Annotated in this window: 101 protein-coding genes and 1 pseudogene; 54 read left to right on the top strand and 48 right to left on the bottom strand. The window is 72.0% G+C overall.

The window, feature by feature from the left end:
* Positions 1 to 290: hypothetical protein (locus AWQ68_RS08455; RefSeq protein ID WP_218006810.1), on the top strand; the 290-nt coding region annotated here is incomplete at its 5' end.
* A gap of 174 nt (positions 291 to 464) precedes the next feature.
* Here AWQ68_RS08455 and AWQ68_RS08460 read toward each other — a convergent pair.
* The gene (locus AWQ68_RS08460) at positions 465 to 656 is read right to left on the bottom strand and encodes a hypothetical protein (protein ID WP_066937275.1); all 192 of its coding nucleotides are present in this window, start codon (positions 654 to 656) and stop codon (positions 465 to 467) included.
* 193 nt (positions 657 to 849) lie between these two features.
* Here AWQ68_RS08460 and AWQ68_RS08465 point away from each other — a divergent pair, with 193 nt between their 5' ends.
* Both AWQ68_RS08465 and AWQ68_RS08470 read left to right on the top strand, forming a co-directional pair.
* Positions 850 to 2,136: a YVTN family beta-propeller repeat protein gene (locus tag AWQ68_RS08465; RefSeq protein ID WP_066937278.1), complete on the top strand. Its 1,287-nt coding sequence runs from the start codon at positions 850 to 852 to the stop codon at positions 2,134 to 2,136.
* Positions 2,133 to 2,996 carry a polysaccharide deacetylase family protein gene (locus AWQ68_RS08470; protein ID WP_084463768.1) on the top strand — a complete coding sequence of 288 codons (864 nt, stop codon included), beginning with the start codon at positions 2,133 to 2,135 and terminating at the stop codon, positions 2,994 to 2,996. Before AWQ68_RS08465 ends, AWQ68_RS08470 begins: the two co-directional genes overlap by 4 nt.
* Before the next feature lie 21 nt (positions 2,997 to 3,017).
* Here AWQ68_RS08470 and AWQ68_RS08475 read toward each other — a convergent pair whose 3' ends face one another.
* Both AWQ68_RS08475 and AWQ68_RS08480 read right to left on the bottom strand, forming a co-directional pair.
* Positions 3,018 to 4,043 (bottom strand): ROK family protein, encoded by a 1,026-nt coding sequence (locus tag AWQ68_RS08475; protein ID WP_066937282.1) that lies wholly within the window; start codon positions 4,041 to 4,043, stop codon positions 3,018 to 3,020.
* A 280-nt stretch (positions 4,044 to 4,323) separates the two neighbouring features.
* Positions 4,324 to 5,064, bottom strand: coding sequence for an HAD family hydrolase (locus AWQ68_RS08480; protein ID WP_066937285.1), 741 nt, complete (start codon positions 5,062 to 5,064; stop codon positions 4,324 to 4,326).
* Between the two features lie 272 nt (positions 5,065 to 5,336).
* On the opposite strand from AWQ68_RS08480, the gene AWQ68_RS08485 reads away from it, so the two are divergent.
* Complete coding sequence (locus AWQ68_RS08485) at positions 5,337 to 7,622, top strand: heavy metal translocating P-type ATPase (RefSeq protein ID WP_066937287.1); 2,286 nt, start codon at positions 5,337 to 5,339, stop codon at positions 7,620 to 7,622.
* 111 nt (positions 7,623 to 7,733) lie between these two features.
* Here the strand turns inward: AWQ68_RS08485 and AWQ68_RS08490 are convergent, their stop codons facing one another.
* From AWQ68_RS08490 to AWQ68_RS08500, 3 genes are all read right to left on the bottom strand, one after another.
* The gene (locus tag AWQ68_RS08490) at positions 7,734 to 8,099 is read right to left on the bottom strand and encodes a DUF5335 family protein (RefSeq protein WP_066937290.1); all 366 of its coding nucleotides are present in this window, start codon (positions 8,097 to 8,099) and stop codon (positions 7,734 to 7,736) included.
* A gap of 208 nt (positions 8,100 to 8,307) precedes the next feature.
* Positions 8,308 to 8,625 carry a DMT family transporter gene (locus AWQ68_RS08495; RefSeq protein WP_066937293.1) on the bottom strand — a complete coding sequence of 106 codons (318 nt, stop codon included), beginning with the start codon at positions 8,623 to 8,625 and terminating at the stop codon, positions 8,308 to 8,310.
* 49 nt (positions 8,626 to 8,674) lie between these two features.
* Positions 8,675 to 9,079: a DMT family transporter gene (locus tag AWQ68_RS08500; protein WP_084463769.1), complete on the bottom strand. Its 405-nt coding sequence runs from the start codon at positions 9,077 to 9,079 to the stop codon at positions 8,675 to 8,677.
* A 143-nt stretch (positions 9,080 to 9,222) separates the two neighbouring features.
* On the opposite strand from AWQ68_RS08500, the gene AWQ68_RS08505 reads away from it, so the two are divergent.
* From AWQ68_RS08505 to AWQ68_RS08515, 3 genes are all read left to right on the top strand, one after another.
* Positions 9,223 to 9,678 (top strand): MarR family winged helix-turn-helix transcriptional regulator, encoded by a 456-nt coding sequence (locus AWQ68_RS08505; protein ID WP_066937296.1) that lies wholly within the window; start codon positions 9,223 to 9,225, stop codon positions 9,676 to 9,678.
* Positions 9,679 to 9,850: 172 nt separating this feature from the next.
* Complete coding sequence (locus AWQ68_RS08510; RefSeq protein ID WP_066937299.1) at positions 9,851 to 10,960, top strand: MBL fold metallo-hydrolase; 1,110 nt, start codon at positions 9,851 to 9,853, stop codon at positions 10,958 to 10,960.
* A 160-nt stretch (positions 10,961 to 11,120) separates the two neighbouring features.
* Positions 11,121 to 11,375: a helix-turn-helix domain-containing protein gene (locus tag AWQ68_RS08515; protein WP_066937300.1), complete on the top strand. Its 255-nt coding sequence runs from the start codon at positions 11,121 to 11,123 to the stop codon at positions 11,373 to 11,375.
* Positions 11,376 to 11,491: 116 nt separating this feature from the next.
* On the opposite strand, the gene AWQ68_RS08520 is transcribed toward AWQ68_RS08515, so the two are convergent.
* Positions 11,492 to 12,664 (bottom strand): thiolase family protein, encoded by a 1,173-nt coding sequence (locus AWQ68_RS08520; RefSeq protein WP_066937304.1) that lies wholly within the window; start codon positions 12,662 to 12,664, stop codon positions 11,492 to 11,494.
* Positions 12,665 to 12,791: 127 nt separating this feature from the next.
* On the opposite strand from AWQ68_RS08520, the gene AWQ68_RS08525 reads away from it, so the two are divergent.
* Entirely contained in the window at positions 12,792 to 13,244 is a 453-nt protein-coding gene (locus AWQ68_RS08525) for a winged helix-turn-helix transcriptional regulator (protein WP_066937307.1), read from the top strand.
* A gap of 154 nt (positions 13,245 to 13,398) precedes the next feature.
* Here the strand turns inward: AWQ68_RS08525 and AWQ68_RS08530 are convergent, their stop codons facing one another.
* Entirely contained in the window at positions 13,399 to 13,866 is a 468-nt protein-coding gene (locus tag AWQ68_RS08530; protein WP_066937310.1) for a MarR family winged helix-turn-helix transcriptional regulator, read from the bottom strand.
* Positions 13,867 to 14,036: 170 nt separating this feature from the next.
* On the opposite strand from AWQ68_RS08530, the gene AWQ68_RS08535 reads away from it, so the two are divergent.
* Positions 14,037 to 15,278 carry an MFS transporter gene (locus AWQ68_RS08535; RefSeq protein WP_066937311.1) on the top strand — a complete coding sequence of 414 codons (1,242 nt, stop codon included), beginning with the start codon at positions 14,037 to 14,039 and terminating at the stop codon, positions 15,276 to 15,278.
* A gap of 124 nt (positions 15,279 to 15,402) precedes the next feature.
* Positions 15,403 to 16,227, top strand: coding sequence for an aldo/keto reductase (locus AWQ68_RS08540; protein WP_066937314.1), 825 nt, complete (start codon positions 15,403 to 15,405; stop codon positions 16,225 to 16,227).
* A gap of 245 nt (positions 16,228 to 16,472) precedes the next feature.
* On the opposite strand, the gene AWQ68_RS08545 is transcribed toward AWQ68_RS08540, so the two are convergent.
* Both AWQ68_RS08545 and AWQ68_RS45660 read right to left on the bottom strand, forming a co-directional pair.
* Positions 16,473 to 18,821 carry a Tex family protein gene (locus tag AWQ68_RS08545; protein WP_066937319.1) on the bottom strand — a complete coding sequence of 783 codons (2,349 nt, stop codon included), beginning with the start codon at positions 18,819 to 18,821 and terminating at the stop codon, positions 16,473 to 16,475.
* Positions 18,822 to 18,946: 125 nt separating this feature from the next.
* A complete protein-coding gene (locus tag AWQ68_RS45660; protein ID WP_084463770.1) occupies positions 18,947 to 21,217 on the bottom strand; it encodes a glycosyl hydrolase family 18 protein in 2,271 nt (756 codons plus the stop codon).
* Between the two features lie 312 nt (positions 21,218 to 21,529).
* On the opposite strand from AWQ68_RS45660, the gene AWQ68_RS08555 reads away from it, so the two are divergent.
* Positions 21,530 to 22,135, top strand: coding sequence for a DsbA family protein (locus tag AWQ68_RS08555; RefSeq protein WP_066937322.1), 606 nt, complete (start codon positions 21,530 to 21,532; stop codon positions 22,133 to 22,135).
* A gap of 10 nt (positions 22,136 to 22,145) precedes the next feature.
* Here AWQ68_RS08555 and AWQ68_RS08560 read toward each other — a convergent pair whose 3' ends face one another.
* The 3 genes from AWQ68_RS08560 to AWQ68_RS45940 all read right to left on the bottom strand — a co-directional run bounded on the left by AWQ68_RS08560 (position 22,146) and on the right by AWQ68_RS45940 (position 25,037).
* Positions 22,146 to 22,661, bottom strand: a complete 516-nt coding sequence (locus tag AWQ68_RS08560; RefSeq protein ID WP_157545031.1) for a hypothetical protein — start codon at positions 22,659 to 22,661, stop codon at positions 22,146 to 22,148.
* Positions 22,662 to 22,767: 106 nt separating this feature from the next.
* Positions 22,768 to 23,259, bottom strand: coding sequence for a TetR-like C-terminal domain-containing protein (locus AWQ68_RS08565; RefSeq protein WP_066937330.1), 492 nt, complete (start codon positions 23,257 to 23,259; stop codon positions 22,768 to 22,770).
* Between the two features lie 140 nt (positions 23,260 to 23,399).
* Positions 23,400 to 25,037: an IclR family transcriptional regulator domain-containing protein gene (locus AWQ68_RS45940; protein WP_066937334.1), complete on the bottom strand. Its 1,638-nt coding sequence runs from the start codon at positions 25,035 to 25,037 to the stop codon at positions 23,400 to 23,402.
* Positions 25,038 to 25,120: 83 nt separating this feature from the next.
* Here AWQ68_RS45940 and AWQ68_RS08575 point away from each other — a divergent pair, with 83 nt between their 5' ends.
* From AWQ68_RS08575 to AWQ68_RS08615, 10 genes are all read left to right on the top strand, one after another.
* On the top strand, positions 25,121 to 25,930 hold the full coding sequence (locus AWQ68_RS08575; RefSeq protein ID WP_066937338.1) for a CoA transferase subunit A: 810 nt from the start codon (positions 25,121 to 25,123) through the stop codon (positions 25,928 to 25,930).
* Between the two features lie 71 nt (positions 25,931 to 26,001).
* The gene (locus AWQ68_RS08580) at positions 26,002 to 26,739 is read left to right on the top strand and encodes a CoA-transferase subunit beta (protein WP_066937739.1); all 738 of its coding nucleotides are present in this window, start codon (positions 26,002 to 26,004) and stop codon (positions 26,737 to 26,739) included.
* Positions 26,732 to 27,904, top strand: coding sequence for a thiolase family protein (locus AWQ68_RS08585; protein ID WP_218006811.1), 1,173 nt, complete (start codon positions 26,732 to 26,734; stop codon positions 27,902 to 27,904). Before AWQ68_RS08580 ends, AWQ68_RS08585 begins: the two co-directional genes overlap by 8 nt.
* A 91-nt stretch (positions 27,905 to 27,995) precedes the next feature.
* The gene (gene pcaH / locus AWQ68_RS08590) at positions 27,996 to 28,724 is read left to right on the top strand and encodes a protocatechuate 3,4-dioxygenase subunit beta (protein WP_373281511.1); all 729 of its coding nucleotides are present in this window, start codon (positions 27,996 to 27,998) and stop codon (positions 28,722 to 28,724) included.
* Positions 28,721 to 29,287 carry a protocatechuate 3,4-dioxygenase subunit alpha gene (gene pcaG, locus AWQ68_RS08595; RefSeq protein WP_066937347.1) on the top strand — a complete coding sequence of 189 codons (567 nt, stop codon included), beginning with the start codon at positions 28,721 to 28,723 and terminating at the stop codon, positions 29,285 to 29,287. Before pcaH ends, pcaG begins: the two co-directional genes overlap by 4 nt.
* The gene (gene pcaB / locus AWQ68_RS08600; RefSeq protein ID WP_084463771.1) at positions 29,274 to 30,683 is read left to right on the top strand and encodes a 3-carboxy-cis,cis-muconate cycloisomerase; all 1,410 of its coding nucleotides are present in this window, start codon (positions 29,274 to 29,276) and stop codon (positions 30,681 to 30,683) included. The genes pcaG and pcaB overlap by 14 nt, the downstream gene beginning before the upstream one ends.
* Before the next feature lie 2 nt (positions 30,684 to 30,685).
* On the top strand, positions 30,686 to 31,933 hold the full coding sequence (gene pcaDC, locus AWQ68_RS08605) for a bifunctional 3-oxoadipate enol-lactonase/4-carboxymuconolactone decarboxylase PcaDC (RefSeq protein WP_084463772.1): 1,248 nt from the start codon (positions 30,686 to 30,688) through the stop codon (positions 31,931 to 31,933).
* A complete protein-coding gene (locus tag AWQ68_RS08610; RefSeq protein ID WP_066937351.1) occupies positions 31,930 to 33,117 on the top strand; it encodes a 4-hydroxybenzoate 3-monooxygenase in 1,188 nt (395 codons plus the stop codon). Before pcaDC ends, AWQ68_RS08610 begins: the two co-directional genes overlap by 4 nt.
* A gap of 177 nt (positions 33,118 to 33,294) precedes the next feature.
* Positions 33,295 to 33,456: a hypothetical protein gene (locus AWQ68_RS42210; protein WP_157545033.1), complete on the top strand. Its 162-nt coding sequence runs from the start codon at positions 33,295 to 33,297 to the stop codon at positions 33,454 to 33,456.
* Positions 33,457 to 33,543: 87 nt separating this feature from the next.
* A complete protein-coding gene (locus tag AWQ68_RS08615) occupies positions 33,544 to 35,568 on the top strand; it encodes an MFS transporter (RefSeq protein ID WP_066937354.1) in 2,025 nt (674 codons plus the stop codon).
* Here the strand turns inward: AWQ68_RS08615 and AWQ68_RS42215 are convergent, their stop codons facing one another.
* The gene (locus AWQ68_RS42215; RefSeq protein ID WP_157545035.1) at positions 35,569 to 35,715 is read right to left on the bottom strand and encodes a hypothetical protein; all 147 of its coding nucleotides are present in this window, start codon (positions 35,713 to 35,715) and stop codon (positions 35,569 to 35,571) included.
* Positions 35,716 to 35,919: 204 nt separating this feature from the next.
* Here AWQ68_RS42215 and AWQ68_RS08620 point away from each other — a divergent pair, with 204 nt between their 5' ends.
* The 4 genes from AWQ68_RS08620 to AWQ68_RS08635 all read left to right on the top strand — a co-directional run bounded on the left by AWQ68_RS08620 (position 35,920) and on the right by AWQ68_RS08635 (position 39,103).
* Positions 35,920 to 36,396, top strand: coding sequence for a DUF5709 domain-containing protein (locus tag AWQ68_RS08620; protein WP_066937357.1), 477 nt, complete (start codon positions 35,920 to 35,922; stop codon positions 36,394 to 36,396).
* 232 nt (positions 36,397 to 36,628) lie between these two features.
* Entirely contained in the window at positions 36,629 to 37,042 is a 414-nt protein-coding gene (locus tag AWQ68_RS08625; protein WP_066937360.1) for a PH domain-containing protein, read from the top strand.
* A gap of 85 nt (positions 37,043 to 37,127) precedes the next feature.
* The gene (locus AWQ68_RS08630; RefSeq protein ID WP_066937363.1) at positions 37,128 to 37,544 is read left to right on the top strand and encodes a DUF3592 domain-containing protein; all 417 of its coding nucleotides are present in this window, start codon (positions 37,128 to 37,130) and stop codon (positions 37,542 to 37,544) included.
* Positions 37,545 to 37,660: 116 nt separating this feature from the next.
* Positions 37,661 to 39,103: a WS/DGAT/MGAT family O-acyltransferase gene (locus tag AWQ68_RS08635; protein WP_066937366.1), complete on the top strand. Its 1,443-nt coding sequence runs from the start codon at positions 37,661 to 37,663 to the stop codon at positions 39,101 to 39,103.
* On the opposite strand, the gene AWQ68_RS44065 is transcribed toward AWQ68_RS08635, so the two are convergent.
* The 4 genes from AWQ68_RS44065 to AWQ68_RS08655 all read right to left on the bottom strand — a co-directional run bounded on the left by AWQ68_RS44065 (position 39,051) and on the right by AWQ68_RS08655 (position 44,786).
* Complete coding sequence (locus AWQ68_RS44065) at positions 39,051 to 41,012, bottom strand: serine/threonine-protein kinase (protein WP_066937369.1); 1,962 nt, start codon at positions 41,010 to 41,012, stop codon at positions 39,051 to 39,053. The genes AWQ68_RS08635 and AWQ68_RS44065 overlap by 53 nt on opposite strands.
* A 224-nt stretch (positions 41,013 to 41,236) precedes the next feature.
* Complete coding sequence (gene mctP / locus AWQ68_RS08645) at positions 41,237 to 42,823, bottom strand: monocarboxylate uptake permease MctP (protein WP_066937372.1); 1,587 nt, start codon at positions 42,821 to 42,823, stop codon at positions 41,237 to 41,239.
* Positions 42,820 to 43,023 carry a DUF3311 domain-containing protein gene (locus AWQ68_RS08650; RefSeq protein WP_066937375.1) on the bottom strand — a complete coding sequence of 68 codons (204 nt, stop codon included), beginning with the start codon at positions 43,021 to 43,023 and terminating at the stop codon, positions 42,820 to 42,822. The genes mctP and AWQ68_RS08650 overlap by 4 nt, the downstream gene beginning before the upstream one ends.
* A 140-nt stretch (positions 43,024 to 43,163) precedes the next feature.
* Positions 43,164 to 44,786 carry a CocE/NonD family hydrolase gene (locus AWQ68_RS08655; protein ID WP_066937379.1) on the bottom strand — a complete coding sequence of 541 codons (1,623 nt, stop codon included), beginning with the start codon at positions 44,784 to 44,786 and terminating at the stop codon, positions 43,164 to 43,166.
* A 245-nt stretch (positions 44,787 to 45,031) separates the two neighbouring features.
* Between AWQ68_RS08655 and AWQ68_RS08660 the strand changes: the two genes are divergently transcribed.
* The 3 genes from AWQ68_RS08660 to AWQ68_RS08670 all read left to right on the top strand — a co-directional run bounded on the left by AWQ68_RS08660 (position 45,032) and on the right by AWQ68_RS08670 (position 48,959).
* A complete protein-coding gene (locus tag AWQ68_RS08660; RefSeq protein WP_066937383.1) occupies positions 45,032 to 47,161 on the top strand; it encodes an anthranilate synthase component I in 2,130 nt (709 codons plus the stop codon).
* A gap of 140 nt (positions 47,162 to 47,301) precedes the next feature.
* Positions 47,302 to 48,192: an ABC transporter ATP-binding protein gene (locus AWQ68_RS08665; RefSeq protein WP_066937386.1), complete on the top strand. Its 891-nt coding sequence runs from the start codon at positions 47,302 to 47,304 to the stop codon at positions 48,190 to 48,192.
* Positions 48,189 to 48,959, top strand: a complete 771-nt coding sequence (locus tag AWQ68_RS08670; RefSeq protein ID WP_066937389.1) for an ABC transporter permease — start codon at positions 48,189 to 48,191, stop codon at positions 48,957 to 48,959. Before AWQ68_RS08665 ends, AWQ68_RS08670 begins: the two co-directional genes overlap by 4 nt.
* 54 nt (positions 48,960 to 49,013) lie before the next feature.
* Here the strand turns inward: AWQ68_RS08670 and AWQ68_RS08675 are convergent, their stop codons facing one another.
* Both AWQ68_RS08675 and AWQ68_RS08680 read right to left on the bottom strand, forming a co-directional pair.
* Positions 49,014 to 49,823: a DUF4253 domain-containing protein gene (locus AWQ68_RS08675; RefSeq protein ID WP_066937392.1), complete on the bottom strand. Its 810-nt coding sequence runs from the start codon at positions 49,821 to 49,823 to the stop codon at positions 49,014 to 49,016.
* A gap of 79 nt (positions 49,824 to 49,902) precedes the next feature.
* Entirely contained in the window at positions 49,903 to 50,874 is a 972-nt protein-coding gene (locus AWQ68_RS08680; protein WP_066937395.1) for a helix-turn-helix transcriptional regulator, read from the bottom strand.
* Positions 50,875 to 50,991: 117 nt separating this feature from the next.
* On the opposite strand from AWQ68_RS08680, the gene AWQ68_RS08685 reads away from it, so the two are divergent.
* From AWQ68_RS08685 to AWQ68_RS08695, 3 genes are read left to right on the top strand one after another with little or no spacing between them, the layout of a single operon-like run.
* Entirely contained in the window at positions 50,992 to 52,602 is a 1,611-nt protein-coding gene (locus AWQ68_RS08685; RefSeq protein WP_084463774.1) for a peptide ABC transporter substrate-binding protein, read from the top strand.
* Entirely contained in the window at positions 52,599 to 53,522 is a 924-nt protein-coding gene (locus AWQ68_RS08690; protein ID WP_066937398.1) for an ABC transporter permease, read from the top strand. Before AWQ68_RS08685 ends, AWQ68_RS08690 begins: the two co-directional genes overlap by 4 nt.
* Positions 53,515 to 54,489: an ABC transporter permease gene (locus AWQ68_RS08695; RefSeq protein WP_066937401.1), complete on the top strand. Its 975-nt coding sequence runs from the start codon at positions 53,515 to 53,517 to the stop codon at positions 54,487 to 54,489. The genes AWQ68_RS08690 and AWQ68_RS08695 overlap by 8 nt, the downstream gene beginning before the upstream one ends.
* A 209-nt stretch (positions 54,490 to 54,698) precedes the next feature.
* On the opposite strand, the gene AWQ68_RS08700 is transcribed toward AWQ68_RS08695, so the two are convergent.
* Genes AWQ68_RS08700 through AWQ68_RS08710 form a run of 3 tightly spaced genes read right to left on the bottom strand, consistent with a single transcriptional unit; the run spans position 54,699 to position 59,073 of the window.
* Positions 54,699 to 56,003, bottom strand: coding sequence for a M20/M25/M40 family metallo-hydrolase (locus AWQ68_RS08700; RefSeq protein WP_066937404.1), 1,305 nt, complete (start codon positions 56,001 to 56,003; stop codon positions 54,699 to 54,701).
* Positions 56,000 to 57,871 carry a prolyl oligopeptidase family serine peptidase gene (locus AWQ68_RS08705; protein WP_245655807.1) on the bottom strand — a complete coding sequence of 624 codons (1,872 nt, stop codon included), beginning with the start codon at positions 57,869 to 57,871 and terminating at the stop codon, positions 56,000 to 56,002. Before AWQ68_RS08705 ends, AWQ68_RS08700 begins: the two co-directional genes overlap by 4 nt.
* Positions 57,868 to 59,073 (bottom strand): C39 family peptidase, encoded by a 1,206-nt coding sequence (locus tag AWQ68_RS08710; RefSeq protein ID WP_245655808.1) that lies wholly within the window; start codon positions 59,071 to 59,073, stop codon positions 57,868 to 57,870. Before AWQ68_RS08710 ends, AWQ68_RS08705 begins: the two co-directional genes overlap by 4 nt.
* 262 nt (positions 59,074 to 59,335) lie before the next feature.
* On the opposite strand from AWQ68_RS08710, the gene AWQ68_RS08715 reads away from it, so the two are divergent.
* Positions 59,336 to 59,674: a hypothetical protein gene (locus AWQ68_RS08715; protein ID WP_066937413.1), complete on the top strand. Its 339-nt coding sequence runs from the start codon at positions 59,336 to 59,338 to the stop codon at positions 59,672 to 59,674.
* Positions 59,675 to 59,800: 126 nt separating this feature from the next.
* On the opposite strand, the gene AWQ68_RS08720 is transcribed toward AWQ68_RS08715, so the two are convergent.
* The gene (locus AWQ68_RS08720) at positions 59,801 to 60,967 is read right to left on the bottom strand and encodes a DUF5925 domain-containing protein (RefSeq protein ID WP_157545037.1); all 1,167 of its coding nucleotides are present in this window, start codon (positions 60,965 to 60,967) and stop codon (positions 59,801 to 59,803) included.
* 161 nt (positions 60,968 to 61,128) lie between these two features.
* Positions 61,129 to 61,551, bottom strand: a complete 423-nt coding sequence (locus AWQ68_RS08725) for a VOC family protein (RefSeq protein WP_066937420.1) — start codon at positions 61,549 to 61,551, stop codon at positions 61,129 to 61,131.
* Positions 61,552 to 61,830: 279 nt separating this feature from the next.
* Here AWQ68_RS08725 and AWQ68_RS44775 point away from each other — a divergent pair.
* The 3 genes and pseudogenes from AWQ68_RS44775 to AWQ68_RS08735 all read left to right on the top strand — a co-directional run.
* Positions 61,831 to 62,259: pseudogene (locus AWQ68_RS44775) on the top strand (sigma factor); the annotation flags it as partial.
* Between the two features lie 23 nt (positions 62,260 to 62,282).
* The gene (locus AWQ68_RS44780) at positions 62,283 to 62,717 is read left to right on the top strand and encodes a sigma-70 family RNA polymerase sigma factor family protein (protein WP_245655821.1); all 435 of its coding nucleotides are present in this window, start codon (positions 62,283 to 62,285) and stop codon (positions 62,715 to 62,717) included.
* 111 nt (positions 62,718 to 62,828) lie between these two features.
* Positions 62,829 to 63,371 carry a YceI family protein gene (locus AWQ68_RS08735; protein WP_066937423.1) on the top strand — a complete coding sequence of 181 codons (543 nt, stop codon included), beginning with the start codon at positions 62,829 to 62,831 and terminating at the stop codon, positions 63,369 to 63,371.
* Between the two features lie 82 nt (positions 63,372 to 63,453).
* Here AWQ68_RS08735 and AWQ68_RS43945 read toward each other — a convergent pair whose 3' ends face one another.
* Positions 63,454 to 64,239, bottom strand: a complete 786-nt coding sequence (locus AWQ68_RS43945; RefSeq protein ID WP_066937426.1) for a hypothetical protein — start codon at positions 64,237 to 64,239, stop codon at positions 63,454 to 63,456.
* Positions 64,240 to 64,624: 385 nt separating this feature from the next.
* Between AWQ68_RS43945 and AWQ68_RS08745 the strand changes: the two genes are divergently transcribed.
* The 5 genes from AWQ68_RS08745 to AWQ68_RS08765 all read left to right on the top strand — a co-directional run bounded on the left by AWQ68_RS08745 (position 64,625) and on the right by AWQ68_RS08765 (position 72,930).
* A complete protein-coding gene (locus AWQ68_RS08745) occupies positions 64,625 to 65,578 on the top strand; it encodes a peptidoglycan recognition protein family protein (RefSeq protein WP_066937429.1) in 954 nt (317 codons plus the stop codon).
* A gap of 352 nt (positions 65,579 to 65,930) precedes the next feature.
* A complete protein-coding gene (locus AWQ68_RS08750; RefSeq protein WP_066937432.1) occupies positions 65,931 to 67,760 on the top strand; it encodes a methylmalonyl-CoA mutase family protein in 1,830 nt (609 codons plus the stop codon).
* Positions 67,757 to 69,874, top strand: coding sequence for a methylmalonyl-CoA mutase (gene scpA, locus AWQ68_RS08755; protein WP_066937435.1), 2,118 nt, complete (start codon positions 67,757 to 67,759; stop codon positions 69,872 to 69,874). The genes AWQ68_RS08750 and scpA overlap by 4 nt, the downstream gene beginning before the upstream one ends.
* Positions 69,875 to 69,876: 2 nt before the next feature.
* Complete coding sequence (gene meaB / locus AWQ68_RS08760) at positions 69,877 to 70,842, top strand: methylmalonyl Co-A mutase-associated GTPase MeaB (protein WP_066937438.1); 966 nt, start codon at positions 69,877 to 69,879, stop codon at positions 70,840 to 70,842.
* Between the two features lie 132 nt (positions 70,843 to 70,974).
* The gene (locus AWQ68_RS08765; protein ID WP_066937441.1) at positions 70,975 to 72,930 is read left to right on the top strand and encodes a CehA/McbA family metallohydrolase; all 1,956 of its coding nucleotides are present in this window, start codon (positions 70,975 to 70,977) and stop codon (positions 72,928 to 72,930) included.
* Between the two features lie 31 nt (positions 72,931 to 72,961).
* On the opposite strand, the gene AWQ68_RS08770 is transcribed toward AWQ68_RS08765, so the two are convergent.
* The 3 genes from AWQ68_RS08770 to AWQ68_RS08780 all read right to left on the bottom strand — a co-directional run bounded on the left by AWQ68_RS08770 (position 72,962) and on the right by AWQ68_RS08780 (position 78,293).
* The gene (locus AWQ68_RS08770; protein ID WP_066937444.1) at positions 72,962 to 74,422 is read right to left on the bottom strand and encodes a hypothetical protein; all 1,461 of its coding nucleotides are present in this window, start codon (positions 74,420 to 74,422) and stop codon (positions 72,962 to 72,964) included.
* A gap of 449 nt (positions 74,423 to 74,871) precedes the next feature.
* Entirely contained in the window at positions 74,872 to 76,440 is a 1,569-nt protein-coding gene (locus AWQ68_RS08775) for a serine/threonine-protein kinase (RefSeq protein ID WP_084463775.1), read from the bottom strand.
* Entirely contained in the window at positions 76,437 to 78,293 is a 1,857-nt protein-coding gene (locus AWQ68_RS08780) for a serine/threonine-protein kinase (protein ID WP_084463776.1), read from the bottom strand. The genes AWQ68_RS08775 and AWQ68_RS08780 overlap by 4 nt, the downstream gene beginning before the upstream one ends.
* Positions 78,294 to 78,480: 187 nt before the next feature.
* Here AWQ68_RS08780 and AWQ68_RS08785 point away from each other — a divergent pair, with 187 nt between their 5' ends.
* Positions 78,481 to 78,876, top strand: a complete 396-nt coding sequence (locus AWQ68_RS08785; protein WP_218006812.1) for a DUF8832 domain-containing protein — start codon at positions 78,481 to 78,483, stop codon at positions 78,874 to 78,876.
* On the opposite strand, the gene AWQ68_RS45945 is transcribed toward AWQ68_RS08785, so the two are convergent.
* From AWQ68_RS45945 to AWQ68_RS08815, 7 genes are all read right to left on the bottom strand, one after another.
* Positions 78,869 to 79,234 carry a hypothetical protein gene (locus AWQ68_RS45945; RefSeq protein WP_306306798.1) on the bottom strand — a complete coding sequence of 122 codons (366 nt, stop codon included), beginning with the start codon at positions 79,232 to 79,234 and terminating at the stop codon, positions 78,869 to 78,871. The genes AWQ68_RS08785 and AWQ68_RS45945 overlap by 8 nt on opposite strands.
* Positions 79,231 to 80,139 (bottom strand): HAD-IC family P-type ATPase, encoded by a 909-nt coding sequence (locus tag AWQ68_RS08790; RefSeq protein ID WP_306306799.1) that lies wholly within the window; start codon positions 80,137 to 80,139, stop codon positions 79,231 to 79,233. Before AWQ68_RS08790 ends, AWQ68_RS45945 begins: the two co-directional genes overlap by 4 nt.
* Positions 80,140 to 80,614: 475 nt before the next feature.
* The gene (locus AWQ68_RS42220) at positions 80,615 to 80,986 is read right to left on the bottom strand and encodes a hypothetical protein (RefSeq protein WP_157545039.1); all 372 of its coding nucleotides are present in this window, start codon (positions 80,984 to 80,986) and stop codon (positions 80,615 to 80,617) included.
* Positions 80,987 to 81,536: 550 nt separating this feature from the next.
* Positions 81,537 to 82,823, bottom strand: a complete 1,287-nt coding sequence (gene efeB, locus AWQ68_RS08800) for an iron uptake transporter deferrochelatase/peroxidase subunit (protein ID WP_245655809.1) — start codon at positions 82,821 to 82,823, stop codon at positions 81,537 to 81,539.
* The gene (gene efeO / locus AWQ68_RS08805; RefSeq protein WP_066937458.1) at positions 82,820 to 83,950 is read right to left on the bottom strand and encodes an iron uptake system protein EfeO; all 1,131 of its coding nucleotides are present in this window, start codon (positions 83,948 to 83,950) and stop codon (positions 82,820 to 82,822) included. Before efeO ends, efeB begins: the two co-directional genes overlap by 4 nt.
* Positions 83,951 to 84,008: 58 nt before the next feature.
* Positions 84,009 to 84,869 carry an iron uptake transporter permease EfeU gene (efeU, locus tag AWQ68_RS08810; protein WP_066937460.1) on the bottom strand — a complete coding sequence of 287 codons (861 nt, stop codon included), beginning with the start codon at positions 84,867 to 84,869 and terminating at the stop codon, positions 84,009 to 84,011.
* A gap of 181 nt (positions 84,870 to 85,050) precedes the next feature.
* Positions 85,051 to 85,287: a hypothetical protein gene (locus tag AWQ68_RS08815; protein ID WP_066937463.1), complete on the bottom strand. Its 237-nt coding sequence runs from the start codon at positions 85,285 to 85,287 to the stop codon at positions 85,051 to 85,053.
* Between the two features lie 248 nt (positions 85,288 to 85,535).
* Here AWQ68_RS08815 and AWQ68_RS08820 point away from each other — a divergent pair, with 248 nt between their 5' ends.
* Positions 85,536 to 86,510: a hypothetical protein gene (locus tag AWQ68_RS08820; protein ID WP_066937466.1), complete on the top strand. Its 975-nt coding sequence runs from the start codon at positions 85,536 to 85,538 to the stop codon at positions 86,508 to 86,510.
* A gap of 64 nt (positions 86,511 to 86,574) precedes the next feature.
* Here AWQ68_RS08820 and AWQ68_RS08825 read toward each other — a convergent pair whose 3' ends face one another.
* Both AWQ68_RS08825 and AWQ68_RS08830 read right to left on the bottom strand, forming a co-directional pair.
* The gene (locus AWQ68_RS08825) at positions 86,575 to 86,832 is read right to left on the bottom strand and encodes a TFIIB-type zinc ribbon-containing protein (RefSeq protein WP_066937749.1); all 258 of its coding nucleotides are present in this window, start codon (positions 86,830 to 86,832) and stop codon (positions 86,575 to 86,577) included.
* A 101-nt stretch (positions 86,833 to 86,933) separates the two neighbouring features.
* Positions 86,934 to 87,926: a protein kinase family protein gene (locus tag AWQ68_RS08830; RefSeq protein WP_084463777.1), complete on the bottom strand. Its 993-nt coding sequence runs from the start codon at positions 87,924 to 87,926 to the stop codon at positions 86,934 to 86,936.
* Positions 87,927 to 87,948: 22 nt separating this feature from the next.
* Between AWQ68_RS08830 and AWQ68_RS08835 the strand changes: the two genes are divergently transcribed.
* Positions 87,949 to 88,848: a TIGR03619 family F420-dependent LLM class oxidoreductase gene (locus AWQ68_RS08835; protein ID WP_066937469.1), complete on the top strand. Its 900-nt coding sequence runs from the start codon at positions 87,949 to 87,951 to the stop codon at positions 88,846 to 88,848.
* 92 nt (positions 88,849 to 88,940) lie between these two features.
* On the opposite strand, the gene AWQ68_RS08840 is transcribed toward AWQ68_RS08835, so the two are convergent.
* The 4 genes from AWQ68_RS08840 to AWQ68_RS08855 form a co-directional block, all read right to left on the bottom strand.
* Positions 88,941 to 89,987 carry an LLM class flavin-dependent oxidoreductase gene (locus tag AWQ68_RS08840; protein ID WP_066937471.1) on the bottom strand — a complete coding sequence of 349 codons (1,047 nt, stop codon included), beginning with the start codon at positions 89,985 to 89,987 and terminating at the stop codon, positions 88,941 to 88,943.
* 206 nt (positions 89,988 to 90,193) lie between these two features.
* Positions 90,194 to 90,994 (bottom strand): amino acid ABC transporter ATP-binding protein, encoded by an 801-nt coding sequence (locus AWQ68_RS08845; protein ID WP_066937474.1) that lies wholly within the window; start codon positions 90,992 to 90,994, stop codon positions 90,194 to 90,196.
* Entirely contained in the window at positions 90,991 to 91,839 is an 849-nt protein-coding gene (locus AWQ68_RS08850; RefSeq protein WP_373281509.1) for an amino acid ABC transporter permease, read from the bottom strand. Before AWQ68_RS08850 ends, AWQ68_RS08845 begins: the two co-directional genes overlap by 4 nt.
* A 9-nt stretch (positions 91,840 to 91,848) precedes the next feature.
* Positions 91,849 to 92,760 (bottom strand): ABC transporter substrate-binding protein, encoded by a 912-nt coding sequence (locus AWQ68_RS08855; RefSeq protein ID WP_245655810.1) that lies wholly within the window; start codon positions 92,758 to 92,760, stop codon positions 91,849 to 91,851.
* Between the two features lie 301 nt (positions 92,761 to 93,061).
* Here AWQ68_RS08855 and AWQ68_RS08860 point away from each other — a divergent pair, with 301 nt between their 5' ends.
* Entirely contained in the window at positions 93,062 to 93,841 is a 780-nt protein-coding gene (locus tag AWQ68_RS08860; protein WP_066937483.1) for an HAD-IIA family hydrolase, read from the top strand.
* A 55-nt stretch (positions 93,842 to 93,896) separates the two neighbouring features.
* Positions 93,897 to 94,529, top strand: coding sequence for a hypothetical protein (locus AWQ68_RS08865; protein WP_066937486.1), 633 nt, complete (start codon positions 93,897 to 93,899; stop codon positions 94,527 to 94,529).
* Positions 94,530 to 94,636: 107 nt separating this feature from the next.
* On the opposite strand, the gene AWQ68_RS08870 is transcribed toward AWQ68_RS08865, so the two are convergent.
* Entirely contained in the window at positions 94,637 to 95,092 is a 456-nt protein-coding gene (locus AWQ68_RS08870) for an NUDIX hydrolase (RefSeq protein WP_066937488.1), read from the bottom strand.
* A 17-nt stretch (positions 95,093 to 95,109) separates the two neighbouring features.
* Positions 95,110 to 95,532 carry an alternative ribosome rescue aminoacyl-tRNA hydrolase ArfB gene (gene arfB, locus AWQ68_RS08875; RefSeq protein WP_066937491.1) on the bottom strand — a complete coding sequence of 141 codons (423 nt, stop codon included), beginning with the start codon at positions 95,530 to 95,532 and terminating at the stop codon, positions 95,110 to 95,112.
* 286 nt (positions 95,533 to 95,818) lie between these two features.
* Here arfB and AWQ68_RS08880 point away from each other — a divergent pair, with 286 nt between their 5' ends.
* Positions 95,819 to 96,652 carry a hypothetical protein gene (locus tag AWQ68_RS08880; protein ID WP_066937494.1) on the top strand — a complete coding sequence of 278 codons (834 nt, stop codon included), beginning with the start codon at positions 95,819 to 95,821 and terminating at the stop codon, positions 96,650 to 96,652.
* Between the two features lie 245 nt (positions 96,653 to 96,897).
* On the opposite strand, the gene AWQ68_RS08885 is transcribed toward AWQ68_RS08880, so the two are convergent.
* Together AWQ68_RS08885 and AWQ68_RS08890 are read right to left on the bottom strand one after the other, a co-directional pair.
* Complete coding sequence (locus AWQ68_RS08885; RefSeq protein ID WP_169808880.1) at positions 96,898 to 98,364, bottom strand: FG-GAP-like repeat-containing protein; 1,467 nt, start codon at positions 98,362 to 98,364, stop codon at positions 96,898 to 96,900.
* Positions 98,365 to 98,445: 81 nt separating this feature from the next.
* A complete protein-coding gene (locus AWQ68_RS08890) occupies positions 98,446 to 99,915 on the bottom strand; it encodes an MFS transporter (protein ID WP_245655811.1) in 1,470 nt (489 codons plus the stop codon).
* A gap of 270 nt (positions 99,916 to 100,185) precedes the next feature.
* Between AWQ68_RS08890 and AWQ68_RS08895 the strand changes: the two genes are divergently transcribed.
* The 5 genes from AWQ68_RS08895 to AWQ68_RS08915 all read left to right on the top strand — a co-directional run bounded on the left by AWQ68_RS08895 (position 100,186) and on the right by AWQ68_RS08915 (position 106,064).
* The gene (locus tag AWQ68_RS08895) at positions 100,186 to 101,154 is read left to right on the top strand and encodes an STM4015 family protein (protein WP_066937504.1); all 969 of its coding nucleotides are present in this window, start codon (positions 100,186 to 100,188) and stop codon (positions 101,152 to 101,154) included.
* A 42-nt stretch (positions 101,155 to 101,196) separates the two neighbouring features.
* Complete coding sequence (locus AWQ68_RS08900) at positions 101,197 to 102,603, top strand: STM4014 family protein (protein WP_066937507.1); 1,407 nt, start codon at positions 101,197 to 101,199, stop codon at positions 102,601 to 102,603.
* On the top strand, positions 102,596 to 103,447 hold the full coding sequence (locus AWQ68_RS08905; protein ID WP_066937755.1) for an STM4013/SEN3800 family hydrolase: 852 nt from the start codon (positions 102,596 to 102,598) through the stop codon (positions 103,445 to 103,447). Before AWQ68_RS08900 ends, AWQ68_RS08905 begins: the two co-directional genes overlap by 8 nt.
* Before the next feature lie 77 nt (positions 103,448 to 103,524).
* Positions 103,525 to 105,039 (top strand): STM4012 family radical SAM protein, encoded by a 1,515-nt coding sequence (locus AWQ68_RS08910; protein WP_084463778.1) that lies wholly within the window; start codon positions 103,525 to 103,527, stop codon positions 105,037 to 105,039.
* The gene (locus tag AWQ68_RS08915) at positions 105,036 to 106,064 is read left to right on the top strand and encodes an STM4011 family radical SAM protein (RefSeq protein ID WP_169808881.1); all 1,029 of its coding nucleotides are present in this window, start codon (positions 105,036 to 105,038) and stop codon (positions 106,062 to 106,064) included. The genes AWQ68_RS08910 and AWQ68_RS08915 overlap by 4 nt, the downstream gene beginning before the upstream one ends.
* A 58-nt stretch (positions 106,065 to 106,122) precedes the next feature.
* Here AWQ68_RS08915 and AWQ68_RS08920 read toward each other — a convergent pair whose 3' ends face one another.
* A complete protein-coding gene (locus AWQ68_RS08920; RefSeq protein WP_066937510.1) occupies positions 106,123 to 107,475 on the bottom strand; it encodes a DUF6745 domain-containing protein in 1,353 nt (450 codons plus the stop codon).
* Complete coding sequence (locus tag AWQ68_RS08925) at positions 107,475 to 107,801, bottom strand: DUF8820 family protein (protein WP_066937514.1); 327 nt, start codon at positions 107,799 to 107,801, stop codon at positions 107,475 to 107,477. Before AWQ68_RS08925 ends, AWQ68_RS08920 begins: the two co-directional genes overlap by 1 nt.
* A gap of 302 nt (positions 107,802 to 108,103) precedes the next feature.
* Between AWQ68_RS08925 and lon the strand changes: the two genes are divergently transcribed.
* From lon to AWQ68_RS08945, 3 genes are all read left to right on the top strand, one after another.
* Positions 108,104 to 110,467, top strand: coding sequence for an endopeptidase La (lon, locus tag AWQ68_RS08930; RefSeq protein WP_066937517.1), 2,364 nt, complete (start codon positions 108,104 to 108,106; stop codon positions 110,465 to 110,467).
* Between the two features lie 428 nt (positions 110,468 to 110,895).
* Positions 110,896 to 111,861: a methionine ABC transporter ATP-binding protein gene (locus tag AWQ68_RS08940; protein ID WP_066937522.1), complete on the top strand. Its 966-nt coding sequence runs from the start codon at positions 110,896 to 110,898 to the stop codon at positions 111,859 to 111,861.
* Positions 111,858 to 112,514, top strand: coding sequence for a methionine ABC transporter permease (locus tag AWQ68_RS08945; protein ID WP_066937525.1), 657 nt, complete (start codon positions 111,858 to 111,860; stop codon positions 112,512 to 112,514). Before AWQ68_RS08940 ends, AWQ68_RS08945 begins: the two co-directional genes overlap by 4 nt.
* Positions 112,515 to 112,600: the final 86 nt, after the last annotated feature.

Consider the following 112,600-nt stretch of genomic DNA (forward strand, 5'->3'; position numbering starts at 1 on the left):
TGTCCACGAACTGGGTGACGGAGAACACCGACGTCAAGCAGATCGCTCTGGCGGGTGACCGGATCGGCGTTCTGAAGTCGGACGGGACCGCTCTGGTGAAGGAGGGCGGGCTGTCGGCCACGTGGGTGACGGAGAACACCGGCGTCATCCAGATCGCTCTCGCCGGTAACCGGATCGGCGTCCTCCTGGGAGGCGGCGCCGCCCTGGTGAAGGAGGGCGGCCTGTCCGCCACCTGGGTGACGGAGAACACCGACACCACCCAGCTCGCCCTCGCCGGCGGCCAGGACTGACCGGAGCCCCGGCCGGCTCTCGGACGCCCGGGAGCCCGACCGGGGCCTCCTCTCGAACCGGCCCCGCTTTCCGGTGCCCGGCTACGCTCGGCCCGCGGGGGAGGGGGCCGGCCGCTCGGAGGCCCGGTCCGTCCCGGTAATCGCGCGAGGGCTGCCCGGCCGAGCGGAACGAGCCTAGGACGTGGGGAAGTCGACGACCTCGACCAGCGTGGCGAGGTCGACGTGACCGCGGACCTCCGCGACCGACCCGCAGTACGCCACCAGGAAGCGGCCGCCGCTGACCGTCCGGGAGACGCGGAGCACCGGACGACGGTCGAGCAGGATGTGCTCCACCTCGTAGCCGTCCGTCCCCACCCATCTGGCCATGCGGGCAGGATAGGAAGCCGCAGGTCAAGAAGGCAAAAGCGCTCCTTCAAGCCCATCGGTCGCGAGCCGGCGGGCGAGCCGTATGCGCACGATGCCCGGTAGCGGATGGACACTCCCCGAACCGGAGTTGACCGTCGGATGGGGAACGCGTCCCTAGCCTGGCCGACATGGCGCAGCGACTCCACAGGCCGCTATGACGGCGGCCGGCCCCTTGTGGCGAGCAGGCGAGCGGACCGGGCCCGACACCCTCCCAGGTCCCCGCCGGGCCCGAACGGCCCGCACGATCCGTACGGTCGCCCTGGTTCTGACCGGAGCGACCCTGACCGGCAGCGCCCTGAGCGGGTGCGGCACGGCCACCACGGATGTCACGACCAGCCCGGCAGCGGGACGCGGCACAGTGTCGGCGTCGCCCAGGCACCCGTCCCCGTCCGGTTCGGCGACCGACTCCGCCGCCGGGCCGGGGGACTCCAAGCGGGCCGCCTCCGAGCGCGACATCTACGCGGCCGACCGGCCGGGGATGCTCAGCCCCGCCGTGGCGAAGTTCCCGTCCCGGGTGTACGTGCCCAACAGCGAGAGCAGCAGCGTCGACGTCATCGATCCCAAGACGTACAAGGTCATCGATCACTTCCGGACCGACCGGCTGCCGCAGCACGTCGTGCCGTCGTGGGACATGAAGCGGCTGTGGGTCAACAACAACCAGGGGAACACGCTCACCCCGATCGACCCGAAAACCGGCAAGCCCGGCCGTCCGGTACCGGTCGAGGACCCGTACAACCTGTACTTCTCCCCGGACGGCCGGGAGGCGCTGGTGATGGCCGAACGGAACAACGAGCTCGACTTCCGCGATCCGCGTTCGATGCGGCTCCTGCACTCGATGCCGGTGCCCTGCCGGGGGATCAACCACGCCGACTTCACCGCCGACGGGTCGATCTTCCTCGCGAGCTGCGAGTTCTCCGGCGACCTGGTGGTCATCGACTGGCGGCGGCGCAAGGTGACCAAGACCATCGCCCTCGGCGGGATGAGCATGCCGCAGGACGTCAAGCTCTCCCCGGACGGCACGACCTTCTACGTCGCCGACATGGCGAGGGGCGGCGTCTGGCTGGTCGACGCGGCCACCTTCAAGGTCATCAGGTTCATGCCGACCGGCGCCGGGGCGCACGGCCTGTACGTCAGCCGGGACTCGCGCGTCCTCTACGTGTCCAACAGGGGCGCCGGGTCGGTGTCGGTCGTGTCCTTCAAGGAGCAGAAGCCGATCGCCACCTGGACCATTCCGGGAGGCGGTTCACCCGACATGGGCGGGCTGAGCGCCGACGGCCGCGAGCTGTGGCTGTCCGGCCGCTACCACGGCGTCGTCTACGTCTTCGACACGGTGGCCGGGAAGCTCACGCACACGATCAGGGTGGGCGCGGGGCCGCACGGGCTGTGCGTGTACCCCCAGCCGGGCCGCTACTCGCTCGGCCACACCGGGATCTTCCGATGACGTCCGGCGAGCCGGGAGCGTCCGGCGGGAGCCCGCCTTCCGGTCTCGGGCGGCCGGATCGCCGGCTGCTCCTCCTGGCCGCGACGATGGCCCTCGCTTCCGCCTGCTCCCGCGACGGCGACGGCGGGAGCGGGGACGGGGACGGAAACGCCGCGGCACCCGCGGCCGGTTCCCCGGCGGCCAGGACGCGCACGAGGCCGCCCGTGGTGAAGAGCCCCGCGTCGCCCAGCCCGTCGGCGGCGCACGCCCTGCCCCGGCTGCCCGCCGAGGTGGCGCACGGTCCGCGCGAGCGCATGATGGTCGCGCTGACCTTCCACGGCTCCGGTTCGCCCGAGCTGGCCGAGGCGGCGCTCCGGGCGATCGAGAAGGCGGGAGGACACGCCACCGTGCTCGCCGTCGGCACCTGGCTCGACCAGTACCCGGCGATGGCCAGGCGGGTGCTCGCCGGCGGCCACGACCTCGGCAACCACACCCAGCACCACCTCGACATCTCGTCGCTCGACGAGGCGTCCGCGCGCCGGGAGATCGAGGAGTGCGCGGCCCGCCTGCGCGCCCTGACCGGCTCGATCGGTTCCTGGTTCCGGCCCTCCGCGGCTCGCACCGCCACGCCGCTGGTGCGCCGGCTCAGCGCTCGCGCGGGCTATCCCACCTGCCTGTCCTACGACGTCGACTCGCTCGACCACACCGATCCGGGCCCGGGCGCCGTCGTGGACAACGTGCTGCGCGCCGTACGGCCCGGATCGGTGGTGAGCATGCACCTCGGGCACCAGGGGACGGTCACGGCGCTGCCCCGCGTCCTGGACGGGTTGCGGGCCCGGGGCCTGCGGGCGGTCACCACGACCGAGCTGCTCCGCGCCTGAACCCGAGGAGGTCGGTGGGGGTCAGCCGCGGGCGGCGTCCAGCGCGGCCAGGGCGGCGCCCCGGGCGCCCGCCATGTCGAGGTCGTCCACCAGCGATACGGCGGCCACCCGCAGCTGCTCCTCGCGCAGCAGGGTGTTCTCGCGCACCTTCTCCAGGAACCACTCCCGGAAGTGCGGCGCCGCCTCCACGACCCCGCCGCCCAGGAAGTACGCGCTGGGGTCGGTGAAGTTGGCGGCGATCGTGAAGAGCCGGCCGATCGCCTTCGCCTGCTGCTCGAAGACGTTCAGCGCCAGCGGGTCGCCGTTCTCGCCGTAGCCGCGCAGCAGCTTGGCGGCCTTCCCGAGCGGCTCGACGGAGGCCAGCTCGTGGTCGGGGAACCGGGTCAGCCAGAAGGGCAGCAGGTTCTTCTCGATGCCGGTCAGGGACGCCACGCTCTCCGCGTCGCCGGTGAAGCCGCAGTTGCATTCCGGGAGCGGCTGACCGTCCTCCAGGACGCCGTGCAGCGGGATGTGGACGTGCCCCAGCTCGCCCGCCATCCCGGCGGCTCCCTTGACCACGCGGCCGTTCTCGACGATGCCGCCGCCGAGGCCGGTGCCGACGATCGCCGAGATCGACGAGTGCTCGTGCGCCGCGGCCCCGAAGCGCACGTGATGCGCGTACAGGGCGGCGGCGTTCCCGTCGTTGTTGTAGACGACCGGGAGCGCCAGCCGCGCCTCCAGCGCTCCCCGGAAGTCGAAGCCGTGCCAAGGGGGCTCGGAGAAGTTCGTCGCCCCCTTGGACGAGATGACGCCGTCCGCGCTGGCCGGGCCCGGGGTGTCCAGCCCGACGGCGCGGACGCGGGAGCGGGCGACCCCGGCCAGGCGGAGCACGTTCTCCAGCGCGTCGGCGAGGCGCTCCACCGCCACTTCGGGCCCCTCGCGCACCATGCTCGGCGTCTCCACCAGCCGGTCCACCAGGAAACGGCCCGACGCGTCGAGCACGGTCGCGTTGTTGCTGGTGCCGCCGTTGTCGAGGCCGACGACGACGAACGACTCTGCATCTGCCATGCGGGAGATTCCTTTGCCCTCGCTTGTCAGTGCGAAGACTATTGCGACGACGACGGTCGCGAGAATCCCCCGCCGGGAACCGGGCGTCCGGCGGACCGGACCGGCGGGCACGACGTCCAGTGAGATCAAAGGGCCAGGAGATGTTCCATCAGCGATCACCCGGCCACCGGTGAGGGCACTCTGACCTCAGGACTGACGATCGATCCAGTGGGCGGAGGTGCTCACTCACCAGCGACACCAGGAGCCGGGTCCGCCTGATCGGCCGACCCGGTGGATCCCGTCAGCGGGCGGTCACGGGGACCCGGCCGGTCACCGACAGCTCGTCGAGGCCGGAGACGACGATGTCCGCCGAGGGGCCTGCAGGGAGGTCCGCCCGCCTCTCGTCCCGGTCCACGTCGATCACCAGGCCGAAACCGCCCCGCCGGGCCGCCTCCAGGCCGGGCAGCGTGCTCTCCAGCACGGCGGTCCGCTCCGGAGGTACGCCGAGGCGGCGGGCGGCCTCGAGGAACAGCGTCGGGTCGGGGCGTCCGGGAAGGCCGAGCCGCGCGGCGTCCTCGCCGTCCACCACCTCGTCGAACAGGTGACGGACCGCGGCGGCGGTGAGGACGCCGCGGCAGTGCCGGCTCGCGGAGACGGCGGCGATGCGCGCGCCGCGCCGCCGCAGCTCGCGCAGCAGCGCCACGCCGCCCGGATAGGCCGCCACCCCGTGCCGCCTCAGATGTGCGAGGAACAGGTCGTCCTTCTCGGCGGCGAGGGAGCGGACGCTCGGCATGCCGGGCGGGCCCTCCTCGGGCAGGCTCAAACCGCGGGAGGCCAGGAACGTGCGGATGCCGTCGAGCCGGGGTCGCCCGTCCACATGGCGGAAGTAGTCGTCACGGATGTCGAACGGCTCGGAACGGCCGTGCAGGAACCTGTCGAACACGTGCTTCCAGGCCGCCGCGTGCGCGCGGGCGGTGTCGGTGACGACGCCGTCCGTGTCGAAGATGGCCGCGTTGATGGAGGTCAGGTCGATGGCCGCCATGGCGTCGCCCCTTCCGTGCTGGATCGTGGAGTGAACACGGACCTCTCCAATCCGGATCGGATGGGCACCCACCGGACCGTTCCATCATGGGGGACGGCTCCATGGCGGCCACGACCACCCCACCATCTCCAGACCACGCCCGGAAAGGCCGAAGGTCCGTGATCGCCGGGCCGAATGTCCCCCCGTTCATGGGCCGGGTCGCCGTGTTCCGTCCGATGACAAAGGGCCAGAGTGGGAGGAAAAGGGGCGTCCCGTGGGGGAAGGGGACGGACGTGAGACGGTACGGGCTCATCGCACTGCTCGTTGTCACGATCGGCGCGCTGCTCGGAGGCGGTGCCCTGTACCTGCTCGGCGCCGTCGCCGCGGCGGACGTCGCGTGGACGGTCGGTACGCTCGCCGCGCTGCTCCCCGCCGTCTGGTGGCTGGTCTCGGCGCTGTGGCGCCGCAGGCTGGGCGTCGACGCCATCGCCGTGCTCGCCCTGGCCGGGTCGCTCGCCGTAGGGCAGTACCTGGCCGGCGCGCTGATCGGCGTGATGCTCTCGACCGGCCAGATCCTGGACGACTACGCGCTGCGCCGGGCCCGCCGGGACCTGACGGCCCTGTACGAGCGCGCGCCGCGCACCGCCCGCCGCTACGAGGACGGCACACCGCACGTCGTCCCCGTGGACGAGGTGCGGCTCGGCGACCTGCTGCTCGTCCCGACCGGCGAGACGGTCCCGGTGGACGGCGTCGTGCGCCGCGGGGTGGCGCTGCTCGACGAGTCGGCGCTGACGGGCGAGTCCCTGCCGGTGGAGCACGCCGAGGGCGAGAGCGTGCCCAGCGGCGTGGTCAACGCGGGCGGGGCGTTCGACATGTGCGCGACCGTGACCGCGGCCGAGAGCACGTACACCGGCGTCGTCCGGCTGGCCCGCGAGACCGAGGCGGGCAGCGCTCCGATCGTGCGCCTCGCCGACCGCTTCGCGGCCTGGTTCGTGCCCGCCACCCTCCTGGTCGCCGGGCTGGCCTGGCTGGTCTCCCGCGACCCGGTCCGCGCGGTCGCGGTGCTCGTGGTCGCCACCCCCTGCCCGCTGCTGCTCGCCGCGCCCGCCGCCATCGCGTCCGGTCTGTCCCGTACGGCACGACACGGCGTGGTGGTGAAGGGCGGCGGGGCGCTGGAGACCCTCGGGAGGGCCCGGACGCTGGTGCTGGACAAGACCGGGACGCTCACCGTGGGCCACCCTCAGGTGGTGGACGTCGTGCCCGCGCCCGGCCGGACCCGCGACGAGGTCCTGCGGCTGGCGGCGGCGGTGGACCAGATGTCGTCGCACGTGCTGGCCTCGGCGATCGTCCGTACGGCCCGTGAGCGAGGGCTGGAACTCCCCATGCCCGGCGACGTGCGGGAGGAGCCGGGCAGCGGGACCAGCGCGCTGGTCGAGGGCGCCAAGGTCCGGGTCGGCAAGGCCCGTACGGCGTCGCGGTCGGAGTGGGAGGAGGCGCAGCGGGCCAGGGCGGCGCTCGACGGCGCGATGACGGTGTGGGTGACCGTGGACGACGCGGTCGCCGGTGTGATCCTGCTGCGGGACGAGGTGCGCGGGGACGCCGGCCGCACGTTGCGGCGGCTGCGCTCGGCCGGGATCGACCGGGTGGTGATGCTCACCGGCGACCGGGCCGAGGTCGCGGAGAGCGTCGCGACCGTGCTCGGCATCGACCAGGTGTTCGCCGAGCGCTCCCCGGCGGACAAGGTGGCGGGGGTCCGGGAGGAGGTGCGGCGGGCCACGACCGCGATGGTCGGCGACGGAGTCAACGACGCGCCGGCGCTCGCCGCCGCCGACGTGGGCGTGGCGATGGGCGCCCGAGGCTCCGGCGCCTCGGCCCAGGCCGCCGACGTGGTGCTCACCACCGACCGGATCGACCGGCTGGCCGACGCGATGGAGGTGGCCCGGCGCTCGCGGCGGATCGCCATGCAGAGCGCGGGCGTGGGCATCGGGCTCTCGCTGGCGGCCATGATCGTGGCGGCGTTCGGCTTCCTGCCGCCGGCGGGCGGCGCCCTGCTGCAGGAGGGCATCGACGTCGCGGTCATCCTGAACGCGCTGCGGGCGCTCGCGCCCGGCCTGGGAGCACGGCGGCGGGTGGACGTCCGGACGGACGCCCTGTTGCGGCGGTTCGAGAGCGAGCACGCCGAGCTGCGCCCGCCGTTGGAGACCATCAGGGACGTCGCCGACGCGCTCACCTCGCCGCCCGCTCCGGGCACCCTCGCCGCGCTCCGCAGGGTCCACGCCTTCCTCACCGAAGACCTGCTTCCGCACGAGCACGACGAGGAGGAGCGGCTCTACCCGGCGATGGGCGAGCTGCTCGGCGACCCGGAGGCGACGGTGACGATGAGCAGGGCGCACGCCGAGATCGACCGGCTGGTCACGCGGCTCGGCCGGCACATCGAGCTCGCCGAGCCGGACGGCCCGTACCCGGAGCAGCTCGACGACCTGCGGGCCTGCCTGTACGGGCTGTACGCCGTGGTGACCCTGCACTTCGCGCAGGAGGAGGAGGCGTACTTCTCCCTCGCGACGAGTGGCCACGACTGACGGTTCGACGCCCTCGACGCGCCTCGACGGCCTCGCTTGGGGCTTCCCGCGCGCCGTCGTCCCCGAGCGATCTCGTGAGCGCTACGCGCGATCACGCGGCGCGCGGCCCGGTCATCCCCTGATGGACGGGCGGGTGTGCAGGGTCACCAGCGTCTGGTTCCCCTCCCCGTCCTCGATGTCCAGCGCCCACGGCGTCCCCGGGATCGACGAGGTCGTCTGGATCCGCTGCGGGTGGTTGATCGCGTGCCGCAACACCACCGGGTACCTGCTGTCACGCCCGCCGAGCCCGACGGAGAAGGCGTCGTCCTTCTCGTCGTACTCCAGGTAGGCGAGCGGGAGTTTCGCCGCCTCCGTCTGGTCGCCGAAGGTGCGGTTCAGCACCTCGACGGTGACCGCGGCGCCCTCGTAGTCCTTGGTCAGCATCTCGAAGAAGTTGTGCCACTCCGCGCGGGGGAGTTCGGCCTGCTGCTGGGTCATGTCCTGGCTCCTTCGGCTCGCCTCACTTCATGCTGATCACCGCCCGGGGGCCGTCACATCACCCGATCGAGTAGGACTCGGTCAGAAACGGCCGACGCTCATCACCGCCGGGGTTCCGCGCTGCGTCGAGGGAGGGCGAGGGTGCAGGCGCCCCTCAGTGTGCGGCCAACGGTGTCGTGGGGGATCGTGGGCAACATGCGCTCCCGGCTCAGACCGAGGTCAGGCGGAGCAGGACCGCGCCGCCGATGATGGAGGCGAAGCAGATCAGCCGCGCAGCGGTGATCCGTTCCTTGAAGAGGATCGCGCCCAGCACGACCGTTCCGGCGCCGCCGATGCCGGTCCAGATGGTGTAGCCGACGCTGACGTCCAGTCGGCGAAGGGCGAGCGAGAGGGTGTAGATGCCGCCCGCCGCGGCGATCAGCGTGAGGACGGAAGGCACCAGGCGGGTGAAGCCCTTGGTGGCGTTGGTGCCGAGGGCGAAGGCGATTTCGAAGAGGATGGCGACGCCGAGGTAGACCCAGGTCATGACGGTGATCTTTCTGTGCGAGGTGGCTGAGCCGAGGCGGGTGGGAAGGTCAGACGACCGCGGCCTTCTTGGCCGCGACGTTGTCGGAGATTCGGAGGCCGAGGGCGCCGCCGATGATGAGGATGAAGGCGACGACCTTCCAGACGGTCATGGGCTCGTCGTAGATGATCGTGCCGAAGACGACCGTTCCGACGCCGCCGATGCCGGACCAGACGGTGTAACCGACGCCCACGTCAATCGTCTTGAGGGCCTGGGACAGGGTGAAGATGCCGCAGGAGGCCGCGGCGGCGGTCAGCAGGGACGGCCACAGCTGGGTGAATCCGTCGGTGGCATTGGTGCTGAGCGCGAACGTGATCTCGAACAGCGACGAGAAGAGCAGCCAGGCCCAGCCTTTGGAGCTGGAGTTGGACGTCGAGTCGGACGTGGAGCCGGCAGACGTCGGGTCGGCGGACATGAAAGGCCTCCAAGATATTGCTTGTACATGCATATAGGCGGTGGATGCGCCCCGCTTCGAGACGAGGAGGGGCGGTGAGCAAGAGCTTGCATGTACATGTATCTTGCTGTCAAGTGCGACGATACGGGAGGAGCGCTCGAACCATGGCGCAGACAAACACGAGTGCTGACGCCCCGCCCGCCTCCTCTGACCAGGCCGTCTGGAGCAAGGTTCTGGCCCTGCACACACGCGTGGAGCGCAAGCTGGCCCAGAGCCTCCAGCGCGCGCACGGCATCGGACTCTCCGAATACCGCGCACTGGCGGACCTCGCCCAGGCCGACGACGGTGAACTGCGCATGCAAGAACTGGCCGACCGAATCGGGCTCAACCAGAGCTCGGTGACGCGCCTGGTCGGTCGGCTCGACGCGGTCGGCTTCGCGTACCGGGACGTCTGCCTCGACGACGGGAGAGGTGTCTACGCAGTCATCACCGACGAGGGGCGCGAGCGCTACAAGGCGGCACGCGGCACCTACGCCGAGGCGCTCGCCTCCGAGCTCGACACCGCGAGCGCCGACCCCCAACTCGCCGACGTCGTCCAGGCGTTGCGCAACGCACTGTGACGTCGGCGCCGTCGTCCTTCGGTGGCCGGGGGAGAAGGCGCCCGTGTGCCTCCCCCCCGCGAGGCCAAGGTACGGCGGCGCCCTTCGTGCGGGTCGTCCACGGGCGGAACGGCTTGGCTAGTCTGATCAAGGGGCCGGGCGGTCCCGGCGCAGGGCGACGGGAGGGGCGTAGATGGCGGGCAACCGGGCGTTGCGTATGGGAACGATCCTGGCCGGGGCGGCGGCCGTCGCCGCGGCCGGATGGGCGCTGAGAGAGGTCCCGGCGGCGCTCGGCGGCAGACCCTCGGGCCGGCGGGCCGAGCGGATGCGCCGCTCGCCGCACTTCACGGGCACCGCCTTCGCCAACTCCTCGCCCGTCGCGGTCGCCACGCCGGGGCAGGGCGGCCGGCTGCTGCGCGACATGATGGCGAGCGGGCCGCGGCGCAAACCGGCCGGACCGGTGCCGGTGCTCGTCCCGTCCGCCGCCGCCGAGTCCGATCTGGACATCGTCTGGTACGGCCACGCGACGACCCTCGTCGAGATCGAGGGGCGTCGCGTGCTGTTCGATCCCGTGTGGAGCGACCGGTGCTCCCCGACGCCCCTGGTCGGCCCGAAGCGGTTGCACCCGCTGCCCGTGCCGGCCGAGGAGCTCCCGCCGCTGGACGCCGTCGTGATCTCGCATGACCACTACGACCACCTGGACATGGCGACGGTCCGTACGCTGACCAGGACCCAGGTGGCGCCCTTCCTCGTGCCGCTCGGGGTGGGCGCGCACCTCGACAGGTGGGGAGTGCCCGCGAACCGGATCATCGAGCTGGACTGGGACGAGACCTGCACGATCGCCGGGCTGCGCGTCATCCTCACTGAGGCCCGCCACTTCTCCGGCCGCGCCTTCTCCCGCAACCCGACCCTCTGGGGCTCGTGGGTGCTGGCCGGGGAGCGCCGCAAGGTCTTCTACACCGGGGACAGCGGCTACTTCGACGGCTACGGCCGGCTCGGCGCGCAGTACGGGCCGTTCGACGTGACGCTCATGCAGATCGGCGCGTACAGCCCGAGCTGGCCCGACATCCACATGACGCCGGAGGAGGCGGTCGAGGCCCACCTCGCCCTCGGGGGGGACCTGCTCATGCCGGTCCACTGGGCCACCTTCGTCCTCGCCTTCCACGGCTGGGCGGAGCCGGTCGACCGGCTGTGGCGCGAGGCGAAGGCCCGCGGCCTGCGGCTCGCCGTCCCCCGGCCGGGGGAGCGGATCAGCGTGGACCGGCCGCCCGCCGTCGACGCCTGGTGGCAGGCGCTCGCCTGACCGGTCCGTACGCGCCTGGCGGGCCGGCGGCGGCCGTCACGCCAGGGTGAGCACCCTGGGGGACGCGGCCGTCAGCTCTCCCTCGGTCTTGAGCTCGACCACGCTCCCGGTTAGCCAATAACAATACCGGTATTATTATCACGCTTGCTAGGATCTGCGCATGGTGCGACCGCCGCTGACCGAACTTGATCACGAACGAGGCCACCGCCTGGGCGTCCTGCTGCGGCAGGCGCGGGGCGAGCGCAGCATGGTGGAGGTGGCCGCCGCCGCCGGCCTGTCCCCGGAGACACTGCGCAAGATCGAGACCGGCCGGGTGCCGACGCCGGCCTTCTTCACCATCGCGGCGCTCGCCGCCGCCCTGAACGTCTCCCTGGACGTGCTCGCCGAGGTCTGCGCCCAGGACCGCGCCGCCTGAGCCGGTAACGGGCGTCGCTCTGCGGCGTGGAGGCGGCCGAACAGCGCGCGTGTGGTCACCGGGCTCGCCTCCGGCCGTGCGTGGACGGCCGGAGCCGGGGCGGAGGTGCGCCGGTTTTACCGACAGCTCTCCAGGATGGTGGCGTTGGCGAGGCCGCCCGCTTCGCACATCGTCTGCAGGGCGTACCGCGCGCCGCGCTGCCGCATCGCGTTGACGAGCGTGGTCATGATGCGGGCGCCGCTGGCGCCGAGCGGGTGCCCCAGGGCGAGAGCGCCGCCGTTGACGTTGACCTTGGCCGGGTCGGCGCCGGTGTCGCGCAGCCAGGCGAGGACGACGGACGCGAAGGCCTCGTTGACCTCGAACAGGTCGATGTCGTCGAGCCGCAGGCCGGCCCGGCGCAGCACCTTCTCGGTGGCGGGGATGATCCCGGTCAGCATCAGCAGCGGGTCGGAGCCGGTGACCGCGAAGCTGTGCAGCCGGGCCAGCGGGCGCAGGCCGAGCGCGGCCGCGGTGTCGGCCCCGGCGATCAGCACGGCCGCCGCTCCGTCGTTGGTGGGGCTGCTGTTGCCGGCCGTCACCGACCAGGAGATCTGCGGGAAGCGCTCGGCGTACCCGGGATCGGCGAACGCGGGCCGGAGCCCGGCGAGGATCTCCTCGGTGGTGCCGGGCCGTACGGACTCGTCCCGGTCGTGGCCGTCGAACGGGACGATCTCGTCGGCGAACAGCCCGTCTCGATGGGCGGCGGCGGCCTTCCGGTGGGAGGAGGCGGCGAAGGCGTCCATCTCCTCGCGGCTGATCGACCACTTGGCGGCGATCAGCTCCGCGCTGATCCCCTGCGGCACGAGGCCCTCGGGGAAGCGGGCCGCGAGCGCGGGGCCGAAGGGGTCGGCTCCGGGCGGCACGTTCGACCACATCGGCACCCGGCTCATCGACTCCACGCCGCAGGCGACGACCAGGTCGTACGCGCCGGACATGACGCCCTGGGCGGCGAAGTGCACCGCCTGCTGGGAGGAGCCGCACTGCCGGTCGACGGTGACGGCGGGGACCGAGTCGGGGAAGCCCGCGGCGAGCCAGGCGTAGCGGGTGGTGTTCATGGCCTGCTCGCCGACCTGGTCGACGCAGCCGCCGATCACGTCGTCCACGGCGGCGGGATCCACTCCGGCGCGCTCGACGAGGGCGCGCAGCGTGTGGGCGAGCAGATCGACCGGGTGGACCCCCGACAGGGCGCCTCCCGGCTTGCCCTTGCCGATCGGGGTGCGCACGGCTTCCACGATGACGGCGTCGCGCATCGCGGACCTCCTATCAGTTGGAAAACTGGATGTACTCAAACGCACTGTAACCCGGTAAGTTGGAAAATCCAACGGGCCCCGTGCGGTGGCGGCGGCACACGTCGGATCGCGGAAAGGACGGGCGGAGATGACGGGAGCACGCCCCTGCTCGGTGGCCGACGCGCTGAGCGTGATCGGTGAGAAGTACTCGCTGCTGGTGCTGCGCGAGGTCTTCTTCGGCGTCCGGCGCTTCGACGCCATGGCGCGGAACATCGGCGCCCCGCGCGACATCCTCGCCGCGCGCCTGCGCCGTCTCGTCGAGGCCGGCGTCCTGGAGAAGGTGCCCTACAGTGAGCGGCCCCGCCGGTTCGAGTACCGTCCGACCGAGGCGGGCCAGGAGCTGCGACCGGTGCTCCTCATGCTGAAGCGCTGGGGCGACCGGCACCTCGTCGAGGTCCCACCCGTGATCCTCGACCACTCATGCGGCGCCGAACTCGACCCCGTGGTGGTCTGCGGGTCCTGCCGCGAGCCGGTCGTGAAGGAGTCGCTGACCGCGCGGTTCCAGATCCCCGGCTGGACGGCGGCCGGCGCCGTCGACTGAGCCCGGAGGGGTGGGCCGCCCGCCACGGGGGCGAGTGGGAGCGGTACGGAGCGGCCGTGGATCGCCCGGCCGCCTGATCCGGACGCATCCGCCTGGATGAGAGGTGGGATGGCCGGACTGTGCCCTCCGTGGCGTCAACGCATGCGGCGGCAGGTCATGCCGAGTGGACGCCGCCTTGCAATTGCTGGACGGCCTGGACCAGGGGCGCGAGCACGGGCTCGGCGGCTGCCTGGTCGAGGGCCTCGCGCAGGGCGGTGTTGTGGGTGGGGCGTGCCTCCTCCAGCAGGCGCCGGCCGTCCTCGGTGACGTCGGTGTAGATCCCGCGGCGGTCGGTGGGGCACAGATAGCGCGAGAGCAATCCGCGGTCCTCCAGTCGGGTCACCAGCCGCGTGGTGGCGCTCTGGCTGAGGACGACGGAGTCGGCGACTTGCCGCATCTGCAGGTGTCCGCCCTCGCCGTCGTGCTGGCGGCTCAGCACGTCCAGGAGCGAGTACTCGCGCGCGCTCAACTGGTGTCTGGTCTGCAGCGCACGTTCGACTCTGTTCTCGATGCGTCCGTGCAGCAGCGAGAGCGCCGACCAACTGTGCGCCAGTGCGGTCATCGCCGGGTCGGTGGCGGTCATGAGCAGCTCCCTCAGGCGGGTCGTGCGAGTGGAGGCCGCAGGCAGGAGACCTGCCGCCGTATCACGCACTTCACTATACCCGCGTTTGCCATTAGCCCGCGTGTGCAATTATTGTGTGCGCTCGTAAGGCGCTCGCGCAACTTAGCCCTGCATGTCAAAGGACCCTCGTCATGCCGCTCGCACTGCTGGCCCTGGCCATAGGCGCCTTCGGAATCGGCACCACGGAATTCGTGATCATGGGGCTGCTGCCCCAGGTCGGCGCGGACCTCGGCGTGTCCGTGCCGACGGCCGGCTTCCTGGTCACCGGCTACGCCCTCGGCGTCATGATCGGCGCACCGATCATGACCGTCGTCAGCACAAGGATCTCCCGCAAGAACATGCTCATGGTGCTCATGGGCCTGTTCATCCTCGGCAACTTCATCTCCGCCGTCGCCCCGGTCTTCGCCGTCATGTTGATCGGCCGAGTGGTGGCCTCACTGGCCCACGGCGCCTTCTTCGGCATCGGCTCCGTCGTCGCCGCCGAACTGGTGGCGCCGGAGAAGAAGGCCGGCGCCATCTCCATGATGTTCACCGGCCTGACCGTGGCCAACGTCGTCGGCGTTCCCCTGGGCACGTTCGTGGGCCAGAGCGCCGGCTGGCGCGTGACCTTCCTGATCGTCGCCGCCCTCGGCGTAGTCGGCCTGGCCGGCGTCGCCAAGCTCGTACCCGACGTACCCAGGCCGGAGGGAGTACAGCTGCGGCACGAGGTCGCCGCCTTCAAGAACGTCCAGGTCGTTCTGGCCATGGCCATGACGGTCCTCGGCTTCGGAGGCGTGTTCGCCGCGATCACCTACATCGCGCCGATGATGACCGAGGTCAGTGGCTTCGCGGAATCCTCCGTCACCTGGCTGATGGTGGTTTTCGGGCTGGGCATGGTGGCCGGCAACCTCATCGGCGGCCGTTTCGCGGACCGCAAGCTCATGCCCCTGCTCTACACCGCCCTGGGCGGCCTGGCGCTGGTCCTGCTGCTGTTCACCTTCCTGGCCTCCGGCAAGGCCGCGTCCGTCGTGGCCATCTTCCTCATCGGCGCTCTCGGCTTCGCCACCGTCCCGCCGCTGCAGAAGCGCGTCCTGGACCACGCCCACGGCGCGCCGACGCTGGCCTCGGCGGCCAACATCGGCGCCTTCAACCTGGGCAACGCCCTGTCCGCCTGGCTCGGCGGCCTGGTGATCTCCGCGGGCCTCGGCTACGCCGCGCCCAACGCCGTCGGGGCTGCCCTGGCCGCCGCCGCTCTGGTGCTGGCCGTCATCTCACACCGGCTCGAACTGCGGCCCACCCGCGCCACTGCGGCTTCCGCCCCGGCGAACCTCGACCCCGCCGCGGCCTCCGGCCAGAGCGCCGCTCCCGCCGCGGCGGCGGCCATCCGCTCCTGATCCGCTTCGTCCAGACCGCAGGCTCTCCGACCAACCTCGTCCGCGGACCGGCGGTGGCCGGCACCAGCCGGCCACTCCCTGCTCCGCTCTTCCTGTCAAGGCAGTACCAAAGAAGGGACCCCTGATGACTTCCGTGCCGAACGTGACGCTCAACAACGGAGTGACCATGCCGCAGTTGGGCTTCGGCGTCTTCCAGGTCCCCGACGAGGAGACCACAGCCGCGGTCACCAGCGCCTTGGAGGCCGGCTACCGCAGCATCGACACCGCCGCGATCTACGGCAACGAGCGCGGTGTCGGCAAGGCCATCGCTGCCTCCGGCCTCCCCCGCGAGGAACTGTTCGTCACGACCAAGCTGTGGAACCAGGATCAGGGCCACGACCGGACCCTGGCCGCGTTCGACGCCTCCCTGGACAGGCTCGGCCTCGACCACGTCGACCTCTACCTCGTCCACTGGCCCACCCCGGCCCGCGACCTGTACGTGGAGACCTACCAGGCTCTGGAGAAGATCCTCGCCGACGGGCGTGCCCGCGCCATCGGCGTCTCGAACTTCCAGATCCCCCACCTGCAGCGGCTCCTGGAGCACACCGGCATCATGCCGGCGGTCAACCAGGTGGAGCTGCACCCCGGCCTCCAGCAGACCGAGCTGCGCGCCTTCCACGCCGAGCACGGTATCGCCACCGAGGCCTGGAGCCCCCTGGCCCAGGGCGCGGTCCTCGGGGACGAGGCGATCGTGGGAGTCGCCGAGGCGTATGGCGTGACCCCGGCGCAGGTCGTGCTGCGCTGGCACCTGCAGACCGGCACCATCGTGATCCCCAAGTCCGTCACGCCCGAGCGCATCCGGCAGAACCTCGATGTCTTCGGCTTCGAGCTCACCGACGCCGACATGGCCGCCCTCGCGGGCCTCGACCGGGGTCTGCGCACCGGCCCGGACCCCGACACCTTCAACTGACGGCGGCCGAGTGGCTCACCGCCAAGTGCGACGTGCCGCACCATGGCATCCACGTCCGTGAGCCGCGTCGTCCAGGCCGCCCCCCGAGGAGGTCTGGGCCTGATCGGCGGCTTCCGCTCCCTGCCCGACCGGCGCCCTACCAGAGCGCCTTCAGGAGGCGAGAACGGTCCAGTGGGCGGAAGGGCCCACTGGACCGGTGGCTATCGGCACCGGGTCGGCCTGATCAGCCGACCCGGTGGGTCTCGTCAGCGGTCGGTGAGACCGGCGCGGCGCAGCGCCTCGGCCATCGCGCCGCCGGGAGCGGCGGAGCCCCGGCCGCCGGAACCGCCCGACGAGCCGCGGTCCGACCGGCCGCGGTCCTGGCGGGACCGGCCGCCCTGGTCCCGGTGGCCGCCGTCCCGCCGGCCACCGCGGTCGCCCTGGCGCTGGTCGCCGCGCGCCGGGGTCTCGTCGTCGAGCCGGAGGGTGAGGCCGATGCGCTTGCGCGGGATGTCGACGTCGAGCACCTTCACCCGGACGATGTCGCCGGGCTTCACCACGTCGCGCGGGTCCTTCACGAAGTTGTTGGACATGGCCGAGACATGCACCAGGCCGTCCTGGTGGACGCCGACGTCGACGAACGCGCCGAAGGCCGCGACGTTGGTGACCACGCCCTCCAGCACCATGCCCGGCTTGAGGTCGGAGATCTTCTCGACGCCCTCCTTGAAGGAGGCCGTCTTGAAGGCCGGACGCGGGTCGCGGCCCGGCTTCTCCAGCTCCTTGAGGATGTCGGTCACGGTCGGCAGGCCGAAGGTGTCGTCCACGAACCGGGCCGCATCGATGGTCCGCAGCGCCGCGGTGTTGCCGATCAGACTCCGAATGTCGCTTCCGGTGGAGTCGAGGATGCGCCGGACGACCGGGTAGGCCTCCGGGTGCACGCTCGACGCGTCGAGCGGGTCGTCCCCGTCGGGGATGCGCAGGAAGCCCGCGCACTGCTCGAACGCCTTCGGACCGAGTCGCGGCACCTCCTTCAGTGCCTTGCGGGAGCGGAACGGGCCGTTGGCGTCGCGGTGGGCCACGATGTTCTCGGCCAGCCCGGAGCCGATGCCGGAGACGCGGGTCAGCAGCGGGGCCGAGGCGGTGTTGACGTCGACGCCGACCCCGTTGACGCAGTCTTCGACCACCGCGTCGAGCGAGCGCGACAGCTTCACCTCGGACAGGTCGTGCTGGTACTGCCCGACGCCGATCGACTTCGGATCGATCTTGACCAGCTCGGCCAGCGGGTCCTGCAGGCGGCGGGCGATCGAGACCGCGCCGCGCAGCGACACGTCGAGGCCGGGCAGCTCCTGCGAGGCGTAGGCGGAGGCGGAGTAGACCGACGCCCCGGCCTCGGACACCACGATCTTGGTCAGCCCCGGCATCAGCTTGACCAGCTCGCCGGCGAGCTTGTCGGTCTCCCGCGAGGCGGTGCCGTTCCCGATGGCGATCAGCTCGACGCCGTGCTGCTGGACGAGCCGCCCGAGGACGGCGAGCGACTGGTCCCACTGCCGCTTCGGCTCGTGCGGATAGATCGTCTCGGTGGCGACCACCTTGCCGGTCGCGTCGACCACCGCCACCTTCACGCCGGTGCGCAGGCCGGGGTCGAGGCCCATGGTCGTCCGGGTGCCGGCCGGCGCCGCGAGCAGCAGGTCGCGCAGGTTGGCCGCGAACACGCGGACCGCCTCCTCCTCGGCCGCCTGCCACAGGCGCGTGCGCAGGTCGATGCCGAGGTGGACGAGGACGCGGGTGCGCCACGCCCAGCGGACGGTGTCGGACAGCCAGCGGTCGGCCGGCCGCCCCTGGTCGCGGATGCCGAAACGCTGGGCGATGCGCAGCTCGTACCCGTTGGGCTCCTCCGCCTCGGGGTCAAGCGTGAGACTCAGGACCTCCTCCTTCTCGCCGCGGAACATGGCGAGGATGCGGTGGGAGGGGAGCTTGGTGAACGGCTCGGAGAAGTCGAAGTAGTCGGCGAACTTGGCGCCGGCCTCCTCCTTGCCCTCGCGGACGGCGGCGGCCACCCGGCCCCGCGACCACATGCGCTCGCGCAGCTCGCCGATGAGGTCGGCGTCCTCGGCGAACCGCTCCACCAGGATCGCCCTGGCGCCTTCGAGCGCCGCCGCCGCGTCGGCGACGGACTCGCCGACGAAGGCCTCGGCGGTCGCGTGCGGGTCGAGCGTCGGCTCGGCCAGCAGCTTGTCGGCCAGCGGCTCCAGCCCCGCCTCACGGGCGATCTGCGCCTTGGTGCGCCGCTTCGGCTTGTAGGGGAGGTAGATGTCCTCGAGCCGCGACTTGGAGTCGGCGGCCATGATCTGCGCCTCGAGGGCCTCGTCGAGCTTGCCCTGGGAGCGGATCGACTCCAGGATCGCCGCCCGGCGCTCCTCCATCTCGCGCAGGTAGCGCAACCGCTCCTCGAGGGTGCGCAGCTGCGCGTCGTCGAGCATGCCGGTCGCTTCCTTGCGGTAGCGGGCGATGAACGGCACCGTCGCGCCGCCGTCGAGCAGATCGACGGCCGCGGTCACCTGGGCCTCGCGCACGCCGAGCTCGTCGGCGATCCGCTGCTGAATAGAGGTCGTCACGGTCGCCTATTCTGCCCGACGCCTCCGACAGTCCGCGTCGTACGGCCAGGCAGGGCCGTACGACGCGGACCGGGGGAGGGCACCGGGGGCGCGGGGTCAGGCGGGCCGCGCCCCCGGCGCCCGGCTCAGCCGAGGCCGTTCTTCATGGCCGTGATCAGCTCGCCGTTGGTGGTGTCACCACTGAGCTCCCAGAAGAACGAGCCGCCGAGGCGCTGGTCCTTGGCCCAGCTCATCTTGCCCGCGATCGTGCTCGGGGTGTCGTAGCTCCACCAGTTGCCGCCACACTTGGCGTACGCCGTGCCGGCGATCGTGCCGTTCGACGGGCAGCTCGTCTTGAGGACCTTGTAGTCCTCGATGCCCTGCTCATAGGTGCCCTGGGCCGGTCCGGTGGCGGTGCCGCCGGGCGCGGCCTGGGTCACGCCGGTCCAGCCGCGGCCGTAGAAGCCGATGCCGAGCAGCAGCTTGTCCGCCTGAACGCCCTTGTCCCTCAACTTCTGGATCGCCGAGGCGCTGTCGAACTTCTCCTTCGGGATGCCGTTGTAGGTGGTCAGCGGCGAGTGCGGCGCGGTCGGGCCCTTCGCGTCCCAGGCGCCGAAGAAGTCGTACGTCATGACGTTGTACCAGTCGACGTACTGCGCGGCGCCCGCGTAGTCGGCCAGGTCGATCTTGCCGCCGTCGGACGCGTCCGCGGTGATGGCCGCGGTGACCAGGGCGTTCGGGCCGAACTTGGCGCGCAGCGCGGCCATCAGGTTCTTGAACGCCGCCGGACCGCTGCTGTCGCAGGTCAGGCCGCAGGCGTTCGGGTACTCCCAGTCGATGTCGATGCCGTCGAAGACACCGGCCCAGCGCGGGTCGTTGATGAGGTTGTAGCAGGAATCGGCGAACGCGGTCGGGTTGGCCGCCGCCTGGCCGAAGCCGCCGGACCAGGTCCAGCCGCCGAACGACCACAGGATCTTCAGGCCGGGGTGCTTGGCCTTCAGCTTGCGGAGCTGGTTGAAGTTGCCGCGCAGCGGCTGGTCCCACGTGTCGGCCACGCCGTCCACGCTGGTGGACGCGTCGTAGGCCTTGTCGTAGTCCGCGTAGCTGTCGCCGATGGCGCAGCGGCCGCCGGTGACGTTGCCGAACGCGTAGTTGATGTGGGTGAGCTTCGACGCGGAGCCGCTGGTCTCGACGTTCTTCACGTGGTAGTTGCGGCCGTAGACGCCCCACTGGATGAAGTAGCCGAGCAACTTGTTGCCGCCGGTGCCGCCGCCGTCCTTCTGCGTGGTGGCCGACACCTGGTTGCTCGCCTGGGACACGTTCTGCGCGGCGTCGAAGGCCTTCACCGTGTACGTGTACGTCGTGTTCGGGGTGAGGCCGGTGTCGGTGAAGGTGGTGGTGGTCGAGGTGCCGGCGAGGGTGGCGCCGCGGTAGACGTTGTAGCCGGTGACGCCGACGTTGTCGGTGGAGGCGGTCCAGGACAGCGAGGCCGTCGTGGTCGTGGTGCCCGTCACCTTCAGGTTGGCCGGGGCGGTCGGGGGCGTCTTGTCGTCGCCGCCGGTGTCCTTCTTCGTGGTCGCGGTGACCGGGGCGCTGGCCGGCGAGACGTTCTGGGCCGCGTCCCGCGCCTTCACCGTGTACGTGTACGCCGTGTCGGGGGCGAGGCCCGTGTCGGTGAAGGTGGTGCTGGTCGAGGTGCCGGCGAGGGTGGCGCCGCGGTAGATGTCGTAGCCGGTGACGCCGACGTTGTCGGTGGAGGCGGTCCAGGACAGCGAGGCCGTCGTGGTCGTGGTGCCGGTGACCGTGACGTTGGTCGGCGCGGTGGGCGGCGTCCTGTCCTCGCCGCCGCCGGTGCCGCCGGTGACCTCGATGGCCGACACCGTGGCGTAGTTGCCGCCGCCGTTCATGTTGAACTGCACGTTGAGCTGGCCGTCCGTCACCGTCGCGGTGAAGGTCCGGTCGCAGGCCGTCAGCCGTCCGCAGGCGGCGAAGATGTCGAAGCCGGTGAGCACGTTGACGCCCTCGGCGCGCACGTCGAACTTGCGCTGGCCTGCGGCGTTCGCCCAGTCCTCGACCATCCGGAGCTTGACGGTGTACGTGCCGTTGGCGACGTCGAACTTGTAGCCCGACCAGCCGTTGAACAGGTCGTACGTCTGGTAGAGGGTGCCGTCGGAGGTTCCGGCGATCGTGCTGGAGGTGGACCCGGATCCGTACAGCGTCTCGTGGCCCCAGCTTCCGCTGGAGTACGCCTTGTCGGCCGACCAGGCGTTGCCCGAGCCGTCGGTGAACGCCGGGCCGTTCGCGTTGACCCGGATCGGGGTGGTGACCGCCGCCTGGGCGCCGGGCGGTGCGATCGCGAGGGGAAGCAGCAGCGAGCCGGCCGCCGCCAGAAGTGCCGGGATGATGGTGCGTTTCATTCGTGCTCCACGTCCGGTGGGCTGATGGGGGTGGGGGTGTGATGGACGCGCGGCGAGGTGGGTCGCCCTCGCCGATGGGTGGGTGGGTACGGATCGGCGTCAACAGGTGGTGATCGCGGCACGGACACGCTCCCGCCTGCGAGTCTTCCTCTTACTATTAGGAAGCTTTCTTTTTAATTTCTCGTGAACCTACCCTCGGCGCGATCGCGCGTCAATATCCCGGGGCGAACCCTGAGGTCAGGGGGGCGTGGGGCCGTCCTTCGGCCGCCGGCCTCGGTGCCGGCGGCGTCATTGCGGAGAGACACTGGAGACATGAGGGGGAAGGGCAACCCTGTGGCCGACGTGACCTTCCACTTCGACCCGATCTGCCCGTGGAGCTGGCGCGCGTCGCGCTGGCTCGCGAAGGTCGCCGAGGCGCGCGGGCTGGACGTCGAATGGCGGTCGTTCAGCCTCGCCGTCCTGAACGAGGGCAAGGAGATCCCGGAGGCGTACCGGGCGCCGATGGCCGCCTCCAGACGTGCGCTGCGGCTGGTCGAGGCGTTGCACACGGGCGGCCGGGGCGAGGAGGCCGCCGCCTTCTACGCCGAGCTCGGCGCACGGGTGCACGAGGCCGGAGCCCCGCTGACCGACGAGGTCGTGGCCGAGGCTGCCGAGGCGGCGGGGGTGGGGGAGGCGGCGTCCGCGCTGGACGACGCGTCGTGGGACGCGGCGGTCCGTGCCGCCCATGATCGCGCGTTCTCCTCGGCCGGGCCGGACATCGGCTCGCCCGTGATCATTCTGGAGGGAGCGGAGCGTGGCCTGCACGGGCCGATCCTGTCCGCGATCCCTGGCGAGAAGGACGGCGCGGCCCTGTGGGACGCGGTCGAGTCGCTGCTGCGCAGCCCGATCTTCTTCGAGGTCAAGCGCGGACGCCGGTGACGCGCTCCGCTCAGTGGACGCGCACCTTGCGGTAGAACTCCAGGGTCATGAAGATCAGGAGCGAGATCGCCAGCAGGGTGCCGAGCATGTAGGCGGGCCGGTGCCGCGCCCACGCCGCCCGCCGGAGCCCGCCTCCGGCATGTCCCGCCTGCTCGGCGGGGACCGGCGTCCGGGTCCGCGCGGCACGGAGAAGCCGTTCGCCGCGTACGGCGGGCCGCGTGGTCCGCCCCTCCCGCTCCGGCCTGCGCGGGGTCACCGGCACGGCCGGCACCCCGGAGGCGGCGGCGATCTCGGCGTGGTGCGCCAGATAGCCGGCGGGGAAGGTGGTGACGCTGCCGCACCCGCAGTTGGGGCAGATCGCCCCGGCCCACGGCGACTGGACGGGGAGGCCGCCGCGCAGCCAGACGACGACGTCGTTGCCGTGCCCGTCGGAGAGGCGCCGGGCGACGTACTCCTCCTCCCAGACGAGCCAGCAGCGCAGGCACTCGAACGGCCATTTCTCGTTCGCACTGAATCCCTCGTGCACCAGGACCACCCCCGGAGGCGCACCGTTTTGCCGTGGTGATCCCAGTGTCCGTACCCCCGCCCGGTGTCAACAAGGCGACGAATCACTACAAGGAGTATCGATTCGATTACCTGACGTCAGGATGGGCGGGATCGCGCCGATCGCCGGCGCTCGGGAAGGTCCGGGTCAGCAGGGGCATGAGCAGGTTGTCCACCATGTCGGTGAGGAAGTCGTGGTCGAGTGGCCGGCCGAGGATCATCCGGCGAATGACCTGCCCCTCGGACACCTGGTGCGCTCGCGCGGCCGAGGCGTCCCTGGGCGCCTCGCCCCGGGCCACGGCCCGCTCCACGATCGTCCGGAACGGTCCAAGGTCCTCGTCCGCCACGTGTGACCGCAGCGCGGCGGCCAGGTCGGCGTCCACCCGCATGGCGTGGATGAGCCCGGTCATCATGGTGACGTAGCGTTCGTCGACCTGCGTGCACAGCATGCTCAGCGCGGCCAGCAGGTCGCCGCGCAGGGTTCCGGTGTCCGGGATGGCGGCGACGGAGACGGCGTCGCGCGCGTCCAGCGCGGCCTTGACCAGTTCGGGTTTACCCCGCCAGCGGCGATAGCACGGCATGTGATCCTGCCCGGACTGGACCTCAACGCGCCCGACCTCAACGCCCCGGACGTGGTCGCTGAGCAGATCCGGACCTTCAGCCAGGCACAGCTGAACGGGTGACAACGGTGGTGAGGGCCCGGACGCCGGCCGGCTCGCCGTCACGGAAGGCGGAGCCGCCTGCCCCGGGTCACCGCGCGTAGATCCGCCTCGATCCGGGAGGCCGTCTCGGTGAGCGGCGGCAGCAGCGCCGCGAGCGTCTCCTCGACGGGGCCCCGCGCCGCGTGGGTCGCGACGTTGAGCGCCGCCACCACCTGGCCGGCGCCGTCCCTGACCGGGACGGCCAGCGAGCGGAGCCCTTCCTCCAGCTCCTCGTCCACGAAGGCGTGCCCCCGCTCGGCCGCCCCCTCGACGATTTTCGCCAGCTCCGCCGGGTCGGTCACGGTCCGCCCGGTGATGGCGCGCGGGTCCGCGCCCGCCAGCCGCGCGGCCAGTTCCGCGTGCGGGAGGCTGGCCAGCAGCACCCGCCCCATCGACGTCGCGTACGCGGGGAGCCGGGTGCCGACCGTGATGTCGACACTCATGATCTTGTAGGCCGGCACCCGGGCGACGTAGCGGATCTCGTCGCCGTCGAGCACCGCCATGGACGCCGACTCGTGCGTGCGCCGGACCAGGTCGGCCATGTGCGGCTGCACGATCTCGGCGAAGCCGAGCGACGACAGGTGCGCGTATCCGAGTTCGAGCACACGGGGCAGCGGCCGGAAGCCGCGTCCGACGTGTTCGACGTAGCCGAGGTGCTCCAGGGTGAGAAGCGCGCGCCGCGCGGTCGCCCGGGCCAGGCCGGTGCTCTCGGCGACCTCCGACAGCGAGCGCGTGCCGTCGAGGGCGCAGAGCACCGTGAGCCCCCTGGCCAGGGACTGCAGGAACTCGGGCCCCAGCTCGCGCTTGGCCGTCCGCGCCGGATCCGCCCCGACCGCGGTCGCGGCCGCCGCGCCCGGCCCGCCGGAGGTGTGCTCCGCCAGGACGCGCGCGAGTGCCGCCTCCATGGCGCCGGTCTCCTCGCGCAGCCGGGGCAGCGTCGCCTCGGCGAGCGAGGCGACCGTGTGCCTGCTGGTGTGGCTCACCACGCTCACCGCGCAGGCCGTACGCCCGGACGGGTCGCGCACGGGCACGGCCACCGCGATCAGGCCGGGCTCGATGAGCTGGTCGTCGGCGGACCAGCCCTCGGCGACGGCGCGGGCGACGCGGCGGTCGAACTCCTCCGCCTCGACGGGCGGGCGCGCGGGCACGGCGGGGAAGTGCTCGGGGAGGCGCTCCGGTGACGCGCGCCGGGCGAGCCAGGCCGCCCGGGCATCCTCGTCCCACTCGGCGGCGAAGAGCGGGCCGGGGGCGCACCGCTCTGCGGGCAGCAGGTCGCCGATGCGGAAGGCCAGCGACATGGTGCGCCGGCGGGTGATCTGGGTGACGAACCTGACGCCGTCGCCGTCGGGCACCGCGACGGAGACGGACTCGTCGAACTCGTCGGCCAGCCGCTCGGCCACCGGTCCGAGCGCGGCCGGGACGCCGCAGCCGGCCAGGTAGGCGTTGCCCGGCTCCATCAGCGGCGGGGCCAGCTCGACCTCGCGGTCGATCTCGCGCAGGTGGCCGAGGTGGACGAGGGTGGCGACCACGCGGTCCACGGTCGAGCGGGCGAGCCCGGTGGCCCGGGCGAGGTCGCTCAGGCGCATCCGGTGTCCACCGGGCGCCGACATGACGCGCAGCACGGCCAGCCCTCTTTCGAGCGGCCCGACGACATCCATTTGACATCCGTTCGTAGGCGGGAGGAAACTCCGGGCAAGTCAATTATGAACGAAAGTTCACTGGGCGAACAACCTGAGGAGCGATGGCAGAGATCCGGAGCCTCCGTGACGCCGTGGCCGGCCTCATCCATGACGGCGACACCGTCGCCATGGAGGGCTTCACCCATCTGATCCCGTTCGCGGCCGCGCACGAGATCATCCGCCAGGGCATCACCGACCTGACCCTCGTCCGCATGACCCCCGACGTGATCTACGACCAGCTCATCGGCATGGGGGCCGCGCGCCGGCTGGTCTTCTCCTGGGGCGGCAACCCCGGAGTGGGCTCGCTGCACCGGTTCCGCGACGCGGTCGAGAACGGCTGGCCGCGCCCGCTGGAGCTCGACGAGCACAGCCACGCGGGCATGGCCAACCGCTATGTCGCGGGCGCGTCCCGGCTGCCGTTCGCGGTGCTGCGCGGCTACCGGGGCAGCGACCTGCCGAAGCGCTCCTCGACCATCTCCACCGTCACCTGCCCGTTCACCGGCGAGGAGCTGGCCGCCGTCGCCGCGGTGAACCCCGACGTCACGGTCATCCACGCGCAGCGCGCCGACCGTGCGGGCAACGTCCAGCTCTGGGGGCTCGTCGGCGTGCAGAAGGAGGCCGCGCTCGCCGCCGACCGGGTCCTGGTCACCGTGGAGGAGATCGTCGACGAGCTGGAGCCGATGCCGGACGCCGTGGTCCTGCCGAGCTGGACGGTGAGCGCCGTGGCCCACGTGCCGAACGGCGCCCACCCGTCGTACGCGGCGGGCTACACGGTCCGCGACAACGAGTTCTACCAGGCGTGGGACCCCATCTCCCGGGACCGCGAGACGTTCCTGGCCTGGATGCGCGAGCACGTGCTGGAGGCATCGTGAGCGACACGACGAACGCCACCCCGGCCGCGGCCCCGGACGGCGCCGCGCGGGACTGGACGCCCGACGAGCTGATGACCGTCAACGCGGCGCGCGCGCTCCACGGCTCGCGCACCTGCTTCGTCGGCATCGGCCTCCCCAGCGCCGCGGCCAACCTGGCCCGCCGCACCTCCCAGCCGGACCTCGTGCTCATCTACGAGTCCGGCACGCTCGGGTCCAAGCCGACCCGGCTGCCGCTGTCGATCGGGGACGGCGAGCTGGCCGACACCGCCGACGCGGTCGTGTCGGTCCCCGAGATCTTCAACTACTGGCTGCAGGCAGGGCGGATCGACGTCGGCTTCCTCGGCGCCGCCCAGGTGGACCGGTACGCGAACATCAACACGACCGTGATCGACCGGGGGCCGGACCGGCCCGAGGGACGGCTCCCCGGCGCGGGCGGCGCCCCCGAGATCGCGGCGAGCTGCGGCAAGGTGCTGATGGTGCTGCGGCATTCGCGGCGCAACTTCGTGGAGCGGCTCGACTTCGTCACCACCGTCGGGCACGGCTCCGGCCCCGGCGACCGGGCCAGGCTCGGACTGCTGGGCCAGGGCCCCGTGGCGGTCATCACCGACCTCGGCGTGCTCCGTCCCGACCCCGAGACGGCCGAGCTCGTCCTCACCGAGATCCACCCCGGGGTCACCGTCGAGCAGGTGACCGAGGCGACCGGCTGGAAGCTGCGCGTCGCCGGCTCCGTCGGCGTCACCGAACCCCCCACCCAGGCCGAGCTGGCCGCGCTCCGCGCGCTCAAATCCGGAGGTGAGCCCCGTGCGTGACGTCTACATCGTCGACGCCGTCCGCACTCCCGTCGGCAGGTACGGCGGAGCGCTGTCCGGCGTGCGGCCGGACGACCTGGCCGCCCACGTGCTGCGCGCGCTCGCCGAGCGCAGCCCGGCGCTCGACCTCGCGCGGGTGGACGACGTGGTGTTCGGCAACGCCAACGGCGCCGGCGAGGAGAACCGCAACGTCGCCCGCATGGCCGCGCTGCTCGCCGGGTTCCCGGTCACCGTCCCGGGCAGCACCGTCAACCGGCTCTGCGGTTCCGGGATGGAGGCCGTGATCCAGGCGTACCGCGCCATCGCGGTGGGCGACGCCTCCGTCGCGATCGCAGGCGGCGTCGAGTCGATGAGCCGCGCCCCCTGGGTGGTGCCCAAGCCCGAGCGGGCGTTCCCCGCCGGGCACCAGCAGATGGTGTCCACCACGCTCGGCTGGCGGCTGGTCAACCCGCGGATGCCCGAGGAGTGGACCATCGCGCTGGGCGAGAGCGCCGAGCTGCTCGCCGACCGGTACGGCGTGACCCGCGAGGCGCAGGACGCCTTCGCGCTGGCCAGTCACGAGAAGGCGGCCCGCGCCTGGAAGGACGGCGCGTACGCCGCCGAGGTCGTCCCGCTCGACGAGCTCGCCCGCGACGAGGGCATCCGCGAGGACACCTCGCTGGAGGCGCTGGCCAGGCTGAAGCCCGCGTTCAGGAGGGGCGGCACGGTCACCGCGGGCAACTCCTCCCCGCTGAACGACGGCGCGGCGGCGCTGCTGCTCACCGACGAGGCCGGGCTCGCCGCCACCGGGCGTGAGCCGCTCGCCCGCATCCGGGCCGGCGCGGTCACCGCGGTCGAGCCGCAGTACTTCGGCATCGGCCCGGTCGAGGCGGTCGACCGGGCGCTCCGGCGGGCCTCCCGGACCTTCGCGGACCTGCTGACCGTCGAGCTGAACGAGGCGTTCGCGGCTCAGGCGCTCTCCTGCCTCGGCCAGTGGCCCGACCTCGACCCCGCCGTCGTCAACCCGCGCGGCGGCGCCATCGCGATCGGCCACCCGCTGGGCGCTTCGGGCGCGCGGATCACCGGCGCCGTCGCCCACCAACTCGCGGCGGCCGGCTCCGGCATCGGCGTGGCCGCGCTCTGCATCGGCGTGGGCCAGGGCCTCGCCGTCGTCCTGGAACGCTGACCGGCGAACGAAGGAGCCCCATGACAGCGAGGAGGCAGGCATGAGCACGAACCCCCCGACGCCCGAACCCCAGGCCGTCATCGACGCCGAGATGGCGCGGGTCCAGGCGGAGGCCGAGAAGGCCCACGCGGACGGCGCCCCCGAGGAGCTCCAGCCGCGGCGCGACTACCCGCCCTACCGCAGCTCCGTCCTGCGGCACCCGAAGCGGCCCCTGGTCGCCGCGCCCGAGGCGTTCACCGAGCTGCGCGGGCCGGTGTTCGGGGTCACCGACGTGACCGAGCTGGACAGCGATCTCACCCGGCAGCACCACGGCGAGCCGCTCGGCGAGCGGATCGTCGTGACCGGCCGGGTCCTCGACCGGGACGGCCGCCCGGTGCGCGGCCAGCTCGTGGAGATCTGGCAGGCGAACGCGTCCGGGCGGTACGCGCACAAGGGCGACCAGCACCCGGCGCCGCTCGACCCCAACTTCACCGGCGCCGGCCGCTGCCTCACCGACGACGAGGGTCGCTACACCTTCACCAGCATCAAGCCGGGGGCCTATCCCTGGCGCAACCACCTGAACGCCTGGCGTCCGGCGCACATCCACTTCTCGCTGTTCGGCACCGCCTTCACCCAGCGGCTCGTCACCCAGATGTACTTCCCGAACGATCCGCTGTTCCCGTACGACCCGATCTTCAACTCGATCACGGACGAGCGGGCCAGGCAGCGCCTGATCTCCACGTACGACCATGACCTGTCCAGCCCCGAATGGTCGCTCGGCTACCGTTGGGACATCGTCCTCGACGGGCCGTCCGCGACCTGGATGGAGGAAGGCCGTTGAGACCGCCCACACCGTCCCAGACCGTCGGCCCCTTCTTCGGCTACGCGCTGCCGTTCCCGGGAGGGGGCGACCTCGTCCCGCCGGGCCACCCGAGGGCGATCACCGTGCACGGCGCGGTCCTCGACGGCGCCGGGCAGCCGATCCCCGACGCGCTGCTGGAGTTCTGGCAGGCCGACCCCGCGGGAGGACTGGCGGGCGCGCCCGGCTCGATGCGCCGCGACCCGGTCACCGGCTCCTTCGCCGGCCGTTCCGGCGTCGGTTTCACCGGGTTCGGCCGGGTGGCGACCGACGCCGACGGCCACTGGACGCTCCGCACGCTCCCTCCGGGGCCGGCCGCTCCCGGGGCGCTGCCGTACATCTCGGTGTGCGTCTTCGCGCGCGGGCTGCTGCACCACCTGTACACCCGCGTCTACCTGGAGGACGGGGCGGGCGACCCGCTGCTCGACTCCCTCGACCCGGACCGCCGTGCCACGCTGATCGCCCGGCCCGAGCAGGACGGGGCCTACCGGTTCGACATCCACCTCCAGGGGAGCGAGGAGACGGTCTTCCTTGACTTCGGCTGACATCCCGGCCCGGCGCCCGGACGAGGGGTGGGCGGGCGAGCCGGGCCTGCTCACCCCCGTCTGGACCGGGAGCGCCGTCGAGGAGGCCACCGGCGACGTCGCCGTGCTCCAAGCGATGCTCGACGCCGAGGCGGCGCTCGCCCGGGCCCAGGCCACGCTCGGCATGGTCCCGGCCTCCGCCGCCGAGGCGATCGGCGCGGCCGCCGACGCCCGGCTCTACGACGTGCGCGACATCGCCCTGCGCGCCGTACCCGGCGGCAACCCCGCGATCCCGCTGGTCGCCGACCTCACCGCGGCCGTGGCCCGCCGCGCCCCCGAGGCCGCGCCGTACGTGCACCTGGGGGCGACCAGCCAGGACATCGTGGACACCGCGCTGATGCTGGTGGCCGCCCGGGCGCTGCCGCTGATCGCCGCCGATCTCGGCCGGGCCGCCGCGGTGCTGGCCCGGCTCGCCGCCGAGCACCGCGACACCGTCCTGCCCGCGCGCACGCTCACCCAGCACGCCGTACCGACCACCTTCGGGCTCAAGGCGGCGGGGTGGCGCGCCCTGATCCTGGACGCGACCGACCGGCTCTCCCGCCTCACGCTGCCCGCGCAGCTCGGCGGCGCGGCCGGGACGCTGGCCGCCTTCCACGAGTACGCGGGGAGCCGCCCCGCGTCCGAGAGCCCGGACGTGGGGGTGGCGCTGCTGCGCACGTTCGCCGCCGAGACCGGGCTGGCCGAGCCGCCGCTGCCCTGGCACGTGCTGCGCACCCCGGTGGCCGACCTCGGGGCGGCCCTCGCGTTCACCGCCGGCGCGCTCGGCAAGACGGCCGCCGACGTGCTGGTCCTGACCCGCACCGAGATCGGCGAGCTCTCCGAGGGCGCGGGCGGCGGCTCGTCCGCCATGCCGCACAAGAGCAACCCGGTCCGTGCCACGCTCATGGCGGCGGCCGCGCGGCAGGCGCCCGCGCTCGCCGCCGTGCTCCTGGGGTCCCTCGCCGCGGAGGACGAGCGCCCGGCGGGCGCGTGGCACGCCGAGTGGCCCGCGCTGCGGGAGCTGCTGCGCCTCGCGGGCGGAGCAGCGGCGAACGCCGCCGAGCTGGCGCAGGGGCTGCGCGTCCACCCCGGCCGGATGCGCGCCGACCTCGACCGCACCGGCGGCCTCCTCCTCGCGGAACGGCTCGCGGCGGCGCTCACCCCGACGCTGGGCCGCGCCGCTGCCAGGGCCGCGGTGGAACGCGCCTCGCGCCGGGCCGCAGCCGACGGTGTCGGCCTGGACGAGGCGCTCCGCGACGAACGACTCCCCATCGTGGAGGACGAGCTGCGCCGTCTGCTCGACCCCGCCACTTACGTGGGTTCCGCCCCGGCGTTGACCGAGCGGGCCCTTCGCCGCCAGCCGCAGGTCAAGGAGTGACGATGAAGCCTGCCCACGCTCCCGGCAGCCCCGGAGCCGACGAGACCGGCCACCGGACGACGGCCGGGACCGGAGCGGCGCCGACGGCCCCGTCCGGGACGCCGCGCCTGCACCACCGCACCGACGGCCGCCCGGACGCTCCCGCGCTCCTGCTCGGTCCCTCGCTCGGTACCTCCCTCGCCGTGTGGGACCCGCAGGTGCCCGCGCTCGCCCGCGACCATCGCGTCGTGCGGTGGGACCTTCCCGGCCACGGCGGCTCGCCGTCCGCGCTCGGCGAGGGGGCCACGGTCGCCGACCTCGCCGGGCTCGTCCTCGACCTCGCCGACGCCCTCGGCGTGGACCGGTTCCACTACGCCGGGATCTCCCTCGGCGGCGGGGTCGGCGCGTGGCTGGCGCTCCACCACCCCGACCGGGTCGCCTCGCTCACCATGGTGTGCTCGTCGGCCCGGTTCGGCACCGAGGAGACGTGGCGTGAGCGGGCCGCGCTCGTCCGGGCCAACGGCACCGGCATCGTGGTCGACTCCGCGGCCCAGCGCTGGTTCACCCCCGCCTTCACCGGGGCGGCCCCCTTCCTCGACGAGCTGCGCGAGGTCCGCGCCGACGGGTACGCCGCCTGCTGCGACGCGCTCGCGGTGTACGACATCCGCGCCGAGCTGGGCCGGATCACCCCGCCGACCCTGGTGATCGGCGGGCGGGACGACATCGCCACGCCGCCCGCGCACGCGCGGGAGCTGGCCGACGGCATCCCCGGTGCGACGCTCGTGGAGATCCCCGGAACGGCCCACCTGGCCGGAGTGGAACGGCCCGAGCCCGTGCTGACCGCCCTGCTCGCCCACCTCGAAGACGGCGGTCCGGCCCGCGCGGACGGCTCCCGCCGGTACGCCGCCGGGATGGGCGTGCGCCGCGCCGTGCTCGGCGACGCGCACGTGGACCGCGCCACCGCGAACGCCGACTCCTTCACCGCCGACTTCCAGGACTTCATCACCCGCTACGCCTGGGGCGAGATCTGGACCAGGCCCGGCCTCGACCGCCGTACGCGCAGTTGCGTCACGCTGACCGCGCTCGTCGCGGGCGGCCACCTGGAGGAGCTGGCGATGCACGTCAGAGCCGCGCTGCGCAACGGCCTCACCCCGGACGAGATCAAGGAAGTCCTGCTGCAGGCGGCCGTCTACTGCGGCGTCCCGGCCGCCAACGCCGCGTTCGCCGTGGCCCAGCGCACCCTGAACGAGCTCCAGGAGAGGAACCCATGAGCGTCCCCGCCCGCACCACTGTCGCGATCATCGGGGCCGGCCCCGCCGGGCTGCTCCTGGCCCGGCTGCTCCAGCGCTCCGGCATCGACTCCGTCGTGCTGGAGCACCGCGACCGCGCGTACGTCGAGCAGCGCCAGCGCGCCGGCATCCTTGAGCAGGGCACGATCGACGTCCTGCGCGCGTGCGGCGCCGGCGAGCGGATGGACCGCGAGGGCCTCCCGCACAACGGCGTCGAGCTGCGTTTCGACCGCCGGGGCCACCGGATCGACTTCCCGTCGCTCACCGGCGGCCGCGCCGTCATGGTCTACGCCCAGACCGAGATGGTGAAGGACCTGGTGGCGCTCCAGCTCGCCGAGGGCGGCCCGCTGCTGTTCGAGGCGCGCGCCGTCGCCGTCGAGGGGCTGGAGGCCGGGCAGCCGTCGGTCCGCTACGTCCACGAGGGCCGCGAGCACACCCTGGCCTGCGACTTCGTGGTGGGCTGCGACGGCTTCCACGGCATCGCCCGCGCCGCCGTCCCGTCCGGCGTGCTGCGCACCTTCGACCGGGAGTACCCCTTCTCCTGGCTCGGCATCCTGGCCGACGTCCCGCCCTCGTCCGACGAGCTGATCTACGCGCACTCCGAGCGCGGCTTCGCCCTGCTCAGCATGCGCACGCCCACGGTCAGCCGGCTGTACCTCCAGGTGCCGAACGGCACCGACCCCAGCGACTGGCCGGACGAGCGCATCTGGGACGAGCTGGACCTCCGGTTCGCCGTGGACGGCGACTGGAAGCTGGAGCGCGGCCCCATCACGTCGAAGTCGGTCACCCCGATGCGGAGCTTCGTCACCGAGCCCATGCGGTACGGCCCGCTCTTCCTGGCCGGGGACGCCGCGCACATCGTGCCGCCGACCGGGGCCAAGGGGCTGAACCTCGCCGTCGCCGACGTGGTCGTCCTGGCCCGGGCGCTCGCCCGGTGGCACGAGACCGGCGCCGCCGACCTCCTCGACGCGTACTCCGACACCTGCCTGCGCCGGGTCTGGCGGGCCGAGCACTTCTCCTATTTCATGACCACGACCCTGCACCCCGACCCCGCGCAGAGCGACTTCGACACCCGGCTGCAGCTCTCGCAGCTGCATCGGATCGCCGACTCGGAGACCGCGGCGGCCGAGCTGGCGCAGAACTACGTCGGCCTCCCCTTCGAGTGACCATCGTCCCCGTCTCCCCGCCGTCTCCCCGACGGGCGGGGGGATCGGGCTGTCTCCCGGCCGTCTGATGCGCGCGGGCCGCGTCATGACGTATGCCTATTTATAGGCAGATAGGCGCGACCCGCCGCGGGAAGGGCGCCCTCAGCCCTTCCGCGGCCGGAACTCGGGGAGGAACAGATGGTTGAGCTGCTGGGAGCGGTGGTCTCCCTGGCGGCCGTGACGCTGCTCGGTCTGATCGCGTTGCTGCTGATCTCGGTGTGCGTGCTCCTGGGGCTGGCAGGGCTGGCCGCCTTCACCCGGCGCGAACCCCCGCCGGTCTCCCGGATGCCCGCCGCGTGATCCAGATCCCCGCCGGGTGACCCGGATCACCCGGGTCGCCCGGCGGGCGCGTGCATGAGGGCCCGCTCTCGGGGGACAGGGGGACCCATGGAGGAGAGCGGGACGGCCCCGGCACCCGTCCGCGAGCGCGGTGTGTGGCCGGTGATCCTCGCGCTGATGCTGGCGATGCTCCTCGCCGCCCTGGACCAGACGATCGTGTCCACCGCACTGCCGACCATCGTCGGCGAGTTCGGCGGGCTCAACCACCTGTCGTGGGTCGTGACCGCGTACCTGCTCGCCTCCACGGTGTCCACCCCGCTGTGGGGGAAGCTGGGCGACCAGTACGGCCGCCGGCATCTCTTCCAGGCCGCCATCGTGATCTTCCTGATCGGGTCTGCGCTGTGCGGGCTGGCCGGGAGCATGATCCAGCTCATCGCGTTCCGGGCGCTGCAGGGTCTCGGCGGCGGCGGGTTGATGGTGCTCGCCATGGCCATCGTCGCGGATGTGGTCGCCCCCCGCGACCGAGGCCGCTACCAGGGGTTCTTCGGCGGCGTCTTCGCCTTCGCCAGTGTGGTGGGGCCGCTGCTCGGCGGACTGTTCGTCGACCGCCTCTCCTGGCGCTGGGTCTTCTACATCAACGTGCCGATCGGCGTCGTCGCGCTCTTCGTCATCGCCGCGACCCTGCGCGGGTGGCGCGACCGCAGGCCGCACACCATCGACTACCGGGGCGCCGTCCTCCTCGGCACCGCGGTCACCTGCGTCGTGCTCGCCACCTCCTGGGGCGGCAGCCGGTACGCCTGGGGCTCCCCGCCGATCCTCGCCCTGGGCGCCGCGGCCGCCCTCCTGCTCGTGCTGTGGGTGCGGGTCGAGCGGCGCGCGGCGGAGCCGATCGTGCCGCTCCACCTGTTCCGGGTCGACGTGTTCTCCGTCGCCGCCGCGCTCGGTTTCGTGGTGGGCTTCACCATGATGGGCACGCTGGCCTACCTGCCGCTGTTCCTCCAGGTGGCGCACGGCGTCTCGGCGACCGAGTCCGGCCTCTACCTGCTGCCGATGATGGCGGGGATGCTCGGCACCTCGATCGCGTCCGGGCAGGCGATCAGCCGCACCGGGCACTACCGGCTCTACCCGATCGCCGGTATGACGATCACCACGGGCGCGCTGCTGCTGCTCCACGGCATGAGCGAGCACAGCTCCACGCTCTCCCTGAGCATCCGGTTCCTGGCCCTCGGCGTCGGGCTCGGCCTGGTCATGCAGGTCCTCGTGATCGCCGTGCAGAACGTCGTGGACTACCGCGACCTCGGGGTCGCCACCTCGTCGGTGACGTTCTTCCGCTCCATCGGCGGATCGTTCGGCGTCTCCCTCTTCGGCACGATCTTCGCCGGGCAGGTCGCCGTACGCGCCGCGGAGGCGCTGCGCGGCGTCGCGCTCCCGCCCGGGTTCCATCCGGCGGCGGTGCAGGGCAGCCCCGCGCTGCTGTCCCGGCTGGCCCCGGACGTCGCCGCGCGGGTCGTGCACGCCTACGCGGCGTCGGTGACCACGATCTTCCTGTACGCGGCGCCGGTCGCCTTCGCCGGACTCGTCCTCGCCTGCTTCCTGCGGCAGGTGCCGCTGCGGACGACCGTCGGGACTTCCGCCGCCGACCTCGGCGAGGGCTACGGGGGGCCGTGCGGCCGTTCCTCGCTGGAGGAGATCGAGCGGGCGCTCACCGTGCTCATGGGGAAGGACCCCGAGGCCGCCCGGCTGTACCGCGAGCTGGCCCGGCGCGCCGGGTACGACCTGCCGGCCGGGGCCGTGTGGATGCTCGCGCGGGTGGCCAGGAGCGGCCGCGCCGGCCGTACGGCGCTGGCGGCGCGGGCCGGCACCACACCGGAGCGGGGCGCGGGGTGCGCCCGGCCGCTGGTGGAGCGCGGTCTCGTCGAGCGTTCAGGCGACGATTTGGTCATCACCGGCCCCGGCCGGGAGGCCGTGCGGCGGATGGTCGCGGTCCGCCGGGCCGCGCTCGCCCGCCACCTCGACGGGTGGAACCCGGACAGCAACCCGGAGCTCACCGCGCTGCTGTCCCGGCTGGCGGCGGAGACCGTCGGTGACGACCGCGACGCCCGGGGCGCGGTCGACGCGCGCAGCCGCGACTGATCAATCGGCCATATCGGCCCCATTGCCTTGGGCCAGCGCGTCGACGACCTCGGTGAGATGGGCCAGCCGGCTCTCCAGGCCGCGTATCCGCGCCTCAAGTTCGGCCAGCGACGGCTGCTGAAAGGTCTCGCCGATCTGCCTGGCCATCGATCCTCCCGGGCTGGGGGCCGGACGGAGTGTCCGGCATGTGGGGGCATGCCTCCCGACGCATACGAAACTGCTTTTGCCCAAAAATCGGGATCTGAACACGTGAGAGCTGTCTTCCATACGGGGTAGGCGCCGGGGGTGAGGCAGTGGCAAAGCGGCCCTGTTCGGGAGGCATACGTACGCGGGTAGGGGCAGGGGACGCGTATGAGCGAGCACACGAGACCGGAACCCGACCCGCGCTCCCGGGCCGAGGACGAGGGCATCCCCGACCTCGGGGAGGGAACCCCGGAGTGCCAGTGGGCGAACGACCCGCAGGAGGAGCCGCTCCCCGGGGAGCGGCCGGTCGGCATGGACGAGTACGGCACCACGTCCGAGGAGATGGCGCAGGGGGAGTCGCTGGACATGCGCCTGCGCCGGGAGGTCCCCGACAAGACGCTGCTCTACGGCTCGCCGGAGGACGCCGAGCCCGACGTCGCCGACGAAAGGGTCCCGTACGGGCACGAGGAGGAGGTCGGCCGATCGGGGGACGAGGAGGACATCCGCCGCTCGGCGGGCCGCCTCGTGGACCCCGACAGGGGGATCGGCCCCGACATGGACAAGGAGATGATCGGGGAGGACGTCGGACCGGACACCGGCGGCTACAGCGCCGAGGAGAGCGCGATGCGGATCGAACCCGAATGACTCCGCGCAGGCGTCCGGTGACCCGCCTCCCGGGTGCCTGCGCGGCACTCCGCGTACGAGCGGCGTGGACGAGACCGGACAGAGACCGGACAGAGATCGACGGCGAGACAGACATCGAGCGGTACCGAGATCGACGGCGAGACTCGCATCGAGAGCGGCACGGGGATCGGCTGTGAGCGAAGCGGGCCGCCAAGATCGGTGACCTTGGAGCTGGACGCGTTACGCTGCGACGATGGCGAGTGTTGAGACGCGGCACGAGTGGCGGGTGCCGCGGGGGATCCTCGCGGCCAAGGCGATCGCCGCCGCCGTCTGCGTCGTCCTGGCCCTGTTGGGCGACGTCTCCCAGGCGTTCCTCGCCTCCGTCGCCGCGGCCGGGTTCGCCGCGCTGGCCCTGCGCGATCTGCTTGCGCCCGTACGGCTGGCGGTGGACGAGGGCGGCGTCACCGTGCCCGCGGGCTTCGCCCGGAGAGAGCGGTACTCCTGGAACGACGTGGACCGGATCCGGGTGGACACCCGCCGCCGCTACGGCGTCACGGCGCGGCTGCTGGAGATCGACACGGGGGAGCAGGTCCACCTGTTCAGCCGCTTCGACCTCGGCGCCCCGGTGGTGGACGTGGCCGAGATCGTGATGCGGCTGCGCCCCTGACGCGCGGGGCGGTGCCCGGAGGTTCTGGGTCGCCGACAAGTCGGATGCAAGCCGCGATCAACCGCATCGCCCTACTTTTCATGCCATGTCGGAAAGTGGCATCGCCGTTCTCGTGCTCGGCCTGCTCGGCGTGACCTTCACGCTGGTGGGCGCCGGCCTGCTCGCCAACGCCCGCGCGTTCCGCCGGCGCGCCCTTCGGGCGCAGGGACACGTCGTCGGGCTGCGCCGCAGCGATTCCAGCGACGGCGTCGTCTTCTACCCGATCGTCAGGTTCGCCACCGCGTACGGCCAACCGGTGGAGGCGGAGAGCCGGTTCGGCAGCAACCCGCCGTCCGCGCGCCCCGGGCAGACCGTCACCGTCATGTACGACCCGGCCGACCCCCGGCGGATCCGGATCGACAACCTGACCGGCAGCGGCGTGCTCCTCGGCGGCATCTTCCTCGGCGTGGGCCTGGTGCTCCTGATCGCCGGGATCGGCGTGGGCGCCGCCACGCTCCTCTGAAAGCGGCGGACGGGGACGTTGGGGACACCCCGCCGACCCGGGCGCACCGCGCTCGGTGCACCATCACTGATGGAAGCCGAACCAACGACACCGGACGACGGGGGCAGTGACCAGGTATGGCGCGGCAACTGAGCGCGCTCGACGCGCAGTTCCTCAACTTCGAGACGAGCAGCAACCTCGCGCACATCGCGGGGCTCGCCGTCCTCGACCCGTCCACCGCGCCGGGCGGGGAGGTCACCCGCGCGGCGCTGATCGAACTGATCAAGGAGCGGGTGCACCTCGCCCCGCCGCTGCGGCGCCGCCTGGTGCAGGTGCCGTTCAAGCTCGACCACCCCTACTGGGTGGAGGAGCGCGAGATCGACTTCGACTACCACGTCCGCGAGATCGCCCTGCCGCGCCCCGGCGACGACCACCAGCTCGGCGAGCAGGTCGCCCGCCTCCACGGCCGCCGCCTGGACCGGCGCCGTCCACTCTGGGAGCTGTACCTCATCCACGGGCTGTCCGGCGGGCGGATCGCGGTCTACACCAAGGTGCACCACTCGGCCATCGACGGCGTGACCGGTGCGGAGGTGCTCGCCGCCCTCATGGATCTCGGCCCCGAGCCGCGGCGCGAGACCCCGCCGCAGGAGCCCGAGCCGGACACGGCGCCCGAGACCGTCGAGATGATCGTCCGAGGGGTCGGTCGCGTCCTGGAGAACCCGGGGGCGGCGGTGCGCTTCCTCGCGGGCGTGATGCCGCGGCTCGACGAGATCCCGGTCGTCTCGCAGATCCCCGGCGCGGGCCTGGTCTCGCGCGTCGTGCGTGGCATCGGCGCGGAGCCGCTGCCCGGGCTGCCGCGGATGACCGTGCCGCGCACGCCCTTCTCCGGGCCGATCTCGCCCCATCGCCGGTTCGCGTTCGGGACGCTGCCGCTCGCCGACGTCAAGCGGATCAAGAACGCCTTCGGCGTGACCGTGAACGACGTGGTCCTGTCGCTGTGCGCCACCGCGCTGCGGCGCTGGCTGGTCCAGCGGGACGATCTGCCCCGGGAGCCGCTGGTCGCCGGCATCCCGATCTCCAGCCGGGGCCTGACGGACGGCGGTGACATCCCCGCCAACGAGGTGGTCCTCGCCATGGCGACGCTCCCCACGGACGTCGCCGACCCCGCCGAGCGGCTGCGCGGCGTGAGCCGTTCCATGAAGACCGTCAAGGACCGGTACGCGGCGGCGCCCGCGACCTGGCTGCTGGAGTTCAGCGAGGCCATGCCCGCCGCGCTGAGCGGCCTCGCCGACCGCGCCGCCTTCCGGATCGCGTCGCGTACGGCGCCCGCCATGAACCTCATGGTGTCGAACGTCCCCGGACCGCAGTTCCCGCTGTACATGTGCGGGGCCCGGCTGCTCGCCCACTATCCGGTCTCGGTGATCACCGACGTCAGCGGCGGGATCAACATCACCGTGTTCTCCTACGACGGGTCGCTGGACGTCGGCATCGTCGTCGATCGCGACATGGTGCCGGACGTGTGGGACTTCATCGACTATCTGCGCGACGCCCTGGACGAGCTGAGCCGGACGAACCCGTGACGGGCGCCGGAGCGGCGGCCGGGGCGGCGGCGGGGCTGCCGGACGGGGTCGGATAGGTGGCGCGGCCGAAGCCGCTGGCCGACCTGTTGGGCCCGTCCACCCGCCCCAGGCACCGGTAGTCGCGCGCGCCCGCCGCGTACTTGGCGGCGCTTGGGGGTAGCACGGTTATCTCCCACCTGTCCGCCTTGATCGTGGTGGCGGCGCCGCGGCGTGACTGCAACAGGATGTACTTCGAGCAGACCCGCGTGACGGTGGGGTGCTTCTGCACCGTCGTCTCGTCGCTGGTCACCCCCGGCGGCAGCGGCGCGATCGCGAACGTCTCCCACACGTGCGGCTTGGCGCAGGGGATGGAGCGCGCGGTCATGTCGCCGGCGATCGAGACCGTGCCGGCCCAGCACTCCGGCGTGGAGACGCACGCCGCCCCGGCGGAGGACACCTCGGCGGCGGGGCAGCCGGCCGTGTAGGTCGCCACGTCGAAGCCGCCCTGCCCGCCCGCGGTGGTACGCCCCGTCGGGCTGTGGGAGGCCGCGGCTCCGGGGCTCGGGCCGGTGCCGCCCTTGTCCGCGCCGCCGGGGTTGAGCAGGACGATCCCGGTGACGAGCAGGACGGCGAACACGGCGGCCGTCGCCGCGAAGACGGCCGGACGGCGTACCGCCCGGGGCCGCGTGGTCGGCGCCGCGTCCGCTCTCACCCGCGGCGGCGCCGTATGCGCATGGGGGCCCACGGCCGGGTTGCCCCGAGGGGCGCCCGGTGACCCGGCCACCGGGACGGCCGGGTTCGGGATCGCGCTCGGCCCGGTCCGGGCCTGCGCGATCGCGCGCGGGACGGCGGGATCCACGCTCACCTCGGGCGAGGAGGCCTCCGGACGCGCGCTCGCGTACGAGCCGGAGACGTGCGCCGGGAAGGAGCGATCCAGCGAGGCGTGACCGGGGGGGACCGCCGGACGCGGCCCAGGACTCGGAGCGCCGGACGGGAACGCGTGGCCCGGGGAGGAGCGATCCGGGGGCATTGCGGCGTACGGGCCGGGGCTCCCGGCAGGGGACGGGAAGGCGCGACTCGGTGAGGCGTGATCGGCGGCGCCGTCCGGGCCGAGTGCGGCGAGCGCGTCGCGCAGTTCCGCGGCGCTGGCGATCCGCTGCCGGGGGTCGCTCGCCATGCCGTGGCGCAGCACCTCGACCAGCGCGGACGGCGCTCCGGGGATGTCGGGGACGGGCAGCCGGTGCAGCGCGAGGATCGCCGCGATGTTCACCACGCCGCCTTCGGGGAACCGGGGCGGCCTGCCGTTCAGCAGCGCGTACAGCGTGGCGGCCAGCGCGTAGACGTCCCCGGCGGCGGTCGGTTCGGTGAGCTCGAACGCCTCGGGAGGCGCGTAGGCCGGGGTGAGCGACTCGCGGGTGACCGAGGCGTGCTCGCCTCCCGCGCTGCCCGGCCGCGTCGCGAGCCCGAAGTCGGACAGCACGACCAGTCCGTACGCGTTGACCAGGATGTTCGCCGGTTTGACGTCCCGGTGCAGGACCCCGGCCGCGTGCGCGGCGGCCAGCGCGTCCGCGATCTTGATCCCGATGTCGCGGACCTCGGCCGCGCCGAGCGGCCCGTACGCCGCGAGCCGGTCCGACAGCGACCCGCCGGGGCACAGCTCCAGGACCATGTACGGCCGGCCGTCCGGCAGCACGCCCGCGTCGTACACACCGGCCACGTGGGGGTGGCCGGACAGCGCGCCCGCCGCGGTGACCTCGCGCAGGAACCGGCGGCGGTCGCGGTCGGAGAGCAGGACGCGGTTGTCGAGCTTCAGCGCGACCTCGCGGCCCACCGTGAGCTGCCTGGCCCGGTAGACGACGCCGAAGCCGCCCTGCCCGAGGACGCCCAGTACCTCGTAGCCCGGCACCAGTGGCGCGCTCGTCTCGCCCACCCCAGCCACCTCCAGAGAACCGTCCGGAACATTACCGCAGAGATCACCCAATCGATCGACATAGCGGGATCCCGCGCGGGAGACGGGCTGCGGGCAGGGATATGCGCTACACGGCTTATGCGCCGTCATTGAGTGATTTGACGGTGATCCCGCGGGGAGGCCCCGGACACGGCGACGCCCGGTGACCTCGTGGCGGAGGCACCGGGCGTGCGGACCGTACGGGATCAGGAGGAGCCGGCGACCTCCAGGTCGTGGACGCGGGGGTCGTCCCGGTCGGCCACGTAGTCCTCGGGCCGGGTCGCGTCCGGGCCCTCCGCCATCTTGATCGCCCGCGCCAGCCACGTGCCGAGCACGGCGACGACCAGGTTGACGGCGAGTGCGAGGAACCCGGCGTAGATGGTCATCTTGGTGTCCAGGCCCAGCTTCTCCAGCGGGAACGCCGAGCCGCCGAAGTGCGCGTGCTTGGTGGCCGGGTTCGCGATGTTGTACAGCATCACCAGTCCCGAGCCCATCCCGGCGACCCACCCGGCGATGAGACCGCCCCGGTGGAACCAGCGGCCGAAGAGCCCGAGGGCCACGGACGGCAGGGTCTGCAAGATGATCACGCCGCCGATGAGCTGCAGGTCGATCGAGAACTGGGGGTCGATCAGCAGGATGCACAGCACCGCGCCGACCTTCACGACCAGCGAGGCGATCTTGCTGACCGAGGCTTCCTGGGCGTCCGTGGCGTCGGGCCTGATGTACTCGCGGTAGATGTTGCGGGTGAACAGGTTGGCCGCCGCGATCGACATGATGGCCGCGGGCACCAGCGCGCCGATGCCGACGGCGGCGAACGCCACGCCGGCGAACCAGTCGGGGAACATGACGTCGAAGAGCTGCGGCACCACGGTGTTCACGTCGGTGCCGATGGGCTTGATCCCGGCCGCGATCGCCATGTAGCCGAGCAGCGCGATCAGGCCGAGCAGCAGGCTGTACGCGGGCAGCGCCGACATGTTGCGCTTGATGACGTCGCGATTCTTCGCCGCCAGCACGCCCGTGACGCTGTGCGGGTAGAGGAACAGCGCCATGGCCGAGCCGAGGGCCAGCGTGACGTACTGGAGCTGGTTGTTCGAGTTGAGCAGGATGCCGTCGCCCGGCGCCGGCGTGGCGTCGAACTTCGCCTGCGCCGCGTCGAAGATCGCTCCCCAGCCGCCGAGCTTGGAGGGGATGTAGATCACCGCGACCAGGATCACGAGGTAGATCAGCGAGTCCTTGACGAAGGCGATCAGCGCCGGCGCGCGCAGCCCGGACTGGTACGTGTACGCCGCGAGGATCGCGAACGCGATGATCAGCGGCAGGTCGCCCCGCACGCCCATCGTCTTCAGCACCGCCTCGATGCCGACGAGCTGCAGCGCGATGTACGGCATGGTCGCCACGATGCCGGTGAGGGCCACCAGCAGCGCCAGCGTCGGCGAGCCGAACCTCGCCCGTACGAAGTCGGCCGGGGTGACCAGCCCGTGCACGTGCGAGACCGACCACAACCGGATCATCACGAGGAAGACCAGCGGATAGGTCACCACCGTGTACGGCAGGGCGAAGAACCCGGTGGCCCCCGCGCCGAACAGCAGCGCGGGCACCGCCACGAAGGTGTAGGCCGTGTAGAGGTCCCCGCCGACCAGGAACCAGGTGATCCACGACCCGAAGCTGCGGCCGCCGAGGCCCCATTCGTGCAGGCTGGCGAGGTCGTCGGCGCGCCGCCACCGGGCCGCCACGAACCCCATGCCGCTCACGACCAGGAAAAGGACCGCGAAGACGACGATCTCGGTGTTCACCGGCCGCTCCTGGTCATCCGGTAGACCACCGTGGTGGTGGTGACGCCGAGCACGATGAAGGCGAGCTGCAGCCAGTAGAACATCGGGATGCCGAACAGCCGTGGCTCGTCGGCGTTGTACAGGGCGGGGATGAGGGGGATCGCGATCGGTATCAGAAGGAGCCAGTTCCAGGGACTGCGGTCACTGCGCGGGGCGGCCAACGCGCCCTCCTTTCTGACTGGGGGTCGCTCCGCAGCGTAAAGTGACCAAGGTCACATCCGGATCGTCGATCGCCGAACGGTCGGGTTGGCGCGCCGAGCGTCACGGCCCTCGTCGCACCGGCGGGTACGGCCCCGCGCGGTCAGCTCCGGGCGACCCGGGGGAGCAGGACCGCGGAGGGACGGGCCGGGTCGTGCAGGACCTCGTGGTCGCAGCAGACCATCGCCGACTCCGGCCCGAGCGGGTCGCCGGTGCCGGGGTTGCGGGAGATCCTGGGGTAGGCCCCGCCCGCCACGTGGACCCTGATCCGGTGGCCGCGCCGGAAACGGTGCGCGATCGGCCACAGGTCCACCCGGATCCGCCGTACGCCGTCCTGGTCGGGCAGTTCGGCCGGGGTGAGCCGGCGGACGCCCTCGCACACGTTCATCGAGGTCCCGTTCGGATGGACGTCGCAGACGCGGACCACGACGTCGGCGTGCTCCGTGCTCGTCCGGACATACAGATCGGCGGACACCTCCCCGATCAGGTCCGTGTCCGCCGCCAGCACGGGCGAGCTGTACACCAGCACGTCCCGCCGCGACTCCAGCCGCCGGTTGTCCCGCGGCATCGAGTTGCCGATGAGGACCGGGCCGCCGAGTACCGGGGTGGGGTGCCGCGGGTCGTACCGGAACCGGTCCGGCTCGGACGGGACCGGGTTGTCCGTGGAGAGCGCCCCGCCCGGCTGCAGATGCCAGCGCTCCGCCCGCGTCCCCGGCGCCGGCCAGTCGGGGTAGTCCCGCCACTCGTCCGCGCCGGTCACGTAGAGCCGCACCGGCGACGCCCGCAGCCCGGACGGGTCGCCGAGCAGGTGGGCGCGGAACCAGGCCAGGGCGTCCACGCTCGCCACCCGCCCCAGCCGCAGGTCCGCGTGGTACCAGGGCCCGATCGTCAGGTACGGCTGCCGCCCGGCCGCCCGCATCGCCCTGTAGTCCTTGAGCTGCCACGGCAGGAACACGTCGTACCAGCCGCCGGTCATGGTCACCTCGGCCGTGACCTCGCCGACGGACGCGGAGAAGTCCCGCTTGCGCCAGTACGCCGACGCGGGGTCGGCGTGGTGGGCGATCAGGTCGCGGAAGAACGGCAGAGGGCGGCCCGCCGACACGAGATCCAGCTCGGACAGCGGCCGGCCGGACAGCCCGGACAGCACGGCGCGGCGGGTACGGCGCGGCGCGAGGAAGGTCGCGGCGGCGCCGCCCAGCCGTCCCTCCATCCCGGCGGTGAGCGTCGTCCAGACGAGCGTGGACTCCAGGGCGAACGACCCGCCGACGTAGGCCGCGTCCCGGAAGCAGGACGCCGTCACCTGCGTGGCCATCGCCCTGAGGTCGGGCGCCTCCGCCGCGATGGCCCACTGGGCGTACCCGAGATAGGAGGGACCGTGCATGGCGAAGCTCCCGCCGTACCAGGACTGGGCCCGCATCCACATGACCGTGGCCAGGCCGTCCTCGCGCTCGTCCGCGAGCGGGTCGAGCAGCCCGCCCGAGCCGAACCCGCCGCGGCAGCTCTGGATCACGACGTGGAACCCGTGCCGGGCGAACGTCCGGCCGTACATCCAGCCGACCACCCCGGCCCGGCCGTACGGGGAGCGGATGAGGACGGTCGGCGGGCGGTCGGCGCCGACCGGCACGTACCGGTCCGCGAGCAGCGTGACGCCGTCCGGCATCGGCACCGGCACATCGCGGTGGACGAGCACCCGGTGAGCGTGGCGCCGGGGCAGCTGGAGTGCCATTCGTCCCTCCTCGCCGTGTTTGTTACATACTAGTAACATTATTGGCCGGGGCCAGGGAGAATCCTCGTTGCATGATCACGCGCGAGGCCACTAACCTGTACGTCATGCGAACTCCAAATCAGTGGTGGCGCCGCTAGCAGGCGGCGTGGGTTTCGCATACGCGAGCAGGAGCAAACGGCCGCCCCGAGAGGCGGCCTTCTTCATGTCCGCCCCCGGGGCATTACGAAAATCAAGGGGCGAGACAGGTGGATACCAGCCGATACACCACGGCCGGCGGCGTCGAGGTCGAGCGCTGCGTGCGCGAGGTGCCCGAGGCCGCGCTCGAAGAGATCGTGACCTCGCTCGGCGAGCATCGCGGCGGGGCGTTCTCCTCCGGCATGGACTACCCCGGCCGGTACAGCCGGTGGGCGTTCGGCTACGCCGATCCCTGCGTGGAGATCGTCGCCAGGGGACGGCGGATCGCGGCCCGCGCGCTCAACGAGCGCGGCCGCGTCGTCCTGCCCGCGGTCGCCTCGTGCCTGCTCGCCGTGGGCAAGCCGGTCGCCGCCCCCACCGCCGAGCACGTCGAGGTGGCGATCGACGAGTCGGAGGACATCCTCCCCGAGGAGATGCGCAGCCGCCGCCCCACCGTCTTCACCGCGATCCGCGAGCTGATGGCGGCCTTCCGCGGCGACGACCCGCACCTCGGCCTGTACGGCGCCTTCGGATACGACCTGGCCTTCCAGTTCGAGCCGATCCGCTACTCGCTGCCCCGCCCGGCGGACCACCGCGATCTGGTGCTCCACCTGCCGGACCGGCTGGTCGTGATCGACCGCGTACGCGAGACCAGCATGGAGTACCTGTACGACTTCGTCGTGGACGGCGTCTCCACCCGGGGCCTGGAGCGCACGGGCGAGACGTTCCCGCTGGTCACCCCCACGGAGATCCCGCCGAACCCGGAGAAGGGGGCATACGCCGAGATCGTCGCCAAGGCGAAGGAGAAGTTCAAGCGCGGCGACCTGTTCGAGGTCGTCCCCGGCCAGGTCTTCCACTCCTCCTGCACCGATCCCGCCGGCTTCTACCGCTCCCTGCGCACGAGCAACCCCGCGCCGTACGAGTTCCTGCTCAACCTCGGCGAGGGCGAGCACCTGGTCGGCGCCTCGCCCGAGATGTACGTCCGGGTCACCGGCGACCGCGTGGAGACCTGCCCGATCTCCGGCACGATCGCCCGCGGCGCCAACCCCGTCGAGGACGCCGAGGCCATCCGCACCCTCCTGTCCAGCGTGAAGGAGGAGTCCGAGCTGACCATGTGCACCGACGTCGACCGCAACGACAAGTCGCGGATCTGCGTCCCCGGCAGCGTGCGGGTCATCGGCCGCCGCCAGATCGAGATGTACTCGCGGCTGATCCACACCGTGGACCACATCGAGGGGCGGCTGCGTCCGGAGTTCGACGCCCTCGACGCGTTCCTCACCCACATGTGGGCGGTCACCGTCACCGGGGCGCCCAAGATCTGGGCCATGCAGTTCATCGAGGACAACGAGGCCACCACCCGGCGCTGGTACGGCGGCGCCGTCGGCTTCATCGGCTTCGACGGCTCGATGAACACCGGGCTCACCCTGCGCACCGCGCAGATCCGGGGCGGTGTGGCCACGGTCAGGGCCGGGGCGACGCTGCTGTTCGACTCCGACCCGGAGGCCGAGGAGCGCGAGACCGAGCTGAAGGCGAGCGCCCTGCTCGCCGCCCTCGCCGTCGTCGGCCGGGAGACGCCCGAGGACGAGGGGCGGCCGGCCGCCGAGCTGCCCGGCGACGGGCACACCGTGCTGCTCGTGGACCACGAGGACTCGTTCGTCAACACCCTGGCCGACTACTTCCGCCAGCAGGGCGCGTCGGTCGTGACGCTGCGGCACGGCTTCCCGCTGGAGATGCTCGACGAGATCGCACCCACGCTCGTGGTGCTCTCGCCCGGCCCCGGCTGGCCGTCCGACTTCGGCTGCTCCGCCCTCGTCGAGGCGCTGTACGCCAGGGAGCTGCCGGTGTTCGGCGTCTGCCTCGGCATGCAGGCCATGATCGAGCAGGCGGGCGGCGCGCTGGAGCTGCTGCCGTACCCCGAGCACGGCAAGCGCGGCCAGGTGCGCAGGGAGGGGGAGAGCGCGCTGCTCGACGGCCTGCCCGAGGAGTTCGTGGCCGCCCGCTACCACTCGCTGCACGCGAAGCGGCCGGGCGTGCGCGGCTTCGCCGTCACCGCCACCACGCCGGACGGCGCGGCGATGGCGATCGAGGACGCCGAGAACCGGCGCTTCGCCGTGCAGTTCCACCCCGAGTCGATCCTGACCACCCAGGGCGGCGCGGGAGCGCGGATCATCGCCAACGTCCTGCGCCTCTGCGCGCGCTGACGACGGCGTCCTCCGGTCTCGCCGCCTGTGCGGCGAGACCGGCCGAGGGCCCGCCGGCTGACCGCGTTTCCCGCCTTTACTCGATTTATCCTCACAAGGTAGGAGGAAATTGCAAGGTCTTGCCGCGATAATCGCGGGCGATGACTGCCATCGAGATCCGAAACCTGTCGAAATCCTTCGGCGCGGTCCGCGCGGTCGACGGCGTCTCCTTCACCGTGAAGGCGGGCACCGTCACCGGATATCTCGGACCCAACGGCGCCGGTAAGACCACCACACTGCGTTCCCTGCTCGGCCTCGTCACGCCGGACTCCGGCGAGGCGCTGGTCAACGGCAAGCGCTACCGCGACATGGCCACGCCGCTCAACGAGGTCGGGGCCGTGCTCGAAGCCACCAACTTCCACCCGGGCCGCACCGCCCACAACCATCTGCGGCTGCTCTGCGTCGCAGCCGGGCTCCCGGTCGCGCGGGCGGAGGAGGCCCTCGGCCAGGTCGGCCTCGCCGAAGCGGCAGGCAAGCGCGTCGGGGGCTTCTCGCTCGGCATGCGCCAGCGGCTCGCCCTCGCCTCCGCCCTGCTCGGCGAGCCCAAGGTATACATCCTGGACGAGCCGGCCAACGGCCTCGACCCGGCCGGCATCCAGTGGCTGCGCGGCTTCCTGCGGCACCTCGCCCACGACCGCGGCGCCGCCGTCCTGGTGTCCAGTCACGTGCTGTCCGAGGTCGAGCAGACCGTGGACGACATCGTGATCATCGCCGCCGGCCGGCTCGTACGGCAGGGCACCCTGGCCGAGCTCACCACCAACGGCGAGAAGACCGTGCGCGTCCGGACGACCGGGGACGGCGAGCTGGCCCCCGCGCTGGAGAAGGCGGGCGCGACGGTCGAGCGGCTCGACGGCGGCGCGCTGCGCGTGCACGGCCTGGAGCCCGAGGAGATCGGGCGCATCGTGCTCGACCAGCGCGTCGTGCTGACCGAGATGATCGCCGAGCGGTCCGACCTGCAGAAGGTCTTCCTGGAACTGACGGAGGAGCGATGATCGCCCTGGTGCGCGCGGAGCTGCTGAAGCTGTCCACCACGCGGCTGTGGTGGGTCATGCTGCTCTCCACGCTCCTGCTGATCGGCGTCAACCTCGCCTTCTTCATCGGCTTCGCCGGGAACGCCCAGGGCGGGCTGCCCGCGCTGGACACGCCGGAGTGGGCGCAGCTCGCCTGGTCGGCCGGCGCGAGCGGCCGGATCTTCGTCATGATCCTCGGCGTCGTGATGATCACGTCCGAGTACCGCTACCAGACGATCACCGGCACCTTCCTGACGACGCCGCGGCGCGGGCGGGTGATCACCGCCAAGCTGGTCGCCGGGCTGATCGTGGGCCTGCTGTTCGCGCTCGCCGTGCTGCTCTTCACCGCCCTGGTCGTGATCCCCACGGTGCTGTTCGCCGGGGGCGAGGTGTCGCTGACGGAGGCGCGCGTCCCGGCGATCGCCCTCGGCACCGTGGCCTCGCTCGCCCTGTACACGATCCTTGGCATCGCCGTGGGCGCGCTCGTGCGCAACCAGATCGCCGGCATCGTCGGAGCCGTCGCCTGGGCGTACGTCATCGAAAGCATCTTCCTGGCCATCCCCGCCCTGCAGGTCGTGGGCAAGTGGTTCCCCGGCGGCGCGGCCCAGTCGCTGATGAGCATCGACGTGACCCCCGGTGCGCGCAGTGATCTGCTGCCGGCCTGGGGCGGCGCCGCCGTCCTGGTCGGCTACGCGGTGGTCTTCGCGATCATCGCCAACGCGACGACCGTACGCCGCGACATCACCTGAGACCGGCGCCGCGCCCCCCGGCCGACCCGCGGCGGCCCCGGGGCGCGGCGACGGTCAGTCCCACCAGAACGACCAGGCGTTCTTGCCCTGGATCTGCTCCGCGTAGTCGGCGAGCGTGCCCGGCCCCTGCAGGATGCTGTCCGGGCAGAAGGTCCAGTGTTCCGCCGCGACGTGGAGCGCGTGCTCCGGCGTGGCCGGCGGCGCGGCGACGCTGAGGTCGAGCGTGTTGAACCCCATGCCGATCACCCGTACGCCGAAGCGCTCCTCCCAGCTCCGCACCACGGCGGCGAGGGGGACGCTCCACTCGTTGTGGTGCACGGCGCCCTGCCAGCCCATCACCGCCAGGACGTCGGCGCCCCGGTCCACCGCGGCCAGCCCGAGCGGCGTGCGGCGACCCGCCACGATCCGGGCGTACCAGTCGGCCACCACGTCGGGGTCGGCGACGAGCCCGCCGGGCTCCGCCAGACCGGGACACTCTTCCCCGTAGGGGGCGAGGTCCGCCACGCCTCCGGCCAGCAGGTCCCGCCACACCTCCGTCATGAAGGCGCTCGCCCGGTAGTTGTCGATCTCCGACGCCGGCTCCGGGGCGATCTGCCCGGCCGACCAGGGCTGTACGGAGTCCTCCAGGAGCACCGGCCAGAGGCCGGATCGCGGATGCTCGGCCCGCAGCCGGCTCCACAGCGAGGCGGGGACGGGGGAGTCGCTGAGCCAGAACGAGGGGCGGCGGTGGGTCCGGAGCCGGTCGTACTCGGGATCCGGCCACACCAGGGCCCCCGGAGGGAGGTCGTCCGGGAGCGCGCGCCCGTCCCCGCCGTCCGGGAACAGCAGCCCCAAATGTTCACCGTCGTCCGTTCTGATCGCCACCCCAACAGGATCTCAGAATCGCTGTCGGAGGCACCCGGGGAGTTCGCCGGAGTTTCCGCGCCGGGCCTCCGGCGCCCGGTCAGGGCAGGTCGAGGCGGCAGAGCCCCTCGGCGAGGGCCTTGGTGGTCAGGCGGGTACGGCTGTCGCACCCGAGCTTGGCGAAGACGTGCTCCAGGTGGGTGGTGACCGTGCGGACGCTGAGGACGAGGGCGGCCGCGATCTGCGGGTTGGAGTCGCCCCGGGCCACCCGGCTGAGCACCTCGAGCTCGCGCGCCGTCAGCTCGTACGGCAGGGCGCAGGGGCGCTCGGCGATCACCGCCCCCTGGATGGCGCCGTGGAAGCCGACGCCGGCCCGATGGATGCGCACCTCGCGCCACTGGCCGGTGCCGTCCAGCCACAGTCCGCGCCGGGACAGCTCGCGCGAGTCGATGAAGTCGCGGGCGAGCCCGGCCATCGCGGGCTCGGCGCGCAGCGCCTCCGACGGCGGCCAGCCCGCCACCGTACGGCAGCGCCCGCCGCGCTCGTACGCCATGGCCTGGAAGCCGGACGGCAGCCCGAGCGGGTCGATGACGCAGCGGGTGAGATCGGTGACGTGGGCCAGCGCGGGGGAGACCGCGGAGATCACCGGCCCCGCCTCCGGCGGGAAGTCGTCCCGCGAGTGGAGGTGCAGCAGCCCGGTGTAGCGGCCCTCGGACAGGAACAGCGGCGTGGTGATGCCGGCCCGCCAGCCGTACGGCTCCAGATGGCGGCGGAAGTACCGCTCGGTGCCGGGGGAGCCCATGACCAGCGGCTCCTTCAGCGACATCGCCCGTCGATAGGGGGCGAGGCTGGTGTACTCCTCGGCGGCGTCGGCGTCCACGCGGGCGTATCCGGCGGACACCAGCGACCGGTGCCGCCCGGTGGCCGGGTCGAAGGCGACGAACTCGTAGGCCTCCACCGGGATCACCTGGCGCAGCGCCGTCATCGCGCCGTGCGCCCCGTCCTGGGCCACTCGAAAGCCCAGTTCGGCGATCGCGTGGAGGTGGCGCGCGCTCAGGCTGATCTGATCCATGGGGTCCTCCAGGGTAAGCCTGCCCGAGATCCTTTTGGCAAGGAATACGTAAACCATCCGATGTAAGCACTTGAACTGCTCTTTACCCTCACCGCAACAGGAGAGGCGGAGGAACACGTGACGCTCAGCAGAAGACGAACCGCCGCCCTCGCGGTGGCGGCGGTCATCCTCGGCGGGGTCAGCGGATGCGGCGGCTCAGGCGGAGGGCAGGACAAGCAGGGCGGGGACGCGCAGGGACCGAGCGTGTTCTCGGTCGCGCTCACCGAGCCCGACCACCTGACGCCGGGTAACACGTCGAGCAGCTATGCGATTGCGGTGCTCGACTCCATCTTCGACACCCCGGTATATATCGACGCCGACGGCAAGCCGCAGATGCTGGCCGCCGAGTCGGTGACCAGTGATGACCAGAAGGTCTGGACCATCAAGGTCAAGCAGGGCCAGAAGTTCAGCAACGGCGAGCCGGTCACCGCCGAGAGCTTCGCGGACGCGTGGAACGCGGTCGCCTACGGCCCGAACGGCTGGACCAACAACTACTACTTCGCGAACATCGAGGGCTACGACGCGCTGAACCCGGAGGAGGGCGAGCCCAAGGCGGACAAGATGTCCGGGCTGAAGGTCGTCGACCCGAACACCCTCGAGGTCACGCTCACCGGCCCGTTCAGCCAGTTCCCGATCACGCTGGCCTACGTCGCGTTCGCGCCGATGCCGAAGGCCGCGTTCAAGGACCTCAAGGCGTACGACCAGGCGCCGATCGGCAACGGCCCGTTCATGCTCGACGGGGCCTGGGAGCACAACCAGAAGATCGCGGTCAAGAAGTCGCCCGACTACGCGGGTGACCGCAAGGCCCAGTCGGACGGCGTCGAGTTCAAGATCTACGCCAGCCGCGACACCGCGTACACCGACCTGCGGGCCGGCAAGGTGGACCTGCTGACGACGATCCCCCCGGCCAGCGCGCCGGAGGCGAAGAAGCTGCTCGGCGACCGCTACGTGGCGACGGCCGGCGGCACGATGGACTACCTCGGCTTCCCGACGTTCGACAAGCGGTTCGCCAACGCCGACCTGCGCAAGGCGATCTCGATGGCCATCGACCGGCAGGCGATCGTCGACGCCGTCTACAACGGCACGTTCAAGCCGATGGCGTCGCTGGTCGCCCCGCTCGTGCCCGGCTACCGGGAGGACGCCTGCGGCGAGACCTGCACGTACGACCCGGCGAAGGCCAAGCAGCTCTTCGACCAGGCCGGCGGGTTCAGCGGCACGCTCAACCTGTACTTCTCCAACGCCGACCCCAGCTACGAGCAGTGGATGACCGCGGTCGCCAACCAGCTCAAGCAGAACCTCGGCATCCAGGACATCAAGTTCCGCAAGATCCCGGCGTCCGACTACCTGACGACCCTGCGGGAGCGCAAGGAAGACGGCCCGTTCCGGCAGAACTGGGTCATGGACTACCCGAGCCCGCAGAACTACCTCGAGTACATGTGGGGCACCGGCAACCGGATGGGCTGGGAGAGCAAGGAGTTCAACGACCTCATCAAGCAGGCGAACGAGGCGCCGAGCGTCGAGGCGAGCCTCCCGCTCTACCAGAAGGCCGAGGACGTCGCGCTCGCCGAGATGCCGTTGATCCCGCTGTGGAACTGGCAGGACCAGTCGGGCTACTCCAGCAGGCTCGGTGACGTCAAGCTCACGCCGTACAGCAACAACCTCCAGACGATCACGGTCAAGAACAAGTGAGATACGCCGTCCAGCGCCTGATCCAGGCCGTCCCGGTCTTCGTGATCACCACCTTCCTCATCTACACGATGGTGTTCGCGCTACCGGGAGACCCGATACTCGCGCTGGCCGGCGACAAGCCGGTGCCCGAGCAGGTGCTCAACGTCATGCGCGAGCACTACCACCTGAACGACCCGCTGCTCGTGCAGTACGGCTACTACATGCTCGGGGTGTTCCAGGGGAATCTCGGCGAGACCTTCACCGGGCAGTCGGTGAGCGAGCTGCTCGGGGACCGGTGGGCGGTGACCGCGCAGCTCGCGGTCACCGCCTGGATCTTCGAACTGGTCGTGGGCGTCGGCCTCGGGATCCTCGCGGGCCTGCGCCGCGGCGGCATCGCCGACACGGCCGTCCTCGCCGGAACCACGTTCGTCATCGCGGTCCCGGTCTTCGTGGTCGGGTACACCGCGCAGATCCTGTTCGGCCTCAACCTCGGGCTGTTCCCCACGGCGGGCACGGACGAGGGGTGGCCGGTCAGCTACCTGCTGCCCGGCATGGTCCTCGGCTCGTTCGGGCTCGCCTACGTCGCCCGGCTCACCCGGACCTCGCTCGTGGAGAACCTGCGCGCCGACTACGTCCGCACGGCCACGGCCAAGGGCATGCGGCGGCGCCGGATCGTCGGGCTGCACGCGTTGCGCAACTCGCTGATCCCGGTGGTCACCTACCTCGGCATCGACTTCGGCAACCTGATGGCCGGCGCGGTGGTCACCGAGGGCATCTTCAACCTGCCCGGCATCGGCCAGCAGGTGTTCCAGTCCATCCAGCTCCAGGAGGGACCCGTCGTCGTCGGCGTCGTCACCCTCCTCGTCATGATCTTCATCGTCGCCAACCTGGTCGTGGACCTGCTCTACGGCGTGCTCGACCCGAGGATCCGCCGTGCCTGACCTGCTTCCCGGACAGCCGGGAGACCGTCCGAAGCCCGCCCTCCCGGCGGAGCCGCCAGACACCGGGATCATCTCCGGCACGGCCGTTCTCGCGGACGCCGTACCCGAGTCCGGTCCTGCCGTGCGGTCGCTGTGGCACGACGCCTGGCTGGAGCTGCGCGGGCGGGTCGTCTTCTGGATCTCGGTGGTCGTCCTCGCGCTGGCCGGCGCGATGGCCGCCTTCCCGGACGTGTTCGCCGCGATGGGCCCGAACGAGAACTGCAACCTCCGGATGTCCAAGAAGGGACCCGGCGGCGGCGCGGTCTTCGGATACGACCTGCAGGGCTGCGACTACTGGTCGCAGATCGTCCACGGAGCGCGGGCGTCCATCGTGATCGGCGTCGCGGTGACCGCGTTCGCGCTGCTGATCGCGATCATCCTCGGGCTGGTCGGCGGCTACTACGGAGGCGTGCTCGACGCGCTGATCGCCCGGATCACCGACGTCTTCTTCGGCATCCCGTTCGTCCTCGGCGCGACCGTCGTCCTGGTGGCCTTCCCCGGCCACGGGATGTGGGCCATGACGCTGGTCCTCGTCCTGCTCGGCTGGACGACGATGACCCGGCTGATGCGCGGCCAGGTGATCGCGGTGAAGGACACGGACTTCGTGGCCGCCGCCCGCATGCTCGGCGCCGGCGACTGGCGGATCATGTTCCGGCACATCCTTCCGAACTCCATCGCGCCGGTGTTCGTCGTCGCCATGCTGAACGTCGGCAACGTGATCGCCGGTGAGGCGACGCTCGACTACCTCGGCGTCGGCCTGCAGTACCCCGACGTGTCGTGGGGCCTGCAGCTCAACGTCGCCCAGACGTTCTTCGCCGACCATCCGCACCTGCTGGTCTTCCCCGCGCTGTTCCTGACCGCCACCGTGCTGAGCTTCCTGATGCTCGGCGACGTCGTACGGGACGCCCTCGACCCCAAACTGCGATAGCTGATTCTCCCGCAAGGGAGTGGAGCCACGGGCGTGGGTGCCTCTCTCGGGGGCCGGGCTCTTCTCGGTCATGAGGCGCCCCGGCGTGGTCATGGTGCCCTGCGGGGGCAGGACGCGAGAGTGGGCATCGAGATGCCACGAAGCTGTTCGAGCGGAGCACGCCACTTCCGCGGAGGAACGCCTCACCTCCGCGGAGCGCTCGTATCCGATCAGTGCTCGGTCGCCGGGGGCTCCGTCTCCGCGAGCAGCAGCCGGTCAAGGACGCGGACGCCGAACTCCAGCCCCTCCACGGGGACCCGCTCGTCCACGCCGTGGAACATGCCGAAGTAGTTCAGGTCCGGGGGAAGGAGCAGCGGCGCGAAGCCGTACCCGCGGATCCCGAGCTGGGCGAACGCCTTCGCGTCCGTGCCGCCGGTCATCACGTATGGCACCGGGTGGCCGGTCGGGTCCTCGGCCAGCAGGGCGCCGCGGAGCTGGTCGAACAGGCCCTCGGCCGGCGCGGAGACCGCCTCGCCCATGCTGACGAACTCGCGGGTGACCTTCGGGCCGAGCAGCTGGTCGATCGTCTCCAGGAACTCGTCGCGGTACCCCGGGAGGAAGCGCCCGTCCACGTGGGCGTGCGCCGTGCCGGGGATGACGTTGACCTTGTACCCCGCGTCGAGCATGGTCGGGTTGGCCGAGTTGCGCAGCACGCCCTTGAACAGCATTGACGCCTGTGGCAGCCGCTCGATCTCCTCGTCCAGCCGGTCGAGGTCGATCGTCGTGCCGAGCGCGCGGGAGAGCCCCTCGATGAGCGTCGCCACCGCGGGCGTGAGCCGTACCGGCCAGCGGTACTCGGCGATCCGCACCAGCGCCCGGGACAGCTCCACGACCGGGTTGTCGGCCGCGGGCTTGGACCCGTGCCCGGCGACGCCCTTGGCGGTGAGGCGCATCCAGGCGGTGCCGCGCTCGCCCACCGCCACCGGGTAGATCCGGGTGTCGCCCTCGTGCCAGCTGAAGCCGCCCGACTCGCTGATCGCCTCCGTGCAGTCGGCGAACCAGTCCCGGTGCTCGTCCACGACGTAGCCCGCGCCGTACTCGCCGGTGGCCTCCTCGTCGGCGACGAACGCGAGCACGATGTCGCGCCGGGGCCGCACCCCGCGCCGGGCCCACTCGCGCACCGCGGTGAGCGTCATGGACAGGGTGCCCTTCATGTCGACCGCGCCGCGGCCGTGGACGCATCCGTCCTCCACCTCGCCGGAGAACGGGTGCAGCCGCCACTCCGACGGGTCGGCCGGGACGACGTCGAGATGGCCGTGGATCAGCAGGGCGTCCGGATCGGTGCCGTCGCCGGGGATGCGGGCCAGCACGTTGGTGCGGTGCGGCGCGGACTCCACCACCGTCGGCTCGATGCCGACCTCGTCCAGCAGGCCCGCGACGTACTCGGCGGCCTTGCGTTCGCCGGAGCCGGGGTTGGTGGTGTCCATCCTGATCAGGGTGGAGCAGATATCGGCGACCTCGGTCGTCGTGGTCATGCGGAGTCTCCTGGAGTGGACGTCACGGACGGGCCCCTCAGCACGAGCGGCGGGACCTCGGGCGTCGGGAAGCCGAAGATCAGGCCGTAGAAGGCGAGCTCGGCTTCCAGAACCGCGACGATCGTCTCCTCGCGTCGCCATCCGTGTTGTTCCCCGGGGAACGCGAGGTACGCCCAGCTCCCGCCGTGCCGCTCCAGCTCGGCGGCGAACCGCTCCGCCTGGGACGGATCGACGATCGCGTCCTCCAGACCGTGCATGAGAAGCGCCGGGCCGGACGCCCGCTCGGCGTGCAGCGCCGGGGAACGGTCGATGTAGCGCTGGCGGGTCTCGGGAAGGGGACCGATCAGACCGTCCAGGTAGCGCGACTCGAAGTCGTGCGTCTCCGCCGCCCAGCTCTCCGGGTCCGCGATCGCGTAATGGGCGGCCGCCCCGCAGAAGACGTCGCTGTGGACCAGGGCCGCGAGCGAGGTCCAGCCGCCCGCGCTGCCGCCCCTGATCGCGACCTTGCTCGCGGTGCCGTCGGCCAGCAGCCGGCGCGCCACGGTCTCGCTGTCCTGGACGTCCACGACGCCCCAGTTGTGCCGCAGCCGCTCGCGGTAGGCCCGGCCGTACCCGGTGGAGCCGCCGTAGTTGACCTCGGCCACGCCGATGCCCCGGCTGGTGAAGTAGGCCACCTCCAGGTCCAGGATCGGCGCGGCGGCGCTCGTCGGCCCTCCGTGCACGAACACCACGTACGGCGGCGGCCCCTCCGCCGACGGCGGGCGCAGCGGCGCGTACAGGTGGGCGTGGACGCCGTCGATCGTAACCGGCTCGGGCGTCGGCAGCAGCTCGGCCGGGGGCAGTCGCTTGGGCGGGGACAGCGTCTCCCGCTTCCCGGTCGCCACCTCGATCCGCACCACCTCGTACGGCCGGTACGGCGAGGCGGCGACGCCGACGACGTGGGTGGCGTCGGCGGACAGGGTCGGCGACCAGTAGGTGGCGTCCCCGCCGATCTCCCGCGGCGGGTCCCCGCTCTCGTCGACCACGCCCAGCCGTCGCAGGTCGGCCGTGCCGTACATCGTGACGATGGAGTCGCCGGAGACCGCGAAGAACGTCTGGCCGAGCTTCCACACGGCGTCGCCGAACTCCATGGGCAGCGGCGTGAGGTTCCGCGCGATCGCCGGGTCGCCGTCGAGCGGGACGAGGTGGATGTTCCACCAGCCGGTCGTGTCGGTGACGGCGTACAGGCTGTGGGCGTCCCGCCACTCGGCCTGGGCGACCGCGCCGCCCGCGACCACCCGGTACGGCTCCGCCCCGTCGAGCGGGGCGACGCACAGCTCGGTGGCGTCCCACGGCATGTCCGGATGGTTCCACCCGATCCATGCGATGTGCCGGCCGTCCGGGGAGACGCGCGGGTTCATCACGAAGTGGTGGGCCTCGACGAGGACGCGCAGGGGGCCGCCGTCGAGGGGCACCGCCACGATCGCCCGCTCGCGGCCGATCTCCCGCACGCACAGCACCTCGTCGCCGTGGATCACGAGGTCGCCGTACCGCGCCGGACCCTCCGGGGTGAGCGGGACGGGCTCGCCGCCGGGAGCGCAGCGGTAGAGGCGCTGGTCGGCCCAGTTCGTGAACACCAGCGCCCCCTGGTGGGACCGCCACGACCGCCCGCCGTACTCGATCACGCGGTTGCGGGCGTTCCACCCTTGCGGGAGCACGTCCTCCACGCTCCCGTCGGCGCGGCGGCGTACGACGCAGCGGCGCCCGCCCTCATGCGGGCGGGGCTCGTCCCACCAGACCTCGTCGCCGCGGATCTCCACCCACAGCGGTCGATCGTCCACCCGCGCCACGTCGACGGCGCTGATGCTCACCGGTTCGGTTCGGCTCACCAGTTTCCTTCGGAGAGAGGGAGTGGGACGTCCGGCGGGTGGACCACATGCACGATCCCCCCGCTGCTGGAGCCGCGCAGCCAGACGTTCTCGAACGCCTCGCGCGGATAGATCCGGCGTACGGCCTCATCCGAGGGCGCGGCCGGATCGTTGGCGATCACGTCGCCCGTCGGCGTGACGCCGACGACGACCATGATGTGGCCGCTGGTCGAGTACCCGGAACCGGGCAGCTCGTGCTCCTTGAACGACTGCGACGTGATCACGGGGATGCCCGCGCAGACGAACAGCTCCAGCTCTGACACCGAGCGTAGCCGCGTCACGAACCCCTCGAGACCGTAGCGGCCCGCGTAGGCCACCCCGAAGGGCCAGTTGCCCGTGCCCTGGTAGCTGTGGTCGTACATGTGGCGCGCGGCGTGGTCCACGGACGGGCACGGATCGTCGGGGGAGACCCAGGCGAGATCCTCGGGCGCGGGCCCACGCTGCCAGTAGCCGAGCACCATGCTGAAGGAGGCTGGGCTGCACCACGACTCGCCGCCGCCGTCCCACTCCGGGTGATGCCCCGAGTGCAGCATCTGCGAGCGGCACGGCACGTTCAGTTCGACACCCGCCGTCCTCGGCGAGGAGACCGCGTCCGGGTGCGCCCCGTTGAGGGACGACGGTGCGGCCTGGACGGCCGTGAGGTCGTTCGCCGGCGTCGAAGCCGGGCCGCTGACCGCGCTCGCCGGGCCTCCGGGCGGCACCGCCGAGGCCATCACGTTGACCGACCGCACCCGGCCGCCCGCGCCGTAGAGCGTGACGCGGACCTGGTACGCGACGACCGGCCGGGTCGCGACGAACGTGTCCACCGCGACGTCCCCGTCCTGGTCGCCCTGCCCGGGGAGGGAGGTGCGGTGGATGTCGGCGTCACCCTCGGCCCAGCGGCCCATGCAGTACCACTTGGTGAGGGCGCCGGTCGCGGTGCGCGCCCGTAGCTCCACCTGCAGCCACGAGCCGGGCGGGGTGTTCGCCGTCCAGGACGCCACCAGTTCGGTCGCCGGGAAGCCGATCTCCCGCTCCTCGGAGGTCCAGCGGACGTACGGCCAGCTCGTGCCGCCGCCGTCGTCGTTCTCGGGGATCCCGGAGGGGCCGAAGAGATCGAGGTAGGCGGCCACGCCGCTCTCCTGGCCCTCGAAGGACCACCGATGGAGGACGACGCTGCTCACGCGTGCCGGAGACGGGGTGACCACCTTGCCGATTGTGGTTTCCGACCCTAAGCGGCACATCGGATGGTTTACGTATTGGTTTACCGGTACGAAACATCGGCTGCACGGTGCGGCGCGACACGGGGCGGCGAAAACCGGCGAACATCGCAAAAACGGTGCGTAGTATCCTCGTCACTGTACGTCGAGGGCCTTTCGCGGGCGGACGCGTATGGCACCGCTCATGCGGACACCTGAGGTGAGGCCGTCAACGGGGGGTGTCTGCATGGAAACGTTGCGACTCGTCCTGGTCTTTCTCCACCTCGCCGGTTTCTCCGCCCTTCTCGGGGGCTTCCTACGTCAGATGCAGCTCCGGATGATGCTCGTCGGGCGTCCCGTCGTGATCGCCGCGGTCGCCCAGTTCGTCACGGGCGCCCTGCTCATATGGATCCGTACGTCGATGGACATGTCCGTCTCCGGCCCGAAGATGGCCGTCAAGGCGGGCCTCGACCTGGCCATCGTCCTGGCGGCGGTCGCGGGCGCGCGCTTCAGGCCGCCATGGGCGTTCTACGGCGTCGGCGCCCTGGCCGCCCTCACCACCGCGGTCGCGGTCTTCTGGACCTGACCCACCCGGTCTCGGGCTTTCGGCCGCGTCACGGGGTCCGCAGGCCTGAGCCGACGGCCCTGCCCGGGCCCCGGAGCCCGTGCCGCGGGTGGCGGCGGGGACCCGGGGCCTCGGGGATGGTCGCCCTCAGAGATACAGGCCGGTCGAGGCGGTCGGCTCGGGCGCGGTGAGCCCGTGCCCCTCGCGCAGCGCGAACAGCTCCGCGAGCGAGGCGCCGTCGGGCCCGATGCCCGCAGCCCCGCCGTACGGCGCGGCCGACCCGCCGGAGCGGTCCGCCGACCCGTTGAGCCAGGCCACGGCCTCGTCCTGGGCCAGCCGTCCGATCTCGATCTGGGCCAGGCAACGGCCGGGCCGCACCACGGCGGGGTGAAGCTGGTTGAAGTCCTCGTTCGTGGTGATCGCGACGAGGACGTCCCGCCCCTGGCCCAGCAGGCCGTCGGTCAGGTTCAGCAGCCGGGACAGCCCCTGGCCGGTGGACTGCTTCGCCTCCGCGCGGATCAGCTCGTCGCAGTCCTCCAGGACGAGCATCCGCCAGCGGTGTTCCTCGTCGTGGTCGGGGCAGTCGCAGCCGACCGCCACGTCCATGAGGTATCCCGGGTTGTTGAACAGCCGCTCCGGGTCGAGGACGCAGTCCACCTGGCACCAGCTCGCCCATTCGCGGGCGAGCGTGCGCAGCAGAGTGGTCTTGCCGGTGCCCGGCGGGCCGTGCAGCAGGAGCAGCCGGCCGTTCACGTCCTGCGGCCGGATCGCCATGAGCCGGTCGAGTCGTTCCCTGGCCGTGCGTGGATAGTTGTGTTTGATCCCGTCCCAGGGGGCGGTGGTGATCGGCTTGGCGGAACGGCGCCTGCCGTGGTCGGACAGCCACACGAAGCCCATCGCGACCTCGTCCTCGTCCTTGGCGACCACATCCTCGGCGCCCTTGGTCGCCTCGTCGAGGACCGAGCGGGCCAGCTCCTCGCTCGTGGCGGTCACGGTGAAGGTGGCCGACCTGCTGCTGTAGCGCACCACGCGCAGGGTCCATCCCTCGCCGGAGATCAGGCGTGACTCGTGACCGTCGCTGTCCTGGGCGACCCGGAGCACCCGTCCGCCCTGAGGGACCGCCGGGGCGTCCAGCCGGACCCGGTCCACGGTGGTGCTGCGCGACCACGGCTGCGTTCCCGTGGCGAACGGCGACAGGGCGAGCGCGTCGATCACGTCGGCGGGGCTGTCGCCGTCGTCGAGCCACACGTTCATCGGAAGCGGCTCGCTGGGTTCTGGTCTGGAGGGGAAGTCGACCTCCTTCAGGATGGACATGCCTGCCATGATTCCGGTGCCATGTCGGCGTGTCGACGGATTTAGCACTGTTGATCGATGAAATGTGCGTTTCCCGTACGGCAGGCCCACGGCTCCGCTCCAATTCGTCGCCGCTCGCGTTCGCAGAGTGAGCGGGAGGCGGCCGGACGGCCGGTGCCGCGTCAGGCGGTCGGGATCCGCTGGAGGAACTCCAGCCGGTTGCCCACGGCGTCGTGGGCGTAGAAGCGCCGGTGGCCGGGGAAGTCGCCGTCCCAGATCACCTCGACGCCGTGCCGCTCCAGCAGGGCGGCCAGGCCGTCCAGGTCGGCGACGAGGATGCCGGGGTGGGCCTTGCGGGCCGGGCGGAAGTCCTGCTCGACGCCCAGATGGATCTCCAGGGAGTCGGCCCGCACCCACAGTCCGCCGCGCGCCGCGAGCGCCGGCGGCTTGGGGATCTCGATCATGCCGAGGATCCCGACGTAGAAGGCGCGGCAGGCCTCCTCGTCTCCCGGCCCGATCGCGAGCTGGACATGGTGCAGGCCGTAGCCGAGACCCGACACGTGGTCCGGGCCGTACCCCCGGCTGGAGACCGTCTCTTCGGACACCGCTTCTCCTTCTCCTCGCGCCGCTCAGGGTGCGGGCGTTCGGACAGAGTGTGACACCGCCGACAAGAGCGCGGTCGCGGCGCTCGCGAGGTTGGTCGCACGGTCGGGGTCGGTGACGCCGGGCACCACTGACGAGGCCCGGGCATTCGTCGACCTCACATTCCGGGGCGTTGTCTCGTCCTACTGGTGAGAGCAGACGCGACAAGGAAAGTCGGGGACACCATGACCACCCCATCCGAGCCGGGACACGGCCGGCTCGATCCGAGCCTGAACGCGATCATGAGCGAGCGGCGTCAGCTGATCAATCTGGCGTACCGGCTCCTCGGCTCCCTGGCCGACGCCGAGGATGTCGTGCAAGAGACGTACGCCCGCTGGTACGCCCTGTCCCCGCAGCAGCAGGAGGCCATCGAATCCCCGGGCGCCTGGCTGAGGAGGGTGGCCAGTCGCGTCTGCCTGGACCTGCTCGGCTCGGCACGGGCCCGGCGCGAGAGCTACGTGGGCGAATGGATCCCGGAGCCGCTACCCGATCGTACGGAGTGGATCGGCGGGCGGTCCGACGGCATCACCGTCGACCCGGCCGACCGGGTCACCCTCGACGAGTCGGTCAACATGGCCTTCCTCGTCGTGCTCGAGTCGATGACCCCGGCCGAGCGCGTCACGTTCATCCTCCACGACGTCTTCCGCTACCCCTTCGCCGAAGTGGCCGAGATCGTCGGCCGTACCCCGGCGGCATGTCGCCAGCTGGCCTCCTCCGCCCGCCGTCGCATCGGCGCGTCGCGGGCTCCCGCGACGCCGGCATCCCGGCAGGCCCGGATCGTCAGGGACTTCAAGCAGGCCTGGGGGCGAAGGACATCGAGGCCCTCGTCGGCCTCCTCGACCCCGACGCCACCGGAATCGCCGACGGCGGCGGCCTCGTCAGCGCGGTGCTCCGCCCGATCGAAGGCGCCGAGCAGATCGCCCGCGTGTTGGTGGACATCGCCGACAAGGCACCCGGCATGGGGACCCTGGAGATCCTGGAGCGTACGGTCAACGGTCAGCCCGGCCTGGTGGCTCGGCAGGACGGCGTCACCGTGGTGGTGATGGCGTTCGACATCGCAGGCGACCGGATCAAGCGCTTCTGGGCGGTACGGAACCCGGAGAAGCTCCGGCCCTGGACGACGCGGTGACGCGCCGCCCACATCCTCGGGGCTCGGCACCTCACGCGGAGCCGAGGGCTGTGCGCGAACCATGACCGGCTTGGACCTGAACGATCAAACTCCCTCTAGGAGCGGCGAAGCATGTCAACCGTGACCACGCTCAGCGAGCTGACCGGCGACTACGTCCTCGACACCGCCCGTACGCGGATCGGCTTCGGCGCCCGGCACACGATGGCCACCAGAGTGCGCGGGCGGTTCGAGGAGTTCGAGGGCGGCGCGCACCTGGACGGCGACGACCCGTCGAAGTCCAGCGCCCGGCTCACCGTCCAGGCCAAGAGCATCCAGACCGGCAACCGGCGGCGCGACGACCACCTGCGCGGCACGTTCCTGTACGTGGACGACCACCCGGCCCTCACCTTTATCTCCACCACGGTGCGGTCCGCCGGCCCGGCCGGCTTCACGGTCACCGGTGACCTGACCATCCGTGGCGTGACCAAGCCGGTGACCGTGGACTTCGAGCTGACCAGCGCCGAGGACGATCCGCGGGGCGGCTTCCGGGTCCGCTTCACGGGCAGGACCACCATCGACCGCAACGACTGGAACGTGAACTGGAACGCCGCAACAAGGATCATGGTCGGCCCGAAGGTGACGCTGGAGTTGGACGTCACCGCGATCCGCCGGTAGGCGGCCGACGGCGGTGTGCGCGGTCTCCGGTTCGGCCGTGAGCCGGAGACCGCCCTCGACGTCGACGGTCGGGAGAGTCTCGTCAGGCGACGATCGCGACGACCGCGGAGGCGTAGCCGACGGCCTCGAGCGCCGACTTCACCGTGCCGTCGAGGTTGAGCTTGACGCTGTTCTTGCAGCTCACCTGGTAGCTCGAGGACGCGCGCCAGGCCGTGGGGAGGGAGGAGACGGTGCCCGACTTGCTCCAGTTGTGGTCACGGGAGCCGGAGTCGAACGTTCCGTGGAGTCGTCCGAAGGTCTCGAACACGAAGGCGGAGCCCGACGACATGCGGACGACGCAGACACCGGTGTAGTTGTAGCTGGTGGCGCCCGAGTCGTGCATGTGCCCGGACCACTGGTACGTCCCGTTGTCGTACAGGGTCAGCGACGTCCACCCGCCGACCGGGACCCCTCCGCTGAAGGTGACCTTGCGGTTGACGACGATCGGCGAGGCCGGCTTGGACGACGAGGCGAGGCGGCCGGCCGCGGCGGCGTTGTCGGCCTGCGCCTGGCTGCGTACGGCGGGGGTGACGCAGACGTCGTCGCCGGAGAACGCCTCGCGCCAGACGTAGCCGGTCACGCAGGTGTGCGGGCCGTACGCGCCGTTGGTCCAGCGGGACGCCTTGACGGCGTTGTCCTGAGCGGTCTGGGTGCGTACGGCGGGCGTGACGCAGACGTGGTCGGAGGGGCGGGCCTCGCGCCAGACGTAGCCCTGAGCGCAGGTGTCGGGACCGTAGCCGGCGGCGGACGCGGGCGCGGCGGCGACGACGGGCAGGACCCCGAGGCCGGTGATCGCGGCGGTGGCGAGACCAAGTGCGGTGCGCTTCATGGTGATCTCCTGAGAGCGGATGCTTCCCGGCGTGACCCTTGCCTTCCGGGCTCGTGTACCGAGTGAAAGCCCGCCCGGTTACATGTCCCTTGAGCGCGGCCTGCGTAGCGCTTTGTAAGGAGCCTGCAAGGCGCGCCGCCCCTGTCGGGGCGACGTCGGAACCGATCGCTCGCCGGCCGGCGAAGGGATCTCCACATGTCGGGGTGCTGCGCGACCAGGAGTACCAGCAAAAAGTATGAAAAGGATGTTATTCATTTGGTAATGCGGTTAGGGTCTCTTTGCCGGATTCCCTGGTCGAGCGCGTGGATGAACCGCCGGTTCCGGACCTTTCCATGCCTGGGCGTCCGGCGGTCCCCGTCCGCCTCGCCCATCCGGGAGTACGTCCGTGGCCATCGACCTCGTCTCTCGCGCCGCGTGGGGCGCCCGCGCGCCCAGGGGTTCCTACTCGCGGCTGACCTCCACCAGGGGAGTCAAGGTCCACTACACCGGAGGCAGGGTCGATCCCGCCATCGTGGACGACCACGCCAAGTGCGTGGCGATGGTGAAGTCCATCCAGAACTTCCACATGGACGGCAACGGATGGATGGACACCGGATACTCCATGATCGCTTGCCCGCACCGGAAGGTGTTCGTCGGACGGGGGCCGCACAACCTGCCCGCGGCCAACGGGGCCGGTCTCAACTCCGGGCACTACGCCGTGCTCGGTCTGGTCGGGAACTCCGGCCTGGTCACACCGCCCGACGGGCTCCTGGACGCGATCCTCGACGCGGTCGAGTACCTCCGTGACAAGGGTGGCGCGGGCAAGGAGATCAAGGGGCACCGGGACGGCTACTCCACCGACTGCCCCGGCGACGCCCTGTACGCCTGGGTGCGCAAGGGCGCGCCACGCCCGGGAGGCGGGGGCCAGCAACCCGATCCCGGATCCACCCCGAAGTGGCCCGGACGGCTGCTGAAATATCCGCCCATCATGCGAGGTGAGGACGTCCGCACCTGGCAGCGGCAGATGGCCCGCCTCGGGTACGCGATCGAGGCCGACGGCGCCTACGGTCCCAAGTCCAAGGCCGTGTGCGTCACGTTCCAGAAGGACCGGAGCCTCGACCCCGACGGCATCGTCGGCCCGCTGACCTGGAACGCCGCCTTCGCGTCGGCGGCCCGCTCCGCGACCGCCTCCCCTGCCGCCGTGCCGACCTCCGACGCTGCGCTGATCGCCGACCCGGCCGCGAACGCCGACCCCGCTCCCGCCGCCGATGCCGCACCGGTCGCCGAGCCTGAGGCGTCTTCCGAAGCGGCGCCGCCCGCCGAGCCGGCGCGCTCCGAGCCAGACACGCCCGGGGCCTGAGCGGCGCGCACCGGAACGCCGCAGGCGCTCGGTCTGCTGTACTCCGTGGAGGGGTCGCCTCGCCGACCTTCGGCTGGACCGCCCACGTGCACCGGCACGGGCTCACTGTGATCGTCTCGGCCGCGCTGTGGGGCGTCTCGGTGGCGATTTCCGCGATCATGCCGAGCGCGTGGCGCTCGTGTGACGGTGTCGGCTCGCCCCGTTGACACGCTCTCCGGAACGAACGCCGCAGATTCAGCCCGTGGCCTGGGAGTGGGCGGGCCGCCGCACCCGGCGAGAATAGGGGATGCCCCTTCTCATAGACCGGGACCCGGATAAATGTTCTGGGGACGATACGCCTAGCATCCCTCGCATGACGGTGCCGCCTCTTGAATTCGCCGCAGGATTCCCGCCCGGCACGCGGGAGCAGTGGCGCACGCTCGCACTCGGAGTCCTCAGGAAGTCCGGCGTCCTCCCCGAGGACGCCGCGCCCGCCGCCGCGGAGGAGGCGCTGTCCTCCACGACGTACGACGGCGTGACGATCGCCCCCCTCCACGACGCCTCGGACCTGCCCGACGCCCCGCGCGTCGTGCGGCCCGCCGGCCCCTGGGACGTACGGCAGCGCCACGCGCACCCGGATCCGGCGGTCACCGGGGAGGCGGTCCTGGCCGACCTGGAGAACGGTGTCACCTCCATCTGGCTGGACCTGATCTCCATCGGTCCCGAGGCGCTGCCGCGGGTGCTCGACCGGGTCCTCCTCGACCTCGCCCCGGTGGTCCTGGAGGCGGGCGACCGGGCGCTCGAGGCGGCGACCGCGTTCCTCGACCTGCTCACCGAGCGCGGCGTGACCCCTCCCGGTGGCAACCTCGGCCTCGACCCGCTCGGCGCGCGGGCCCGGGGCGCGAGCCCTTCGCCCGGATTCGACCTCGGACGCGAGGACGCCTTCCCCCGCGCCACTGACGCGGTCGGTGATCTCCTGCGGCGCTGCGCGCGCGACTTCCCGGCGTTGCGGACGTTCGTCGTCGACGCCCTGCCGTACCACGACGCGGGGGCCGGCGACGCGGAGGAGCTGGGCTGCTCGATCGCCACGGGCGTCGCCTACCTGCGGACGATGACCGCCGCGGGGCTCTCCGTCGAGCAGGCGCTCGGGCAGCTCGAGTTCCGCTACGCGGCCACCGCCGACCAGTTCCTCACGATCGCCAAGCTCCGCGCCGCCCGGCGGCTGTGGGCCCGGGTCGCGGAGGTCGTCGGCGGCTCCGGGGAGCAGCTCCAGCACGCCGTCACCTCCTCGGCGATGATGACCGAGAGGGACCCGTGGGTGAACATGCTCCGCACCACGCTGGCCTGCTTCGGGGCGGGGGTGGGCGGCGCGGACGCGGTGACCGTGCAGCCGTTCGACGCCGTCCTCGGCCTGCCCGACGCGTTCGCCCGGCGCATCGCCCGCAACACGCAGGCGCTGCTCCTCGAGGAGGCGGGCGTGGCGCGCGTCCTCGACCCGGCGGGCGGCTCCTGGTACGTGGAGCGGCTCACCGCCGACCTGGCCGAGAGCGCCTGGGCGTGGTTCCAGGACATCGAGCGCGCGGGCGGGATGGCCGTCGCCCTGGAGCGGCTCGTCCCCGAGCGGCTGGCCGCCACCCGCGCCGCGCGCGCGGACGCCGTCGCCCACCGCCGCGATCCGATCACCGGGGTCAGCGAGTTCCCCAACCTGACGGAGCGGCTGCCGGAGCGCGAGCCGGGCCACGGCCTCGCCGGCGCCCCTTCCGGCGAGGGGCTGCCCCGCGTCCGGTACGCCGAGGAGTTCGAGGCGCTGCGCGACCTCGCCGACGCCCAGGACGAGCGGCCCACCGTGTTCCTCGCCACCATCGGGCCGGTCGCCGTGCACACGGCTCGCACGTCGTTCGCGGCCAACCTCTTCGCGGCCGGCGGCGTCGCCACCGTGACCAGCGGGCCGGGCACCGACGCCGCGGCCATCGCCGCCGCGTTCCGCGACGCCGGCACGCCGGTCGCCTGCCTGTGCTCCAGCGACCGCCTGTACGGCGAGCACGCCGAGGCGGTGGCGGCGGCGCTCCGCGAGGCGGGGGCTCGGCGCGTGTGGCTGGCCGGGAAGGGCGAGTATGAGGGAGTGGACGACCGTGTGTACGCCGGCTGCGACGCGCTCGGCGTGCTCCGCACGACCTTCGATGATCTGGGAGTGACCCGATGACCATCCCTGACTTCTCGGGAATCGACCTGGGCCCCGGGGCGGGGGCCGTGCCGGACGTCGACGGCGCCGTGTGGGAGACGCCGGAGGGCATCGAGGTCAAGCCGTTCTACGCCGCCGGGGACCTCAAGGGGATCGACTTCCTGGAGACCTACCCCGGCATGCCGCCGTACCTGCGCGGGCCGTATCCCACCATGTACGTCAACCAGCCGTGGACGATCCGCCAGTACGCCGGTTTCTCCACTGCCGAGGAGTCGAACGCGTTCTACCGGCGCAACCTCGCCGCCGGGCAGAAGGGCCTGTCGGTCGCGTTCGACCTGGCCACGCACCGGGGCTACGACTCCGACCACCCCCGGGTCGCGGGCGACGTCGGCATGGCCGGCGTCGCGATCGACTCGATCTACGACATGCGGCAGCTCTTCGACGGGATCCCCCTCGACCGGATGAGCGTGTCGATGACCATGAACGGCGCGGTCCTGCCGATCCTCGCGCTCTACATCGTGGCGGCCGAGGAGCAGGGGGTGACCCCGGAGCAGCTCGCCGGGACCATCCAGAACGACATCCTCAAGGAGTTCATGGTCCGGAACACCTACATCTACCCGCCGGGACCGTCGATGCGGATCATCTCCGACATCTTCGCGTACACCTCGCGGCGGATGCCGAAGTTCAACTCCATCTCGATCTCCGGCTACCACATCCAGGAGGCCGGGGCGACCTGCGACCTGGAGCTGGCCTACACCCTCGCCGACGGCGTCGAGTACCTGCGGGCCGGGGTGGCCGCGGGCCTGGACATCGACGCGTTCGCGCCGCGCCTGTCGTTCTTCTGGTGCATCGGCATGAACTTCTTCATGGAGGTCGCCAAGCTCCGCGCGGCCCGGCTGCTGTGGGCCGAGCTGGTCCGCGGCTTCGGGGCGAAGAACCCCAAGTCGCTGTCCCTGCGTACGCACAGCCAGACCTCCGGCTGGTCCCTGACCGCCCAGGACGTGTTCAACAACGTCGCACGGACCTGCGTGGAGGCGATGGCCGCCACCCAGGGGCACACGCAGTCGCTGCACACCAACGCGCTGGACGAGGCGCTCGCCCTGCCGACGGACTTCTCCGCCCGGATCGCCCGCAACACGCAGCTCCTGCTCCAGCAGGAGTCGGGCACCTGCCGGGTGATCGACCCGTGGGGCGGCTCGTACTACGTCGAGCGGCTCACCAACGATCTCGCCGCGCGGGCGTGGGGGCACATCCAGGAGGTCGAGCGGGCCGGAGGGATGGCCCGCGCCATCGACCAGGGGCTGCCCAAGCTCCGCATCGAGGAGGCGGCGGCCCGCACCCAGGCGCGCATCGACTCCGGCCATCAGCCGGTCATCGGGGTCAACAAGTACCGCCCGCAGGCCGACGAGCCGATCGAGGTGCTCAAGGTCGACAACACGGCGGTGCGCGAGCAGCAGCTCGAGAAGCTCCGCAGACTGCGCGAGGAGCGCTCCCAGGCCGACGTGGACGCCGCGCTCGACGCGCTCACCAGGGCGGCGGCCGAGGGCGGGAACCTGCTGGAGCTGGCCGTGGACGCGGCGCGCGCCAAGGCCACCGTGGGGGAGATCTCGGCCGCGCTGGAGAAGGTGTTCGGACGGCACGCCGCGGAGATCCGTACCATCTCGGGCGTGTACCGCGAGGAGGTGGGCCAGGGAGTGGACGAGGTCCGCGCGGCCTGTGCCGAGTTCGAGAAGGCCGAGGGCCGCCGCCCGAGGATCCTGGTCGCCAAGATGGGCCAGGACGGGCACGACCGGGGCCAGAAGGTGATCGCGACCGGCTTCGCCGACCTCGGCTTCGACGTCGACGTCGGCCCGCTGTTCCAGACGCCGGAGGAGGTCGCGCGCCAGGCGGTGGAGGCCGACGTCCACATCGTCGGCGTCTCGTCGCTCGCCGCCGGGCACCTGACGCTGGTCCCGGCGCTGAGGCGGGCGCTGCACGACCTCGGCGCGGACGACATCATGATCGTGGTCGGCGGCGTGATCCCGCCGGGCGACTTCGACGCGCTCCGCGAGGCCGGAGCGGCGGCGATCTTTCCGCCCGGCACCGTGATCGCGGACGCCGCCCTCGACCTGCTGCGCGCTCTCTCCCACGCGTGACCATGGGGAACGCGCTGAATGACTACGTCACCGGAGTGCTGGCGGGCGACCGGCGGTGGATCGCCCGCTCCATCACGCTGGTGGAGTCCACCCGCGCCGACCACCGCGACCTCGCGCAACGCCTGCTCGCCGAGCTGACCCCGCACGCGGGGAAGGCCCGGCGGGTGGGCGTCAGCGGGGTGCCGGGGGCCGGGAAGTCCACGTTCATCGAGGCTCTCGGCACCCACCTCACCGGGCGCGGCCACCGGGTGGCGGTGCTCGCCGTCGACCCGTCGTCGCGGCGCTCGGGGGGCAGCATCCTCGGCGACAAGACCCGGATGGCACGGCTGGCCACCGACCCGAACGCCTTCATCCGGCCGTCCCCCACCGCGGGCACCCTCGGCGGCGTCGCCGCGGCCACCCGGGAGGCGATGGTCGTCGTCGAGGCGGCCGGCTATGACATCGTCCTCGTGGAGACCGTCGGCGTCGGGCAGTCCGAGACCGCCGTCGCCGACATGGTCGACACGTTCCTCCTGCTCACCCTCGCCCGTACGGGCGACCAGCTCCAGGGCATCAAGAAGGGCGTCCTGGAGCTGGCCGACGTGATCGCGGTCAACAAGGCGGACGGCGAGCACGAGGTGGCCGCGCGCCAGGCCGCGCGCGAGCTCGCCGGGGCGCTGCGGTTCCTGCGATCCGGGGAGACGGCCCCGGTCCTGACCTGCAGCGGGCTGAGCGGCGCCGGGCTGGAGGAGCTGTGGAAGCACGTCGTACGCCACCAGGAGGGCATCGACCTGGCGGGCAAGCGGCGTCGCCAGCAGGTCGAGTGGACGTGGGCGCTGGTGCGTGACCGGCTGCTCGCCCGGCTGCACGAGAAGACCGCCTCGATCGCCCCGGAGATCGAGCGGCAGGTGCTCGACGGGAGCCTCACGCCCGGCCAGGCCGCGGACCGGATCCTCGCCGTATTTTCGGGTCCGGCCGGGGATTTGTGACAAGCGGGACACGTGATTTCCTCCCGGGTGTTACAGACCGCTACCCCCGGGTGAGGAGCGCCGCCGGCGCGCGGATTTCCTCACAGGCTGTGATGCCACCATGGCCCCGTTGTCGACGAACGGGGAGGCACCATGCATCACGACCCGCTGCTGCCGCCGGCGGTGGCACGTGCGCTCGAGGAGTACGGCGCGCTGCTCGCCGAGCACGGTCTCACCTGGGGGGAACCGCCCCTCGACTACGTCCGGATGATGACCTTCCTCCGGTTTCCAAAAGAGGCCGAGCGGATGTTCGTGACCCCTGGAGCCGACCTCGCCGCCGCCTTCCGGGACGTGCTCGGCGAGACCCTGCCGGACGGGCTCGTCGCACTCAGGGTCACGCCGCACGGCCACCGCTTCGACCCGGGGACGGTCCACGCGGTGGTGGCCGCCCGCCCGGTCGAGGCCACGCTCGTCGTCGACTCCTCGCGCGACGCCGCGACCGTCGTCACCGTGGACGGCAGGCCGTACGAGATCGCGGCCCGCGGCGCGCTGCTGGTGGACATCCGTAGCGACTCCGAGGTGACCGTGGACGGCGCGCCGGTGGACCTGTCCCCACTCCGCCGCCACGCCCTGCCGTCGCGGCTGCGCCTGCGCGCCGGCTTCCCCTGCCGCTGGAGCGTGACCTCGGAGGGCGGCCAGGGCTGGTACCCCGAGGGCGCGCCGCACCGCCGCGACTACCACGGCCGGCCGTTCTTCCACGGCGACGACCTCGTGCTCGACGTACCGGCCGAGATCCTCACCGTCCAGGTCACCCGGGGCATGGAGTACGACTGGGCCGAGACGACCGTCGTGCCCGAGCCGTGGGGGGAGACGCTCGTCGAGCTGACCCCCGAGCGGATCTATGACGCCGCCGCCCGCGGCTGGTACGGCGCCGACCTGCACGTGCACCTCAACTGGGCCGGCGACCTGGTCGCCCCGCCCGCCGCGGCCGCGCTGATGCAGCACGGCGAGGACCTGCACGTGCTCAACCTCGTCGCGGGCAACGTCTCCGGCGAGCGCGTCTACGACAGGGAGGCGCTCCAGCACTGGGCGGGACGCGACCTTCCCTGGTCGGACGCCGGGCACATCGCCCGGATGGGCGTGGAGTACCGCAACGACCTGTTCGGGCACGTCCACGCGTTCGGGGTGACCACCCCGCCCATGCGGTACCACACCGGTTTCGGCGGCGAGGCCGACTGGCCGCCGAACGGCGCCGCGTGCGGCGAGATGCGGGAGGCGGGGGCGGGGGCGGTGCTGGGCTACGCCCACCCCTTCCACCGCTCCATCGCCACGCCGGAGGACATCATCGCCGAGGGCCGCAGGAACTGCTCGGCCAGGGCGGTCGTGGTCGACGCCGCGCTCGGCCTCGTGGACGGCATGGAGCTGCTGCACTTCTCCGACATCGAGGGCACGGTCGAGGTCTACCGGCGACTGATCGGCGCGGGCAACCGGCTGACCGCGCTGGCCGGCACCGACTCCATGCTCTCGTTCACCCGGCAGGAGACCGTGTCCAGCCCGCCCGGCTGGGAGCGCGTCTACGCCCGGCTCGACGGCCCGCTCACCGCGGAGGCGTACGCCAAGGCGGTGCGGCGCGGCCGTACGTTCGCGACGACCGGGCCGTGGCTGGAGCTGTCGGTGGACGGCCACCAGATCGGCGACACCCTCAACCTGTCCCCGGGCGACCGGGTGACGGTGCGGGCCAGGGCGATCGGCCCCGAGGTGGAGCGGGTCGAGATCCGCACCGCGGACGGCGTGCTCGCCGAGGGCGGCGGAGGCGAGCTGACCGCCGCGCTCACCGTGACCGTGCCGACGTACCTCGTCGCGGTGGCCTCCGGCGGCGGCCACCGCCGGTCCCTGCACCGGCAGGTGTACGCGCACACCAGCCCGATCTACCTGGACGTGGCCGGACGGCACGTCGCCAGGGGCGAGGACGTCCGCTGGTGCCTGCGCTGGCTGGTCCTGCTGGAGGAACTGGTGCGCGGGCAGGCCCGGCTGGAGGGCGAGGGGCAGCTCCGCGACCATCTCGATCTCATCGTGAAGGCACGCGCGGTCTACCGGTCCCGCCTCTGACCGCCCTCGCCGCGGGCCCCTTCCCGGTGGGTCAGCCCGCGGCGAGGGCCTGCGCCATCGCCCGCGCCACGGCGAGGGCGCCCACCAGGCTCTCCTTGGCACCCATCAGCGTGGACTTGGGAGAGTTCAGCGGCGCGCCCTCCGGCCGGTCGGCGCCGAAGAAGTCGACCGTGACGACCGTCGAGCCGTACAGCACGGCCACCTGGCCGACCCCGGCGTGCACGGTGGGCGTCCGGTTGGTCCGGTACTGGCGGAAGGCGGCGTCGCCCAGGCCCTTGATGTCGGTCGAGGTGTACCAGAACAGGCCGCCGCCGATGCCGCTCCCGGCCAGCCTCCGGCCCTCGGCCCGCAGGTCGATGAACCGGTTCTTCGCGCCGTTGGGGTCCTCGGCGCCGACCCGGTTCGTGAAGCGCTGCACGGTGACCACCATGTTGCGCATCCGTGACTTGGCCCCCGCGGGGAACTCGCGGTTCAGCCAGATGCAGTCGGTGCTGGTGGACGCGGAGTCCTGGGTCTGGGTCGCCTTCTGGGTGGCCTGCGGCACGTACCGCAGCGCGACCGCCGACACCTGCTCGCAGGAGGCGGGCATCGCGATCGGGGTGGGCGACGGGGAGGCGTCGGCCGGCGGCGACGCCGCCGGGGTCGAACCGGAAGCGTCCGTACCGCCCGGATCGCCTGGCGTGCTCGCCGGGCCGCGGCCGTTTCGCCACGCCGTCACCGACGCCGCCACCTCGCCCATGACCCCGGAGACCTCGCGCAGCGCGTTCTCCTCGGTCACGCCCTGCACGCCGTCCATGGAGAGGAGCGGCGCGTCCTTGCGCTGCTGGCTCGCCTGGTACTTCACCTCAATGACCACGTCGCCGACGCGGCCGATCGCCTGGCCGAAGGAGTACTTGTTGTTGCTGCTCTTGGCGTCCCGCGCCCACGTGTAGCGGGCGAACGCCTCCTCGCCGACACCGGACAGGGGGCGCACCTTGGAGCTGTAGTACTCCTTGGTCGAGTGGGCCTCGGCGTACTTGCCCGACGTCAGTTCGGCGTCGTAGGAGTCGCGGGCGACGCGGACGGCGGTGCGCTCGCCGTCCGCCTCGTAGCGGGTCAGCTTGAGCTCGATGCTCCGGGAGCGGACGTACTCGCCGAAGGAGAAGTTGTCATTGCGCAGCGTGCAGACCCAGGTGATGTAGCCGGTGTCCTCCCGGTGGTCCCGGGTGTCTCTGTCGGTCTTCGCCTGGGGGACCAGCCGCTCGACGGTCGCGCGGCGCGGCATGGCGCACGCGTCCGGCGGGGCAAGCGTGGCGCGCGGAGACGAGGTCCCCGCCGGGCGCGCGGCGGCGTCGCCGTCCCCTTCCCGGAACACGAAGAAGGCGGTCGAGGCACCGGCGGCGACCAGCGCGGTCGCGGCGGCCACCGCCGGGACCACCTTGCTACGGCGGCGCCGGGGGACCGGCGCGACCAGCGCGCTCAGCCCCGTCGGCCCCGTCGGCGCACCCGGCATACCTGGTCCCGGCGGTACGGCCGGCCCGTTCGGCCCGGCGGGTGCACCGGGTGCGTGGAGCACCGGTGGATAGGACGCGGCGGGCCCATACATGCCGGCCCCTGATCCGTGGGGGCCGTTCGGCCCGTTCTGCCCGTCGGGGAGCGGGCCGTGGGAGAGACGGGGGCCCATCGGCATGGCGCCGGAGCCGTTCGGTGAGGAGGGCGTCGGGCCCGAAGCCGCTCCGTTCGGCCAGGACGGCGCGGATCCCGGGACCGGGCCGTTGGGCCAGGGCGGCACGGCTCCTGGGGCCGCACCACCGTTCGGCGAGGACGGTGCGGATCCAGGGGGTGGGCCGCCCGGCGGTGGGCCGGGGTGGCCGGGCGGGGGCGTCATGGGGCGGTCGTCCCCGGCCTCGTTCGGATCGCGTGGGCCGTTTTCCTGGCTGTCCATGTGCTCTCCTCGGGGGCTCAGGAGCGACCGATCGCTTCCGCGGCGAGTTGCGCGGCACGCTCCGCCGTACGCCGGACGGCGGGGGTGACGGCGGGGCCGTCCAGCCGGTGGTACCGGACCTCGGCGATCAGGTTGTCGACGCGGAACCAGACCGTGCTGGTGGTGGACTTCTGGAAGGAGTTCGACACGTCCTGCGCGAAGCCCCCGACGCCGGTGCCGGGCACGTCCCGGACCCCGTACCTCGTCTCGGGGAACGCGGTCCCCTTCAAGGACGCCTGAACGGAACGGCGGGAGGCGAGGGAGAGCCGGGCGGCCTCCCCGCTGTGCTCGACCCGGAGCAACAGGGTGACGCTGCGCCAGACGATCCCGCTCTTGCGGAACCGCCACGCGCACTCGCCCTCCGCCGCCGAGGTTTCGGTGGGGCCGCCGAGAAGCTCGGTCGCCTGGGCGTCCGTGAGCAGGGCGCACGGGTCGGGAACCGCGGCGAAACGAACCGCGCCGCTCGTGCTCTCGGATGACGAGGCGCTCGGCCGCAGGGCGAGCCAGCCCGCCGTTCCGGTGCCGGCCAGGATGACGAGCACGGCGGACACGATCAGCAGCGGCTTCCGCTTGGCGGGTCGCGCCGTACCGCGCCGCGAGGGCGCGGTGGGCAGGGTGCCCGACACCGGCGACGACGGGTCGGACCGTGCGGCGGGCGCACCGGCCGTGGGATGTGCGGCCGGCGCGGGCGCGAGATCGTGCGCGGTGGCGACCGCGCGCAGGGCCTCCCGTACCGCGTCGGGGGAGGGACGGGCGGCCGGATCCTTGGCCAGCATGGCGAGCAGGAGCGGGCCGAGCACGGGCCCCGCCCGCTCGGGCGCCCGTGGATCACGCAGCAGGACCGCGGCGGTCACGGCGGCGGCCAGCTCGCGCTCGAATGGAGCGTGCCCCTCGACCGCCGTATAGAGCGTGGCGGCCAGCGACCAGAGGTCGGACGCGGGCGTGGCTGCGCCGCCGGACAGCCGCTCCGGCGCCGCGTACCCGGGAGAACCCGCCGTGGTGAGCGACGTGTCCCTCTCCCATGCGCCGCTGGGGGCGGGTCCGAACGTGTCGCCGGCGGCGGCCGGTACGGCGATGCCGAAGTCGGCGAGCAGGGCCTGGCCGTGCTCGTCGAGCAGGACGTTGGCGGGCTTGACGTCGTGATGCAGGATCCCCTGGGCGTGCGCGGCCGAAAGGGCGTCGAGGAGGCGGAGCCCGATCTCGGCGACCCGGCGCGCGGGCAGCGGCCCGCCCTCCTTGATCACGCCGTCCAGCGAGCGGCCGGGGATCAGGTCCATCACGATCCACGGCCGGTCCTGGTCGAGTACGACGTCGTGGATGACCACGATGGCCGGATGGCTCAGCCTGGCGGCGGAGCGGGCCTCATGGATCGCCTGTCCCCCGAAGGCGCGCCTGGCCTCTTCGGTGAGCCCGGGTGGCACGCGGATGTCCTTGACCGCGACGTCGCGGTGCAGCATCTCGTCCCTGGCGCGCCACACGGTGCCCGCGCCGCCCGCGCCGAGGGTTTCGAGCAGGCGGTATCGACCGGCCAGCAGCACGCCGCTCATCCCTTCGCGCGCAGCGCGGCGTCGGCCATGCGGGCGGCGGAGAGCGCCGCGCTGCGGATGTCGTCGTCGGTGGGGGTGGTCGAGAGCGTCGAATAGGCGGCCTCGACCACGAGGTCGCCCACCCGGAAGAGGACCACGCCGGTGAACGCGTGGCCCTGCGACGTCGTGAACTCGTAGGCGAGCGCCTCGTCTCCCACGCCCTTGACGGTCCGGGGAGTGGTCTGCACGAACGCGATCGGGCGCGTCTGCCCGATCTCCTTCCACGTCCAGTCGCCCTTGCGCCCCTTGGCGTACTTCTTGGCGAGGCTCTCGAACAGCAGGCCGGAGGACTCCTCGGTCATGGCCCAGGGGTCGGGCGTGTCGGAGTCCTTCTTGGGGATGAGGCTGACTCCCTCGCCCCGGACCGACCACTCGCAGCCCGCCTCGGCGACCGAGCCCTTCGGCGCCGGCGCCGTACGGACGATCTCGTGGACCTGCTCGGAGGTGAGTAGCGTGCAGAAGTCGACGGGACGCGTGAACGACGGGGCCTTCCGAGCGCTGTCGTCCGGAAGCACGACGAACGCCACGACCGCGGCCACCACCGCGACCAGGGCCACGACCGCGCTCACCAGGAGCACGCGCCGTCTCGTGGCCGTGGGACCGGTGGTTCCCGGCGTGTCCGGTACGGCGGGGTGGGTGGGGCCGGTACGTGGGCCGTGGGCGCCCTGGAAGGCGACGTCGGCGGCGGCGTTCGGCATGCCCGGAGCTGCGGCTCGCGGGTCGTACAGACCGGGCTGTTGGGCGACGTTGTACGGGCCGGGCTGTCGGGCGACGTCGTACGGGGCGGAGCGGTCGGCGACGCCCACAGGATGGCCCGGCCCTCCCGCGCCCTGCCAGACGGGGTGGCCGGGCGCGCTGCCCTGGCCGCTCTGCGGCCCCGGATAGCCGGGCCCGGGGGCGACCTGTGCCGACGAGATCGGCTCGTCGTACGGCCCGAAGGAAGCAGGCGGGATCGGCGTCGGCGAGGCCGGCATGGGCGGCAACTCGGGCGAGCGGCCTGCGGCGACGTCAGCGAGCAGGCGGTGCGCGGTCGCGGTGTCCGGCCGTGCCGCGGGGTTGCGGTCCATCATCCACATCAGCAGCGGCCCCAGGGCGCCGGCACGGCGCGGCGGCGGAGGAGTCGTGCTGGCCAGTGTGGCGCGGATCCGCTCGACGGGGTCGCCGCCGTACGCGGGAGCGCCCTCGGTCGCGAAATACAGGGTGGAGCCGAGGGACCACAGGTCGGAGGCGGGTCCGCCGGTGGCGCCGTCGAGCCGTTCGGGAGAGATGAAGCCGGGCGACCCGATCGTGGCGTCGGCCGCGGTCAGCGTGACCTGACCCTCCAGCCGGGCGATGCCGAAGTCGGTCAGCATCGTACGCCCGTCCTCGTTGAGGAAGACGTTGGCCGGTTTGACGTCCCGGTGCTGGACGCCGTGCGCGTGCGCCTCCCGGAGGGCGTCGAGCACCTCCGCGCCCACGCGGGCGGCCCGCTCCGGGGACAGCGGCCCCCGTTCCTTGACCTCGTCGGCGAGCGTACGGCCGCGCAGCAGCTCCATGATGATCCACGGCCGCCCGTCTTCGACCAGAACGTCATGCAGGCTGACGATGCCGGGGTGCCGGACCCGGGCGGCGGCCCGCGCCTCGCGTACGGCGCGTTCGACCATGTGGGCGCGTTCCGCCTCGTCGAGACCGTCCGGCAGGCGGAGCTCCTTGATCGCGACCTCGCGTTCGAGCATCTCGTCCCAGCCGAGCCAGACCGTGCCCATCCCACCGCTGCCAAGTTGACGGCGCAGGAGGTAACGAGAGGCGAGTCGTCCCCCAGAGGACTCGGGCATATCGGGAGGATAGTGGATCGAGCTACGTGAGTGTTGGGGTAGCAGTGAGTCAGCTTCTCGGCCTTGAAGGGTCAAGCTTGCAGCTCCTCGCCGTCGGTGGCTTCGACGGTTCCCGCTTCAGCCCGGGACATGGCGGCTGTTCACCCAGTTCACGCCGGACACCGGCTCGGGCAAGGGCCAAGACTTCGTGCTCAGTCGCACCGTCACTGTTCCCGGACCGGTCGCCTCCGTCGCCCTGCCCGAGGCCGCAAGCTCTACGACGGTCGACGGCTATGTCGTGAACGTGAGCGGCGCTCTCAAGGCGGGTATGGGCAGCGCGCTGACCGTGTCCTTCGCCAAGTCTGGCAAGCCTGTCACTGACCTGCAGCCCTACCTCGACACTTACGCCCATCTGACCGCTTTCCACCAGGGCGATCAGGCGTTTGCGCACCTCCACCCAGAGACGAAGGTCCATGGCGCCCACGGTGGGCCGGCCCTGCTGTTCCATGCCAACTTGCCAAGGCCGGGCAACTGGCGCCTGTTCCTGCAGTTCCAGACCGAGGACAGGCTCCACACGGCCGCTATTACCGTGCACGTCACCTGACAGCCAACGTATCGCTGTCGCGCTCTCGGGCCAGCCTCGGTCTGCCCCCACACGGAGCCCCGGGCGCGGCGCCAGGCGGCATCGCGCAACAGGCGCAGCCCGTTGAGACCGACGATGACGGTGGATCCCTCATGACCGGCGACGACAACGCGGTGACGGTGGTGGCGGCCTCATCACGCAGCCGGTCGGCGACGCCGAGCACCCCCACCGGGGTGCCGTCGCGGATGACCACGACAGCGGTGCAGCCGTCGTTCTCCACCTGGGCGGCCACCACGGCGGCCGGGTTGCCATCGCTGTCGCCCAGCAGCCGGGTGGGGCTGCCCACTGCGATGGTGCGCCCGCCGACGGTAGCGGTCACGCCGGCTCCGGGGAGGAGGTGAAGTCGGCCACCACGGGGATGTGCAGACCGCGGGTGCGGGCAGCGTCCATGATGGCGCGGCCCAGCGGGTGCTCACTGGGGTGCTCGGCCGCCGCCGCCAGCGTCAGCAGACCGTCCTCATCCAGGCCGGAGGCAGCCAGCGGGCGGATGTCCGTCACCCGGGGGGGCCTCGGTGAGAGTGCCGGTCTTGTCCAATGCCACAGCGTCGACCTGCCCGAGGCGTTCCATGACCACAGCGGACTTGACCAGAACCCCGTGGCGTCCGGCGTTGGCGATGGCCGAGAGCAGCGGGGCATGGTGGCCAACACCACCGCGCACGGGGAAGCGACGATCATGAAGGTCATCGCCCGCAGCAGTGTCGACTGCAGGTCCGCACCGAAGATCAGCGGTAGGGCGAACAGGGCCACGGTGGCGGTGACCATGCCGAGGGAGTAACGCTGCTCCACTTTCTCGATGAACAACTGGGTCGGCGCCTTGGTCTCGGAGGCCTCCTCCACCATCGCCACGATTCGGGCGATCACGGAATCGGCGGGATCGCGCTCGACCTTCACCGTCAATGCGCCGGTGCCGTTCAGGGTGCCCGCGAACACTTCGTCGCCGGTCTCCTTGGCCACCGGCAGCGGTTCGCCGGTGATGGTGGCCTGGTCGACCTCGCTGGCCCCGCTCAGCACCCGCCCGTCAGCGCCGAATCGCTCCCCGGGCCGGATCAGGATCACGTCACCGATGGCCAACTGGCCGGCTTCCACCGTCTCCTCGGTGCCGTCGTCGATGATCCGGGTGGCGGTGGTGGGCGCTAGGTCGAGCAGCCCACGTACCGAGTCCGCGGTTCGGGCGGTGGCGATCGCCTGCAGGGCGCCGGAGGCGGCGAAGCTGACGATCAGCAACGCACCGTCCAGCTGGCAGTCGATGATCGCCGATACCGCTCGGAGCAGGAACGACCTCGATGGTTCGCCATTCAGGGGATCGTCTTGAAGCGTGGCTCAACCCGGTGCTCCGTCTCTGGCCGCGCTGGCCGGCGTGTCGCGGGCTGGCCAGGTGTGCGGTCGTCGTCCACGTGATCAGCGGCTCCACTCTCGCTGGTCTTTACGGTAATTCGCCCAGACCAAGCTCTTTGCTTGGGTGCTCGCTCGCTGCGGGCCGCTTACTGTGAAGATTAGGTCAATAAGCCGTTTCGGCGTCCTCTTGGGAGACCGATTCGACACTCCGTCAGTTCGTAAGCGCCTGAAAACGGGCTGCACCAGCCCCAATGGGCTCGGTGCCACATGAGATCCGGCCCCAATGCATGAGGGTGTGGATCGCCACGGAGTGGTTCTTATGCTCAGACAAGTTTTCGCTACTGGCGCACTGGTGACTTCTGCCCTAGTTGCCCCGGCGACCATATCGGCCCAGCCCGCGAGTGTCGTGGCGCCCTACACAGTCAGCGCCTCCACGTATGTCACGAATACGGTTAGTGCCCCCTTCAAGGTCACTAACACCACCGCCTGGTGCTGGTGGGAGCACGGTTGCAAGTTCTGCAGGGGAGAGCTGGTCTTCTGCCACCACCACAGGCACTTCTTCTTCCACAGGCACTTCCACCACAGGCACTTCCGTCACGAGCATTTCTTCCACAGGCACTTCCGCTTCCATGAGCACGGCTTCCACGGGGGTGGCTTCCATGAGCACGGCTTCCACGGGGGTGGCTTCCATGAGCACGGCTTCCACGGGGGTGGCTTCCATGAGCACGGCTTCCACGGGGGTGGCTTCCACGGGCACGGCGGCGGACGGCGGTGAATCCTAGGCGGATCCCAAGGCGAACTGCTGGGCAGCACAGGACCGGTGAGTCCTGCCATCGTCCCGCCGGGGACCCTCGCGGGGCGATGGCCGGAGATGGCCCAGGTGCGACCAAGAAGATCAAGATCTCTCTGCCTGATGATCTCGCCGTCGAAGCGCAAGCGTCAGCCCGCTTTGGCATGGTCGCGGGACACCCAGCGGGCCTCACGTGACTCGTCGCTCGGGGCAGTGCGGGTCGCTTGATGAACGGCATGTGCTGCTCCAGTGCACGGCGGATCCGCTCGGCAAAGCGTGGCCGTTGATCTGGAACGGGCAGCCTATCCACGGAAGCGTGAGGTCCGCTTCGGTAGGGCGGCGCCGGTGACGGGCAGGAAGCCCACGCCGACCGACAGAGCAGCGGTCGCTGCGGCCAGCGCCGCGGTCGGGCCGAGGAAGGCCGGTTCAGCGAGGCGCCTTACCGGATCGAGCTGTCACCCGCGTCGGTGCTGCCGGGCGGGTAGGCGAGACAGCGTCAGGTGAAGAGGGCGCGCCCCCAGTAGTCACCGGCGTCCGTCACGCCGGGCGGGCAGGCGAACAGGCCGCTGGAGACGTGCTTGATGTACTCGTTGAGCGCGTCCTTGGCGGCCAGCTCCCGCTGGATCGGGACGAACTGCTTGTGCGGGTCCCGCTGGTACGCCATGAAGAAAAGGCCGGCGTCGAGACGGCCCAAGCCGTCGGAGCCGTCCACGAAGTTGTAGCCGCGCCGCAGTAGGTGGGCGCCGCCGTGGACGGAGGGGTGGGCCAGCCGCACGTGGGCGTTGTCGGCGATCATCGGTTCGCCGTCGGCGCCGTTCTTGGCGAAGTCGGGCTCGTCGAACTCCTTCGCGCCGGTCAGCGGGGCTCCCTCGCCCTTGTCGCGGCCGAAGATGGCCTCCTGCTCCGACAGCGGCGCGCGGTCCCAGGTCTCGATGTGCATCCGGATCTTGCGCGTGACGAGGTAGCTGCCGCCGTCCATCCATTCCTGGCCGTCGCCCGCCGCCGCCCAGAGCTGCTCGCGCAGGAGCTGGGTGTCCTCCAGCTTGAGGTTGGCGGTGCCGTCCTTGAAGCCCATCAGGTTGCGCGGGGTCGCCTGCGCCCGCGACGTCGAGGACGTACGGCCGAAGCCGAGCTGGGAGTAGCGCACCGACACCTTGCCGAACCCGATCCTGGCCAGGTTGCGGATCGCGTGCACCGCCACCTGCGGGTCGTTCGCGCACGCCTGTACGCAGATGTCGCCGCCGGAGATCTCCGGCACGATGTCGTCGCCGCGGAACGCGGGCAGGTCGGCCAGGGCGGCCGGCTTCCGGTCGGCCAGGCCGAACCGCTTGTCGAAGAGCGACGCGCCGAAGCCGATCGTCAGGGTCAGCCCGGAGGCGGGCAGACCGAGCGCCTCGCCGGTGTCGTCCGGCGGCGCCTCACGGTCGCCGCCGACCGCGCCGAACGTCCCGGCCTCCTTGCCCTGCGTCATCCGCGCGGCGGCGGACGTCCAGTCCTGGAGCAGCTCGACCAGCTCGGCGCGCCTGTCCGTCGTCACGTCGAAGGCGACGAAGTGCAGCCGGTCCTGGGCCGGGGTGACGATCCCGGCCTGGTGGGCGCCGTAGAACGACACCGGCGCGGACGTCGTCGCCGCGTGCGCGGCGGTGGGCGCGTCGGTGACCAGCGCGCGGCCCGCGACCGCGCCCGCGCCGACGGCGGCGACGCCCGCCGCGCCGAGCCCGAAGAGCCTCCTGCGGCTGATGTTCATTCCCTGCTCCCGTCCCCGTACGGCCGCCGCGGTCACTTGCTCACGGTGGAGGCGATCCGGCTGATCGGCTCGGAGAGCGCGTTGATCACGTCGGACAGCTTCTTGAGGTCGTCCTTGGACAGGTCGGTGTGCAGCTTCCAGCCGTCGCCCGAGCGGTGCGCCTCCAGGGCGGCCTCGGCGGCGGCGAACTTCTCGTCGAGGGTCTTCACCAGCGCGGGGTCGCGCTCCTCCAGCACCGGGCGCAGCGCCTGCACCGCGGCCTTGGACCCCTGGAGGTTGGCGTCGAAGTCCCACAGGTCGGTGTGCGAGTAGCGGTCCTCCTCGCCGGTGATCTTGCCGGTGGCGACCTCGTCGAGCAGGCCCTTGGCGCCGTTGCCGAGCAGGAGCGGGGAGATCGTCGCCTCGTTGGCCTTCTCGACGATGGTCTTGATGTCGGTCATCAGCTTGTCGGCGATCGGGCCGTCCTCGCTGACGTCCTTCTTCACCCACAGGTCCTTCTCGAGGCGGTGGAACCCGGTCCACTCCTCGCCCTTCTCGACATCGTTCTCGCGGGCGTCGATCGCCGGGTCGAGGTCGCCGAAGATCTCGGCCACCGGCTCGATGCGCTCCCAGTACGTACGCGCGACGGGGTAGAGCTGCTTCGCCTTGTCGATGTCGCCGGCCTTGACGGCGTCCACGAACTCCTGGGTCTTGGCGAGCAGCGTCTCGCTCTGCGTCTTGATGTAGCGCTTGTAGCTGGCGGTGGCCTCGGAGAGCTTGGCGTCCTCGCTCAGCGGCTTGTGCTCGCCGGTCACCTTCAGCGGGTTCCTGATGCCCTTGCCCACCATGCCCGGCTTGCACGCCGTCTCGTACGTGCCGGCGGGCAGCTCGACCATGACCTCGCGGGTGAGGCCGGGGACGATGTTCTCCACCTCGCCCATCACGCGGTCGCCGCCCGCGTAGACGTAGAACTCGGTCACCTTGCTGCCGTTGTTGGTGATCGCGAAGGTCGAGGTGCCCGCGGGCAGCTCCGCCGCGCCGACCTTGCACTCGGTGTCGCTGGCCGCCACGGTGATCTTCCCGGGCTTGCCGGCGTCGCCGGAGGCGGTCGTGTCGGCCGTGCCGGAGCAGGCGGCGGCGAGCAGGCCGAGGACGGCCACGGCGACGGCGGCGGGGGTGCGCATGCGGAGGACTCCAGTTCTGGGGGAAGCTCGGGGACGTCGGGGGAGGCGGGGGCCGCGCTCAGGAGGCGGGCACGGTCGGCGCGCCGTCGGCCGGTACGGCGGGGCCACGCGTCGCTTTCGGACGGCCCGACGGCCGGAGGAAGAGGACGAGGACCGGAACGGCGTAGGCCACCCACGCCACGGTCTCCAGCACGCTGGGCTGGGCCGTGATGTTGAACATGCCGCTCAGCAGCGCGGAGTACCAGGCGCTCGGGTCGAGCACGCCGCTGATGTCGAAGGCGTAGGTGCTCAGGCCGGGGACGATGCCCGCCTCCTGCAGGTCGTGCACGCCGTACTTGAAGATGCCCGCGGCGACCAGGATCAGCAGCAGGCCGGTCCAGGTGAAGAACTTGGTGAGGTTGATCCGCAGCGCGCTCTTGTAGAGGCCCCAGCCCAGCACCACGGAGGTGAGCAGGCCGAGGGAGATGCCGATCAGCGGACTGGAGGTGGCCGAGGCGCCCTGCGCGGCGGCGAACCACAGGAGGGCCGTCTCCAGCCCCTCCCTGGCCACCGCGAGGAACGCCATGACGACGACCGCGGTGGCGCCCAGCTCCAGCGCGTGGCCGAGCTTCTCGCGCAGCTCGCCGGACATCCGCCGCGCCGCCGTACGCATCCAGAAGATCATGAACGTCACGAACACGGTCGCGGCGAGCGAGGTGACGGCGTCGAACAGCTCCTGCTGCGTCTGGTTCAAGTGCGCGGCGGTGAAGGTGAGGAGCGCGCCGAACCCGACGGAGAGGAGGACGGCGCCGCAAACGCCGGCCCACACGAGCGGGAGGCGGTCACGGCGGTCGCTTTTCACGAGGAAGGCGACGAGGATGGAGACCACAAGGGTGGCCTCCAGGCCCTCTCTGAGGCCGATGAGGTAGCTCGCGAACACGTGCCGCTCCTGCGAGATCGAGTAAGGCGACCCTTATTTAGGCCAGCGTTACCTTACCCGTCTACCGACTCCCTCAGCCAGAGGGGTACCTGATTGTCACTGCAGTGACGTTCGCCACTCCCTTGCCCCGATCGGGTACGCGAGCGGCGGCGGAACTCCCTGGCGGCCCTGCCGGAGCCGATCATCGGCCCCGGGCCTTGATCGCACGGTGGACCGCCTCGAGGAGGGTGGAGGCCCTCCGATCCGGTACGCCTTCCTGGATGCGGTTCATGACATAGCCGAAGGCGAGGCCGTTCGCCGGGTCGGCGAAGCCGAGCGATCCGCCGTAGCCGGAAACCCGAAGGCGGTCGGGCTGTACCAGAAGGCGTCGGGGGTCGGCAGGCCGAAGCCGCGACGTGGGATCGGCGTAGGCCCGCATCACCTCGCGTGCGGGTTCGGGAAGGGCGTTCAGGTCGATCCGGGCCGGCGCGTCCAGGTCGATCGGGTCGGCGACGATCCGGCTGACCCGATGGTGCTCGGTTTTCGGCAGCCCGATCCACAGCCCGCCAGGCGGGAGCTCCGGCGGACCGGGAGCGGGGCCTGCTGGAGGTGGACGGCCTCTGGCCGGGGCTGCCCCGGAATGTTCCAGGTTGACACATCCTGACTGCTGCCGAGAAAGTTGTACGAGTGATCTCCCCGCGACTCTCCGCGCTCGCGCTCGCCGCGAGCCTGACGTTGACTCTGGCGGCCTGCACCTCCGGCGGTGGCACCCGAACCTCCTCCGGTTCCGGCGACCCCGTTCCCGCGTCCGGATCGGGATCGGGGAAGGGTGCGGAGTCGTCGGCCGAGGCCGCGCTCACCCCGGAGGCGTACCAGGTCGAGCTGGACGCCGTCGGCGTGCCGGTCGGGGACGCGCTGCGGGACATCGCCAAGGCGCGCACGTTCAAGTCACTCGGCCAGCGGGTGCGGCGCGCCCAGAACGCGGTGGAGTCGGCGGCGGAGCGGCTCGGGCCGCTACGCCCACCCGCCGAGATCGACACCGAGCACACCGACTATCTCGCCGCGCTGCGCGCCATGAACGGCAAGCTCGACGAGCTGGGCCAGGCCGTGGACGACCGGTCGCTGTGCACCGCGTCGAGCGTGCTCGGCCGGCTCGGCAAGTCCGGAGAGTTCGGCGGGTTGAAGGAGGCCGGGGCCGACCTCGCCGGAGGGGGCGACTACAAGGGCGGGCTGATCAAGTTCACCCCGCCGAAGGAGCGGAACCGCAGGCTGGGCAACGGCACGATCCTGGCGTCCGGCATCCGGGGCGGGAGGGGCACCCTCACCGTGAAGAACGGCAGCTCCGGCGACAGCGTCGTCACGCTCGTCCTCGGCAAGAAGAAGGCCGTCAGCGTGTACGTGCGCAAGAGGTCGACGGCCAAGGTGACGAACATCAAGGACGGCAAGTACCGCGTCTACTACACCAGCGGCAGCGACTACGACCGCGCCGTCCGGGGGTTCACCCACAACTGCGCCTTCCAGAAGTTCGACGACTCGCTGTCCTTCAAGACCACCTACACCGCGACCCAGATCCGTTGGAGCAACTGGACGCTGACCCTCAACAAGGTGATCGGCGGCAACGCGCCGACGAGCGACGTCTCCCCGGACGACTTCCCGGTCTGATCGCCCGCCTGACGGCTTCCTGGTCCGACGGCCCGGCCGAGGAGGCCGGGCCGCCCGCCCGCGGTCAGCTCGAGAACAGCATGCCCACCCAGCTCCGCTCGCGGTGGTGGCCATGGTGGCCGTGGTGCGGAGCGCCCCAGGCGGGCGCGCCGTGCGCGGGCGGCGGCGCGTACTGCTGCTGCGCCCACTGGCTCTCCAGCCGGGTCAGCGTCTCCAGCTCGCCGTAGTCGAGGAAGATGCCCCGGCAGTTGTCGCACTGCTCGATGTGGATCCCGTTGCGGTCGTACGTCCGCATGCTCCCGCGGCACTTGGGGCACTGCATCAGATTGATCTCCTTGATCACGTAACGGCTGGGTATCGCCGTCTGCTCTGGTGGTGCGGTGCTGCTGTGGTGGTGCTGGGTACCGCTCGGCGGCGCTCGGCTCAGACGCGCGCGGTAGCGAGGATCCTCGCGCAGGAGGACACCAGCGCCCGCGCCGTCTCGTCGAGCGGCCGCCGGGCTCGCCTCGCCGTCGCGACCGCCGTGGCGGCCAGTTGGACGGTCAACGCCCGGGCCGGCAGGTCGAGTTCCCTCCACGGTTCGTCCCGGCTCACCGCGCCGCCGCCCGCGGCCAGGTACGCGCCGAGGAACCGGTCCCAGGCCGAGGTAGCGAGCAGTCCGGCGGCGAACCAGGCGGCCGGCCGGGCGAGGTCCCACGCCGGGTCGCCCTGGCCCAGGTCGTCCGGATCGATCAGGATCCAGGTCCCGCCGATCCGGACGAGCTGGCCGAGGTGCCAGTCCCCGTGGACCAGCGCGACCGGTGGTTCGCCTCCCGCCGCCGGCCCGGGCCGTACCGGCCGGTGTCCCGCGCGGCTCCACGGCAGGGTTCGGTACGCGGCGCGGATCGCCGGCGGGACGTCGCGATGCCCGTCGAGCGCGGCGACGGCGCGCGCGAGCCGCGCCGGGCCGCCCGCCGCAGGCAGCCCGGGCGGCAGGGGACGGGTGTGCAGCCGGGCCAGCAGCCGCGCGCCCTCCGCCCATGGCACGCGGTCGTCGCCGTCCTCCAGATCGGCGGGCGTCAACGGCTCACCCGCCGGCCAGATCGTGACGAGCCGCGCGCCCAGCCGCTCGACGCCGAGAGGGGCGAGCATCAGGCCCGGCAGGCGGCCCGCCAGGCCGAGCCGGGCGCGTAGGTCGGCCTCCGGCGTCCCCTCGGGATGGGCCTTCACCACCACGTCGCCCACCCGGACCACCACGACCCCCGCTTCGGAGATCCTCGGAGGAGCGCCCTTGAGCACGGCGACCGGGCCCTCGCGGGGCGCGAGCCGTACGAGCTCGGCGATCAGGTCGGCGTCCGGCCCGCCGGGGGCAGCGGCGACAAGGAGCGGAGCGTCCGGGGCAGCCGTGTCGGCCGGTCCCGCCGACGGTTCGATCACGGCCCCAGCCTATGGTGCCGATATGAAGATTGGCTTTGCCGTACCGGTCTCCGGCTCGTGGGCGACGCCGGAGAACATGAAGCGGATCGCGCGCCGCGCCGAGGAACTGGGCTACCACGAGGTGTGGGCCTTCCAGCGGCTGCTCTATCCGGTCGGGAATCCCATGGGGCCGATGTACCGCAGCGTGCGCGATCCGGTCGTCGCCCTGTCCTATCTGGCGGGCGTCACCGACCGGGTCCGCCTCGGCGTCGCGGTGCTGAACCTGCCGTTCGTCTCGCCCGCCCTGATGGCCAAGCAGCTCGCGACCCTGCAGGACGTCTCCGGCGGACGGCTCGACGTCGGGCTCGGCCTCGGCTGGCTTCCGGAGGAGTTCCGGGCGTCCGGCGTGCCGATGGAGCGCCGGGGGAGACGGGCGGAGGAGTACGTCGAGCTGCTCCGCCGCCTCTGGACGGACGACGTGGTGGAGCACCGGGGCGAGTTCTACGAGCTGCCGCCGGTCCACCAGGACCCGAAGCCGGTCAGCGCGCCGCCGATCCTGATGGGCGGCACGGCCCCCGTGGCGCTGCGCCGGGCGGGGCGGATCGCCGACGGGTGGATCAGCCCCAGCCGCGCCGACCTCGCCACGATCGACGAGCAGATCACGATCGTGAAGGACGCGGCGCGTGAGGCGGGGCGCGACCCCGCGACGCTGCGGTTCGTCTGCCGGGGCGTCACCCGCGCGCAGGCGGACGACACCGCCCTGCTCACCGGGTCGTACGAGAAGATCCGCGCCGACGTCGCGGCCCTGGGCGAGAAGGGGGTGACGGAGGTCTTCCACGACCTCAACTTCGACCCTGAGATCGGCAACCCCGACGCCGATCCCGCCGAGTCGATGCGCCGGGCGGAGGAGGCGCTCGACGCCCTCGCCCCCGGCCGGTCCTGATCTCCGGACGTCCTTCACGCCCGGCTCGCCCCGGTCCCGTCGCGTCGTTCCGCAGGGTCCGGGGCCGAGCGCGCGGTCACCCGGCTACCGCGTCACGCGGTCATGCCGTACGCCTCGGCGATGAGCCGGTAGGAGTGGAGCCGCGCCTCGGCGCCGTGGACCATCGTCGTGATCATCAGCTCGTCGGCGCCGGTGCGCTTGCGCAGCTCCTCCAGGCCGGCCCGGACCCCGTCGGCGTCTCCGTACACCACGTTGGACAGCCGGTCGCGGACGAACTCCGTCTCCATGGGCGTGTACGGGTACGCCTCGGCGGTCTCCGGGGACGGGAACAGGCCCGGCGTCCCTCGGCGCATCCGCAGCCATGACAGCGCGCCGGGCATGGCCTGCCGGAGCGCCTCCGCCTCGGTGTCCGCCGCCACGGCGGCCACCCCGATCAGCGCGTACGGCTCGGAGAGGACCTCGGAGGGGCGGAACGAGGACCGGTACAGGTCGAGGGCGGGCTCGGTGTTCGCCGCGCTGAAGTGGTGGGCGAAGGCGAAGGGCAGCCCGAGCAGCCCGGCCAGCCGCGCGCTGAACCCGCTGGAGCCGAGCAGCCAGACGGGCGGCCGGTCGGCGGTGCGCGGGATCGCCTGGATCCTGGCGTACGGGTGGTCGTCGGGGAAGGCGCCGTCGAGGAAGGCGGTCAGCTCCGCGACCTGCTGGGGGAATTCGTCGGGGTCGATGTCGGCGGAGCGGCGCAGGGCGTTGGCGGTGGCCATGTCGGTTCCGGGGGCGCGGCCGAGGCCGAGGTCGATCCGGCCGGGATGCAGGGCGTGCAGCGTGCCGAACTGCTCGGCGACGACCAGCGGGGCGTGGTTGGGCAGCATGACACCGCCGGAGCCGATCCTGATCGCGCGCGTCGCCGCCGCCAGATGGGCGATGAGCACGGCCGGGGAGGAACTGGCCACGCCGGGCATCCCGTGGTGCTCGGCGACCCAGATGCGGTGGTAACCCCACTCTTCGGCGCTTCTCGCCAGCTCGGTCGCGGTGCGGAGTGCGTCGGCGGGCGTGTGCCCTTCGCCGACGGTCGCGAGTTCGAGGATCGACAGGGGGATGTCGGCCGTCCCGCTCGGGACGCCGCGGATGAAGTCCGTGGTCATTATCGGGACAACCGGAGTGGTTTTCCGTTTATTTCCCACCGGGCGCGGTAACGGCCGGTGGGCGGGTCTCCCCGCACATGTCCTCTGGCCGGACGTCGGGGCCGGTCCGCCTCACGGCGTCGGCGGTTCTCGCACGTCCGGAGCCGGAAAGCGGTCGAGGGGAGCGCTCCGCGAGCGCTCCCCTCGACCGCCGTGCGGCGCCGTACTCAGAGGACCTTGGACAGGAACGCCTGCGTACGGGCGTGCTGGGGGTTGGCCAGCACCTCGCGCGGGACGCCCTGCTCGACGACCACGCCGCCGTCCATGAAGACGAGCGAGTCGCCGACCTCCCGGGCGAACCCCATCTCGTGGGTCACGACGACCATCGTCATGCCCTCGCGGGCCAGGTCGCGCATGACGTCCAGGACCTCGCCGACGAGCTCGGGGTCCAGAGCCGAGGTGGGCTCGTCGAACAGCATCAGCTTCGGCTGCATCGCCAGCGCCCGCGCGATGGCGACCCGCTGCTGCTGGCCGCCGGAGAGCTGCGACGGGTAGTTGCCCATCCGGTCGGACAGGCCCACCCGCTCCATCAGCTGCTCGGCCCTGACCCTGGCGGCGTCCTTCGACTCGCCCTTGACGAGCATCGGCGCCTCCATGACGTTCTGGAGCGCCGTCATGTGCGGGAAGAGGTTGAACCGCTGGAACACCATGCCGATGTCCCTGCGCTGGGCGGCGACCTCCTTCTCCCGCAGCTCGTACAGCTTGTCGCCGCGCTGCCGGTAGCCGACGAGGTGGCCGTCCACCCACAGCCGGCCCGCGTCGATCTTCTCCAGGTGGTTGATGCAGCGCAGGAAGGTGGACTTCCCCGAGCCGGACGGGCCGACGACGCACATCACCTCGCCCTGCCGTACCTCAAGGTCGATGCCCTTGAGGACCTGCACGTGGCCGAAGTTCTTGCAGACCTGCTCGGCCTTCACCATCAGGTCCTGGGCCGCCATGTCCAGCGGGGCGTTCATGATCTCGCTCATCGCGCGTACCCCTTGCCGTAGTGCCGCTCGAGGTAGTGCTGGCCGATCATCATGAGCGACGACAGGAACAGGTACCAGAGACACGCCATGACCAGCATCGGGATGATCTGGTAGGTGTGCGAGTAGATGTTCTGCACCGTGAAGGTCAGCTCCACGAACGGCACCGCCACCACCAGGGAGGTGTTCTTCAGCATGGAGATCGCCTCGTTGCCCGTCGGTGGCGCGATCACCCGCATCGCCTGGGGCAGGATGATCCGGCGGAGTGTCTGCACCCGGGTCAGGCCGAGCGCGCTGGCCGCCTCCTGCTGGCCCGCGTCCACCGACTGGATGCCGCCGCGCACGATCTCGGCCATGTAGGCCGCCTCGTTGAAGACCAACCCGAGCGCCGCCGCGGCGGCCGCGCTGTAGAGCGCGTTGGTCTGCGCGGTGACGAACTGCGGACCGAACGGGATGCCCAGGCCGAGCGTGGGGAAGAGCGCGCCGATGTTGCCCCAGATCAGCAGCTGGGTGAACAACGGGGTGCCGCGGAAGACCCAGATGTAGAGCCAGGCCGCGCCGCGCAGCAGCGGGTTGGCGGACAGCCGCATCAGCGCGAGCAGGATGCCGAGGATGACGCCACCCACCATGGCGGCGACGGTCAGCCAGATGGTGTTGAACGTGGCTTCGAGCACAGCTGGCGCGAACAGGTATTTCAGCTGTTCAGGCCAGTTGTACGCCTCGTTGGTGACCAGGTTGTTGACCAGCATCGCGGCGAGCACCGCGACCGCCACGGCCGCCACCCAGCGGCCGGGGTGGCGCACCGGGACGGCCTTGATCGTCCCGGTGCGCGTTTCCGTTTCACCCACGGACATGCATCAGCCGCCGGCGCCGTTGATCACAGGGCTGGTGATGGCACCGTCCTGGACGCCCCACTTCTCAAGGATCTTGGTGTAGGTGCCGTCCGCCATCAGCTCCTTGAGAGCGCCGAGCACGGCGTCCTTGAACGTGCCCGAGTTCTTCCCTACGGCGAAGCCGTACGGTGCCGCGTCGTACATCTGGCCGATGGTCTCCAGCTTGTCGCCGGTCTGCTTGATCGCGTAACCCACGATCGGCGAGTCGGCCAGCATGCCGTCGATCTTGCCCGAGACCAGGTCGGCGTTGACCTCGGTCTGGCCCTTGCGCACGACCTGCTCGATCGCGGGCTTGCCGTCCTTGACGCACTTCTCGCTGCGCGCCTTGATGTCGTCGACCTCGACCGTGCCCTGCTGGACGCCGATCTTCTTGCCGCAGGCGTTGTCGGGGTCGATGCCCTGCGGGTTGCCCTTGAGCGCGGCCCACGAGACACCGGCGTTGTAGTACGTGACGAAGTCGACGACCTTCTCCCGCTCAGGGTTGTCGGTGAAGGACGAGATGCCGAGCTCGTACTTGCCGGACTGGATGCCCGGGATGATCGTGTCGAAGCCGGCGTTCTGGAAGTCGGCCTTGAGCCCGAGCTTGGCGGCGAGCGCCTCACCCAGGTCGACCTCCCAGCCGACGATCTTCTGATTTGCCGGGTCGACGGACTCGTTGGGCGGGTAGGATGCGTCACTACCGATAAGGATCTTGCCGTCCGCCGCGATGTTCTCCGGTACGAGCTTCGCCAGCGTGCTCTCGGCGCTGGGCGCCGGGGCCGCCGTGTCGGTGCCGGCGGAGTCGTCGCCGCCGCACGCCGAGAGGCTGAGCCCCGCCGCCACGGCGAGCGCGCCCATCATCGCGATACGGCGCCGCGTGATTGATCGTGGAAGCACGAGGCACTCCTTGGTTCTATCGGCCGGCTCGGGCCCGGCCACGCGTGGGGATTCGGCCTGATGCGACCGGTGACCGGTGCCCGGAGCGACGCGACGCTTCGGTATGCGGAAACGGGCACCAGGGTGAACACTCCTCGAATGGTTTTTCGGGATGGGACACGTTATCCCAGATGTGGGAATCGTCCGCAACCCTTACGGCCTGCCTGTTCTCCTTGTCGTGATCTTTCGGCGCGGCCATCCCTGTGCCCTTCCTGCCCTCCGCGCCTCGCGTGCTCGCGGCGCTCCCTGACATCCTGGAAGCATGAGCGAGCGTAAAGCGATCGAATGCTGGTTGTCGGACATGGACGGCGTGCTGGTTCACGAGGGGCACCCGGTTCCGGGCGCCGACGAGTTCATCGCGAAACTGCGCGCGACCGGACGCCGCTTCCTCGTCCTCACCAACAACTCCATCTACACCCCACGTGACCTTTCCGTACGGCTGCGCGCCGCGGGCCTGGACGTTCCCGCGGAGTCCATCTGGACATCGGCGCTCGCGACCGCGGCGTTCCTGTCCAGCCAGCGCCCCGAGGGCTCCGCGTACGTCATCGGGGAGGCCGGGCTGACCACCGCGCTGCACCAGGCGGGCTACGTGCTGACCGACCTCGACCCCGACTACGTCGTGCTCGGCGAGACCAGGACCTACAGTTTCACTTCGATAACGCGGGCGATCCGGCTGATCGAGAACGGCGCCCGGTTCATCGCCACCAACCCCGACCCGGTGGGCCCGTCGAACGAGGGGTCGCTCCCGGCGTGCGGGGCGGTGGCCGCCCTGATCACGAAGGCCACCGGGGTCGAGCCGTACTTCGTCGGCAAGCCGAACCCGATGATGATGCGCAGCGCCCTCAACCGGATCGACGCGCACAGCGAGAGCACCGCCATGATCGGCGACCGGATGGACACCGACATCGTCTGCGGCATGGAGGCGGGCCTGCACACGATCCTCGTGCTGACCGGCGTCACTCAGAAGGAGCAGATCGACCGGTTCCCCTTCCGCCCGTCGCACGTGGCCGCCTCGGTCGCCGATCTGATCGACCTGGTCTGACATCTCCGCCGCATACCTGTCGCCGCCTGACAGGATCGGCTGCGATGCTGCCGTTGTGAACCGCGTCTACCTGGAACTGGGACCGAAGAAGGTCTTCGCCTGTTCCCTCGACTGGCCGGGCTGGTGCCGCATCGGCCGGACGGAGGAGGAGGCGATCGAGACCCTGACCCACTACGCGCCGCGCTTCCGCCTGATCGCCGAGAGGGCGGGGCTCGGCTTCTCGCCCGGGGATCCGGTGGTGGTCGAGCGGGTCAAGGGCAGCGGCACCACGGACTTCGGCGCGCCGGACGCCGTCCCGCGGGCCGACCACGCCCCGACGGACGCCGAGGAGGCCGGGCGCGGCGCCGCCCTGCTGCGCGCCGCCTGGGCGATCTTCGACGAGGTGGCCGCGGCCTCTCCCGAGGAGCTGCGCAAGGGGCCGCGCGGCGGCGGCCGGGACCGCGACCGGATGGTCGACCATGTCGTCGAGGCGGAGCGCGCCTACGCGCGTAAGGTCGGCGTGCGGCACAAGCCGTTCCACGGCGACGTGGCGGCCAGGGACGCGATGCGCGAGGAGCTGGTGGAGGTTCTCACGCGGCCGGGTGAGAGCATGCCCGTGCCGGGCGGCTGGCCGGTCCGCTACGCACTGCGCCGCACCGCCTGGCACGTCATCGACCACATATGGGAGATGGAGGACCGCCGCGACTGATCCCGTGCGGCGGTCGGACGGCGGGACGGTCTCCCCGCCACGGCCTTCCTGCTTCCCACGACGCCCTTCCCGCGACCGCTTTCGGGGCGCGGAGCGGGTCGCGGTCGTCAGCCGATCAGCTCGGGCAGGTGGGAGATGTACTCGCCCAGGTACGTCCTGAGCTCCTCGGGGATCAGGTTGATCGCGCTGATCTCCTCCGGCCGCAGCGGCAGCCGTACGACCTCGTAGTGGCCGCGGGCGGGATCGTCGAACTCCGGCCCGCAACGTAGCGCCACGTCCATCGTGACCAGGCGGCAGCCGTACACGTGCTGCGTCTTGACGCCGTTCTCCTGGACGCAGGTCAGGGTGGTGAGCGGGGTGATCGCCTCGACGGTCGCCCCGAGCTCCTCCAGCATCTCGCGCCTGAGCGTGTCCTCCAGGGTGGCGTCCTCCGGCTCGACGTGGCCGCCCGGGGCCGACCAGTAGAGGTCACGGCCCGGCACGGTGCGCCGGAACAGGATGAGCCGGTACCCCTCGCCGTCGGATTCGAGAATGACGGCTCGCACGCTCGGGGGGAGTTCCATTCGCTCAGCCTACGCGGTCACTCGGTTCCACGCCGCAGGCGCTTGAGGTCGGAACGGTGCTTCTTGGTGGACAGCCGCCGCTCGACGGACGCGCGGGAGGGCTTGGTCGCACGGCGCCGCCGGGGCGGCGGGGCGATCGCCTCGGCGATCAGGTGCGCCAGCCGTACCTCGGCGGCCTCCCGGTTGCGGAGCTGCGAGCGGTGCTCGGACGCCGTCACCGTGAGCACCCCGTCGTGGAGGCGGGCGCCGAGCCGTTCGAGCGCCCGGGCCTTCAGCGCGGGGCCGAGCGCGGTCGTGGCGGCCACGTCGAAGCTCAGCTCGACCCGGCTGTCGGTGGTGTTGACGCCCTGGCCGCCGGGACCCGACGAGCGCGAGAAACGCCAGCCGAGCTCCGCCTCCGGGATCACGATCGAACCGCGGACGTGCAACGGGCCTGGCATGGTCTCCTCTTTCAGTGATCTCCCGGGCGTTCCCGGGGCGGATGTTTCGGGTTTCGGGGGCCGCGCCGTACGGGGCGGGTGACGGGACGGCCTCGGGATGGTGACGGGTTGGCCTCGGGGGCGGTTCAGCGTAGCGATCCCGCCCGTGACCGGATCAACTGATTTATCCCCAGTGAACCAGGCGAGGTACTCCTCCGCGACCTGACCGCGGTCGCGCGCGTGGTTCGGCGTGGGCGAGGGCGCGCGTACGTGTGGGGGCTGAGGCAGTGGAGGCAGGGGGACGGGCATGACGACGGTGGTGGGCGTCCACGGCATCGGCAAGTACCACTACTACCAGGAGGCCGGAGACTCGCCGGGCCGGGCGGCCGAGACCATGCGGCTGAAGTGGAACGGCTATCTGGACAAGGGGCTCAGCGGCGGAGCCGCGTACGGCGGAGCCGAGTACTTCTCCGAGATCGCCTACTACGCGCACCACCTGCGCCGGACGGCGCCGACCCCGGTCAGGAAGATGGCGCCGGACGCGAAGCTGGTGTTCTCCGACTGGGCCAAGCAGCTCGACGGCCGGGTGCGCAGCCAGGCGGGCGAGACCCTCACCGGGATCGCCCACCGGCTCGCCGAATGGCTGCTTGGCAGGCTGGGCGACCAGGCGGTGCGATTCGCCGAGGACTTCTGCCCGGAGGTGGCGACCTATCTCGGCGGCGGCGACCCGAGGGTCAAGGCGCGGGACACCGTGGCCGACGTCATCCGGCGCAGGCAGCCCCGGGTCGTGGTCGCGCACTCGCTCGGCAGCGTGGTGGCGTACGAGGCGTTCTGGGCCCACCCCGACCTGTCCGCCGACCTGCTCGTCACGCTGGGCAGCCCGCTCGCGATGCGGAACGTCGTGTTCGAGCGGCTGCTGCCCGTGCCCGTCCAGGGTCGGGGAGCCCGGCCGCCGGGCGTCGGCCGCTGGATCAACATCGCCGACAAGGACGACATCGCGGCGATCCCGCCCGGCCTGCGCGACCACTTCGACGGCGTCGAGCGCGACGTGAGGTGCAACATCGACTGGCTCGACTTCCACACCGTGCGGAACTACCTCGGTTGTGGCGCGGTGAACGAGTTCCTGCGGCCGTACCTCTGACCGGCCCGGGGTGCCACACCCTGGGACGCGTGGCGCGGGATGGTGTCCTCGACGGGCCGGTCCGCACCCGGCGAACCGGACACCCGGCCCACAGGGATCTGAACCTCCCGGGCCGGCCGGCTGAACACGCCTGTCTCCGCTCGCCGGTGGCGTTCATCGCACACGTACGCGCGCGACGAGGGCGGTCAAAACAGGGCAGTCCTCGTTCGGCTGTGGGCATGAGGCCGACGTGCACTGCGACGGAGTCAGTTCAGCGGGCGGCCGAAGCCCTCGCCCGGCCGTTCGGGGGCGAGCTGGACCGCGCCCGTCGCCGTCTCCGGTCCCGTCCCGGCCGGTCCTGCGCCATCCGGTCCTGTGCCACCCGGTCCGGGGCTGCCGCTCGCCGCGTCGTGGGGCCCCGGGGAGAGCACCGTCACCCGCTCCTCAATGCGGGTGGACACGACCAGTTCGGCCGCGCCGTCCCCGTCCAGGTCGGCGAGGGCCACCTCCTGGCCGAAGCCCTGCACCGGGTCTCCGGTCAGGCCGGCCGACCGCGCGTCGTACACCCGCGCACCCTGGGTCGACAGGCCGTTCCGGCCGCCGTACAGGACGAAGACCGCACCTGTGCCGCCGCTCGCGCCGACCGCCACGTCCGCGTACCCGTCGCCGTTGACGTCCCCTACGGCGACCGCGCCGCCGAAGCCGTCCACGCCCTCGGGAGCGCGGGGCATGCCGGGGGACGACATCGTCCAGAGCACGGGCTCGCCGCGCAGACCTTGAGCGGAACCCCGGCTGACGTAGATCTGGCCGCCCGGGTCCTCGGCGTCGGCGTAGGAGTTGCCCGCGATCACGTCGCCGTGTCCGTCCCCGTCCAGGTCGCCGATCGCCACGTCGCCCACGCCCCAACCGGGGAACGTTCCCGGCAGCCGGCCCGCCAGGCCGTCCCGGCCGCCCCGGTAGATCACCCCCGTGCCCTCGTCCGCCGGGTCGTCCTCGGAGTAGACGACGGCCAGATCGGCGTACCCGTCGCCGTCCACGTCGCCGGAGGCCAGCGGGCCGACCCGCGCCGTGGCCCCCATGACGGGCTTCCACTCCACCCGCCCCTTCCGGAACGCGGTTCCTCCGTAGGCGACCCATACCGCGCTGAAGGAGGCCACGGCGAGGTCGTCGCGGCCGTCCCCGTCGTAGTCGCCGACGGCGAGCGCCGCTCCGAACCCGATCGTGCTCTCCGGCCCGTCCAGCGTGACCGTCCGGGTGGAGAGCCCGGACGCGCCGCCGAAGGCGACCGTCACCGAGCCCGCGCGGCCGCCCCTCCCCGGCGCGCCCACGACCAGGTCGGCGTGTCCGTCGCCGTCGAGGTCGCCCGAGGCGAGCGTCGCGCCGAAGCCCTCACCCTTCACGGCCGCCGCGCCCCTGTCGACCATCTGACGCCGGGTCGCGTTCACCTCGGAGGACGATCCGTAGACCACCTGCACCCCTCCGGCCCCCTCGACGCCGTTCACGACCGCCTGAGGGGCGCCGACGGCCAGGTCGCCGTATCCGTCGCCGTCGAAGTCACGGGCCTTCGCCGCCTCGCGTGCGTCCGTCCCTGGCGTCGCCGCGGGGGAGGGAGCCGCGCTCGTCGCGCGGACGCCCGCGCCGGAGCCCGTCGCGGAGCAGGACGCCGTGGCGGCCGTGACGATCACTCCGACGAGGAGACAGGGGACGAATTTGCTCAGAGCGGTCGCGGGCACGGGGACCACGATAGAAGCGCCCACACCGACGTATCCGGCTTTATCCGACTTGTCTGGCAGCAGCCGACCCACCCGCGCCGCTCACCCGGCTTCCTGGTCCCGCTCCTCCAGCGGCGGCGCCGCCAGGCCGCAGTGCGTACGCCCCGCGGGTCCGGGAGCCGCCGCCAGCACGTTCGACCTGATCGTGACGAACGCGATCGCGGCCGAGACCGCCAGCATGGCCGCGCCGACGAACATCGCGGTGCGGAACCCCGAGGTGAACTCTCCCGGCGAGTCGTAGGCGCTGCCGGTCAGTCCGACCAGCGGCGGGATCGCGGCGACCGCGAGCAGGCTGCCGGTACGGGCCACCGCGTTGTTGATGCCGCTGGCCAGGCCCGCGTATCGCTCCCTGGCCGACGCCAGCACCGTCGCCGTCAGCGGAGCGACCGCCGCCGACAGGCCCAGGCCGTACAGCATGGCCGCCGGGAAGACGTCCACGAGGTACGTGGCGCCCGGCCCGATGCGGCTCATCAGCAGCAGCCCCCCGGCGCACATCAGGATGCCGGCCGTCATGGGCAGGCGGGGACCGATCCGCTTGGCCAGATCGCCCGCGGGGGCCGACAACAGCAGCATCAGGACGGTGACCGGAAGCATCGCCAACCCCGCGGCGATCGGCGAGAACCCGGACGACACCTGCAACTGGACCACGAGCAGGAAGAAGACCACGCCCATCGCCGCGTACATGATCATCGTCACGATGTTGATCGAGGTGAAGACCCGCGAGGCGAAGATCTGTACCGGAACGAGAGCCTGCGGCGAGCGGCGGACCTCCAGGACGGCGAAGCAGACGGCGAGCACGACGCCGGCGGCCAGCGCGGCCCTCCCCGCGCCCGGCTCGATCAGGCCGTACGTGATGCCCGCGAGGGCCAGCGCAGCGAGCGCCGACCCCAGGACGTCGAAGCGTCCGGACGAGCGGATGTCCCTGCTCTCCGGCACGTGCCGGACGGTCACCAGCACGGTGACGGCCGCGATCGGAAGGTTGATCCAGAAGACCCAGTGCCAGCCGACCGCCTCCACCAGCCAGCCGCCGAGCAACGGCCCCACGGCCGCGGCGACGCCGCCCAGCCCCGACCACGCGCCGATCGCGCGGGGCCGGTCGTCCCTGGCGAAGCACGCCTGGATGATCGCCAGCGAGCCGGGGGTGAGCAGCGCCCCGCCGATGCCCTGCGCCGCCCGGGCGATCACGAGCACGGGGACGTTGGGGGCGACGCCACAGAGGGCCGAGGCCAGCGCGAACCAGACGATCCCGATGAGGAAGATCTTGCGCCTGCCGTAACGGTCGCCGAGCGAGCCGCCGAGCAGGATCAGCGCGGCGAGGGTGAGCGTGTAGGCGTTCACCGTCCACTGGAGGCCCGACATGCCCGCGTCGAGGTCCCGGCCGATCGCGGGAAGCGCCACGTTGACCACCGTGCTGTCGAGCATCGCCATCCCGGACCCCAGAACGGTCGCCAGGATGACCCACCGCCCGGTGGGGGACCGGAGTTGGATCTGATCGGATTCCACACCGCCCATCATTGTCCGCGAACCTCCCATATGGCAGGGGAGGGGGCTTCCGACTCGCACCGGTGTGCTGTATCTGACGTCCGGGGAGGGGCGGGTAACTCGCGGGCGACGTAGGGGGTCGAGGTGTGCCTCGCCCCCCTACGTTGGAAGAACGAGAACTTTGTCGAACAGGCTGGGCGGCGGGGCCGACGAGGTCGGGGGCCAGATCGCCGATGCGGGAACTGTCGGACGCCTCTGGTAGGACAGTGCCCGCAGCTTTCCCCCGGCGAGGAGTTCGGCATGGTCGACGACGAATATCAGCGAGACACCCACGGCTACCGCGACCGCTACGCGGGTCTTCCGGTCGGGGAGGTCGACCTGGACGATGAGGGCGGTGAGCTTCCGGCCCCCGATTCGGTGGCCTGGCGGTTGTCGGCGGACACCTACGATGCCGAGCACACCTTCGCGGAGACGTTCGCCTGGTTCATGAAGCGGGTGGACACGACCAAGGTGACCGCCATTGTGATCGGCGCCTGGGAGGACGCGTACGACACCTCGTCCGAGGAGATCATCCGCCTCCTGGCCGACAACGCCGCCCGCTTCCCCGCGCTGCGCTCGCTGTTCGTCGGGGCGATGGAGCCCGAGGAGTGCGAGATCTCGTGGATCGTGCAGTCCGACGTGACGCCGCTGCTGGAGGCCTTCCCGCTGCTCGAACGGCTGGACGTCCGCGGCGGCACCGGCCTGGGGCTGCGCCCGATCCGGCACGCGGCGTTGAAGTCGCTCCGGCTGGAGACCGGAGGCCTGCCCGGCGCGGTCGTCCGCGGCGTGGGCGGCTGCGACCTCCCGGCGCTCGAGCACCTGGAGCTGTGGCTCGGCGTGGAAAACTACGGCGGCGACGCGAGCATGGCCGACCTGGAGGGCATCCTGTCCGGCGTCCGGCTGCCCGCCCTGCGCCATCTCGGCCTGCAGGACAGCGAGATCCAGGACGAGATCGCGGCGGCGGTCGCGTCCGCGCCCGTCGTCGCCCAGTTGGAGACGCTCAGCCTGTCCATGGGCGTGCTCACCGACGCCGGGGCCGAGGCGCTGCTCACCGGCCAGCCGCTGACCCACCTGCGCCGGCTCGACCTCCACCACCACTTCCTCAGCGGCGGGATGATGAAGCGGATCCACGAGGCGCTGCCCGGCGTCGAGATCGACCTCTCCGAGCAGGAGCAGGGCGACGACGACGGCGACGGCCGCGTCTGGCGCTACGTGGCGGTGAGCGAGTGAGCGTGCGACGCGTGCCCGACCGGCGCGCGGAGCGCCGCGCGGATGAGTGACGAGCAGAGCGACGTGCGGTTCGCCGTCGTCGGCACCCCGGGAGACCGCAGGGTGACGATGTTCCGCGACGCCGTGCTGCGCCGCGATCTCCCCGAGCCGGTCGTGATCTCCTGGAGCGACGTCCTCGCCGGTCTTCTCGCCCCCGGCGAACCATCCACGCCGACGCCGGACGTGACCGCACCGCGCGGGGGCGGAACGGCGGGCGCCGGTGCGGATCGGCTCGGTGTGCCCGTGCACGATGACCATGCTCTCGATCTCCACGGGCCCGGTGCTCAGGGCCTCGGCTCCTGCGGATTCGACGCGCTCGCGCCCGGGACGCTGGTCCGGATCGACTCTCCCGGCGAGGACGCCCGGGCCGACGCCCTGCTGCGCGGTCCCGGCGACCCGAGCCGGGTCACGGGCGGCGCCCGGTGGTACCGCACCTTCGTCGCCGGTCTGGCCAAGGTGCGGGACCTGACCGCGACCGTGCCGTCGGCGTGCCTTCTCGGCGATCCCGGGGAGATCGCGGTGATGTTCGACAAGCGGCTGAGCCATCGGCGGCTGCGTGACGCGGGCGTCCCCGTCCCGGACGCCCTGGCCGTCCCGGTCACCTCGTACGACGAGTTGCGGGGGGAGATGGCGCGACGGCGCTGGACGCGTGTGTTCGTCAAACCCGCCCACGGCTCCTCGGCCTCCGGTGTGATCGCCTTCCAGGTCCACGGCGCCCGGGTCAAGGCGGTGACCTCGGCGGATCTGGGCCCGGGGCAGTCGTTGCACAACTCGCTGCGGGTCCGGACGTACGAGAGCGAGGACGACGTCGCGACCATCGTCGGCGCGCTGGCTCCCGAGGGGCTGCACGTCGAGCGCTGGTTCTCCAAGGCGTCGCTCTCGGGACGGGCGTTCGACCTGCGGGTGGTGTGCGTGGCCGGGACGCCCACGCACGCGGTGGTGCGCCTCGGCCGAGGCCCCATGACGAACCTCCACCTGGGCGGCGCCCGGGGCGATCTCGACGGCGTGCGGGCGCGGCTGGGGCCGGCGACCTGGGAGCGCGTCATGGACGTGTGCGCGCGGGCCGCCGCCTGCTTCCCGCACAGCCTCGCGGTCGGCGTGGATGTCATGGTGGGGGCGGACCTGCGTTCGGTGGCGGTCGCCGAGGTCAACGCCTTCGGCGATCTGCTGCCCGGCCTGCCCGGCCTCGCCGGGACCCCGGCGGCGGGCGTCGACACGTACGCCGCGCAGGTCGCGGCCGTGATCGACGGGTGGCGCCCCAAGGGTGGCGGCCTCCCGGCCCCGGCTCCCGATCCCGGCCGTCAGGACATCGCGCCGAGCACGGCCTGCGGTGAGCCGCCGCGAGCGGGAGACGTCGCCGGCCAAGCGGATGGCCTGCGGGAGGCGGCGTACGGGGGACGGCATGCGTGACATGAACGCCGTCGTGGGCAGCCACGACATCCTGCTGGTGACCCTCGACACGTTGCGCTACGACGTGGCCGCCGAGCTGGTCGAGGCGGGGCGACTGCCCACCCTCGCCCGCGTCCTGCCCGGAGGGCGCTGGGAGCGCCGCCACAGTCCCGGCAGCTTCACCTATGCCGCGCACGCCGCGATGCTCGCCGGGTTCCTGCCGACACCGGCCGAGCCGGGGCCGCATCCCCGGCCGTTCGCCGCCGTCTTCCCCGGCAGTGAGACGACCGCTTCCGGAACCTGGGTCTTCGACGCGCCAGACCTTCCGGCGGGGCTGGCCGCGGCGGGCTACCACACGGTCTGCGTCGGGGGAGTGGGCTTCTTCAACAAGCTGACGCCGCTCGGCTCGGCCCTGCCCGGCCTGTTCGCGGAGAGTCACTGGGAGCCCGAGTTCGGCGTGACCTCCGAACACTCCCTGGAGCGGCAGATCGACCGTGCCGAGCGGGCACTACGGGACGTCGAGCGGCCGGTGTTCCTACTGCTCAACGTGTCCGCGCTGCACCAGCCGAACTGGTTTCACCTGCCCGGAGCGACCCGGGAGCACGGCGACACGAGAGAGAGCCACGCCGCCGCCCTGGAGTACGTGGACCGGCACATCGGGCGGCTGTTCGCGCTGATGACGCGGCGTCGCCCGTGCTTCGCGATCGTCTGCTCCGACCACGGAACGGCGTACGGCGAGGACGGTCACACCGGCCACCGGATCGGACACGAGATGGTGTGGACGGTCCCCTACGCCGAGTTCGTCCTGGACCACGCCCCGCGCGCGACGCCGACCGGGGAGCGGGAGCCGGGCGATGGCGCATGACGTCACCCCGGACGCCGGACGTACGGACGTCGGCGGCGGGCGCGGGGCAGCGAGGACGGTCGAGCGGGACATGGAACATGAGCGACACAGGGGGCACGGCCGTGCGGACGGAGAGTGACGTGAAGCGGAGCGGCGCCGTCGACATCGGCGTCGGCGCGCCACGGCCGGAGCGGGTGCACAGTGTGCCGGCGCGCCACGAGGCACCGCGGGCGAATGGCGACAGCCCCCACGACGAAGCGGACGGTGACGGCCTCTACCACGAAGCAGGCGATGACGGCCTCTACCACGAAGCGGACGGCGACAGCCCTTACCAGGGATACGTGTACGCCTACCCGCACAAGACGGCCTATCGGGAGCTCGACCCGCGCCCCCTGCTCCGCGATGTGTGGGCGGGGGAGCGCACCGACGCGCTCTTCCTCTACGTGCACATCCCCTTCTGCGAGATGCGCTGCGGGTTCTGCAACCTGTTCACCCGGACCGGCGCCCCCGAGGAGCTGACCACGGCCTACCTGGACGCCCTCGAACGGCAGGCGGGGGCCGTCCGCGACGCCCTGGGCGAGGCCCCCCGGTTCGTGACGTCCGCGATCGGCGGCGGCACGCCGACCTATCTCAGCGCGGGCGAGCTGACCCGCCTGTTCGACCTCACCGAGCAGATCATGGGAGTCGACCTGCGGACGATCCCGCTGTCGGTGGAGACCTCGCCCGCGACCGCGACCCCCGACCGGCTGGCCGTACTCGCCGAGCGCGGCACGACCCGGGTGTCGATCGGCGTGCAGAGCTTCATCGACGCCGAGGCCCGTTCGGCCGTCCGGCCCCAGCGGCGGGCCGAGGTCGAGACGGCGCTCGGCGCGATCCGCGCCCAGGGGTTCGAGACGCTGAACATCGACCTGATCTACGGGATCGACGGCCAGACCCCGGTGTCCTGGCGGCACTCCCTCGACGCCGCCCTCGCCTGGCGGCCGGAGGAACTGTACCTCTACCCGCTGTACGTCCGGCCGCTGACCGGTCTGGGCCGGCAGGGCCGGGCATGGGACGACCAGCGTCTGGAGCTGTACCGCGTCGGCCGCGACCATCTGCTGGCCGCCGGATACGAGCAGGTTTCCATGCGGATGTTCCGCCTGCCCGGCTGCGGCGGCAGCACCGAGTACTGCTGCCAGACCGACGGCATGGTCGGCCTCGGATGCGGCGCCCGCTCCTACACTGGCGACCTGCACTACTCGTACGAGTACGCGGTGGGCGCCCGCCACGTCCGGGCGATCATCGACGAGTACGTCCGCCTGCCGCGCGAGGAGTTCGCGGTGGCGAACGTCGGCTTCCGGCTCGACGACGAGGAGCGCCGCCGCCGTCATCTGATCCAGTCGCTGCTCCAGGCGGAGGGGCTCTCCCGGGCCGACTACGGGAACCGCTTCGGGACCGACGTGCTGGCGGACTTCGGCGACGAACTGGCGCGGTTCGCGGGACGCGGGTGGATGGAGGTCGGCGACCAGGCGGTGCGGCTCACCGCCGAGGGACTGGCCTACTCGGACGCGGTCGGCCCGGCGCTGTTCTCCCGCCGGGTCGGGACGCTGATGGACGGCTACGAAGAGCGATGAACGACAGGACGCTCCCGATCGTGTCCCCGGCCCGCCGTGATCCGTATGGGGAGCCCCGCCGTGAGCCGCACGGGGAGCCCCACCGTGAGCCGCACGGGGAGCCCCACCGTGAGACCGTCCGCCCGGCCGACTGCCCGGCGGAGGATCCGGCACGGCGGGATGCCGGGGACGGGCATCTGTCGATCCTCTACCGGGGGCCGCTCGCGAGCTGCGACTACGACTGCGCGTACTGCCCCTTCGCCAAGCGGAGGGACGACCCGGAGCGCCTGCGCGCGGACCGGTCGGCGCTGCAGCGCTTCACCGCGTGGGTGGCCGGGCGCGACCACCCGGTTTCGGTGCTGTTCACGCCGTGGGGCGAGGCTCTGGTCCGCTCCTGGTACCGGGCGGCCATGGTGGAGTTGAGCCGCCTTCCGCAGGTGCGCAGGGTGGCCGTGCAGACCAACCTGAGCTGCCGCACCGGCTGGCTCGCCGACGCGGATCTCACCCGGCTCGCGCTGTGGGTCACCTACCACCCCAGCCAGGTCGCCCACGACCGGTTCCTCGACAAGTGCCGGGAGCTGTCCCGGCTCGGCGTACGGCACAGCGTGGGCATCGTCGGCCATCCGGATCACCTGGACGCCGCCCGCCGGCTCCGCGCCGACCTGCCCGCCGGCACCTACCTCTGGGTGAACGCCGAGGAGGGCCGCCGCTACACGGACGACGAGGCGGCGGAGTGGGCCGCGATCGACCCGCTCTTCGGATACAGCAGGTTCGCGCACGCGAGCGCCGGGCTCGCCTGCCGTACCGGAGAGAGCGTGGTCTCGGTGAGCGGGGACGGCACGGTCCGGCGCTGCCATTTCATCCCCGAGGTGATCGGCAACCTCTACGACGGGTCGTTCGAGGGAGCGCTGCGGCCCCGGCCGTGTCCCGCCGCCACCTGTGACTGCCACATCGGTTACGTCCATCTGGAGCCGCTCGGCCTGTACGACGTCTTCGCCGAGGGGATCCTCGAACGGGTCCCCGCCGGATGGCCCGCCCTGCCCTGAGCGGCGGAGGCCACGCGGGCGCGCCGTGAGGCGGGGCGCCCGCGTGGCGGGAGCGGGATCAGGTCTCGCGCTCGGGCTGGTACTCCTCCTCCGTGACGCCGAACGTCCAGGCCACGCCCTGTCGCGCCCGCACGATCCACGGGGGCACGCGCAGGAAGTAGGTGCGGCGGGTGCCGTCCGGCTCGGGGGTGGAGTTGACGACCTCGACCATGGTCACGTCCTCGTCCCCGGGCAGGGAGATCTGCCAGAGCACGCCGGTCTCGTCCGCGTGGACGGGAGACGCGCCCGAGTCGGCGAGATAGCGGTCGTAGCCGTAGTGCTCCAGCATGACCCGGCGCAGCTCGGCGTTGTCCTCGCCGCGGATCCGGGCGGGGTCGAGCGCGGCCATCGTCTCACCGAATCCGACGGGGACCGGCATCCCGTGCCAGGCGTTCAGGGCGAAACCGTCCGCGAAGAGCAGCGCGGGGCCCTCAGCGCGGTGCAGCCGGCCGAGGTCGTCGAGGTGCAGCTCCAGCGGCCGCTCGCACAGCAGCGCGACCCGCTCGAGGGGCCACCACCAGCCGGCCGACCGCGCCACGTCGTAGAGCCCGCCGAGCGCGGACCGCTCCGCCTCCGCCACTCCGGAGAGGATCTCGCGGAGCACGCCCGGGTCGGGGGCGAAGGCGCACAGCCACGCGGCGTCATGCTGGCCGAGAACGGCGTCGAGCGTCGCTCCGCGCAGCAGTTCGCCCGCCGCGCGGTCCAGCCGGGCCGCCGCACTCCCGGCCGCCGCGCCGCCGCCGCTCGTCGCGCTCCCGGCTGCCGCGCTCCTGGCTGCTGCGCTCCCGGCCGCCGCCGCGCCGCCGCTCGTCGCGGCCCCGGTCGCCTCGGCGCTGTTCGCCTCGGCCGCTGTCGCGCCTCCCACCGGTGCCCCGGCCGCCGCGATCCCCGCGAACGGGCTGCCGTCCGTGTCGCGATCTCCGGCGATCGCCCGCCGGATCTCGATCACGAGGCGGTTCACCTGCGGCCACAGCTCGCCGCCGCTCGACGCCCACGCGCCCGACCAGCCCGCCGGGCCGAGCACCTCGTGGACGGCGCGACGGGCGCGTTCCCACGGCCCGGTGCGTACGGCGTCGCGGACGTTGCGCCCGGCGGGAGCCGTGCCGACGAGGGCGAGCGCCCGGTCGACGATCTCGCCCAGACCGGCGGCGGCCAGGGTCGCCCGGGCCTCGGGCCCCCCGGACAGCGCGGCCGCGGCCACCGCCCCGGCCGCCGGGGACCCGAACCAGAGAATGCGCTCCGGCTCGGGCAGCCCGGCATCGCGGTACGCGCGACGCACACCGGCCTCCGCGACAGCACGGTCCGCGGGCCCGGTGGCGAGCGCCACCTCACGCCAGGCGACGGCGAAATCGACGCTGAGATCGGTCGTCATCAGTCGGCCACCACCCGGAACGCGCCGGGGACGTACTCCCGCTGCCTGATCACCTGGTACCACCCCTTCGGCAAGGAGATCGCGTCGTGTTCCTCGTGAACGAGCCGTCCGCCGGAGGGCAGATGCAGAAACCCGGGGTTGTGCGGGCTGGGGTCGAGCAGCAGGGTGCCGGGCCCCGGGATCGCGTGGGCGTGCCCCGTCGCCTCGCCGAGGGCGAGGACGAGACGACCACGCGAATCACGCTGCTGCGGCGGCAACGCCCGAGCCCGCGCGGGCACGGCTTCCTCGGCCACAGGAACGATCAGGATGTCTCCCTGCCGGTACACGACGGCTCCTTTCGGTCAGCTGATCGCGAAGATAGGGGAGACCACTGACATTTCGCACACCGCTCGGCTTCCCTCGCCCAACCTCGGCGGCGAGGCCCGCGAGCGGTGCCGCCTCCGTCCCGGCCCGGCCCCTGTTCGGGCATCCGTGGCACGGGGACAAGCCGCCCACAACGCCCGGAAGTCCCGAAACCGCAGGCGAATTACAGAATTACGATCGCTCACAGCGAACTCGCGCAACCAAGGGAACACGGAAGGACTCTCGTTAGTTGAGTCGGCATAACTCAACCTTTGGGAGCGACCAGATGACACAGATCCTTCCCGTCCTTCCCCTGGACGACGAGGTCGTCCTGCCCGGCATGGTGGTCCCCCTCGACCTGTCGGACGCCGAGGTCCGCGCGGCCATCGACGCCGCCCGCGCCGGGAGCGGCGAGAGCAGGGTGCTCCTGGTGCCGCGCGTGGACGGCCGGTACGGCGCCGTCGGGGTCAGCGCCGTGGTCGAGCAGGTCGGCCGGCTGCCGGGCGGCGGCCCCGCCGCCGTCGTGCGCGGCGTGAGCCGGATGCGCGTGGGCACCGGCACCACCGGCCCCGGCGCTGCGCTCTGGGTCGAGGCCACCGTGCTCGAGCCGGTCCCGGCCGGGGCGCGGGCCGACGAGCTGGCCAAGGAGTACAAGGCGCTCACCACGACGATCCTGCAGAAGCGCGGCGCCTGGCAGGTCGTGGACGCGGTCAACCAGATCGAGGACCCGTCCGTGCTCGCCGACAGCGCCGGCTACGCGCCCTGGCTGACCACCGCACAGAAGCTGCTCCTCCTCGAGACCTCCGACCCCGCCGAGCGGCTGGAGCAGCTCGTCGGCTGGGCCCGTGACCACCTCGCCGAGCTGGACGTCGCGGAGACCATCCGCAAGGACGTCCAGGAGGGCATGGAGAAGCAGCAGCGCGAGTTCCTGCTCCGCCAGCAGCTCGCGGCCGTACGCAAGGAGCTGGCCGAGCTCAACGGCGACCCCTCCGACGAGGAGGAGGACTACCGCGCCAGGATCGAGGCGGCGGAGCTGCCGGAGAAGGTCCGCGAGGCCGCGCTGAAGGAGGTCGCCAAGCTCGAACGGACCTCCGAGCAGTCGCCCGAGACCGGCTGGATCCGCACCTGGCTGGACGCCGTCCTCGACATCCCCTGGAGCACGCACACCACCGACGAGTACGACATCGCGGGCGCGCGGGCGGTGCTCGACGCCGACCACACCGGCCTCGACGACGTGAAGGACCGCATCGTCGAGTACCTCGCGGTGCGCAAGCGCCGGGCCGACAAGGGCCTCGGCGTGGTCGGCGGCCGCCGCAGCGGCGCGGTGCTCGCGCTGGCCGGGCCGCCCGGAGTCGGCAAGACCTCGCTCGGCGAGTCGGTCGCGCGGGCGATGGGACGGAAGTTCGTCCGCGTCGCGCTCGGGGGCGTCCGCGACGAGGCGGAGATCCGCGGCCACCGGCGCACCTACGTCGGCGCGATGCCGGGCCGGATCGTCCGCGCGATCCGCGAGGCCGGTTCGATGAACCCGGTCGTGCTGCTCGACGAGATCGACAAGGTCGGCGCCGACTACCGGGGCGACCCGACCGCGGCGCTGCTGGAGGTGCTCGACCCGGCGCAGAACCACACGTTCCGCGACCACTACCTCGAGGTCGAGCTGGACCTGAGCGACGTGCTCTTCCTCGCGACGGCCAACGTGCTGGAGCAGATCCCCGGCCCGCTGCTGGACCGCATGGAGATCGTCACGCTCGACGGCTACACCGAGGACGAGAAGGTCGCCATCGCCCGCGACCACCTGCTGCCCCGCCAGCTCGAGAAGGCCGGCCTGACGGCGGACGACGTGACGATCCACGACGCCGCGCTGCGCAGGCTCGCCGGCGAGTACACCCGGGAGGCGGGCGTGCGCTCGCTCGAACGGTCGATCGCGCGCGCCCTGCGCAAGATCACGGCGAGGCTGGCGCTCGGCGAGGTCGAGCTCCCGGTGGAGGTGTCCGCCGACGACCTCGTGTCCTACCTGGGGCGCCCGCGGCACGTCCCCGAGTCGTCCCTGCCCGAGTCCCGCCAGCGTACGGCGGTGCCCGGCGTGGCGACCGGCCTGGCGGTCACCGGCGCGGGCGGCGACGTCCTGTACGTCGAGGCGTCCCTGGCCGACCCCGAGACCGGATCGACCGGCGTGACGCTGACCGGCCAGCTCGGCGACGTGATGAAGGAGTCGGCCCAGATCGCGCTCTCCTACCTGCGCTCCCGGGGCGTCGAGCTGGAGCTGCCGGTCGGGTCGCTGAAGGACCGCTCGGTGCACATCCACGTCCCGGCGGGCGCCGTGCCCAAGGACGGGCCCTCCGCGGGCGTCACGATGACGACCGCGCTGGCCTCGCTCCTGTCCGGCCGCCCGGTGCGCGGCGACGTCGCGATGACCGGCGAGGTCTCCCTCACCGGCCGGGTGCTGCCGATCGGCGGGGTGAAGCAGAAGCTGCTCGCCGCCCACCGGGCGGGGATCACCACGGTGCTCATCCCGGCGCGCAACGAGCCCGACCTGGACGACGTCCCCGCCGACGTCCTGGCGGACCTCACCGTCCACGCGGTCAGCGACGTGCGTGAGGCGCTCGACCTGGCGCTGACGCCCGCCACGGTGGCGCACAACGCCGCCGCCTGACCGCCGCCCTTCCCGGCGGCCCGCTCGGTCCCCGGTGCCCGCCGGCGACCGTCAGCAGGACCGCCCGTCGCGTACGGCCCGTGCCTCCTTCCGGGGCGCGGGCCGTACGCGTTCCGGGCGAGTGTGAGGCAAGCCACATTGATTGTCGGGAATTATTGGAATATCTCCGACCGGGCCCTCTGTTGCTGTGACCGTGAACGTGATGTGCGACGCTGCCATGCCCCTGCGGATGCGGGGCGTGATGATGTGCGGCTGTCGCCCGGCCTGAGCCCCATTCCATTGATCGACACTCGCTCCGAAGGCCCGTTCATGATCTCCCCCTCGGACTTCCTGGTCCTGCGCCGCTTCAGCCACCTGCCCTTCCCGCCCGGGACCCGTCGGCCGCGCCCGTGCTCCGCCGCCGATGTCGTCGTTCCAGGGGAAGTCTCGTGATCAAAGTGTCCGGCCTGCGCAAGGCCTACGGCTCCGTCGTGGCCGTCGACGGCGTGGATCTCCACGTCCGCGAAGGCGAGATCTTCGGCGTGCTCGGTCGGAGCGGAGCCGGCAAGAGCACGCTCCTGCGCTGCGTCAACCTGCTGGAACGCCCGACGGAGGGATCCGTCACCGTCGGCGGCCAGGAGCTGACCGCGTTGGGCGAGCGGGAGCTGCGCCGCGCCCGGCAGGGCATCGGCATGATCCACCAGCACTTCGCGCTGTTGTCCTCGCGCACAGTCGCGGGGAACGTCGCCTTCCCGCTGGAGATCATGGGCGTGCCGCGCGACGAGCGGGCGCGGCGCGTGGAGGAACTGCTCGACCTGGTGGGGCTGGCCGGGAAGGCGGGCGCGTACCCCGCGCAGCTCTCCGGCGGTCAGAAGCAGCGCGTCGGCATCGCGCGCGCCCTCGCGGGCCGTCCGTCGGTGCTCCTGTCGGACGAGGCCACCTCGGCGCTCGACCCCGGCACCACGCAGTCGATCCTCGCCCTGCTCAAGCGGCTCAACCGCGACTTCGGGCTGACCATCCTGCTGATCACGCACGAGATGGACGTCATCAAGTCCGTCTGCGACTCGGCCGCCATCATGAGCGAGGGCCGGATCGAGGAGGCGGGACGGATCGCCGACCTGCTGGCCCGGCCGGGTTCCCGGCTCACCGAGGAGCTCTTCCCGCTGCCGCCCGCCGAACCCGGCAGCGTGACGATCACCTTCACCGGAACCTATTCCGGCCGCGCCGACGAGCCGGTCGTCTCCCAGGTCGTACGCAAGTTCGACGTGGACGTGAACATCCTCGGCGGCGCCCTCGAGGACGTCGCCGGCGTCTCGGCCGGGCGGCTCCGCGTACGCCTGACGGGCGAGGAGTCGGATGCGGCGCTCCGCTATCTGCGCGACCGCGGCCTGCTGGTGGAGGTGGCGAGCCGATGACCTGGTCGGACATGAGCCCCCTGCTGTGGGAGGCCACCGGGCAGACCGCGCAGATGGTCGCCTGGTCCACGCTGTTCACCGTCCTGTTCGGGCTGCCCCTCGGCGTCGCCCTGGTCGCGACCGACAGGGGCGGGCTGTTCCCCGCCCCCGTCGTCCGCCGGGTCCTCGGGGTGGTGGTCAACGTCGGCCGCTCGCTGCCTTTCATCGTGCTGATGATCGCGGTCATCCCCGTCACCAGGATGATCACCGGCACCACCATCGGCACCGGCGCGGCGGCGGTGCCGCTCACCATCGGCGCCGTGCCGTTCTTCGCGCGGCTGGTGGAGACCGCCCTGCGCGGGGTCGGCCGGGACGTCGTCCAGGCCGCGCAGGCCATGGGCGCGAGCCGGGGCACGATCGTGGGCAAGGTCCTGCTGCCCGAGGCGCTGCCCGGCCTGATCGCCGCGCTGACTGTCACGGTCGTCACGCTGATCTCGTACTCGGCGATGGCGGGCGTGATCGGCGGCGGCGGGCTGGGCGACCTCGCGGTCCGGTACGGATACCAGCGCTTCGAGACCGGCCTCATGATCGTCACGGTCGTGGTGCTGGTGGTCATCGTGCAGGCCGTCCAGAGCCTCGGCGACGCCGTCAGCCACAGGCTGACCCGCCGCTGACGCCGCCTCCTTTCCCCTTCGACCTGATTTCACCGTTCCCGTCGTTCCCGGAAGGCCCGGCATCGGGCGGCCCGGGAGACGCCGGG

It is taken from the genome of Microtetraspora fusca (assembly GCF_001570365.1).
In the GTDB taxonomy this organism is placed as follows: domain Bacteria; phylum Actinomycetota; class Actinomycetes; order Streptosporangiales; family Streptosporangiaceae; genus Microtetraspora; species Microtetraspora fusca.

What these genes read in the sequence shown, in the direction of transcription:
- AWQ68_RS08765 (WP_066937441.1), top strand. Translation starts at nt 70,975, where the DNA reads ATGCATCACGACCCGCTGCTGCCGCCGGCGGTGGCACGTGCGCTCGAG.
- AWQ68_RS08655 (WP_066937379.1), bottom strand. Translation starts at nt 44,786, where the DNA reads ATGGCACTCCAGCTGCCCCGGCGCCACGCTCACCGGGTGCTCGTCCAC.
- AWQ68_RS08680 (WP_066937395.1), bottom strand. Translation starts at nt 50,874, where the DNA reads ATGGATCAGATCAGCCTGAGCGCGCGCCACCTCCACGCGATCGCCGAA.
- AWQ68_RS08900 (WP_066937507.1), top strand. Translation starts at nt 101,197, where the DNA reads ATGAGTGACGAGCAGAGCGACGTGCGGTTCGCCGTCGTCGGCACCCCG.
- AWQ68_RS08515 (WP_066937300.1), top strand. Translation starts at nt 11,121, where the DNA reads ATGGTGCGACCGCCGCTGACCGAACTTGATCACGAACGAGGCCACCGC.
- AWQ68_RS08910 (WP_084463778.1), top strand. Translation starts at nt 103,525, where the DNA reads ATGAGCGACACAGGGGGCACGGCCGTGCGGACGGAGAGTGACGTGAAG.
- AWQ68_RS44780 (WP_245655821.1), top strand. Translation starts at nt 62,283, where the DNA reads ATGTCGCCAGCTGGCCTCCTCCGCCCGCCGTCGCATCGGCGCGTCGCG.
- AWQ68_RS43945 (WP_066937426.1), bottom strand. Translation starts at nt 64,239, where the DNA reads ATGAAGCGCACCGCACTTGGTCTCGCCACCGCCGCGATCACCGGCCTC.
- AWQ68_RS08890 (WP_245655811.1), bottom strand. Translation starts at nt 99,915, where the DNA reads ATGGGCGGTGTGGAATCCGATCAGATCCAACTCCGGTCCCCCACCGGG.
- AWQ68_RS08665 (WP_066937386.1), top strand. Translation starts at nt 47,302, where the DNA reads ATGACTGCCATCGAGATCCGAAACCTGTCGAAATCCTTCGGCGCGGTC.
- arfB (WP_066937491.1), bottom strand. Translation starts at nt 95,532, where the DNA reads ATGCCAGGCCCGTTGCACGTCCGCGGTTCGATCGTGATCCCGGAGGCG.
- AWQ68_RS08565 (WP_066937330.1), bottom strand. Translation starts at nt 23,259, where the DNA reads ATGCCGTGCTATCGCCGCTGGCGGGGTAAACCCGAACTGGTCAAGGCC.
- AWQ68_RS08525 (WP_066937307.1), top strand. Translation starts at nt 12,792, where the DNA reads ATGACGGGAGCACGCCCCTGCTCGGTGGCCGACGCGCTGAGCGTGATC.
- AWQ68_RS08540 (WP_066937314.1), top strand. Translation starts at nt 15,403, where the DNA reads ATGACTTCCGTGCCGAACGTGACGCTCAACAACGGAGTGACCATGCCG.
- AWQ68_RS45940 (WP_066937334.1), bottom strand. Translation starts at nt 25,037, where the DNA reads ATGGATGTCGTCGGGCCGCTCGAAAGAGGGCTGGCCGTGCTGCGCGTC.
- AWQ68_RS08780 (WP_084463776.1), bottom strand. Translation starts at nt 78,293, where the DNA reads ATGCCCGAGTCCTCTGGGGGACGACTCGCCTCTCGTTACCTCCTGCGC.
- AWQ68_RS08530 (WP_066937310.1), bottom strand. Translation starts at nt 13,866, where the DNA reads ATGACCGCCACCGACCCGGCGATGACCGCACTGGCGCACAGTTGGTCG.
- AWQ68_RS08495 (WP_066937293.1), bottom strand. Translation starts at nt 8,625, where the DNA reads ATGACCTGGGTCTACCTCGGCGTCGCCATCCTCTTCGAAATCGCCTTC.
- AWQ68_RS42215 (WP_157545035.1), bottom strand. Translation starts at nt 35,715, where the DNA reads ATGGCCAGGCAGATCGGCGAGACCTTTCAGCAGCCGTCGCTGGCCGAA.
- AWQ68_RS08770 (WP_066937444.1), bottom strand. Translation starts at nt 74,422, where the DNA reads ATGCCGGGTGCGCCGACGGGGCCGACGGGGCTGAGCGCGCTGGTCGCG.
- scpA (WP_066937435.1), top strand. Translation starts at nt 67,757, where the DNA reads ATGACCATCCCTGACTTCTCGGGAATCGACCTGGGCCCCGGGGCGGGG.
- efeO (WP_066937458.1), bottom strand. Translation starts at nt 83,950, where the DNA reads ATGCGCACCCCCGCCGCCGTCGCCGTGGCCGTCCTCGGCCTGCTCGCC.
- AWQ68_RS08920 (WP_066937510.1), bottom strand. Translation starts at nt 107,475, where the DNA reads ATGACGACCGATCTCAGCGTCGATTTCGCCGTCGCCTGGCGTGAGGTG.
- AWQ68_RS08700 (WP_066937404.1), bottom strand. Translation starts at nt 56,003, where the DNA reads ATGACCACGACGACCGAGGTCGCCGATATCTGCTCCACCCTGATCAGG.
- AWQ68_RS08670 (WP_066937389.1), top strand. Translation starts at nt 48,189, where the DNA reads ATGATCGCCCTGGTGCGCGCGGAGCTGCTGAAGCTGTCCACCACGCGG.
- AWQ68_RS08580 (WP_066937739.1), top strand. Translation starts at nt 26,002, where the DNA reads ATGACCGTCAACGCGGCGCGCGCGCTCCACGGCTCGCGCACCTGCTTC.
- AWQ68_RS08845 (WP_066937474.1), bottom strand. Translation starts at nt 90,994, where the DNA reads ATGAGCGAGATCATGAACGCCCCGCTGGACATGGCGGCCCAGGACCTG.
- AWQ68_RS42210 (WP_157545033.1), top strand. Translation starts at nt 33,295, where the DNA reads ATGGTTGAGCTGCTGGGAGCGGTGGTCTCCCTGGCGGCCGTGACGCTG.
- AWQ68_RS08945 (WP_066937525.1), top strand. Translation starts at nt 111,858, where the DNA reads ATGACCTGGTCGGACATGAGCCCCCTGCTGTGGGAGGCCACCGGGCAG.
- AWQ68_RS08460 (WP_066937275.1), bottom strand. Translation starts at nt 656, where the DNA reads ATGGCCAGATGGGTGGGGACGGACGGCTACGAGGTGGAGCACATCCTG.
- AWQ68_RS08735 (WP_066937423.1), top strand. Translation starts at nt 62,829, where the DNA reads ATGTCAACCGTGACCACGCTCAGCGAGCTGACCGGCGACTACGTCCTC.
- AWQ68_RS08470 (WP_084463768.1), top strand. Translation starts at nt 2,133, where the DNA reads ATGACGTCCGGCGAGCCGGGAGCGTCCGGCGGGAGCCCGCCTTCCGGT.
- AWQ68_RS08895 (WP_066937504.1), top strand. Translation starts at nt 100,186, where the DNA reads ATGGTCGACGACGAATATCAGCGAGACACCCACGGCTACCGCGACCGC.
- meaB (WP_066937438.1), top strand. Translation starts at nt 69,877, where the DNA reads ATGGGGAACGCGCTGAATGACTACGTCACCGGAGTGCTGGCGGGCGAC.
- AWQ68_RS08915 (WP_169808881.1), top strand. Translation starts at nt 105,036, where the DNA reads ATGAACGACAGGACGCTCCCGATCGTGTCCCCGGCCCGCCGTGATCCG.
- AWQ68_RS08465 (WP_066937278.1), top strand. Translation starts at nt 850, where the DNA reads ATGACGGCGGCCGGCCCCTTGTGGCGAGCAGGCGAGCGGACCGGGCCC.
- AWQ68_RS08840 (WP_066937471.1), bottom strand. Translation starts at nt 89,987, where the DNA reads ATGACCACGGACTTCATCCGCGGCGTCCCGAGCGGGACGGCCGACATC.
- AWQ68_RS08835 (WP_066937469.1), top strand. Translation starts at nt 87,949, where the DNA reads ATGAAGATTGGCTTTGCCGTACCGGTCTCCGGCTCGTGGGCGACGCCG.
- AWQ68_RS08615 (WP_066937354.1), top strand. Translation starts at nt 33,544, where the DNA reads ATGGAGGAGAGCGGGACGGCCCCGGCACCCGTCCGCGAGCGCGGTGTG.
- AWQ68_RS08610 (WP_066937351.1), top strand. Translation starts at nt 31,930, where the DNA reads ATGAGCGTCCCCGCCCGCACCACTGTCGCGATCATCGGGGCCGGCCCC.
- pcaDC (WP_084463772.1), top strand. Translation starts at nt 30,686, where the DNA reads ATGAAGCCTGCCCACGCTCCCGGCAGCCCCGGAGCCGACGAGACCGGC.
- pcaH (WP_373281511.1), top strand. Translation starts at nt 27,996, where the DNA reads ATGGCGCGGGTCCAGGCGGAGGCCGAGAAGGCCCACGCGGACGGCGCC.
- AWQ68_RS08535 (WP_066937311.1), top strand. Translation starts at nt 14,037, where the DNA reads ATGCCGCTCGCACTGCTGGCCCTGGCCATAGGCGCCTTCGGAATCGGC.
- AWQ68_RS08630 (WP_066937363.1), top strand. Translation starts at nt 37,128, where the DNA reads ATGTCGGAAAGTGGCATCGCCGTTCTCGTGCTCGGCCTGCTCGGCGTG.
- AWQ68_RS08720 (WP_157545037.1), bottom strand. Translation starts at nt 60,967, where the DNA reads ATGTCCATCCTGAAGGAGGTCGACTTCCCCTCCAGACCAGAACCCAGC.
- AWQ68_RS08880 (WP_066937494.1), top strand. Translation starts at nt 95,819, where the DNA reads ATGACGACGGTGGTGGGCGTCCACGGCATCGGCAAGTACCACTACTAC.
- AWQ68_RS08505 (WP_066937296.1), top strand. Translation starts at nt 9,223, where the DNA reads ATGGCGCAGACAAACACGAGTGCTGACGCCCCGCCCGCCTCCTCTGAC.
- AWQ68_RS08480 (WP_066937285.1), bottom strand. Translation starts at nt 5,064, where the DNA reads ATGGCGGCCATCGACCTGACCTCCATCAACGCGGCCATCTTCGACACG.
- AWQ68_RS08555 (WP_066937322.1), top strand. Translation starts at nt 21,530, where the DNA reads ATGAGGGGGAAGGGCAACCCTGTGGCCGACGTGACCTTCCACTTCGAC.
- AWQ68_RS08860 (WP_066937483.1), top strand. Translation starts at nt 93,062, where the DNA reads ATGAGCGAGCGTAAAGCGATCGAATGCTGGTTGTCGGACATGGACGGC.
- AWQ68_RS45660 (WP_084463770.1), bottom strand. Translation starts at nt 21,217, where the DNA reads ATGAAACGCACCATCATCCCGGCACTTCTGGCGGCGGCCGGCTCGCTG.
- AWQ68_RS08510 (WP_066937299.1), top strand. Translation starts at nt 9,851, where the DNA reads ATGGCGGGCAACCGGGCGTTGCGTATGGGAACGATCCTGGCCGGGGCG.
- AWQ68_RS08825 (WP_066937749.1), bottom strand. Translation starts at nt 86,832, where the DNA reads ATGCAGTGCCCCAAGTGCCGCGGGAGCATGCGGACGTACGACCGCAAC.
- AWQ68_RS08620 (WP_066937357.1), top strand. Translation starts at nt 35,920, where the DNA reads ATGAGCGAGCACACGAGACCGGAACCCGACCCGCGCTCCCGGGCCGAG.
- AWQ68_RS08625 (WP_066937360.1), top strand. Translation starts at nt 36,629, where the DNA reads ATGGCGAGTGTTGAGACGCGGCACGAGTGGCGGGTGCCGCGGGGGATC.
- AWQ68_RS08870 (WP_066937488.1), bottom strand. Translation starts at nt 95,092, where the DNA reads ATGGAACTCCCCCCGAGCGTGCGAGCCGTCATTCTCGAATCCGACGGC.
- AWQ68_RS08775 (WP_084463775.1), bottom strand. Translation starts at nt 76,440, where the DNA reads ATGAGCGGCGTGCTGCTGGCCGGTCGATACCGCCTGCTCGAAACCCTC.
- AWQ68_RS08575 (WP_066937338.1), top strand. Translation starts at nt 25,121, where the DNA reads ATGGCAGAGATCCGGAGCCTCCGTGACGCCGTGGCCGGCCTCATCCAT.
- AWQ68_RS08815 (WP_066937463.1), bottom strand. Translation starts at nt 85,287, where the DNA reads ATGCGGGCCTACGCCGATCCCACGTCGCGGCTTCGGCCTGCCGACCCC.
- lon (WP_066937517.1), top strand. Translation starts at nt 108,104, where the DNA reads ATGACACAGATCCTTCCCGTCCTTCCCCTGGACGACGAGGTCGTCCTG.
- AWQ68_RS08500 (WP_084463769.1), bottom strand. Translation starts at nt 9,079, where the DNA reads ATGTCCGCCGACCCGACGTCTGCCGGCTCCACGTCCGACTCGACGTCC.
- AWQ68_RS08490 (WP_066937290.1), bottom strand. Translation starts at nt 8,099, where the DNA reads ATGACCCAGCAGCAGGCCGAACTCCCCCGCGCGGAGTGGCACAACTTC.
- AWQ68_RS08905 (WP_066937755.1), top strand. Translation starts at nt 102,596, where the DNA reads ATGCGTGACATGAACGCCGTCGTGGGCAGCCACGACATCCTGCTGGTG.
- AWQ68_RS08715 (WP_066937413.1), top strand. Translation starts at nt 59,336, where the DNA reads ATGGAAACGTTGCGACTCGTCCTGGTCTTTCTCCACCTCGCCGGTTTC.
- AWQ68_RS08520 (WP_066937304.1), bottom strand. Translation starts at nt 12,664, where the DNA reads ATGCGCGACGCCGTCATCGTGGAAGCCGTGCGCACCCCGATCGGCAAG.
- AWQ68_RS08475 (WP_066937282.1), bottom strand. Translation starts at nt 4,043, where the DNA reads ATGGCAGATGCAGAGTCGTTCGTCGTCGTCGGCCTCGACAACGGCGGC.
- AWQ68_RS08635 (WP_066937366.1), top strand. Translation starts at nt 37,661, where the DNA reads ATGGCGCGGCAACTGAGCGCGCTCGACGCGCAGTTCCTCAACTTCGAG.
- AWQ68_RS08750 (WP_066937432.1), top strand. Translation starts at nt 65,931, where the DNA reads ATGACGGTGCCGCCTCTTGAATTCGCCGCAGGATTCCCGCCCGGCACG.